The organism is Bradyrhizobium agreste (assembly GCF_016031625.1).
Lineage (GTDB): Bacteria > Pseudomonadota > Alphaproteobacteria > Rhizobiales > Xanthobacteraceae > Bradyrhizobium > Bradyrhizobium agreste.
Genome location: NZ_JACCHP010000004.1, coordinates 165,656 through 278,151 on the forward strand (window position 1 = coordinate 165,656; position 112,496 = coordinate 278,151).

Genomic DNA, 112,496 nt, shown 5'->3' on the forward strand with positions numbered 1-112,496 from the left:
TGGTGTGGCTGTTCATCTTCGCCGCCGGCTTCCGCCAGGTGCTCGGCATCTCCATCATCCCGCCCTACGAGACCTATATCCTCTACGAGGTCTATATCGCGCCCGGCTTGATGGCGATGATCCAGCTCTTCAATGGCATGCAATCCTCGCTGTCGATGGTCTATGACCGCGAGATGGGCAACATGCGCACGCTGTTGGTGAGTCCGCTGCCGCGTGGATTCCTGTTGTTCTGCAAGCTGCTCGCGGGCACCGCGGTGTCGCTGCTCCAGGTCTATGCGTTCCTGTTGATCGCCTGGCTCTGGGACATCACGCCGCCGCCCCAGGGCTATCTTACCGTGCTGCCGGCGCTGATCCTGTCGGGGCTGATGCTGGGCTCGCTCGGCATGCTGATCTCGTCGGGCATCAAGCAGCTGGAGAACTTCGCCGGTGTCATGAACTTCGTGATCTTCCCGATGTTCTTCGCCTCCTCCGCGCTCTACCCGCTCTGGCGGGTGCAGGAGGGCAGCCCCTATCTCTATTATCTGTGTGAGGCCAATCCGTTCACCCACGCGGTCGAGCTGATCCGATTCGCGCTGTATGGCCAGGTCAACTGGATCTCGCTGGCGGTGGTCGCGACCTGCACAATCGTCTTCATGATCGGCGCCATCCTGGCCTATGATCCCTCGCGCGGGCTGGCGCGACGCGGGCCTGCGGGAGGCGAAGCATGACGGTCCGGGTTCTGGCCACTTCTGTCCTGGTGCTGGCTGTTGCGAGCGCGGCGGCGCACGCGGCCGATCCGCGCTATCCCGACTGGCCGTGCACCCAGGCCAAGGTGCCCGAGATCTCGCTGGCGGCCGTGTGGGGCGGTCCGCCGCTCGACGATGTGCAGAACAGATGGAAGGACGACGCCAGGATCAGCGCGCTCGTTGCGAAACTGGCGGCGCGCAAGATGCCGCTGGATGAGGCGGAAAAGCTGGTGAAGGAGTTTCTCGCAGGTTCCGCCGCCGACAAGACCGCGAACGCCAAGCTGCTGTTCGCCGGCCTGTTCGACACGCTCAACGCCCAGCGCTCCCAGGTCATGAACGGGCTCGAGCGCGTCAGCCGCAAGCAGCGCGATGCCGCCGACAAGATCCGCGAGGAGACGATTCAACTCCAGGCTCTGCAAGGAGCCACGCCGCGTGACGAGGCGAAGATCGAGGCGCTCAGCAATGAGCTGATCTGGACGACCCGGATCTTCGAGGACCGCCGCAAGGTGGTGCGCTTCGTCTGCGAGGTTCCAACCTCGATCGACCAGCGCCTGTTCGCGCTCGGACGCGTGATCCAGCAGGAAATGGAATAGCGTCAGTCACGCTGACAGCTCACGAAATGTTCCCGCAATCGCCCCGGCAGCGTTAACCTTTTGCCGCGCTATCTGCCGGAACCAAATCGATTTATGGTGGCTTGTCGACGTGAACTCCAGACGTCGGGAGGCCTCGATGGGAACCACAAGACTCATGTTCGCGGGCGCTGCAGTCCTCAGCATGCTCGCAACCAGCGCCTTTGCTGACGACATGACCGGGATGATCACGCGGATCGATCGGCTCAACGGCACGATCTCGATCCAGCAGACGCAGAAAGGTACGGTCGGCGCCAGCGCCGGCAGCGCCGGTGCGCTGCAGGAATACAAGGCCAAGGATGCCACGATGCTGGATGCCGTCCATGCCGGCGACAGGGTGACGTATTCGGCCACCGAGACGAACGGCACGGGCACGCTGACGAAGCTGGAGAAGCAGAAATAGCACCGTCTCAGCCACTCCCGCTCACGGGGAGCGGCCAGGCAGCTGCGTTCAGCCATTACTGGTCGGGGCGCGGCTCCGGCTGCCCTTCTTCGGTCGGAAGCTTCGCGCGCTCCCAACCGTCGGTGCCGTCGGGATACCAGGCGATGTTGGAATAGCCATAAGCCAGTGCGCGCTTGGCGGCGTTCCAGGACATCCAGCAATCGGCGAGGCAATAGATCACCAGCAGTGCGGCCTTGTCGCCACGTGAGGCGCGCGCGAGGCCGCGCTGGAGATAATCATCCATGGCCGGCGGCAACGTTCCATAGCCGGTGTCCGGCAGCCAGAGGCTGCCCGGGATGTTCCTGCGCGGCGCGTCACGCCACACCGTGCCCACAGGAAGGTTCTTTGGTTTCGGCGGGCGCGGCATCACGTCGACGAAGGTCCCGCTGTTCGCGCGCCAGATCGCCTCCGCCTCGCCGGTCGTGAGCACGCGCGCGCCGGCGAGCGTCGCCGGCACCGGCGCGCGATAATTGTCGGTCCGATAGCCCTCGGGCTCGAACGGCTCCTGCTGCTGCGCCAGCGCCGGGGCCACGAGCAGGGCAACGACGAACGCAGCGGCAAGCGGACGGCTCATGGCGCCTTCTTGGCGGTCTCCGCGCCGAGCGGCCGGTTGCTCTCGTCCAGCAGCGGCACGCCGAAATCGAGCAGGATCTTGTTGATCTCGCCCTGGTTCTCCTGGATCACCCGGTTGAGCTGCCGCTTCCAGTTCTGGTCGGCGGGGCGCACGCCCATGCCGATGCGATAGACCAGCTTCGGCCCGGTGGTCTCCTTGACCAGCGGCGTGACGTGCAGCGAGGGGCCGGCTTTCTTCGCATAATAGCCGGCCATCGGTCCCCAGAGCACGCCGGCGTCGATCTTGCCGGCAGTGAGGTCCTCGATCATCGCCTGCGCCGAATTGTCGAAGCGCGTGTCGATCATCAGCGGATAGGGTTTTGCGTCGCCCATCAGGCCTGCCAACGCCATATTCGTCGCCGGCGGCGTGCCGGCGACGATTCCGATATGCTTGCCCTTCAGGCGTGCGTCCTCCAGCGTGTCGACGTCCTCGAGCCCGCTGCCGGACTTGGCGACCAGTGCATAGGTCGTGCGGTAATAGGGATTGGTCCCCTGCACGAGGTCGTCGCCCTGCGGGAAGCCCATGATGACGTCGCAGCGATGCGCGCCCAGGGTCATCCGCACGAAACCGGTGGCCTGCGGAAAAAAGACGTAGTCGAGCTTCTTCTGCAGCTTGTCCGCCAGAAATTCGGCGAGCTTGTTCTCGAAGCCCTCGCCCTTTTCATTGGAGAACGGCAGGTTGCGCGGGTCGGCGCAAACCCGCAGCACCTTCGGGTCGACCAGCTCGAACGAGAGATCTCCGGTCTCGTTGGTCTGTGCACCGGCGACATCGCCGAACGCACATGATGCGATCACGATCCAGAGCGAGAACCACCAGCGACGATGTCGTTCGGCCTGCGTCATCGCGCTTCCTCCTCGTTTTGTTTGAATGTTATCCATGCAACGCATGACGCGCCACGTGTGCCAACTTTGCCGGCTTTGCTTTGTTGCAGTGCAATGAGACCAATCCTTTGAACTGAGGCGGAAAAGTGTCTCGCATCGCTCTCGTGATCGCAGCCTTGTCCCTGGTAGCAGCAACGCTAGCACGCGCCGGGACGGCCGAATTGCCTGTGAGCGAAGTCGCGCCGGGAATCTTCGTACACTCCGGGACCATCGCGCTGATGAGCCGTGAGAATGAAGGCGACATCGCCAATGTCAGCTTCATCGTCGGAGATGACGCGGTGGCCGTGATCGACACCGGCGGCAGCCTGCGCGAAGGCGAGGCGCTGCTCGCGGCAGTACGGGCGCGCACGCCGAAGCCGATCCGCTATATCATCAACAGCCATGGCCATCCCGACCATGTCTTCGGCAATGCTGCCTTCGCGGCTGAGGGAGCCAGCTTCGTCGGTCACAGCAAGCTGCCGCAGGCGCTGGCCACCCGCGGGCCGTTCTATCTCGACAATTTCAGGCGCATCATGGGCGCCGAATTGATCGATCCTGTAAAGATCGTGCCGCCGACCCTGCTCGTGACGGACACGCTCACGCTCGATCTGGGCTCGCGCCGCTTGACCCTGCGGGCATGGCCGGCTGGACACAGCGACAATGATCTGACCGTGTTCGACGAGACCACCAAAACCCTGCTTGCCGGCGATCTCGTCTTTCTCCGCCACATTCCGGTGATCGACGGCAGCATTCGCGGCTGGCTCGCCACGCTCAAAGAATTGGAAACGATCCCGGCGCTGCGCGTTGTTCCCGGTCACGGTCCTGTGAGCGACTGGCCCGCGGCGCTGAGCGAAGAACGGCGTTACCTGTCAACGCTGCTGTCCGACGTCCGCAAACTGAACAAGAACGGCGAGCCGATCCGCAAGGCTGCGGATAAGGCAGCCGCAGAGGAGCGGCCGCACTGGCAGCTGTTCGAGGACTACAACGCCCGCAACGCAACTGCAGCATTCTCGGAAATTGAATGGGAGTAGCGGGCGCGCTACGCTGGCAGGAGATCAGCTTCGCTGACTGCCCGGGAGCATGAGATGACGGGATGCACACGCCGCCAGCCCCTGATTGCCCTGCTCCTCGGCATCGCTTTCGCCGTGCCGGCGCAGGCGGAAGAGGCCTACGATCCCTGGCCGGGCCTGGTGCAGGACATCTTCAATAACCGACCGATGAACGACGGTGCCGAGGTCATCGGCATCGAGATGCCGTATCGCGCCGAGGATGCCGCCATCGTGCCGGTGACGCTGCGCAGCAAGCTGTCGCCCGGCGACAGCAGACGCATCCGTTCGATCACGCTGGTGATCGACCGCAACCCCGCGCCGATGGCCGCGAAGTTCGAGCTCGGCCCGGACGCCAACGTCACGGAAATCTCGACCCGCGTGCGCGTCAACAATTACACCGACGTGCACGCCGTGGCCGAGCTCACTGACGGCGAGCTCTACGTCTCGAAAGTGTATGTGAAGGCCTCCGGCGGCTGCTCGGCGCCGGCTGCAAAGAACGTGGAGGAAGCCAGGAACCGGCTCGGCCAGATGCGCTACCGGCAATTCGCTCGTGAGGACGGTCCGGCCAGCCGCGTGCGCGAAGCGCAGATCATGATCGGTCATCCCAACAATTCCGGCCTGCAGATGGACCAGGTCACGCAGCTCTATATCCCCACCTTCTTCATCAACCAGCTCAAGTTGACGCAGGACGACAGCCCCGTGCTGTCGATGGAAGGCGGCATCTCGATCTCGGAAGATCCCAACCTGCGCTTCACCTATGTCTCCAACGGCGCCAAGCGTTTCCGTGCGGAAGCCCGGGATACGGATGGGCATGTGTTCCGCAATGAATGGGATGTCGAGAAGCCGGGGACGTGAGGCGAGGAGCACCCTCCCCTGGAGGGGTCCGGGACGAGCGTAGCGCGCCCGTGGGTCGGCTCACATTGAGCGTAGCGAGATGTGAGACGGGGGGGTGACGGTCTCTCCCCATCCAGCAGTGCCCGAGTGGAGAGATCACCCCACCCCGCTCGCGCTGCGCGCGATCGACCCTCCCCCTCCAAGGGAGGGTAAGACACCGCGGCAGCAAACTAGAAACACCTCACCTCGGCTTCCGCCTGCGCGCGTCTCAAGTCATTCACCGCCGAATTGGCCTGCTCCGAGGTACGAAACTGCACGCCGAGATTGCCGCGCACTTGCGACATGCTGAGCGCGGTCTCGGCGGTAACATAGCGCTCGTAGGGCACGATCGAGGCGACCACGTCGATCGAGCAGGAACATTGCTCGATCGCGGACCGAGTCTCGCCATTGGCCTTCATGCAGCCATAGACGTATTCCGCACGTGCCGCGGTGGGATAATCATTGGCCTCTTCGGCCCCTGCCACGCATACGCTCGCAGCGAGCGCCGTCAATGCGGCGACAATCGGTCGTAGCCGTCCGGCCAGATTCATGCGCGTCCTCCCGCTGGTTGCGACCCAAGCTATGCTATGCGTATTGTGCTGAAAAGCACTCAGTCAGAGGAAACGGCTCACAAGGTGATGAGAGTTTTGGCGCGAATATGGGCGCTCGCAACGGTACTGGCGCTAGCCGCACCTGCCGGCGCCGCGGACACGATCCGCCTTGCAGTGCAGAAGACCGGAACATTCTCGTGGGAGCTGGCCGCGATCCGCAGCGCCGGCCTCGACAAGGAGGCCGGCCTGTCGCTTGAGGTCACCGAGCTCGCGAGCACCGAGGCCGGCAAGATCGCGATGCGCGCCGGCAGCGCCGACATCATCCTGTCGGACTGGCTGTGGGTCTCACGCGAGCGCACGCTCGGTGCGAAGCTCACCTTCTATCCCTATTCCAGCGCGCTCGGCGCCGTGATGGTACCGGCCTCGTCGCCGATCAAGACGCTCGCCGACCTCAAGGGCCGCAAGCTCGCGGTCGCCGGCGGGGCGATCGACAAGAGCTGGCTCTTGCTGCAGGCGCGAATGAAGCAGGACGGCATCGACCTGAAGTCGGAAGCAACCATCGTCTACGGCGCCCCGCCCCTGATCGCCGCCAAGGCGTTGGACGGCGAGCTGGATGCGAGCCTCAACTTCTGGAATTTCTGCGCCCAGCTCGAAGCCAAGGGTTTCAGGCGCCTGACCGGCATCGAGGACATCTTGCCCAAGCTGGGTGCCAAAGGCGCGGTCGCCGCGGTCGGCTATGCCTTCGACGAGAGCTGGGCCGCGAGCCATAAGGAGGCAGTCGCGCGCTTCATCGCAATGACCCGCAAGGCCAAGGAGCTGCTGGCGACCTCGGATGCGGCCTGGGACAAGGTCGCGCCGCTCACCGGCACGACCGATCCTGCCCTGCTCAAGACGTACCGCGACCGCTACCGCGACGGCATTCCCCGCCGGAGCATCGATGACGAGGAAAAGGACGCGCGCGTGCTCTACCGCGTGCTGGCCGAGATCGGCGGCCGCGATCTCGTCGGCCCCGCAGCCGAGCTCGATCCGGGCACCTTCTATCATGCAGTCCCCGGAGACTGAGGTGCTGCGCCTGCTGTCGTTCGCCCTGTTCCTCGCGATCTGGTGGATTGCCGCGCTCCTCGTCGGCGGCGCAAAGCTGCCCTCCCCGCCGGCGGTGCTTCAGGTGATGATCGCGGAAGCAGCAAGCGGCGCACTGTTCCTGCATCTCGGCGCCACGCTGGCGCGCGTCGCGCTCGCCTTCACCCTGGCGATGTCGGTCGGCAGTGCCATCGGATACCTGATGGGCCGGATCAAGCTCGCCGACCGGCTCGGCGATCCCTGGCTGATCCTGTTGCTCAACCTGCCCGCATTGGTCGTGATCGTGCTGGCCTATATCTGGGCTGGCCTGACCGAGGCCGCCGCGATCGCGGCGATCGCCATCAACAAGCTGCCGACCGCCATCGTCACCTTGCGCGAGGGCACGCGCGCGCTCGACCGTTCGCTCGACGAGATGGCGAGCGTGTTCGCAATGCCGCGCTGGCGCGCCTTCCGCCATGTCGTGCTGCCGCAGCTGGCGCCCTATATCGCAGCCTCCGCCCGCTCCGGCCTGTCCCTGGTTTGGAAGATCGTGCTGGTCGCCGAACTGCTCGGACGGCCGAACGGCGTCGGCTTCGAGATCGGGGTCGCCTTCCAGCTGTTCGACACGCCGCGGCTGCTGGCCTATTCCCTGACCTTCGCCGCCGTCGTGCTCGTCATCGAAACCTTGCTGGTGCAGCCGTTCGAAGCCCGCGCAAACAGGTGGCGGCCCCGTGCGGCTTGAGGTCGATATCACGGGCAAGACTTTCAGGAGTGCCGCGGGCGGGACGCACGAGGTGCTGGCGCCCGTCAAGTTCGCGCTGCAATCCGGCGAGGTCGGCGTGCTGATCGGCCCCTCCGGCTGCGGCAAGAGCACGATGCTGCGCATCATCCTGGGACTGGACCGCGACTTTGCAGGCCACGTCGCGCGACCGCCGGAGGCGCGGATCGGCATGGTGTTCCAGGAGCCGCGCCTGCTGCCGTGGCGCTCGGTCGAGCAGAACGTGCGGCTTGCTGCGCCCGATGTCGCTGATGCCAAGCTCGCCGAGCTCTTCAGGATTTTGGAGCTGGAAGCGCATCGCGACCACTATCCCGGTGAGCTCTCGCTGGGTTTGGCCCGGCGCGTGGCGCTCGCCCGCGCCTTTGCCGTCGAGCCGGATATTCTGGTGCTCGACGAACCGCTGGCATCGCTCGATGACGCTCTCGCCGGACGCCTGCGCGATGAGATTGCAACGCTCGTCGCGAGCCGGCCGGTGATGACGCTTTTGGTGACACACAGCCTGGACGATGCAGTGCGCCTGGGCGACCGGCTGTTCTTCCTGTCGCCGCGACCAGCGCGGATCGTGGCCGAGGTGCCTATCGGCATCCCGCGCGACACACGCGGCGAAGCCGAGATTGCGGCGATCAAGGCCAGCCTCGCCCAACGAACTCAAGGCGACCGCACTGAGCGAGATGCCTCATAGCCGATCGCCTGGCGGACGTGCTAGATTAGGCCGGCGGCGGAGCTGATGATGACACGGACAGTCGCCCTCGCAACGCTTGGTCTTGCAGCGCTTAGCCTCGCACTCGTTGCGATGGCGGCGGGCGCGCAGGACATGATGCGTGGCGTCGACCTCACCTCCCCCGCGATGGTCTCGGCTGAAATGACGAGGCCGGAGGTCGAGGCCATGTTGGCCAAAGCGAGCCCAAAGCAGCCTGCCGATTTCACCGGCAAACGCCTGTCGGGTCTCGATCTCTCGGGGCTGGACCTGTCCAACACGGTTCTCCGCGCCGCGCGGCTCAACAAGACAATACTTCGAGACGCGAGGCTGGACGGTGCGATCCTCGATCAGGCATGGCTGCTGGATGCGGATCTTACCGGCGCAAGCCTGAAGGGCGCCTATCTGTTCGCCTCGCAAATGGCCCGCGCGCGTCTCGACGGCGCCAACCTGTCAGGAGCGCGCATCGCTGCCGACCTCACCGGCGCAAGCCTGGTCGGCGCCTCGATCGCGGACGCGCATCTTGGCGCCGATATGCGCAACCAGTCGATGGGGCTGATGCGCGCGGTGCTGAGATCCGCCAAGCTGGAACAGCTGAACGCGCGCAACGCCGATTTGTCGCGCGTCGACCTCGAATTCGCAGTCCTCAGGGGCGCCGATCTGAGCGGCGCATCACTGAAAAACGCCCAACTCGGCGGAGCCGATCTGACCGGCGCCATCGTCATCGACGCCGATTTCGACGGCGCCGATCTCGTCTCGGCGAAGCTGATCGCACCCAACGGCCTTGACCGCGCCAAGAATTTCGACAAGGCAAAGAACCGCGATCGCCTGATCAAGGAATGACGGCGCCCTTTGGGAGGACTGGCTGATGCGTGGGGTTCTTGCTTTGATCGCGTTGTTGACGCTTGCCGGCGAAGCCGCCGCGCAGAGCAAGGGCAAGGGCATCCGGCTCTGGAACCTGACGACCGAGACAATTTCTGGCTTCCAGCTCTCACCCGCCGGCAAGACCGAGTGGGGCCCAAACCAAACCCTGAACGACAAGGATAAGGAGGTCGACCACGACGAGCGGCTGCGCATCATCGGCGTCGAGCCCGGCCGTTACGATGCCAGGGTGAGCTATCCCAATGGACGGCACTGCATCGTCCGCGATATCGAAATCAAGGCGGATGTGGTGTTCTCGATTGCCGACAAGGATCTGAAGGACTGCACCAAGTAGCAGTTCGATTCTTGCAGCTCACGCCTTGTTGTTCGGGTGCGGATATTCGCAGCGCCACCGCACCGCCTGCCACTTCGGATGCTCGCCGACCCATTGCGCGATATAGGGCGGCGCCGCCATCACGCATTGGCGGGGCGACCCGAAATAGTTGAACACCAGATGCTGCTCCTCGCAGGTCGCAGGCGAGAGCACCGCACAAACAGTCACCACCAGGTCAATCGGGTTCATGCCGGGATCCTTACGCGAGGGGCCGATGGACAGATTAGCACACGGAACTACGCTTCAAGGAGGGCGAAGTTTCAAAGCGCCGAAGCCTCGTCATGGCCGGCTTGTAACTTCCGCGCTAGAAGTTCACGCCAAACACCAATCGCGCCTGATGCCGCTCGAAATTGACGAGGTCGAGATTGCCGCCTGAGCCGGCCGGGCGCCCCCAGGCCTGCATGCTCCAGGTCATGGTGAGCCGGGAGCGCTCGGAGAGCTGAAAGTAGGCGGTCGGGCCGACAAACAGGGCCTGGCCTGAGAACTCGCCAAGGCCGATGCCCTCATATTGCCGGAAGTAGCGTATCTCGCCGCCGAGCAGCACATTGGGCCGCACCCGCACCAGGCCGGCAAACGCGGCCCCGATCGTCGAGCTTTTCTCGGAAGCGCCTCCAATCTCGAAGCGCGCCCATTCCGGCTGGTAGATCAGGTTGAGGGCGCCGATGGCGAAGTTCGGGATGAGTTCGCGGTCGAAGGCGAGCGTCAATTCGGTGCCGTACATTCGCCCTTTCGCGCCGCTGGTCTCGTCGATGCGGTCGCCGTGGAGCTCGGCCGCAATCGTGAGGCCGAATGGTGCGCGCTCGCGGTCGAGCAGCCGATAGCGCAGGTCGAGCGAGACGCCCTGGAAGTTGAACTGGCGGCGGTCATCGAAATCAGGGACGCCGGTGATGTCGTGCAAGCTGGCGCTGCCGCCGACCTCGATACGAAAATTCGGCAGCGGCACCACCTCGATCTCGGCCTCGTGCGCGAGGGCGCGATAGGCGACCCCGCCTTTGCCGAAGCGCCCCGTCGTCTGGCTCTGGAATTCGCGCTCGCCGACATTGCCGACGTCGGTGCCGATCATGAAGCCGAAGATGTGCTCGGTATCGAAGCCTGCCTCGGCGCTGGTTCGTGCCGGCGCCAGCACGATCGCGCACACAATCACCGTCCAGAACTTGCAGGCTCTGCCGCCCATCCCGTGCCCCAAAGGCGCGCGCCGCTATGATGCGGCAGCAGCGCTGACCGGGCGCCAGCGTAACACACTGCCGCAGAGCCCGGTCGAGATTTTGCGGGGGAGAGAATTGAAGCCCCTCCACGCGCGGCTTTCGCGCCGATCCGCAAAGCATGGAGCACGGCGAGGCAGGCCCGATACTGCCACGGCTCCGACGGCGTCCGCCATCGAAGCCGCAGCAGCTCGTCGGTCTTACTTGCGCGAAGCGCAGGCGTACATGTTGATTTCCATGCCGACCGGCACTTCCACGATCTTCGGAGCTTTCCAAGCCATTCGGGTCTCCCAAGGTATTGTGCGCGACATCGCGCGGCGAAAAACCTAGGGCTGCGTCAAGTGCAGTTCAAGCTTCGATTCGTCCGCCGAGCGCGTCTATGCCGATTCTTCGCGGTCGCATTTCCCTCTCGGACAAAGCAGGTTCCCTCTTGGTCAAGCGCGACCGGCGAGACATTGCCTTGTGCAATGCACAGCGCGTCAAATCGACAAGAGTGTCGTCAGCAGCCCTTGTCGGCCATTTCGGCGCTCGGCTTGGCGCCTTCGGCACGCTGAGCCGCCGTCGGCTCGCTCTGCATTTGCCGCTGCGCATCCTCGGACGATGCCGGCGATTCACCGCTGGCACGATTCATCGTGCTGGTCGGCGGATGCTGGCTGGTATCGCTCGCCGAGCCGGACGCATGCGATTGCGCGGAGCCGACGGTCACCGGACCAGAACCGGCATCCTTGTCGGTGCTGGCGCTGCCGGTGTTGCACGGACCGGCGACCGCAATCCCGGCGCTCAGCGTCAGGATTGCGCAGGCAGCGAGAACGGAACGCTTCGTGTTCATCTGAATCTCCTTTTCTCCCGCCGCGCAGCCCCAGCGCCGGCAGGACATGCGGAGAAACAGACCCAGCAGCCCGATGTTCCCAAGAGTCAGACGGGAATGGTCGCAAACGTTGCGCCTGTCAATGTCCGTTCCATCGCGGCGCTCAGCGGAGCAATCGCACGAGTGCGCGACCGGCGCGCGAGTTCAGCTCCTTCGCATCCAGCGTTCCGTCCTTGTCGGGATTGGCTGCGTTGAAACGCTGCTCGACCACCGCCAGATATTCGTCGAGGGTGAGGGTCCCGTCGCGGTCTGGGTCGGCGGCGGCGAGTTCTTTCGCGGTCAACCGCCCACGCAATTCGCGCGCATCGAGCGTGCCGTCGTGATCGGGATCGAGCTTTGCGAACGCGGCCGCGGCAGCCTTCTTTACCTCGGCGAGATCGAGCGTGCCGTCGTTGTCGGTGTCGAACAACTTGACCGCATTGCCGGAGGCCGACCACGCCGGACCGGCCGAAAGTGCAATCACAAGTGCAAGGGCAAATGAGCGAGCCGAAATCATCGAGACCTCCCTGACGTAGAGCCCCGGTTCGAGTGGGGCAGAGCCGACATAAATCCACAAGCGGCCCTCGGTTCAAGTCCGGACTTGCAACTTGCGCGCGCCACAACCGGTGGAAATGCATTGACCCGCTCCCGATAGTCTTCGCGTCGCGGAATTTCTCAGCGTCTCCGCACAAGTTGCAGTTGCTTTGTCAGGTTTCCGTCAGGTGACCGCCGACGATATCGGCACGGCAGTTAGGACTTTCGTATTGACGCGTTTTGGTTTCCGACGGAGTGTTGCAGCCGCAGCGTCAAGAGGCGCGCATATTGGGAGGAACGGATGAAACGCTTTGCGATGGCCGCGAGCCTCGTCTTGCTTGCGTCAACCTGTGCAAATGCACAAACCACCGAACAGCTGGTCAAGGGTGCGACCGACACATCGAACGTCCTCAATTACGGGATGGGCTACAATCTGCAGCGCTTCTCGACGCTGAACCAGATCAACAAGGACACCGTCAAGAACCTCGTCCCAGTCTGGAACTATTCATTCAACGACGATCGCAGCGAGGAATCGCAGCCGCTGGTGTACCAGGGCGTGATCTACGTGACCTCGCACAACGCCACCATGGCGGTCGACGCCAAGACCGGCAAGCAGATCTGGAAGGCCAAGGTCGAGTACCCCGCCGAGACCCCGCGCATCGTCTGCTGCGGCATCATCAACCGCGGCGCAGCGCTCTATGAGGGCAAGGTGTTCCGCACCACGCTCGACGCGCACGTGATCGCGCTCGACGCCAAGAACGGCAAGGAGCTGTGGCGGCAGAAGGCGGCTGACATCAAGGAAGGCTATTCTATGACGGTGGCCCCGCTCGTTGCCGACGGCGTCGTCATCACCGGCATCTCCGGGGCCGAATTCGGCACAAGGGGCTTCATCGACGGCTGGGATCCGGCAACGGGCAAGCACCTCTGGCGAACCCACTCGATTCCCTCGCCGGATGAGCCCGGCGGCGACAGCTGGAAGGGTGACACCTGGAAGCTCGGCGGCGGCTCGACCTGGATCACGGGTTCTTATGACGCCGAGCTGAACACGGTGTATTGGGGCATCGGCAATCCCGGCCCATTCAACTCGGCGGTGCGCCCCGGCGACAATCTCTACACCTGCTCCGTGCTGGCGATGGATCCCAAGACCGGCAAGATCAAGTGGCACTACCAATTCTCGCCGAACAATCCGTTCGACTACGACGCCGTGGCCGAGATGGTGCTCGCCGACGTGAACGTCGAGGGCAAGCCGACCAAGGCGCTGATGAATGCCAACCGCAACGGCTTCTTCTACGTGCTCGACCGTACCAACGGGAAGCTGCTCGCGGCCAATCCTTACGTCAAGGTGAATTGGGCGACCGGCATCGACATGAAGACCGGACGGCCGATCGAGACCGACATTTCCAGGGACGCGCGCGAGGGCAAGAAGGTGACGGTCTATCCGTCGATCCTCGGCGGCAAGAACTGGGAGCCGATGTCGTTCAACCCGCAGACCGGCCTCGCCTATGCCAACACGCTCAATTTCGGCGGCAAGTACAAGGCGGAGCCCGTCACCTTCAAGCAGGGTGAATGGTATCTCGGCATGGACCTGACCGATCCCTGGCAGTTCGACGATGGTCCGCGCGGGTACCTCAAGGCCATCGACCCCATGACCGGCAAGGCCAAGTGGGAGGCGCCGAGCGACATTCCGCGCTTCTCGGGCGTGCTGTCGACGGCCGGCGGCGTCGTGTTCTCGGGTCAGCTGACCGGCGAATTCGAGGCCTTCGACGCCGACACCGGCAAGAAGCTCTGGCAGTTCCAGACCGGGTCCGGCATCGAGGGTCAGCCGGTGACCTGGCAGCAGGACGGCGTGCAATACGTCGCGGTGACGAGCGGCTATGGCGGCGTCTACTCGTTGTTCTCCGGCGACGAGCGGCTTGCCAGCGTGCCGCCCGGCGGCTCGCTGTGGGTCTTTGCGGTCAAGCAGTAACCGCGGCACGATGCTGAGAGACGTATCACACGGGACGGTGGCGACCATCGCCACCGTCGCGGTGCTGACGGTCGCGCTTGCGGCGACCGGTCGCGCCGCGGATGATGCAAACGGCAATCCCTTGCAGGCGCAGATCGACCACGGCAAGTCGACCTATGCCGAGAAATGCTCACACTGCCACGGTCCCAACCTGATGAACTCCGGCACCATCACGCCGGACCTGCGCGTCTTCCCCGACGACAAGACGCGCTTCGTCACCACGGTCAAGAACGGCAAGAACAATAAGATGCCGCCCTGGGGCGACATTCTCAGCGACGACGAGATCGGAAACCTCTGGGCCTTCGTCTCCAGCCGGAGAAAGCCATGAGGGGTCGGTGCGTTGCCTGGAGCGTTGCGGCCGTTCTGTCCGCGAAGGCGTCGGTCGCTCTCGCGGCCGACGATCCCCTGAAGGTCTGTCTCGACGAGGACCGGCCGCCGCTCTCGGTGCATCACCGCGGCAAGCCGGATGCCGGCTTCGACGTGCTGCTGGCACGGGCGATCGCCGAGCGGCTCGGACGGCCGCTCAAGATCCAATGGTTCGAGAGCAGGCTGGACGAGGATTCGAGCCCGCAGCTCGAGGCCAACGCGCTGCTCTCGGACGGGCGCTGCTCGCTGGTCGGCAGCTACGCGCTGACGCAGGATTCGCTCGTCGCACCCGGGATGAAGACGGCGCGCTTGCCCGATTTCGCCGGAGCCACGCGCGACGATCGGCGGCGCCGCGTGCCGCTCGGCGTGCTCGCGCCGAGCCAGCCCTACATCTATTCGCCCATGACGGTGGTGCTGGGGCCAAAGGCCCGCGGCCGCAAGGTCGGCGACATCGGCGATCTCGCCGGCCTTCGTCTCGCCATCGAAAGCGGATCGCTCGGCGACGCCATCCTGATGAGCTTCGACAGGGGGCGCCTGATCGACAACATCACCCACCTCGTCCCCCGCCGCGACGACCTCCTCGGTGCGCTCGAGCGCGGCGACCATGACGCGACGCTGATCGATCTTGCCCGCTTCGACGCCTATCGCGCCGCGCACCCGGACACGGCGATCACGGCGTCCGGCTACTATTACCCGATCGGAGCCAATCGCGGCTATGTCGGGCTCGCCAGCGATGGCGCGCTGATTGAGGCCGTCAACAAGGCGCTGGCGGAGCTCACGACTTCGGGCAAGATCGCCGAATTCGGCAAGCAGGCCGACCTCACCTATCTGCCGCCGCGCGAGCCCGCGATCCTCGGCGATGTCTGGACGAAGATCATCCAGCGGTGAGGCTCTCACGGCCCGGACGCAGGGCGAGCCAATGCGCCAATCTGTCTCGCCTGCGACACATGGCAGCGACGGCCTGATGCAGTAGCTTCGGCAAAAATCAGGGAGAGAATCATGTCCGCCAAGCTCGATCGCCGCCATTTCATCGCCGCCGGTACCACCGCACTGGCGATGCCGTTCCTCGCGCGCAGCGCATCGGCGCAAAGCAGCTGGCCGGCGCGGCAGATTCGCATGATCTGCAGCTATCCCGCCGGAGGCCAGACCGACCTGCTCGCGCGCGCCTATGGCGAGTTCATCTCCAAGCAGGTCGGCAAGACCGTCGTCATCGAGAACAAGCCCGGCGCCTCCGGTGCGATCGGCACGGCGGAAGTCGCCCGCGCCGAGCCCGACGGCCACACCATCCTGTGCTCGATCTCGACCACTTACATCATGAACCGTGTGGTGATGAAGAATCCCGGCTACGACATGGACAAGGATCTGACGCTCGTCAGCGTCATTCCCGGCGCCGGCCTGTTGCTGGTCGCGAACCCGAAAACCGGGGTCAAGACGCTGGAGGATTTCGTCGCCTTCGCGCGCAAGAGCGGCAAGGTGAACTTCGGCACCTACAGCGCGGGCTCGGCCCCGCACATGACCATCAACGAGCTCAACAAGCAGTACGGCCTCACCATCGAGCCGGTGCACTATCGCGGCGAGGCGCCGATGTGGACGGGAATGCTGGAAGGCACCCTCGATGCCGCGATGGGCAGCTACACGGCCGCGCAGTCGGTCCTGCAAAGCGATCGTGGCACGGTGTTCGCCGTGCATTCGAAGAAGGTCGATGCGATCCCGAACATCAAGACGCTGCCCGAACAGGGCGCGACGTCGAAATTCTTCACCGTGAGCGGGTTCACCGGCTGGGCTGTCCCGAAGGCGACGCCGCAGCCGGTGGTCGACCGCATCGCCGAGCTCTGCGTTGCCGCCAAACGGCGACCCCAAGGTGAAGGAGGTTCTCGCGACCTTCGTGCTCGAACCCGCACTCGGCTTCAAGGACACCAATGCGCTGTACCAGCGCGAGCTGCCGATCTGGATCGAGAGCGCGCAGGCGCTCGGCCTCGAGCCGGCCTGAATCTGGAGCCATGGCCAGCAACCCGGCTGCTCCCGCCCCTCCCCGGAGTCCGACCAAAGCCTTGTGTCGGACGCGCATTTTCCCGCTATGATTGCGCGCCTGTGCGGACAAGGAGGGCCGATCGCATGACACCGGATGCAGTCGCCGTCGCCGTCATGATTATCCTGCTCTTTCCGATGAGCTATTTCACGCTGGCTTCGCCCGCTTTCCTGCTGGTGAGGCTCGACATCCAGCCCGTCGCCCAGTTGCTGCGCGGAATGTTCAACGCCCATTTTCTGGTCATGCGGGTCGCCGGCGTCATTGCAACGGTGGCGCTCCTGCTCGACGGCCACCTGCTTGCAGCGCTCGGCGGCGCCGTGATCGCGGCCCTGGCGATCTGGGGCCGCCCTTGGTTCATGCAACGGTTCGATGACCAGCTCAGCGCGCGGGACGCCGGTGACGCCGAGGCCGCGCGCCGGTTACGCCGGCTGCATTGGAGCGGAATGCTCGGGAACGCGGTGCTGCTGGTCGCTCTCGTGGCCGGCATTCCCTATGTCGCCATGCCGGCGTGAGGCCGCCGACACCGCGCGAGCATTCGCTTGAGAACATCTAAAGCGCGATGCGATCATCGCGCTTTAGGTTGTTGTTTGGGCGTGATCTTTTCGGAAAACCGCCACGCACTTTTCCGGATCATGCTTAATGCTCGCCCGAGCTCGCCGCGCCCTGCTGTGCCTTGTGGATCGAGGACGGCACCACGCCGAAATATTTTCGGAACACCCGGCTGAAATGCGATGAGCTGGAGAAACCCCAGGAGAAGGCAACGTCGGTGATGGTCTTGCCGGCGTGGGCCTCGAGCTCCTGGCGGCAATTCTGCAACCGCGCCTGCCAGATGTAGTCGCTCACCGTGGTGCCGCGCTCCGAGAACAGCATGTGCAGGTAGCGCTTGGAGCAGCCGAGCTCGGCCGAGATCTGGTCGATGCACAGATCCGGGTCGCGCAAGTGCTCACGGATGAAGAACTGCGCGCGCACATACATCGCCTCAGGCCCGACACGATCGAACATCGTGTCGGCTTCGCGCAGCGGCAGCAGCAACAGGTCGATCAGCGAATCGGCGACACCGACCGCGCTGTTGTCCGACAGCTTTGCCGCCTCGTCGAAGGTGGCATGGACGAACTCGTGGGCGATCCGCCCGGTCCCCGTCTTCGCGGTCAATTTGCAGGCCGGCATCCGCTGCGACGGGAATCCGCGGTCGCGCAGCAGCGCCTTCGGCACGATCACGACGTCGTGACGCGTGAAGGCGGGGCTGATGATCGAATGCGGGCAGGAGACGTCATAGGCGATGATGTCGCCGGGGTTGATTTCGATGTGACGGCCTTCCTGCTCGAAATAGGATACGCCGTAGGTCTGGAAGTGGATCTTGATGTACGGGTGCGCATTGGCCTTGGCTCGCGCCATCGTGTGCGCGATGCGATGCTGGCTGACCTCGATCTGGCAGAGCTTCAGGCGCGAGACCGTGGTGTAATCGATGCGCCCCTCGAGCGAGGACGCCTCCAGCGGATCGACGTCGAAATACCCGCACAAGCTCGTCAGCCCGTCGATCCAACTCTGGATCTGCCGCTTCGGCGTCATTCCCGTCGTCGAGAGCGTGTGAATGGTGTCGGACATTAACCCAGCCACTGGTTTGATCCGGAGATTCGGCGCTCGCAACCAGCGCTGCCGGAGCCCTCAGCCGTGATTGCGTGACGTTTACCTCGCATTGAGCGGTCTCTTGCAACGAGCGCCATCGTTCCATTGCCACTCTTGAAACTTAATCCTCCGCCTTAGTTGCAGCGCCGTCAAGGGGAACCTGAACGTGGAGGCGGCCTCAAAGGCGCACCGAAGCCGCTGAATTCGCTACTGCAAAATCAAAATCTTCGCCTCCGTGCGCTGTCGAGCAAACCGGCTTCTCTCTTGGGCAAGTTTCCCGATGACGAAGGCGTTAGGGATTGCGGCAGGAACAACAAGAACGGGCCGCTCCCGCTCGTGGACCCGTGGCTCTCATCAGGAGGAGGAAACAGCACAGCATCGTTTCTGGTCCCAATCGTGACCGCCCTGCACGAGCAGACGCCGGACGAGAAGCCCGGCGATTCAGCAATGCTTCGGAAACAATAAACGAGACCAACGGAGGAATAACCTATGCGCAAGGTGCTACTGGCGACCTATCTCGGCTCCGCGGCGGCTCTCGCCGTCGGCAGCGCTTCAGCCAATGACGAGCTGATCAAGATGTCGCAGAACCCGAAGGACTGGGTGATGCCGGCGGGGGACTATGCCAACACCCGCTATTCCAAGCTGAACCAGATCAACGCTCAGAACGTCGGCAAGCTTCAGGTCGCCTGGACGTTCTCGACCGGCGTGCTGCGCGGCCATGAAGGCGGCCCGCTGATCATCGGCAACGTCATGTACGTCCACACGCCGTTCCCGAACAAGGTCTACGCCCTTGACCTTTCCAACGAGAACAAGATCATCTGGAAGTACGAGCCGAAGCAGGATCCGAACGTCATCCCCGTGATGTGCTGCGACACCGTCAACCGCGGCCTGTCCTACGGCGACGGCAAGATCATCCTGCATCAGGCCGACACCAACCTCGTCGCGCTCGACGCCAAGACCGGCCAGGTGGCCTGGTCGGCGACCAACGGCAATCCCGCGAAGGGCGAGACCGGCACGTCGGCCGCGCTGGTCGTCAAGGACAAGGTCCTGGTCGGCATCTCCGGCGGTGAATTCGGCGTGCAGTGCCACGTCACCGCCTACGACCTCAAGAGCGGCAAGCAGGTCTGGCGGGCCTATTCCGAAGGTCCGGATGATCAGATCAAGTTCGATCCGGCCAAGACGACGTCGCTCGGCAAGCCGGTCGGCCCCGACTCCAGCTTGAAGACCTGGCAGGGCGATCAGTGGAAGATCGGCGGTGGCTGCACCTGGGGCTGGATCTCCTACGATCCCGCTCTGAACATGGTCTATTACGGCTCGGGGAACCCCTCGACCTGGAATCCGAAGCAGCGTCCGGGTGACAACAAATGGTCGATGACCATTTTCGCGCGCGACGCGGATACCGGGATGGCCAAGTGGGTCTATCAGATGACGCCCCACGACGAGTGGGACTATGACGGCGTGAACGAGATGATCCTCACGGATCAGCAGATCAACGGCCAGCCGCGCAAGCTCCTGACCCATTTCGACCGCAACGGCCTCGCCTACACGATGGACCGCGAGACCGGTGAACTGCTGGTCGCCGAGAAATACGATCCGAAGGTGAACTGGACCTCCGGCGTCGACATGAACAAGAGCTCTCCGACCTATGGCCGCCCGAAGGTGCTCGACGCAGCGTCGACGGACAAGGCGGGCGAGGACGTCAACGTGAAGGGCATCTGCCCGGCCGCGCTCGGCACCAAGGACGAGCAGCCGGCAGCTTACTCGCCGGACACGCAGCTGTTCTACGTTCCGACCAACCATGTCTGCATGGACTACGAACCCTTCAAGGTGAGCTACACCGCGGGCCAGCCCTATGTGGGTGCGACGCTCTCGATGTATCCGCCGCAGGGTGAAAGCCACATGGGCAACTTCATCGCCTGGGACGGCAAGACCGGCAAGATCGTCTGGTCGAACAAGGAGCAGTTCTCGGTCTGGTCGGGTGCGCTCGCAACCGCCGGCGGCGTGGTGTTCTACGGCACGCTCGAAGGCTACCTGAAGGCGGTCGACGCCAAGTCCGGCAAGGAGCTCTACAAGTTCAAGACTCCCTCCGGCATCATCGGCAACGTCACCACCTATGAGAACAACGGCAAGCAGTACGTTGCCGTGCTCTCCGGCGTGGGTGGCTGGGCCGGCATCGGTCTGGCGGCAGGCCTGACCGATCCGACCGCAGGCCTCGGTGCGGTCGGCGGCTACGCGGCCCTCAGCAACTACACGGCGCTCGGCGGTACGCTGACCGTGTTCTCGCTGCCGAACTAGGCCTCGCTCAGCATCGCTCCGGCGCGTGGATCGCTCCACGCGCCGGCTCGTCTCCACCGAATGCCGGCCGAGGAAACAATCTCTTGCGTAAAATCTGCTTTGTCATTGCTGCGACGATCTTGGTTGCGTCCGCACGAATTGCGGTCGCGGAGGGTCCGGGCGATCCGGCCGCCGTGAAGAAGGAAGACGACGGAAAGTGGCTCGATAAGGAGGGAAATCCCACCTACAAGATTTCGGCCGACGGCACCGTGGACTGGTTCACCTATTCCGGATACCGCCGCTATCACTCGGACTGTCACGTGTGCCACGGCCCCGACGGCATGGGATCGACCTACGCACCGGCGCTGAGGGATTCCGTCAAGTCGATGAGCTATGGCGACTTCCTCGGCGTGGTCGCCTCTGGCCGCAAGAACATCTCGACCGCGCAGGAGAACGTCATGCCGGCCTTCGGCGACAACCCGAACGTCGCCTGCTACATGGATGATCTCTACGTTTATCTCCGCGCGCGCTCCACCGACGCCTGGGGCCGGCAGCGTCCTTCGAAAAAGGAGGAGAAGACGGAGGCCTATACCAAGGCCGAAGACGCCTGCATGGGCAAGAAATGAACGTTACGAGGGCTGCCAGGACTACTCTTGGCGTCTGATGAGATTTGAGGAGCTACCAATGAAGACACGTGCCGCCGTTGCTTTCGAAGCCAAGAAGCCGCTCGAGATCGTCGAGGTCGATCTGGAAGGCCCGAAGGCCGGCGAAGTCCTGGTCGAGATCAAGGCGACGGGCATCTGCCATACCGACGCCTACACGCTCGACGGCTTCGACAGCGAGGGAATCTTCCCGTCGATCCTGGGACATGAGGGAGCCGGCATCATCCGCGAGATCGGCCCGGGCGTGACCTCGGTGAAGCCGGGCGATCACGTCATCCCGCTCTACACGCCGGAATGCCGGCAGTGCAAGAGCTGCCTCAGCCAGAAGACCAATCTCTGCACCGCGATCCGCGCGACGCAGGGCAAAGGCGTGATGCCCGACGGCACCAGCCGCTTCTCCTTCAAGGGCAAGCCGATCTACCACTACATGGGCTGCTCGACCTTCTCGAACTTCACCGTGCTGCCCGAGATCGCCGTGGCAAAGATCCGCGAGGACGCGCCGTTCGACAAGAGCTGCTACATCGGCTGCGGCGTCACCACCGGCGTCGGCGCCGTGGTCAACACCGCAAAGGTCACGCCGGGCTCCAACGTGGTCGTGTTCGGCCTCGGCGGCATCGGCCTCAACGTGATCCAGGGCGCCAAGATGGCGGGCGCCGACAAGATCATCGGTGTCGACATCAACGATTCCAAGGAGGAATGGGGTCGCAGGTTCGGCATGACCGACTTCGTCAACCCGAAGAAGATCACCGGCGACATCGTTCAGCACCTCGTCGGCCTCACCGACGGCGGTGCCGACTACACCTTCGACTGCACCGGCAACACCACCGTGATGCGCCAGGCACTGGAGGCCTGCCATCGCGGCTGGGGCACCTCGATTATCATCGGCGTCGCCGAGGCCGGCAAGGAGATCGCCACCCGGCCGTTCCAGCTCGTCACCGGGCGCAACTGGCGCGGCACGGCCTTCGGTGGCGCGCGCGGGCGCACCGACGTGCCGAAGATCGTGGACTGGTACATGAACGGAAAGATCCAGATCGATCCGATGATCACCCACGTGCTCAAGCTCGAGGAGATCAACAAGGGCTTTGACCTCATGCACGAGGGCAAATCCATCCGTTCAGTCGTCGTGTTCTAGCTCGAAAACGTCACACCAAGGAGGATCGACCCATGACTGTTGCACTCCATCCCTCGATCGACAACGGCATCAAGCAAGGCAGCGGCAGCTTCGCCGGCGGCACGCTGGTCTGCAAATGCAGCGACCACCCGGTGAAGGTCGGCATCAAGGGCGATGTCGCCCACAACCACGCCTGCGGCTGCACCAAGTGCTGGAAACCGCAGGGCGCCATCTTCTCCGTCGTCGCCGTGGTGCCGCGCCAGAACGTCACCGTGCTCGAGAACGGCGATAAGCTTGAGATCGTCGACCCTTCCGCGGTGATCCAGCGCCACGCCTGCAAGGCCTGCGGCACGCACATGTACGGCCGGATCGAGAACAAGAACCATCCGTTCTACGGCCTCGATTTCATTCATCCCGAACTGTTCCAGGAGCAGGGCTGGCAGGCGCCGCAATTCGCCGCCTTCGTTTCCTCCGTGATCGAATCGGGTGTGAAGCCCGAACAGATGGCCGGCATCCGTTCGCGGCTGAAGGAGATCGGACTCGAGCCGTATGACTGCCTGTCGCCGGCCCTGATGGACGCGATCGCGACCCATGTCGCGAAGGCCAAAGCCGCTTAGAAAGACCACCTGGGACGGCCGCCTGAACCGGCCGGCCGCCCACCATCTTCGGCACGCTGGCGCCCGTCGCCGCCAGCGTGCCGCTCGGGTCCTCGCTGCCGGGACCACCGCGGCGCAATGCCGCCGCTTCTGCACCACGCGTGAGTGAGGACCATCGGCTCCTCAGTCCTGGTCTCTGAATGACTGCGCAGGACCGTCCGCTTCCTGCTTGAAGCCCGCGGTGCTCTGCGTTCTCCCTCCCTCGACTGAGGCCTACTGCTTCGTCCGTTCGCTCCAGCTGGCGGACGAAGCTTTTTTCGTTGCGCCCGTTTGATGCGCAACGCGGCGGGTGACACGCCCTGCTTTTGACAAACCGTCGATGCAATCTTTTCCCGGTGAGAACACTCGGCTGTGAACGCCGGGTCGGAGCGATCTCTGCTAGGGTCGCGCCGTCACGATGCCGCACGAAGTACAATCAATTAAGAAGAACACGGGAGGTATCGAGAACATCCAGACATCGTCATCGACGTTCCTGCCTCCCTCCGGGATTTGCCCGTGCGGGACGACGGCAGGCGGCGAAGCAATGCCGCCGACATCGGCGGGTTTGAATTCGAGATGCTTATGAAGAGCGAGGCACGATCATGATCAAGGTGAAGATCAACGGCCAGGAACAGAGCTGGGATGGTGACCCGGATCTCCCGCTACTCTGGTTCCTGCGTGACGAGGCCGGACTGACCGGCACCAAATACGGCTGCGGCCAGGCCCTGTGCGGCGCCTGCACGGTCATCGTCGACAAGCAAGCGGTGCGCGCCTGCATCACGTCCGTCAACGACGTCGCCGGACGCGAGGTCACCACGATCGAGGGGCTGCATCCGAACGGCGATCACCCGGTGCAGAAGGCGTGGCGCCAGGTCAACGTGCCCCAATGCGGCTTCTGCCAGGCCGGCCAGATCATGCAGGCCGCAGCGCTTCTGATGGACAATCCAAAGCCGTCGCACGACCAGATCCGCGAGGCGATGTCCGGCAACATCTGCCGTTGCGGCTGCTATCAGCGCATCGAGAACGCCGTCCATCTCGCATCGACCGGAGTGTGACATGAACTTCATCGACAATCCCCGCAAGCTTCGCGGCTTCGAAAAGCACATCAAGGTCGAGAAGGTGTCGCGCCGCAGCATCCTGAAGGGGCTCGGCATCACCGGCGGCTTCGTGCTCGCCGCCCCCGTGGTGTCGCGCCAGGCGCTCGCCTATGAGACCGGCGCCGGCAAGATGCCGCATGGCGTCGTGGTCGATCCGCGCGTGTTCGTTTCGGTCGGCGCGGACGGCATCGTCACCATCGTCGGGCACCGTTCGGAAATGGGCACCGGCGTGCGCACCAGCCTGCCGCTGATCGTGGCCGAGGAGATGGAGGCCGACTGGTCAAGGGTCAAGGTGCAGCAGGCCCACGGCGACGAGGTCAAGTTCGGCAACCAGGACACCGACGGCTCGCGCAGCACGCGGCATTATCTGATGCCGATGCGCCAGATCGGCGCCTCCGCCCGCACGATGCTGGAGCAGGCCGCGGCCAAGCGCTGGGGCGTGCCGGCGAGCGAGGTCAGGGCCGTCAACCACGAGGTCGTGCACAGCGCCAGCGGGCGCAAGCTCGGCTTCGGCGAACTCGCTGCCGACGCCGCCAAGGAATCGGTGCCCAGCATCGAGGGCCTCAAGCTGAAGGACCCCAAGAACTTCCGCTATCTCGGCAAGGGCCAGATCGGCATCGTCGATCTCCACGACATCACGACCGGCAAGGCGCACTACGGCGCCGACGTGCGGCTGCCCGGCATGAAATATGCCGTGATCGCCCGTCCGCCGGTGACCGGCGGCAAGCTGGTCAAGTTCGAGCCGGAGGAGGCGCTGAAGGTCCCCGGTGTCGAGAAGGTGATGCAGGTGCGCGGTTGGCCGTGGCCTTCGAAATTCCAGCCGCTCGGCGGCGTCGCGGTGATCGCGCGCAACACCGGCGCGGCGATCAAGGGCCGCGACGCGCTGAAGCTGACCTGGGACGACGGTCCCAACGGCAAATACGATTCCGTCGCCTACCGCAAGGAGCTCGAGGAGGCCTCTCGCAAACCGGGCCTCGTGCTGCGCAAGGAGGGCGATGCGGACGCTGCCCTGAAGAGCGCCGACAAGGTGATCGTCGGCGAATACTACCTTCCGCATCTCGCCCATGTCGCCATGGAGCCGCCGGTGGCGGTCGCCGACGTCAAGGGCGACAAGGTGGAGATCTGGGCGCCGGTGCAGAGTCCCGGCGGCACCCGCGAGGACGTCGCCAAGACGCTCGGGATTCCCGAGGCCAACGTCACGGTCAACGTGACGCTGCTCGGCGGCGGGTTCGGACGCAAGTCAAAATGCGACTTCGCGCTCGAAGCCGCGCTGCTCTCGAAGGAGCTCGGTGCGCCGGTGAAGGTGCAGTGGACGCGGGAGGACGACATTCACAACGGCTTCCTGCACACCGTCTCGGTGGAGCGGATCGAGGCCGGCCTCGACAAGAGCGGCAAGGTGATCGCCTGGCGCCACCGCAGCGTGGCTCCCAGCATCGCCTCGACCTTTGCCGCCGGCACGGTGCATCAGGCGCCGTTCGAGATAGGCATGGGTCTGGTCGATATGCCGTTCGAGATCGCGAACATCTCGTGTGAGAACCCGGAAGCGGCCGCGCATACCCGCATCGGCTGGTTCCGCTCGGTCTCGAACATCCCGCGCGCCTTCGCCGTCCAGTCGATGGTCGGCGAGATCGCGCAGGCGACCGGCCGCGACCAGAAAGACATGCTGCTCGAGCTGATCGGCTCGCCTCGCATCGTCAATCCCAACGTGAAGGACCTCTGGAATTACGGCGAGCCCCAGGACAGCTACCCGATCGACACCGCGCGCCTGCGCAAGGTGGTCGAGCTGGTCGCCGAGAAGGGGGAATGGGGACGAAAGGTGCCGAAGGGCCACGGTCTCGGCATCGCCGTGCACCGCAGCTTCGTCAGCTACATCGCGACCGTCGTCGAGGTCGCCGTCGACGACAAGGGCAAGCTGACGGTGCCGCGGGTCGACACCGCGATCGATTGCGGCACCTATGTCAACCCCGAGCGCATCGCTTCGCAGATCGAGGGCGCGGCGATCATGGGGCTCAGTCTCGCCAAATACGGCGAGATCACCTTCAAGGACGGCAAGGTGCAGCAGAAGAATTTCGACGACTTCCAGGTCGTCAGGATGGACGAATCGCCTGTGGTGACCAACGTCTACATCGTGCCGCCCGGACCCGACACGCCGCCGAGCGGCGTCGGCGAGCCCGGTGTTCCTCCGTTCGCGCCAGCCCTGATCAACGCGATCTTCGCAGCGACGGGAAAACGCATCCGCTCGCTTCCCATCGGCAAGCAATTGGAAGCGTGAGACGGAACCGAAGCGCGAGGCGGAACACAAGACGCCTCGCGTCGTTTGCATCGATCTGACAGGAGCAGATCGATGACCAACATCTCAAGGGCGCTCGCAGTCTCGCTGTCGGGCGCCTTTCTTTTGACCGCCGCGGGCGCATTCGCCCAGAGCAACACGACGCCGCCGACCACAGCGACGCGCCCCACCGGCCTCGACCAGACTTCGCTGCCCAAAGCCAACGCCCCACCCGCCTCCACCACCCAGACCACCGGGCAGCACAATCCGGATCCCAAGATTCGCGAGATGAACCAGAAGGAGAAGGACAAGGTCGAGCGCGAGGGGAAGTAACTATCTGGCGCTGCGCAAACAAATGCGGCGGATGTTGCCATCCGCCGCATTCGCCACCCCCCTACTGCTCCGCTTCTTTCGATCCGCCCGCGGAGCTATTTCTTCAGCGCGAAGACCCAGACGACGCCGCCCTGCGGCACGTTGGCTTCAATGCCGATATTGTTGGTCACGAGTGCATCCTGGATGCGCTGTGCGTCGACGCCCCAGCCCGACTGGATCGCGATGTACTGCGTGCCGTCGATCTCATATGACACCGGCATGCCGACGATGCCGGAGTTGGTCTTCTGCTCCCACAACAGTTCGCCCGTCTTGGCGTGGAAGGCGCGGAAATAGCGGTCGTTGGTCCCGCCGACGAAGACGAGATCGCCCGCGGTCGCCGTCACCGATCCGAACAGTTGCGACTTCGGGAAGTTGTGCTGCCACACCTTCTTGCCGGTGGCGGGATCCCAGGCCTGAAGCTCGCCGAAATGATCCGCGCCCGGCTTCGCCTTGAGACCGATATCCTCGGGCTTGGTGCCGAGCCAGAGCTCGCCAGGCTTGAGCGCGACCTTCTCGCCGGTGAACCCGCCGCAGAAATTCTCGTTGGCAGGCACGTAGACGAGGCCGGTCCTCTGGCTGTAGGCCGCCGACGGCCAGTCCTTGCCGCCCCACAGTGACGGGCAGAACTCGACGCGCTTGCCCATGACCGGCTTGCGCGCGGGATCGACGATTGGCTTGCCGCTCTCGGGTTCGATGCCCTTCCAGACGTCGGTGGAGACGAACGGCCAGCCCGCGACGTAATTGATCTTGGTCGGCGTGCGCTCGAGCACCCAGAAGATGGCGTCGCGTCCCGGATGGACCAGGCTCTTGATGTTGCGGCCATCGCGTTGCAGGTCGATCAGCATCGGTGCTTCGACCTCGTCCCAATCCCAGGAATCGTTCTGGTGATATTGGTGGTGGGTCTTGATCTTGCCGGTGTTGGGATCGAGCGCGAGCACCGATGACGTGTAGAGATTGTCGCCGGGATGCGAGTCGCCCGGCCACGGCGCGGCGTTGCCGACGCCCCAATAGATCGTCTTGGTCTCCTTGTCGTAATTGCCGGTCATCCAGGCGGAGCCGCCGCCGTTCTTCCAGTCGTCGCCCTGCCAGGTATCGTGCCCGGGCTCGCCCTCGCCCGGAATGGTGAAGGTGCGCCACAGCTCCTTGCCGTCCTTGGCGTCATAGGCGGCGACATAGCCGCGCACGCCGAACTCGCCGCCGGAGCCGCCGACGATGACCTTGCCGTCGACGATCAGCGGCATCAGGGTCATGTACTGGCCCTTCTTGTAGTCCTGCACCTTGGTGTCCCACACCACCTTGCCGGTCTTGGCATCGAGCGCGACGACGTGGTCGTCGGTGGTGGCGAGATAGAGCTTGTCCTCCCAGAGGCCGACGCCGCGGCTGGTCGGATGCAGCTGGAACAGATCGTCGGGCAGCTGCCGCTTGTAGCGCCAATATTCGTCACCGGTCTTCGCGTTCAGCGCGATCACCTGCCCCATCGGGGTTGCCACGAACATCACGCCGTTATTGACGATCGGCGGCGCCTCGTGGCCTTCGACGACGCCGGTGGCGAAGGTCCAGACCGGCGTGAGGTTCTTCACGTTGGAGGTGTTGATCTGGTCGAGCGGACTATAGCCGTGCCCGTCATAGGTGCGCCGATAGAGCATCCAATTGCTTGCCTCTGGATTTTCCAGCCGCTGCGATGTGACGGGCGAATAGTTCTCGATCGGGCCAGCCAGCGCGGCGGTCGAAACGAGGCAGGTGAAGGCGACGAAGCCGGACAGGTAGAATTGCTTCCTGGTCACGGAGATTTTCATGGACGTTCCCCTTTTTCATCCGCTTGAATTCTTGTTGTGAATTCTTGTCGTTCGTCCCGTCATCCGCGCGTCGGCGGAGGCGGCCGTTCGTGACGCGGGCCCAGCCCGCAACCGTCCATCATCCTGGCTGCGCGCCACCTACCTTTCCGATGAAATTGCCGGCAACGCTGAGCGATCCGTCAGCCAGCGCCAGCGGCAGCGCTGCAAGCCGCCGCGGTGCCGGCCCGAACACGACCTGCGCGCCCGCGCGGGGATCGAATTCGGAGTTGTGGCACATGCACTTGAACACCTCCTTGTCGCCGACATCGCTCTTCACCCAGGCCGTGACGGGACAGCCGGCATGCGAGCAGATCGCCGAATAAGCGATGATGCCGTCCACGGCCCGCGCGCGAGTCTTCTCGTCGAGGTCGGCGGGATCGAGCTTGATGATCAGGATCTCGTTCAGCCGTGAGGCGCTGCGCACCACCGATGTGGTGGGGTCCTTCGGCCAGGCATGTACCGGCGGCCCGCCGGCCTTGAGATCGGCCGCGGTGATCAGCTTTCCCTCCTGGTCACCTTCGGAGAAGACGAGCAGATCGCCTTTCTGCGGCCGCTCATCGGAGCCGGGCGGATCCTCACCTGCGCGGGCCTTGGTGGAACAGCCGAGACACGCCGTCGTCGCCAGTGCCCCGAGCAGCACGGATCGCCGTGTCTGTTCGGCGCCCGCATCGACATCGGGTTCCGCAGCACTCTCGGAGGATGAGGAATGGGTATCGAACGATGCACGAGCCATGCCCGCTAGCAGGCGCTGGAACTCTGCCGAAAACAAGGCAAAGACTTGGCGACGCAGTGCATCAATATGGCTTTGCTCGCGTTGATTGAGCAAAACCGAACGCGTTCAAGAGCATTTTCGCAATTTCCACATCGCGTTGCGCGAGTGGCATGATGATTTCGCAGACCAGATCAATGATGGAGGAATTGGTGCGCCGCCACGATGCGATGCGGGGGATCCCACGCAGGCTTCTTCTTTCATGACCTGAGCACGTGTCGCGGCGAAGCGATGCGGCCCGCAAGGGTTGCCGACGCCATCTCAAAGCTGTCGGCGATACGACGCGCCTTGTCGATGAACAGCGCAGCCGCCGCCGGCGGGCAGACCTCGCGCGCGGTCTGCTCGAAGAGGTCGAGCCAGCGATCGAAATGGCCGCCGACCAGGCTGAGCGGCAGGTGCGCCCGCATCGGCGAGCCATGATAGCGGCCGCTCATCAGCACGACCGACGACCAGAAATCCCTGAGCTTGGCGAGATGCTCGTCCCAGTTCTGCACGACGCCGAAGACGGGCCCCAACAGCGCGTCGTCGCGCACGCGTCCGTAGAAGCGGGCGACGAGTTCCCCGATCATCTCCTCGCTGATCCCGGTGCGCTCGATCGCATCCTGGGTCAACAGGTTCCGACGCGCGGCCGCAGCCTCGCGCTCGGCCTTCAGTCGATTCGACATGTCCTTTGCTATCCGTTGCGTTGTTCCCGCAGACCGCCCGTTCGACATTGTCGGGCCGATCGCGCGCGGCGTCTTTGTCGCGGCGCAAATTGCGGGATCTGGCGGCGGACGCTGGGTGCCCGCCGCCGATGCCTTCATCAGGTGGTATAAGTGTAAAAGCCCTGCCCGGTCTTGCGGCCGAGATGGCCGGCATCGACCATCTCCTTCAGCAACGGGGCTGGCCGATATTTAGGATCGTTGAAGCCTTTGTAAAAGACCTCCATCACCGAAAGCATGGTGTCGAGCCCGACAAGATCGGCGAGTGCGAGCGGCCCGATCGGATGGTTGCAGCCGAGCTTCATGCCCGCGTCGATCTCTTCCGCCGTCGCGATGCCCTCCTGAAGCGCGAAGATCGCCTCGTTGATCATCGGACAGAGGATGCGGTTGACGGCAAAGCCCGGGCTGTTCTTGGCCGTGATCGCCACCTTGCCGACGCGCTTGGCGAAATCCAGCGCCTTGGCATGGGTGTCGTCCGAGGTCTGCAGGCCGCGGATGAGCTCGAGCAGCGCCATCACCGGCACCGGGTTGAAGAAGTGCATGCCGATGAAGCGGTCGGGACGGTCGGTCGCGGCGGCGAGCTTGGTGATTGAGATCGAGGAGGTGTTGGTCGCGATCAGCGTGCGCGGCGACAGGGTGGCGCAGAGATCCTTGAGGATCTTGACCTTGAGTTCCTCATTCTCGGTCGCGGCCTCGATGACTAGGTCGCAGTCCGACAGCTTCGCCCGGTCGGTGGTGCCGGTGATGCGCTTGAGCGTCGCCTCGCGGTCGGCCGCCGACATCTTCTCTTTCTTGACCAGCCGCTCGAGGCTTCCGCCGACGGTCGACAGGCCGCGGTTCACCGCCGCATCGGAAATATCAACCATTACGACCGAGAGGCCGGCGGCGGCGCAGACCTGCGCGATGCCGTTCCCCATGGTCCCTGCCCCGATGATGCCAACGGTCTGGATCATTGCGTCACATCCTTCATCCTTGCGGGCGAGCCAGTCGCAGCCCGGCCCCATTGTTCCTGCAACAGGGTCTAGCACCGTCATTGGGCCGGCGCGACCCGGTCCTGTTCCTTAGCGCATCCGAGGTCGGAATAAAGCCGTCCGCAGGCAGCCAGATGCCTCGATTATGCGTCCTTAAGTGCATTTTCCGATCATCCCGAGCCTCGCTCCAATGGCTCCGGGTGGGGCTGTCTAATCGTTGAGGCCTGCCGCAGGCCTTGATTATGGCAGCGGCAGCAGCGAGAACGGCGGCGCGGGGCTACCGCGGAACAGGAGCTTGCCCGAGACCGGATGAACGATTTCGCACGATCCATCGGTGCCGCCTTTGCGCTGATCGGCGAGGCCGACACCGAGCTACTAGGCATCGTCGCCTTGTCGTTGCGGGTCAGCCTGACCGCCAGCGTCCTCGCGCTCCTGATCGGCGCCCCCTTTGGAGCCCTGCTTGCGATCACCCGCTTCCGGGGACGCCAGGTCATTATCATTCTGACCAATGCGCTGCTCGGCCTTCCGCCGGTCGTGGTCGGGCTCGCGCTTTATCTTCTGCTGTCGCGGTCCGGCCCGTTCGGGGCGGCGGGCTTGCTGTTCACGCCGGGCGCCATGGTGATCGCACAAACGCTGCTGGCGACGCCCATCGTGGTGGCGCTGGTGCACCGGCCGGCAAGCCTGTTGTGGGCCGAGTACGGGGATTTGGCGCGGATCGACGGGCTGTCGGCCCTGCGCAGCATGGCCCTGCTGTTCGCGCTCGGCCGGACCTCGCTGCTGACGGCCTTTCTCGCCGCGTTCGGGCGCGCCATCGCGGAAGTCGGTGCCATCATCATCGTCGGTGGCAACATCCGCAGCTTCACCCGCACGATGACGACGGCGATCGCGCTGGAAACCAGCAAAGGCGACCTGCCGCTGGCGCTTGGCCTCGGGCTGATCCTGCTCGCGCTCAGCGTCGCGGTGTCGACCGTTGCCTTCGTCCTAGTGGGACGCGTTGGGGAAAAATAGCTGCTCGCCGCCGACCTTGTACCCGGCGATCGCGTCCTGCCCTTGCGGCGAAATCAGCCAGTCGATGAAGGCCTGTCCCTCCTTCGCCTTCACGTTCGGATGCTTTGCGGGATTGACCAGCATGACGCCGTACTGGTTGAAGAGCCGCTTGTCACCCTCGGTCAGGATGGCGAGCTCGCCGCGGTTCTTGAACGACAGCCAGGTGCCGCGGTCCGACAGGAGGTAGGCGTTCGACGACGAGGCCATGTTCAGTGCCGGACCCATGCCCTGGCCGATCTCCCGGTACCAGGTGTCCTTGCCGGCACTGGGGTCGACGCCGGCCTCCTTCCATAGCCTCAGCTCGGCCGCATGCGTGCCGGACTTGTCGCCGCGCGAGATGAACGGCGCCTTCGCGGTCGCAATCTTGCGCAGCGCCTCGGCCACATCCTTGCTACCCGATATCTGCGCCGGATCGCTTTTGGGGCCGACGATGACGAAGTCGTTGTACATGACGTCGAAGCGCTTCACGCCCTGCCCTTCGGACATGAACCTGTCCTCGGCTTGCCTGTCGTGGACGAACACCACGTCGGCATCGCCGCGCCGCCCGATATCCAACGCCTGGCCGGTGCCGACGGCGACGACCTTCACACCGATGCCGTCGGCCTTCGAGAACAGCGGCAGCAGATAGCCGAACAGCCCCGACTGTTCCGTCGAGGTGGTCGAAGCCACGGTGATGGTGCGGTCCTGCGCGAATGCGATGGTGGACCAGAGCAGAACCGCTCCGATGGTGACAAGCTTCCTCATACGCCGTCCTCGACAAGACAATGACGGGTTCTGAATAGCGGCTCGCGACGACGACGGGAACCCCAAGCTTGGATCGCAACGCGAGCAAAGCCTGCCGTGCGTCGGCAGGAACGTGCAGCAATCGCGCAGGACAGTCCACTCCGCGGGATGGCATTCGCCCGCGGACTGGACGCGCGGATGTTCTGCAATTGGTCCTGCCTCCGTTGACACGGGTGTGACGGCCGGGGCAGGTTTTCACATTGCTGACGAATCAGCGATTGCCTCACGCCGAGCACCTCTTGGACAACTCCCAGTGCTTTCGAGACTGATATCGTTGCTGCGCCGCATTCCTGCGGTGAACTGGGCGTTTTCCCGACTTCGGCCCGTGCCGCACAGCGGCAACCTCGACGCCGCACCGATCGCAGAGGCGTCACCTGCCATCGCCGAAGACGTTGCCAGCACGGCTCCCGCGCCAATCACCGAGATCAGCGCTGACCCGGTGCACGACGAGGCTGATCTCGCCGCCACCGCTGCGGTCGCGGAGGACGATGCGGCTCTGTCGGTGGTCGCGGAGATTCCGTCCGACGATATCTGCATCGGCGACTCGTCCTCAGAGTTGGCAACGGAAATCGAGGCGCCTGCGGCGCCGCCAGCCACCGAAGAGGCGTCGGCTGCATCGGCCGGTGCGGAGAACGAAAACGATGTTCCGCTCGCCACGGCCATTGCGGCGGTAGCCGACGAGGCATCCAGCGACGCCGCTGAGGCAGATCCGGCTCCGGCTCTCTCGGCTCCTCCGGGGCTCCGCCGCGTAGCGAAAGTTCGCGCGAGACCCGCAGAGCCCGCCGACCGCGCCGCGCTGATCCGGCAGCGCTGGGCGGAGAGCGGAATCAGGATGTGGAATCCGCGGCTGCACGGCACCGGCGAGGCCGCGCTGAACATCCAGGGAAGCGTCGGGCTGCTGCCCCCGGCGCCCGGCGAGACAATGCCGCGCTACGACAAGCTGGAATTCAGGATGCTCGGCGGACAGATTGTCTGTGAGGGCGTGATCGTCGAGGCACCCGTTCAGGTGAGCCATCGGAGCTTCACGCCGCTCGCCGAGCCGCGGACCATCGAGCGGATCCGCGAGCCGGTGCGCGAGCGCCAGGCCGTTCTCGCCTGATCCTTCCGTCTGCGACGACCAGCGCAACCGGGCCAAGGTCGTGGCTTGAGCTTCGTCTACATCGCAAGGCTCGGCAGATCGAGCCCCTTGTCGCGGGCGCACTCGATCGCGATGTCGTAGCCTGCATCGGCATGGCGCATCACGCCGCTGGCGGGATCGTTCCACAGCACGCGCTCGATCCGCTTCGCAGCCTCAGGCGTGCCGTCGGCCACGATCACCATGCCCGCGTGCTGCGAATAGCCGATGCCGACACCGCCGCCATGATGCAGCGAAACCCAGGTCGCCCCGCTGGCGCAATTGAGCAGCGCATTGAGCAGCGGCCAATCGGACACCGCATCCGACCCGTCCTTCATGGCCTCGGTCTCCCGGTTGGGGCTCGCCACCGAGCCGCTGTCGAGATGATCGCGGCCGATCACGATCGGCGCCTTCAATTCGCCGCGCGCCACCATCTCGTTGAAGGCGAGGCCGAGACGATGACGATCGCCGAGACCGACCCAGCAGATCCGGGCCGGCAGGCCCTGGAACTTGATGCGCGCCTTCGCCATGTCGAGCCAATTGTGCAGATGCTTGTCGTCAGGCATCAGCTCCTTGACCTTGGCATCGGTCTTGAAGATGTCCTCGGGATCGCCAGATAGCGCGGCCCAGCGGAACGGCCCGATGCCGCGGCAAAACAGCGGACGGATATAGGCGGGCACGAAGCCGGGAAAATCGAAGGCGTTCTTCAGGCCCATGTCCTGCGCCATCTGGCGAATGTTGTTGCCGTAGTCGAGCGTCGGAATGCCCTGGGCATGAAAATCCAGCATGGCCTTCACATGCTCGACCATCGACGTCTTCGAGGCGCGCTCCACTGCCTTCGGATCGGATGAGCGCTTGGCTTCCCATTCCGCCAGCGTCCAGCCCTTCGGCAAGTAGCCGTTGATCGGATCATGCGCGCTGGTCTGGTCGGTGACGATGTCGGGCTTGACGCCGCGGCGCACCAGCTCAGGGAAGATCTCCGCGGCGTTGCCGAGCAGGCCGACCGAGACCGCCTTCTTCGTCTTCGCTGCGTCCGCCATGATCGCGAGCGCTTCATCAAGCGTTGCAGCCTGCCGATCGAGGTAGCCGGTGCGCAGGCGCATCTCGATGCGGCTCGGCTGGCATTCGACCGCGAGCATCGACGCGCCGGCCATGGTCGCGGCCAACGGCTGCGCCCCGCCCATGCCGCCGAGGCCGGCGGTCAAAATCCACTTGCCGGCGAGGCTGCCGCCATAATGGCGGCGGCCGACCTCCACAAAGGTCTCGTAAGTGCCCTGCACGATGCCCTGGCTGCCGATATAGATCCAGGAGCCCGCCGTCATCTGGCCGTACATCATCAGGCCCTGGCGATCGAGCTCGTTGAAATGATCGAGCGTTGCCCAATGCGGCACGATGTTGGAATTCGCGATCAGCACGCGCGGGGCATCGGCATGGGTCCGGAACACGCCGACCGGCTTGCCGGACTGCACCAGCAGCGTCTGGTCGGCCTCGAGCTTGCGCAAGGCCGCAACGATCCGGTCAAAACTCTCCCAGTCGCGCGCGGCGCGGCCGATGCCGCCATAGACGACGAGCTCGCTCGGGCGCTCTGCGACGTCAGGATCGAGATTGTTCATCAGCATGCGCAGCGGCGCTTCGGTCAACCAGCTCTTGGCGCTGATGTCGCTGCCGCGCGGAGCGCGGATGGTGCGGTCATTGTCCAGTCGGCGGTTCATGCGGGCCTCTTCAGACGAGTCTCGGAAACGGATCGGTGGGAAGCTGGGCGAGCGCGGCAGCTGGAAGCGCATCGGCTTCGATCAATGCAGCGGCCTTGGCGAGATCGCCGGCCATATAGCGATCGGCACCCAGTGCGGGCACCTGCTCACGCAACGCGGCAATGACGGCGACCAGCGGCGCACTGGTTGCATGCGGCGCACGCAGCGTGATGCCTTGGGCTGCGACCAGAAGCTCGATGCCGAGAATGGCGGCGAGATTGTCGGCCATATCGGACAGGCGACGCGCGGCATGCGCAGCCATCGAGACATGGTCTTCCTGGTTGGCGCTGGTCGGCGTCGAATCGATCGAGCAGGCGAGCGCACGCTGCTTGTTCTCGGCATAGAGCGCGGCCGCCGTCACCTCGGCGATCATGAAGCCGGAATTGAGGCCGGGATCGGGGGTGAGGAACGGCGGCAGGCCGAAATTGAGCGCGGGATCGACCAGCGTGGCGATGCGCCGCTCGCTGATTGCGCCGATTTCCGACAGCGCCAGCGCGATGGCATCGGCGGCGAAGGCGACCGGCTCGGCGTGGAAATTGCCGCCGGAGACGATCTCCCCGGTCTCGACCAGCACGAGCGGGTTGTCGGTGACGGCATTAGCCTCGACGATCAGCGTGCGCGTGGCCTGCGTGATCAGATCGAGCGCCGCACCTGCAACCTGCGGCTGGCAGCGCAGGCAATAGGGGTCCTGCACGCGCTCGTCGCCTTCGAGGTGAGACAGGCGGATGTCGCTGCCGTCGAGCAGGGCGGTCAGCGTCGCGGCCGCCGCGATCTGGCCGGCATGGCCGCGTAGCGCCTGGATTTCGGGGCGGAATGGTGCCGTCGAGGCCATCGCCGCATCCACCGACAGCGCGCCGGTCACGAGCGCGGCGCGGGCGAGGCGATATGCACGCAGCACGCCCGAGAGGGCGTAGGCGGTCGAGAATTGCGTACCGTTGATCAGCGCGAGGCCTTCCTTGGGGCCAAGGGTCAGCGGCGTGAGGCCGGCGGCCGCCAGCGCTTCTTCGCCGGGCACTGCTTTCCCGTCGACGATCGCCTGCCCTTCGCCGATCATCACCGCCGTCATATGCGCAAGCGGTGCCAGATCGCCGGAGGCGCCGACCGAGCCTTGCTGCGGCACCAGCGGATAGACGCCACGGGCCAGCATGTCCTGCAACTGCTCGATCACCTCGCGGCGCACGCCGGAAGCGCCGCGCCCGAGCGAGACGATCTTCAGCGCCATCATCAAGCGAACGATCGGCTCCGACGTCGGCTGACCGACGCCACAGCAATGCGAGACGATCAGGTTGCGCTGGAGCAGCGCTGTCTGGTCCGGCGGAATGCGTTTGGATGCCAGCTTTCCGAAGCCGGTGTTGATGCCGTAGACGGGGACGTCGGCCTGCGCGGCCTGCGTAACGATCTGCGCAGCCGCCTCGACCCGCGGCCAGAACGACGGATCGAGCACGACAGGGGCGCCTTCGAGCACGCGCGCGAGATCGTCGAGGAGGACCGCTCCCGGCTTGACGACGATAGCCGCGCCCTGTTCCGTCATTGCCCCCTCCATATCCGCTTGTGCAGCGGATTGAAGCCGATGCGGTAGACCAGTTCGGCCGGGCGGTCGATGTCCCAGATCGCAAGGTCGCACCATTTGCCGGTTTCCAGTGTGCCGGTCTCGTTCAGCAGGCCGAGCCCCCGCGCGCCTTCCCGGGTGACGCCGGCGAGGCACTCGGCCACATTCATCCGGAACAAGGTCGCGCCCATGTTCATCGCGAGCAGCAGCGAGGTCAGTGGCGAGCTGCCGGGATTGCAGTCGGTCGCCAGCGCCATGGGAACGCCAAGCTTGCGGAACGTCTCGACCGGCGGCTTCTGCGTCTCGCGAATGAAGTAGAACGCACCAGGCAGCAGCACCGCCACCGTACCGGCCCTCGCCATTGCGGCGGCACCGGCTTCGTCGGTGTGCTCGAGATGATCGGCCGAGAGCGCCGAGAATTTCGCCGCAAGCGCAGCCCCGCCAAGGTTCGAGAGCTGGTCGGCATGGAGCTTGACCGGTAGGCCAAGTCCCCTCGCCGCTTCGAACACCCGCGCGGTCTGCTCGGCGGAGAATGCGATGCCCTCCATGAAGGCATCGACGGCATCGGCGAGACCCGCTTTTGCGACAGCCGGCAGCATCTCCTTGCAGACGAGATCGATGTAGCCATCCTTGTCGCCACCGGCCTCGACCGGCAGCGCATGCGCGCCCAAAAACGACGTGCGGATCGCAACCGGCCGCACACGGCCGAGGCTGCGCGCCGCCGCGAGCTGTCGTATCTCGGTCTCGGTGTCGAGGCCGTAGCCGGACTTGATCTCGACCGTGGTCGCGCCCTCAGCCGTCAGCGCGTCGAGCCGCGGCAGCGCGCCTGCGACGAGCTCGGCTTCGCTGGCCTTGCGCGTTGCCGCCACGGTCGAGACGATGCCGCCGCCGGCGCGCGCAATCTCTTCGTAGCTCGCCCCCTTCAGGCGCAGCTCGAATTCATGCGCGCGGTTGCCGCCATAGACCAGATGGGTATGGCAGTCGACGAGCCCGGGCGTGATCCAGCGACCCTCGCAATCGATCCGCTCGATCGCGTCCGCATTGACGGGAAAGTCCGCTGTCGCGCCGGCATAGGCGATGTGGCCGCCGCGTGCGGCGATGACACCGTGCTCGATCTCGCCAAGATCGGGACGATCGACCCGCATCGTGGCGAGGCGGGCATTGTGCCAGATCCGGTCGAAGCGCTCTGCCATGCGGGTATCCATTCGCCCTGGGGATGCTTGACTTATATGTCTAGACATATAATCGTAAGGCGGTTCTGTCCAGCCGGCGTGTAAATCATGACCCGACTGCATTTCGCTTCCGCGCTCCTGCCTTCGGGCTGGGCCCATGACGTGCAAGTGGTCGTCACCGCCGGCGCGATCGCGGCGGTGACACCGGGCGTGGCGCCGGCCGCCGGCGACGAGCGCCACGCAATCGCGCTTCCGGGACTTGCGAGCCTGCACAGCCACGCGTTCCAGCGCGGCATGGCGGGCCTCGCGGAGCTGCGCGGCGATTCCACCGACACGTTCTGGACCTGGCGCGAGACGATGTATCGCTTTGCGCTCGCAATGACGCCCGACGACGTCGCGGCCGTGGCGACGCTGCTCTATGTCGAGATGCTCGAGCAAGGTTTTACCCGCGTCGGCGAGTTCCACTATCTGCACCACGACCGCGACGGATCGCCCTACGCTGATCCCGCCGAGATGGCCGCGCGCATTGCACAGGCCGCCGAAGCCTCGGGCATTGCGCTGACACTGTTGCCGAGTTTCTATGCGCATGGCTCCTTTGGAGGCGCAGCGCCGCATGCCGGCCAGCGCCGCTTCATCTGCTCGGTCGATCAGTTCGCCGCATTGGTGGCGGCCTCGCGCCGGGCAATCAGCGCGTTGCCTGGCGCCAATATCGGCATTGCACCGCATAGCTTGCGCGCGGTGACGCCGGACGAGCTCGCCGCCATCATTCCACTCGCCGAGGACGGGCCGGTCCACATTCATGCCGCCGAACAGGTGAAGGAGGTCGAGGATTGCCTCGCCTGGTCGGGCCGGCGGCCCGTGCAATGGCTGCTGGAGCGGGCGCCGGTCGATCGGCGCTGGTGCCTCATTCACGCGACCCACATGACCGATGAGGAAGTGACGGCGTTCGCCCAGACCGGTGCGGTGGCGGGCCTCTGTCCCATCACGGAGGCGAGCCTCGGCGACGGCACTTTTTCGGCGCGGGAGTTTGTCGACGCTGGCGGCTTTTTCGGCGTCGGTACCGATTCCAACGTGTTGATCGGCGCCGCCGACGAATTGCGCCAGCTCGAATACGGTCAGCGGCTCAAGCACCGTCAGCGCAACGTCCTTTCCGGCGGAGCAGGTCGCTCCACAGGACGCTCGCTGTTCGACGGGGCGCTCACTGGCGGCGCGCGGGCGCTGGCACAACCGGCCAGCGGCCTTACGCCGGGCGCACGCGCCGACATCGTCACGCTCAACGCCGCGCATCCCTCGCTGGCGGGTCGACACGGCGACTCCGTCATCGACGGCTGGATCTTTTCTGCCGGCGGCGCCGCCGTCGATTGCGTCTGGGCCGGCGGCCGCAAGGTGGTCGAGGGCGGTCAGCATGGATTGCGCCAGTCCGCGCGTGACCGTTTCACCGCATCGATGCGGAGGCTCGTCGCATGAGCCTCGTCACCGATGCCGACAAGCCGACGCTCTACAAGCGCATCCGCGCCGACATCGAGAAGCGCATCCTGACCGGCGAATGGCCACCGGGCCATCGCATTCCCTTCGAGCACGAGTTGGTGGCGCGTTACGGCTGCTCGCGCATGACCGTGAACAAGGCATTGTCGGAACTGGCGCAGGCCGATCTGATCGAGCGGCGGCGGCGCGCCGGCTCGTTCGTGCGCCGGCCGCAGCATCAGTCGGCGGTGCTGAAGATCGCGGACATCCGCGCCGAGATCACCGCGCTCGGGCGCTCGTATGGCTACGAGCTGATCGGCCGCAAGCTGCGCGCGGCGACCGCCGCGGACCGCGACCGTCTCGGCGTCAAGAAGGCCGGCAAGGTGGTCGCGATCACCTGCCGGCATAGCGCCGACAAGGTGCCGTTCGCGGTCGAGGACAGGCTGATCGATCTCTCGTCCGTGCCCGATGCCGCGGCCGCGGATTTCTCGCGCGAGCCGCCCGGCTCCTGGCTGCTTCACCATGTCCCATGGACCGAAGCCGAGCATACGATCAGCGCCATCGTTGCGGACGACCGCACGGCGGAAGCGCTCGACATCGCCGTCGGCGCACCCTGCCTTGTGATCGACCGCTACACCTGGCGCAGCGCACGCACAATCACAGCCGTGCGCCTGCTCTATCCCGGTGACTCTCACCGCCTTGTCGCCCGTTTCAAGGGAGGCTGAGAGGACATGTCGGCACAATTCGTGCAACGCATCGGGCAACGGTCCAGGTGGGCCGACAGTGATCAACAGGACGTCAAACCATCGATCGGCAAGAGGACGACAAACATGCGTAGTTCGACCATATTTGCGACAATCATTGCCCTCGCGGCGGCCACTCCCGCGCTCGCCGACGACGTCAAGGTCGGCGTCGGCATCTCCGGCTGGACCGGCTTTGCGCCGCTGACGCTGGCGAAGGAAGCGGGCATCTTCAAGAAGAACGGCCTCGACGTCACCATCAAGAAGATCCCGCAGAAGGACCGCCATCTCGCCATCGCCTCCGGCGATATCCAGTGCGCGGCGACCACGGTCGAGACCTGGATTTCCTGGAACGCCAACGGCGTCGCAACCAAGCAGATCTTCCAGCTCGACAAGAGCTACGGCGCCGATGGCATGGCCGTGCGCAACGACGTCACAGCGATCAAGGACCTGAAGGGCAAGACCGTCGCCGCCTCCGCGCCCGGTACCTCGCCCTACTTCGCGCTGGCCTGGATGCTGAAGAAGAACGGCCTCACCACCAAGGACGTCACCGTCGTGAACCTCGAGCCGGCGGCTGCGGCGCAAGCCTTCGTCTCCGGCCAGAACGATGCCGCGATGACCTACGAGCCCTACCTGTCGACCGTGCGTGCCGCGCCCGACAAGGGCAAGATCATCGCCACCACGCTGGACTATCCGATGGTCATGGACACGTTCGGCTGCACGCCGAAGTTCCTGACGGAGAATCCCAAGGCCGCCAAGGCCCTCGCCGACAGCTATTTCGAGGCGCTCGAGATGATCGCCAAGGACCAGGCCAAGGCCTACGAGATCATGGGCGCCGACGTGAAGCAGACCGCCGAGCAGTTCGGCAACTCGGCGAAATATCTGCGCTGGCAGGACAAGGCCGCGAACCAGAAGTTCTTCGCCGGCGACTTCCTGACCTTCAACAAGGAGGCCGCCGAGCTCCTGCTCGAGATCGGCATCATCAAGGCCGCGCCGAAGGTCGAGGACCTCTACGACGCGAGCTTCATCAAGTAAATTTCTCCAAGCTGCCGGTTCCGCCAGAGGCGGAGCCGGCGCGCCATTCGGATACAGTTTGATGCGTCCTCTGGATCCCGTGACATCGAAGCAACGTGCGGCGTATGGCCTGGCGTTCTTCGTACTGTTCGTCGCCCTCTGGTCGTGGGCGACGTTCGGCGGCCATGTGTCGAAGACCTTCCTCGCCAATCCGCTCACCATGGTGCAGGAAGGCCTCGAGCTGCTCACCAAGCACGGCTTCCTGTTCGACATCGGCATGACGATCTGGCGCGTCGTCGGCGGCTTTGCACTCGCGGCGGTGATTGCGGTGCCGCTCGGCGTGCTGATGGGCGCCTACAAGCCGGTCGAAGCCTTCCTCGAACCCTTCGTCTCATTTGCACGCTATTTGCCCGCCTCGGCCTTCATCCCGCTGCTGATCCTGTGGGCCGGCATCGGCGAGCTGCAAAAGCTGCTCGTCATCTTCATCGGCTCGGTGTTCCAGGTCATCCTGATGGTCGCGGTGACGGTCGGTGCCACGCGGCGCGATCTGGTCGAGGCCGCCTACACGCTGGGCGCCAGCGACCGCGGCATCATCCGCCGGGTGCTGCTGCCTTCCTCCGCGCCGGAGATCGCAGAGATCCTGCGGCTGGTGCTGGGCTGGGCCTGGACCTACGTCATCGTCGCCGAGCTGATCGGCTCGTCCTCGGGCATCGGTCATATGATCACCGACAGCCAGGCGCTGCTCAACACCGGCCAGATCATCTTCGGCATCATTGTGATCGGATTGATCGGCTTGATCTCGGACTTCCTGTTCAAGGCGTTCAACGCCTGGCTGTTTCCTTGGAAGCTCGCATGACCATTCTCAAGGTTGAACAGGTCTCGCGCACCTTCCCCGCGCGCCACGGCAACGCACCGACGCGAGCACTGGAGCCGACCGACCTCGTCATCGGCAACAACGACTTCGTCACCATCCTCGGCCCGTCCGGCTGCGGCAAGTCCACGCTGCTGCGCATCGTCGCCGGTCTCGACCGTCCGACCAGCGGCCGCGTCACGCTCGACGGACGCGAGGTGACCGGCCCGGGCGCCGATCGCGGCATGGTGTTCCAGTCCTACACGCTGTTCCCCTGGCTGACGGTGCGCGAGAACATCGCCTTCGGCCTGCGCGAGCGCGGCGTGTCCGAGACGGAGCGACACAAGATCGCCGATGCCTTCATCCGCCAGGTCGGGCTGTCCGGCTTCGAAAACCATTGGCCGAAGCAACTCTCCGGCGGCATGCAGCAGCGCACCGCGATCGCTCGCGCGCTCGCCAACGACCCGAAGATCCTGCTGCTCGACGAGCCCTTCGGCGCGCTCGACAACCAGACCCGCGCCTTGATGCAGGAAATGCTGCTCGGGATCTGGGAGCGCGACCAGAAGACGGTGCTGTTCGTGACCCACGACATCGAGGAAGCGATCTTCCTCGGCAGCCGCGTCATCGTCATGAGCGCGCGTCCCGGCCGCATCAAGACCGAGATCCATGTGGACCTGCCGCATCCCCGTTCCTACAAGATCAAGACCACGCCGGAATTCGTCCAGCTGAAGGAACGGCTGGTCGAGGAGATCCGCAGCGAGGCGCTGAAGGTTGCCGAACATGCCTGACGTTCGCGCCGACGGACATCGCGTTCTCGCCGACCTCCATGCGCTGCGCGCCATCGGCGCCTACAAGACCGGCGTGCACAAGCCGACCTTCTCCGAGCCGCACAAGCTGTCGCTGGAGTGGCTCGTTCAGAAGTTGCGTGAAGCCGACCTCTCCGCGACGATCGACGGCATCGGCAACGTGTTCGGGACGACCACGAAGGCCGGGCCGAAGCTGCTGGCGGGCTCGCACCTGGAAAGCCAGAACCATGCCGGCTGGCTCGACGGCCCGCTCGGCGTCGTCTATGCGCTTGAGGCGGCGCGCGTGCTGAATGCCGACGCTTCCGTGAATGGCGCGGTCGAGGTCGCCGCCTGGTGTGACGAGGAGGGACATTTCGGACATTTCCTCGGCTCGCGCTCCTATGTCGGCCAGGTGACCGAGGCCGACATCGACGCCGCCCGCGACCGCACCAGCGGCCGCACCATGCGCGATGCCCTCGCCGACATGGGACTCGCGGGGCGTCCTCGCATCACCGCCGAGCCGGGGCGGCACGTCGGCTATCTCGAGGCGCATATCGAGCAGGGTGACACGCTCGAAAGCGGGCGCCTGGCGATCGGCGTCGTGACGTCCATCGTCGGCATCTGGCAGTACCAGATCAATTTTGCCGGCGAGCAGAACCATGCCGGCACTACGCGCATGGCGGTGCGCAAGGATGCGGGCCTGGCGCTGGCGAAATTCTGCGTCGCGATCGACGAGCGTTTTCCCGCCGCCTGCGGCCCGCGCACGGTCTGGACCACCGGCCGCATTACGCTCGATCCGGGCGCGCCGAGCATCATTCCGGGTGGCGCAGAGATGCTGTTCCAGATCCGGGACGACGACCCGTCCGTGATCGCGCGGCTGGAGCAATTGCTGCGGACCATGGCGGACGAGGCCAGTGCTAAGGGCCCCTGCACCGTCAGCGTGACGAAGCTGCGCACCGGCGCACCCGCGATGATGAATGCGGGCTTTCAGGACGCGATCGAGGCCGCGAGCAAGGCCGTCGCCGGCGGCCGATCCATCCGCATGCCCAGCGGCGCCGGACACGATGCGCAGATGCTCGCGACCGTCATGCCCGCCGGCATGCTTTTCGTGCCGTCGATCGGCGGCATCAGCCATCACTGGACCGAGAACACCGCTGACGCCGATATCGTCACGGGCGCAGAGGTGTTCGTCGAGGCGTGCCGGCGGATCCTTGGGGGCTAGCGCTGCGTCCGGAGCGCGATGCATAGGCTTCGTCCTCCAAAGACCCGTGTCATTCCCGAAAGGCGTGGAATCCAGTACGCGGCGGCCTCTTGATTGAATCACAACCGTCGCTGGGATACTGGATCGCCCGCCTTCGCGGGCGATGACAGCGAGTGTGGAGGTGCAGACACGCCTTCGCCATTTCCGAATTTCGGTAAAGTGAAATATTTTCGCGCGGACGGATTGACAGAGAAGCGAAACACCCCGCTCTCGCAGCCCGGATTACGCTTTCGCTCCATTCGGGCTACGGGCCTCTTGCAATCGCGGCAAGTTGCTCGGACAGGGCACCAGCTGCGACAATCTGAACGCAGTGCCGACACAAAGCTGCGGCATTTCTCCGCTTTCTCCTCCGCCCCGCCCTGTTCTTCCCCGGAGCTCTCATGTCTTCTGCCGATCGGCCGGCAACCCGTCTTGCCACCCGGCTCGCCTTTCTCGTCGCGGGCTTCGGCATCGCGTGCTGGGCACCGCTGGTGCCGTTCGCGAAGGCGCGGCTCGCCGTCGACGACGGCGTTCTCGGGTTGCTCCTGCTCAGCCTCGGCATCGGCTCGGTCGTGGCGATGCTGCTGACCGGCGTGCTCAGCGCGCGCTACGGCAGCCGGCCGATCATCGTCGCGGGCGGGCTCGGTCTGACGCTGGTGCTGCCGCTGCTCGCGATCGCAAGCTCGCCGCTGTCGCTGGCGCTGGCGCTCCTTGCGTTCGGCGCCGCGCTCGGCTCGATCGACGTCGCCATGAACATCCACGCCGTGGAGGTGGAGCGCGCCGCGGGACGCCCGTTGATGTCCGGCTTCCACGCCCTGTTCAGCATCGGCGGCTTCGCCGGATCCGCGCTGATGACTTTGCTGCTCTCGCTGCAGCTCGGGGCGCTCGCATGCACGCTGATCTGCTCCGTGCTGATGCTGATCGCGATGCTCGTGACCTGGCCCCGCCTGCTTCGCTCGTTGCAGGTGCAGGAAGGCCCGTTATTCGTGCTGCCGCACGGATCGGTGCTGCTGCTGGCACTGCTCGGGGCCATCACCTTCCTGGTCGAAGGCGCGATGCTCGATTGGGGCGCGCTGCTCGTGATCGGCGCCGGGCTCGTCAGCGAGGCGCAAGGCGGCGTCGGCTACATCGTGTTCTCGATCGCGATGACGATCGGCCGGCTCGGCGGCGACGCGGTCGTTGCGCGCATCGGAGACCGCACGACGTTGCTGTGGGGCAGCCTCATTGCGATCGCCGGCTTCGTGGTGCTGCTCACCGCGCCCGTGGCAGCGGCCGCCATCGGCGGATTCCTGCTGATCGGGCTCGGCGCCTCCAACCTCGTGCCCGTGCTGTTCCGCCGGGCGGCGCAACAAAAGGTGATGCCCACGGGACTTGCGGTCGCGGCGATCACGACGGCAGGCTACGCAGGCGTCCTGCTCGGTCCTGCCGGCGTCGGCTTCATTGCACAGCTCGGCGGACTGCCGATGGCATTCTGGCTGCTGGCCGCCTTGATGGGGCTCGTCACGTTGTCGGCGCCAATCGTCACCGCGGATCAGCGCCGGACGTCGCATGTCGATGCGTGACCGGACTTGCGTCTGACGTGACCGATGGAGAGGTGGACCGTCAGAGCCCGGCGAACCACCTCATCCCGCTTTAGCCCCCGACTGCCGCAGCCCGCCGCGGCAGCTTCCAGCCCGGCCGGATGAAGTGGCAGGTGTAGCCGTCAGGATAACGTTCGAGATAATCCTGATGCTCGGGCTCGGCTTCCCAGAACTCGCGCGCGGGCGCGACCTCGGTCACCACCTTGCCCGGCCACAGGCCGGATGCCTCGACGTCGGCGATGGTGTCTTCGGCAATCCGCTTCTGCTCCTCGCTGGTGTAGAAGATCGCCGAGCGGTAGCTCGTGCCGATATCGTTGCCCTGACGGTTGAGCGTGGTCGGATCATGGATCTGGAAGAAGAACTCCAGGATGGTCCGGAAGCTGGTCCTGGCCGGATCGAACACGATCTCGACCGCTTCGGCATGGCCTTCGTGATTGCGGTAGGTGGCGTTCTTGACGTGCCCACCGGTGTAACCGACGCGGGTGGAGATCACGCCGGGCTGCTTGCGGATCAGATCCTGCATGCCCCAGAAGCAGCCGCCGGCCAAAACTGCGCGTTCCGTCGTCATGTGATGTGCTCCCAATGATCGCTCAACAGCTTGTCCATCATATAGGCTTTCGGCCGCGCGGCCGAAAGCCATGCCTTGACGCCCACCCGGTTGCCAGGAGCGGATGGAGCGGAAGCAAACGCCCGCCTAGACCAGCCTGGCGTCGAGCGTGATGGCGGCGTTGAGCACTTTGGACACCGGGCAGTGCTTCTCGGCCTCGCCGGCGAACCGGGCAAAGCCGGCATCGTCGAGACCAGGCACTTTCGCCCGCAGGGTCAGCGCGGATTTGCTGATCTTGAAACCCTTGCCTTCAGGCTCGAGCGTGACGGCGGCTTCGGTCGAGAGCTCGTCCGGCGTGAAACCCGCCATCTGCAGGCCGAAGGCAAGCGCCATGGTGAAACAGCCGGCATGGGCTGCGGCGATCAATTCTTCGGGATTGGTGCCCTTCTCGTTCTCGAAGCGGGTCTTGAACGAATAGGGCGTTGTGGCCAGCACGCCGGATTCGCTCGAGAGGTGGCCCGTGCCATCGCGACCGGTGCCCTTCCAGACTGCTGCTGCCTTGCGGATCATGTCAGTTCTCCTTGCTTGCCCGAACCGGATCGAACGCGCGGATCGGCGGCAGATTGCCGGTGAACTTCTCCACCTCGACGGTCGTCAACTGACCGGTGCAGCCCTGCGCCAGGGACGAGGTGCCGACGTCGCGGGTCAGCACGTTCGGATTGCCGTGAACGCAAAGCGGCGCCTCGTCTTCGGGATCCATCGGATCATACCACGCGCCAGTCGGAAGCTGGACCACGCCGGGCGCGATGCCGTCGGTGACGTGGACCGCGGCGAGGCACGCGCCGCGCTCGTTGAACAAGCGGATGATGTCACCGTCCTTGATGCCGCGCGCCTCCGCGTCGACCGGGTTCATGCGCGCGACCTCGCGACCGCGATGCTTTGAGCTGAGCGAATGCCCGCCGAAATCCAGCTGGCTGTGCAGGCGCGTCACCGGCTGGTTGGCGACGAGGAAGCATGGTGCACCTCGCTTGGGAATATCGGTCTTGTCGAGCCAGACCGGATGTCCGGGACAATCCGCATCACCGTGCCCTGCGATCTTGGCCGAGAAGATCTCGATGCGTCCGCTCGGCGTCGGCAAGGCGTGATTGACCGGATCCTCGCGAAAGCGGCGCAGCCGGCCGCCGTCATCGGGCTGCTGCGGCACGATCAGGCTGCCGCGCGCCCAGAATTCTTCGAAGCTTGGCGCTTCGAGGCCGCGCTTGGCAAGCGAGGCGCGGGTCGGCTCGTAGAGATGTTCCAGCCATTGCCGCGACGTGCGCCCTTCGGTGAAGGGCTCACGCGCTCCGAGACGTTCGGCGAGATCGGCGAAGATGTCGTAATCGTCGCGCGCAAGCCCAAACGGCTCGGCGATCCGGTGCATCGCGACCATCAGGGGATCGTTGGTGGAATAGCCGATATCCTCGCGCTCCAGCGTCATCGTCGCGGGCAGCACGATGTCGGCGTGGCGGGCGGTGGCGGTCCAGGCGAGCTCGTGCACGACCAGCGTGTCCACCCTTGCGAAGGCCTTGCGCAGGCGGTTGATGTCCTGATGGTGATGGAAGGGATTGCCGCCCGCCCAGTAGACCAGACGAATATCCGGATAGGTCCGCGTCTCGCCGTTGTAGCGATATGTGGTGCCGGGATTGAGCAGCATGTCGGCGATGCGCGCCACCGGAATGAAATCGGCAACGCCGTTGCGGCCCTGCCCCAGCGTCGGTCCCGGCACGTCGTTGACGCGGCGGCCGTAATAGCCGATCGCACCCAGCGAATAGGCATAGCCGCCGCCGGGAAGGCCAATCTGGCCGAGGGCGGCCGCCAGCACCATGCCCATCCATACCGGCTGCTCGCCATGCTCGGCGCGCTGCAGCGAATGGGAGACGGTGACGAGCGCGCGCTTTCCGGCAAGGCGCCGCGCCAGCTTGCGGATCGCATCCGCCTGGACGCCGCAGATCGCGGCGGCCCATTCGGCGTGCTTGGCTTGCCCGTCGCTCTCGCCGGTCAGATAGCGCAGGAAGATTGGCCAGCCCTCGGTGTAGCGATCGAGGAAGGCCTGATCGTGCAGGTTCTCGCTCACCAGCGTATGGACGATGCCGAGCATCAAGGCCGTGTCGTTGCCGGGAACGCAGGTCATCCAGTCGGCGCCGGCCTCGACCGGCAGATCGTCGCGCAGCGGGCTGACCAGGACGAACTCGCAGCCGCGCGCCCGCGCCGCCGCCATGGCGCCGCGCTCGACATGCTTGCTGATCGAGCCGCCCGCCACCATGGAGTTCTTCAGCGCCATGCCGCCGAACGCCAGCACGATGTCCGTCTCGGCCGCAATCTGCTCCCAGGTGACGTTGCGCTTGGTGATGTCCTCGTAGCCGGCCAGGATCTGCGGCAGCAGCACCGAGGACGCACCGGACGAATAGGTGTTGACCGAGCGTACATAGCCGCCCATCGCGATATTGAGGAAGCGATGCACCTGGCTCTGGGCGTGATGGAAGCGCCCGGCACTGGACCAGCCATAGGAGCCGCCGAACACGGCGCCGGGTCCGCGGGTGTCGCGAATGCGGCCAAGCTCGTCGCCGAGCAGATCCAGCGCCTTCTCCCAGCTGACGGAGACGAACTCGTCGCGGCCGCGCCGATCGTCGGGGCCCGGCCCGCGCTCGAGCCAGCCGCGGCGAATTGCCGGCTGGGCGATGCGGGCCTGGTGGCGGAGCGCGCCGGGAAAATTGTCGATGATGCCGTTCGGATCGGGATCGCCCGCATAGGCCCTGACCTCCAGCCCGGTCGCGCCCTGACGCGCGGAGAACACGCCCCAATGCGAGGTGTGCGGCTTGAAGCCGTCCGACAGGTCAAGCCCGGGGTCGGGGAAGCCAATCATGTCGTCCATTTCTGATCCTTGTTCCGGCGGCCTCGGCAACGGGTGGTAATATACCGGCCCGCTCCGGACGCCGTCGAGATCAGAGTTGACGGGAACGCTGACCTGCCCCGCGCAAAGCCAGCCTCAAGTCCGTTGACACCCCCGAACGTTCATCGCGCGCGTCATGGCGCTCTTTTTGGCGCCGACGCTGCGTCATCCGCGTGCGCAGCAATCGACCAGCAGATTCCAGATCCGCTGCGTCTCTTCTCTCTTGTTCGCCTCCGACACGTTCTCCGCACTCGACTGATCGAACGCGGCGATGGTGTGGGGTTGGCGAGGCACGATCCACCGCTCCGAAATCGGGTCGTACCATTTGCCGATATTGATCTCAATCACGTCGGTCGACTCACAGATTGACAGGCTCGGGCGATGCGCCCCGCGCGTCCTGATTGGAGCCCGTGTGGCGCGCCTCCCGATTCACCAATCAGGAGATCGCATGATCGTTCCCGGCCCGCGGCATCAGCATGGACGGGCCGGATGCAGTGTGCGCGGATGTCGCTCATGCAGCAATCGCGCCAGCTCCTCACGCTCGGTGTCGCGGCCCTTCATCGCGGTCTCGAACAGCGCCTCCTGGATGTCGCGAGGCATGTCGCCCCATACGTCCATCGCCGCACGTCCGAGCAGGCCCGCAAAATGATCCACTCCATCGCTCATTCGGCTCTCCCGATCTGCACACGGGAATGGAACAGCGGCGGCCGCTCCGCGTTCCACTGCCATCGTGAAGCCGCCATGATCGTCGCGAAGCGGGCTCATCTTCGGCACCTACAGGAGTATCCGATCAGATGAACGGCTTGCCACCGGTGACGGGCAACGTCGCCCCCGACGTGTAGCTCGAAAGCGGATCCGCCAGCATGACATAGGCCGTCGCGAGCTCGGCCGGCTGGCCGGCGCGCTGCATCGGCACCTGCTGGCCGAAGTTCTTGACCCTTTCCTCCGACATGGTCGAGGGAATCAGCGGCGTCCAGATCGGACCCGGGGCGACCGCATTGACCCGGATGCCCTTCTCGGCCAGCATCTGCGCGAGCCCGCCGGTGAAATTCTGGATGGCGCCCTTGGTCGTGGCGTAGGCCAGCAGGCTCGGGTTCGGCATGTCGGAATTCACCGAGGCCGTGTTGATGATCGCGGAGCCCGGCCGCATGTGGGGGACGGCAGCCTTGGCCAGATAGAACATGGCGTGGATGTTCGTCTCGAACGTCCGCCGCCATTCGTCGTCGCTGATATCGGCGATGTCCTTGAACGTCGCCTGATGGGCAGCGTTGTTGACGAGGATGTCGATGCCGCCAAGCTCCTCGACGGTGCGACGCACGATGGCGCGGCAATGCTCGGGATTGCTGATATCGCCCGGGATCAGGATGGCCTTGCGTCCCTCCCGCTCGACCAGCACCTTGACCTCGGCCGCATCCTCGTCCTCGTTCAAATAGGAGATGACGATGTCCGCGCCTTCACGCGCATAGGCGATCGCCACCGCGCGGCCGATGCCGCTGTCGCCGCCCGTGATGATGGCCTTCTTTCCAGCAAGACGGCCGGAGCCCTTGTAACTCTCCTCGCCGTGATCGGGGCGCGGCTGCATGGCCCGCGTCGAGCCCGGCATCGGCTGCTGCTGTGCAGGATAAGGCGGCTTTGGATAGTCGACCATGGACAACTCCCGGCGTTTGCTGCGCTAACGGAGCGCTGCCGAAAGTGTTCCTGCGGTCGTCCGGGGTTCCACTGGCGCGGTCGGCATCGGCGGTCTGGATCGGGGCGCCCTGCTCCAGCGCCGCGCCGGATGCGGCGACCAGCTCCACCTCGCAGCCGGCGAGCGCGATGATCTCGGCGGCAATCTACGGTCTTGGCTACGCGTAGCGTCCCCGCGAACGAGCCACGCTCCACCCGTGAATCATCGACTGCTCCTCTCAAGTCCCAAAGGCCTCGCGAGAAAGTGTTCGACAGCGGCGCAAGCTGCCGACAATCGTAGCAATTCGGCATTGCTTTCTTCTGAATGCCCCACCAACGGCAGCCAATGCGGCACAAACGCGCAAAGATGCCTCGATGCCAATCGGGAGCTGAGCATGTCCCAGTCAGTACACGTTCGGGCCTTTCGCGACCTTGTAGGCGACGGAGGCGTCATTGACGACCCGGAGCGGATGGCTACCTACACGACGGATCAACGCCAGCTCTCCACGGGCTCGACGTTTGCCGTGCTGAAGCCGACGACGACGAAGCAAGTCGCCGACATCGTGCGGCTGGCGGCGTATCATGGTATCGGAATCGTTCCGCAGGGCGGCAACACCAGCTACTGCGGAGGCGCGACGCCCGACGCCTCCGGACGCCAGATTATCGTGAGCCTCGAGCGGATGGACAGGATTCGCGAAGTCGATCCCGTCTCCATGAGCATCTCTGTGGACGCCGGCACCATCCTGAAGAACGCACAGGACGCCGCGGCGGCCGCCGGACTTCTGTTGCCGCTCAGCCTCGGCGCGGAAGGCAGTTGCCGGATCGGCGGTAACATCGGGACGAATGCCGGCGGACTGTCGGTCGTCAGGTACGGGATGACGCGCGATCTGCTGCTCGGAATCGAGGCGGTGCTGGCGGACGGCACGGTAGTTTCCGACATGCGTAAGCTGCGGAAAAACAATACCGGCTACGACATCAAGCAGTGCTTCGTCGGCAGCGAGGGAACTCTTGGCATCATCACGGGCGCGGTGCTGCGTCTGGCGCCCTTGCCGATCCGTCGCGCGACTGCCTGGCTGAAACTGGCGCGGGGCGCGCCGCTCGCCGAGCTTCTCGCGCTGGTGCGCCGCGAATCCGCGGACATGGTGACCACGTTCGAATTTATGGCGGCCCGATCGATCACGCTCGCAACCGAAGCAATGACCGATCCGCCCTCCCTTCCAGCAGGTCCAGAAGGCGCCGTTCTCGTCGAGTTCGCCTCTTCCTCGCGCCATCTCGATCTGGACGAACTGATGGAAGCCGTTCTGGCCGAGGTGATCGAGGCCGGATGGGTCGAGGACGCGTTCCTGGCGCAGAGCGGATCGCAGCGGACCGCGATGTGGCGGCTCCGCGAGACCATCCCGGAGGGCGAGAAGCGCCGGAACGGATCGGTCAAGCACGACATCTCGGTACCGCTGTCGTCCATTCAACGCTTTCTGGATCTAGCCGGCTCGCAGGTGCGATCGTATGACGCCGACCTTGAGCTCTCCGTGTACGGCCATGTCGGCGACGGCAACCTGCACTACAACGTGCTCGTTCCTGCCGGCGTCGACCGGATCGAGTTCACCAAGCGGATCGAAAGCAGCCTGTCTCTGCAACTCTACGACACCGCCGCGGCGCTCGGCGGCACGTTCAGCGCGGAGCACGGCGTCGGCCGTTTTAAGAGGCATCTTCTGGAACGGTACGGTGATGTCGGGCGTATCGCGGCGATGCGCCGGATCAAGACCGCCTTTGATCCGGCGGACATCATGAACGCCGGCGCGATCGTTTGCCCATTGGGAGAGAAGTCTGCGCGTTGAACCATCGGCCGGCGAGTTGGCGATGCTTTCCAAACGGTGGGACTTCGGGCGATGCACCTCGATCAGCCAAATCGTCGTGTCCATAAAGAAAGAGCCACTCCGAAGGAGTGGCTCAAGTTGGGGAGGAAACGCCCCTTAGGATGATCAGGCCGCGACCTGTTCGATCGGGAGCATGGCAGACAGAGACTCTCGGCCGCGGGCCTCTGCGATGAACGTTAAATCCCGCACGCAGATGGGGATCTTCGAGCACCGCTCCAAATCCTTTGCTCGCCACGGTACGCGTCGGGCCTGACGTCCGGCTCGATCTTCAGATGGCGGCGATGTCCAGCTTCGAGCCGTCGACCAGACGCGACAGCCGGAACGGTGTGGGATCAACGCAAGGCGTGTCGTTGACGACAAGCTGTGCGGCCAGATAGCCGAGCCCCGGGCCCAGACCGAAGCCGTGACCCGAGCAGCCCGCCGCGAGCACGAGGCCTTCCACCCCGTCCACCTGCGACACCACGGGCACTGCGTCCGGCGTGCAATCGACGAAGCCGCCCCAGGCGCTGTCGATCTTAATCTCGCCGAGCTGGGGGAAGGTTTTCCGGACACTCTCCACCACTTGGCTCACCAGCCATTTCAATGGCGGGGGATCCAGCACGCGATTCCGTTCGAAGATCCGATCATCGTTGGTCAGAAGCGCCGATATTGAATCCGGCCCCGAAACGAACGATCGGCCGACGCCAAGCCTGACGTTCTTCAGGCGACGCAAGAACTGCGGCATGAATTCCCGGCTGTACCTGATAGCTTGGGGCGTGATTTCGAGGTTCGCCTTGCCGCTGATCGCAAGCGTGTAGCTGCCATCCAGTCGGCGCGTGATCGTGCAGTAGGGTGTCGAGACCGCTTCGCCGATATTGATTGTGGGGGTGGAACGCAGCGCGGTCTGCCGGATGCTCGCTTGGGGGAAACTGCCCCCGAGCGGCCGAAGGAAGCGCGAGGACCAGGCGCCGGCGGCGCACAGCACCGCGTTGGTTCTGAGGTAGCCCTTTTCCGTGTGCACGCCCGCAATCCTGCCGTTGGCCAAGTCGAGCGCGCGCGCGGCGCATCCCTGGTGGATCGTGGCGCCCAGAGTTCTGGCCCCTTCGGCGATAGCCGGCGCGGCGAGCGCCGGTTCGGCTTTGCCGTCCCGAGCCGAATAGGTCCCGCCGACCCATTTGTCGCGCGCTTCGGGGACGCGCTCGGCCACCTCCGCGCGGCTCAGCACGCGGGTATCGACGCCGTACTCCCTGGCGACCTCGCGCCACTTTTCCCAGCCGGCGAGCACAGCCTCGTCGTGGGTCGCATAGACGAGACCGCAGCGGCGAAATCCGAGATCCCGATTGATATCGCGCGTGAGCTCGTCCCACAGCCGCATGGACAGCACCGAGAGCGGCAGTTCGCGCCGGTCGCGATTCTGCTGGCGGCACCAACCCCAGTTTCGGCTCGATTGTTCACAGGCGACGTGGCCCTTCTCGAGGAGCGCCACAGAGAGGCCGCGCTTCGCCAGGTAATAGGCGGCCGTAGAGCCGAGGATGCCGCCGCCGACGATGACGACGTCGGCCTGCGCGGGGAGACGCTCATCGCTGTGAATGCGCTCGACGTGAGGCGACATGTTCCAACGAACCTCGGCTGCCAAGAATGCGGATGCAAAGTTTCCGATCAGCCCTTCATCGCATTCTGCGCGCGATAGAATGTGCTGAAATCATCCAGGACTTCGCAAGGATGTTCGGGTTTCTGGCCGCTTGATTGAACGAAGCTGCTCAGGTGCGACCAAGTCCCAGTTCGGCGCGAGGGGCGACGCGGCCTGCTCGTCCGTTGGATCGCACTCGTGCTTTATCCCGGGCGGGCACCCCTGGCCCGAACTGACGCCAAGGTGCAAATTTCATTTAAAGCCTGATCGGGTTTGATAGCCCGCGCTGCCGCTTGCACACGGAACGGTGCTGCCTCCGATGACGTCTGCGATCTAGCGTGCGATATTGATGAGCGCGCGCTCCATGGCTGTCAGGAACAGGTCGACGTGCTCCGCTTCGCAAACGAGCGGAGGGCGCACTTTAAGCGTATCTTCATTGGCCCCCGTCGTGCTGATAAGCAGGCCGTCATCCCGCATTGCGTTAACCAAGTCCAAAGCCATCGCACGACGACCCGGCGCCGGGGTTCCCTCAGCCCCTATATCGACGCCAAAGAAGAGCCCGGCGTTTCTGATAGCGCGAATCTCATGACGCTGCGTTGCGAGCTTCTCCAGTCCGGCGCGGAGACGCCGGCTTGTCGCAAGCGCCTTTTGCGGAATTTGGTCTCGCTGTAGGATCGTTAACACGGCGTTCGCTGTTGCTATCCCGACTGTGTTTCCAGCGAATGTGTTCGAGTAGCGAGCGGTGGCACCAAATTGGTCCATCCATGCTCTGCGACCGACGACAGCGCCAATCGGAAATCCGTTGCCCATCGGCTTGCCCAAGGTAACAAGATCCGGAACGATCCCATGGCGCTCGAAGCCCCACATGTGAGTACCAGTTCGTCCGAAGCCTGGTTGAACTTCGTCGGCAATGACAAGGCCACCCGCCTCCTGCACCGCCGCAACTCCGCTCGCGATGAAGCCAGGAGGATCTAGCCATACGCCATCGCTGGAAAAAATGCTGTCGATGAGCAGGGCCGCAACGCCGATGCCACGACGGCTCAGATCCATCATGGCTGAACGAATCTGTGTCTCGAAAAACTCCGCAGCCTGGGCTTCCGGTATGCCCGCCGGCCCGGGTAGGGACACCATCCGCACCAATGGGCTGAGCTTGACTGCGTGGCCCAGGTTCGGCGAAACCGCGGCCGTCGCAGCACTCGTGCCGTGATAGGCATAAGTGGAAACGATCACGCCTTCGTTGCCGCTCGTACATCGCGCGATGCGCAGCGCCAGATCGTTGGATTCACTCCCCGTGCAGGTAAACACCACGCGGTCGAGCTCGTTTGGGAAAGTACCGACGAGCCGCTCTGCATAATCGACGAGCTTTGGCTCGAGATAGCGCGTATTGGCGCTTATTCGGCCCGCCTGCTCCGCCATGGCCGCGTTTACTTCGGGATGGCAATGGCCGAGACACGGCACGTTATTGTAGAAGTCGAGATAGGCCCGGCCGTCAGGATCGTACAGCCACATACCTTCACCGCGAACGAAGTGCACGGGCCGGCGGTACTGGAGCCGATAAGAAGCGCCCAGAACTTTGTCACGACGAGCAATGAGCTCGGATTCCCGGCTGGGAAGGTCTGCTTCGCCAGGTCGGTAGCGATTGGGCATAAGATCTGTGGACATGTGCAGCTGCCTTTTCGAAAGAGTACCGTGGTCACTTCGGAACTTTACGGCCCTGTCAATCGAGCGAACCTAACCGGCGTCACGGCGAGGACGACGATACTGCCGCCAAGACTGCCGCCTCGCCCAATGCGGCATCGAGGGGCGCCAGGATAGAGAGGCCGCGCTCGGCACGCGCGACGTTCTTTTTGATGTACTCGGCGTCGGCTGGAAAAAGGTGAGCGCGCCAGTAATTGACCAAGATCAATGCGCTTTGTCGCGCCCGCATCAGTCCGACGAGGAGTCTTGTTTCCAGCATTGAAAGCGCAATGACAGATGCATAGCCTGCAATGACATGTTCGGCGCCACCCAGAGGAAGAGTCGGATCCGACACGACGTGACTGGCTGCAATTGCCAGATCCTGGATCCTGGGGCTCCAGCAACCATCACCAAAATCGATGAAGCCCAGTCCCTGGCCAGTCACAATCATGTTGAACGGGCTAGGATCGTTGTGAGTGACTTGCCAGACGACGTTCGAGATTTGTGGCTCAACAAATTCCCGATAGTCCGCCATGGCGGCGTGAACTCTATCGGCAATGCTCCCGGTGGGCAGGTACTGCTCTAGTTCCATCAGCCGCGACCAGCACCCGACATGCCAAAGAACGGGCCGATGAGCTGCAGGCACCTTGACTTGCGCAAGCGCCAGATCAAGCCGAGCGAGGGCGCGTCCAGTCCGAAATAGCAGCTCGCGAGTGGGCAGCACCTGATGCAGCGGAATGCCTTCGATTCGGGTCTGCAGGTACCCGCATATCAGATATTCCTCAAACATCAGCGCGCCGCTGCTCGTGCGCAGCACTGCGGGTGCAGCGAAGCCCACAGCTTCCTCCAAGCCTGCCAAGACTGAGGTCTGGAAGCGGAAGCTGTCGACAGCCTCAGGTCTGGTCGACGTCTTCAGGATGCACCGGCGGCCGTCCGGGATGTGGATTTCAACGGTGCGCTCGATCTCGGAGGACAACGTCGTGATCGAGCCGGTCACTCCGTAGTGACGCTTCAGCAGTGCCGCCGATATGTCCGGTCCCGAGGAGTCGGACCGCACGGCCAGGACTGCAGCAGCGGCGCGAAAATAGGTTTCGGTTGAGGCCGACGGGCAAGAAAGATGGTCAACCGTTGCAATCACGGGTGTTTCTATGCCTGGGCTTGAAAGCGGCTTCTGGTGACTGCCAGCCTTCATCGGTAAAATCCGAGAACGGCCTTGGTCTCGAGATACTCCTCCATGCCCTCAACGCCGTATTCGCGACCGTTGCCGGAGCGCTTGTATCCGCCAAAGGGAGCATTGGGGTCCCAATCGGGATAATTGAGATGCACTTGACCCGACTGGATCTGACGGGCGACCGTCCGTACCGTCTCCATGTCAGTGCCTTGTACATGGGCGCCGAGGCCGTAGACGGTGTCGTTGGCGATTGCGATCGCCTCGTCCACGGTGTCGTAGGGAATGATCGACAGCACCGGACCGAAGATCTCCTCCTGCGCGATCCTCATGTCGGGACGGACGTTCGAGAAGATGGTCGGCCGTGCATAGAAGCCAATCTGAAGGTCGCCGGGCCGCCCGGGCCCGCCGATGAGGAGCTTGGCGCCTTCTTCCAGGCCGACACCGATCATGGCCTGGACTCGCTCGAACTGCGGACGATTCGCAATCGGGCCATGAGTTGTGTTTTCCGCAAGCGGGTCGCCGACCACCAGCTCAGAAGCGGCCGCCGCTGCCAGGATCTCGACCTCTGCCATGTGTGAGCGAGACACGAGCATGCGTGTCGGCGCGCTGCAGGATTGGCCGAGATTGCGGAAGGCTGCGCCGACGCCGAGCGGAACAGCACGGCCGAGATCGGCATCCGGCAAAATGATGTTCGGCGACTTGCCACCGAGTTCCTGGGCAACGCGCTTGACGGTGGGCGCTGCCGCTTGCGCCACGAGAACGCCGGCCCGCGTCGAGCCGGTGATCGAGATCATGTCGACCAGCGGATGCGACGCGAGAGCGGCTCCCACGATCGGACCTGTCCCATTGACGAGATTGAAGACGCCGGGCGGACAATCGGCATCGTCCATCAACTCCGCGAATAGCAAAGCGCTCAGCGGCGATAATTCGCTCGGCTTCAACACCACCGTGCAACCGGCCGCGATCGCCGGGCCCACCTTCGCGGTAATCTGATAAAGTGGCCAGTTCCACGGCGTGATGAGGCCGCAGACGCCGATTGCCTCGCGCATGATCGCGGTGCTGCCGCGCGCGGCGATGAACGGATAATTCGCGAGATTGTCGCGGGCGACGCGGATGTGCTCGGCGGCCAACGGCACCTGAGCGCGGCGCGCATAGGTGATCGCAGCTCCCATCTCGCACGTAAGCGCCTGCGCGAACAGCTCCAGCCGCTCAAGGAGCAAAGCGTGCATCCGGTCGAGCAGTGCCGCTCTCTCGGCAGGCGGTGTCGTGGACCAGCCGGCGAAGGCTCGTCTGGCGGCTGCGATCGCGCAGTCCACATCATCGTCATCGCCGAGCGCGACGTCAGCAATCGGCTGCTCCGTCGCCGGATTGACGACGGTTGCGGCGGCCGCGACGGATCCGATCGGCTTCCGCCATTCTCCGTCGATGTAGAATTTTCCGAGGAAGCCGGCTTCCGTCAGGTGTCGAAGGGGCGAGGTCATTGGAAGCGATCCGGTAATAGGCGCCGATCAGCGGCAGGAACCAGGGAGGCGGGAATGGCCGGCCAGCCCTACCAGCCGCGCATCCGGGGCCATCGGGCGTGAATCGCGTCGCTGCTCGCGGAGACGACGTTATACAACTCATGTTGCGAGGCCGTCGCACAGGCGTGATTGGGGAGAATCCTGACCTTCGCGCCGATTGGAAGATTGGGCAATGCGTGCCCCGACCCGGGCCTGATGGCGAGAATCCCGTGCTCCTGGCTTGCTTGCGAAACGATCAGGTCGGGATAGACCTTGCCGGCCACGTCGCAGACCAGACCATATCCCTGGTCGACCCGCTGCGCCGCGGTGCCGCGGTCGCGCGACAGCGCCATCCACCCGGCATCGACCAAAATCCAGCCCTTCTCGGGCTTGGTGCCGATCACGGTAGTGAGCACCGAGATCGCGATGTCGTCCGTCGTGCAGACACCAACACCGTGCATGACCAAGTCGAAGAACATGTAGACTCCCGCTCGCATTTCCGTGACGCCGGTCAGGTCTTCGGCGAAATGCGCTGTCGGGGTCGAGCCGACGCTCACGACGGGGCATTGGTGCCCGGCCGCCCGCAAGGCCTCCGCCGCGGCTACCGCCACGGCTCTCTCATTCTCCGCGGCCGCGACGAGAGCCTCGGGCGTGAACAGGCTGTAGGATTCGCCTGCATGGGTGAGAACGCCGGCAAGCTTGACGCCGGCCTCGCTCAGCGCGACCGCGACTGCAATGAGCTTTGGATCGTTCGCGGTCAGCCCGCCGCGGTGACCATCGCAGTCGATCTCGATGAACGCGGTCGGTGTCACACCAGCGGCACGACCGGCGGCGCCGAGCATCCTTGCCTGCTCCGGCGAATCGAGCAGCACCTTAAGGTCAACGCCTGCTTTGCGCAGACGCATTGCTCTTTCAGCTGTGTGGGGCGCCAGACCCACCGCATAAGTCATGTCGCGAAAACCGTGCCGCGCGAAATACTCGGCTTCCGCCAGGGTCGAGACAGTGATCGGCCCCGATCCGGACGGATAGGCCCGTCGGGCCACGTCGATGGATTTGGCGGTTTTCATGTGGGGACGCAGCACGACGCCCCGCTTCGCCATGCGCGAGGACAGGCGGGCGAGATTGCGATCGAGCCGATGCTCGTCGAGCAGGAGAGCCGGCGTTTCCAGCTTGCCGAGCGTTGCAGCCGTCTCGGAGTTCTGGTGAACCGTTCCGCTCATCTTCTCGCGTAACACGTCGATGTCTCCTAGCCGAACGACTGATTGGCAATCGCAAACACGCGCGCCGGCCCGCTCGATGGTGCCGGCGCACCCAAGATCATGGTGGTGGCATCACCGACCTGCTCCAGGCCGATGCCTTCGAGCCAATCCCCGAGTTGCGATATGGCAGAGGTGTCGATGCGGACAAAAACACTGCCGAGCCGCGCGAGCGCAGCCTCAATCAGCGCCTGTGCATCGGTCGCGGTTTCGGCAACGACAGGACCGATGACATGCCCGCGGCCGAAAAGCCGGGAGATGGCGTAGCCGCGCGCCATGCCGTTGCGCTGCAGGACATAGCCATCACCGCTTTGGAGCAGCTTTTCGAGCATCTGTCGTCTTTCCAAGCCCGTAGCGTCGCGATCGAGTCGCATGATCAGCTCGAAATCCGAGGGCCTGACGAGCCCCAGCGGCGGCGACTCATGGCGTCCTCTGGGAATTCCCTGATGCTGGTGGATGACCCCGATGGGGACGAAACCGCGCCGCTGGTAAAGCGCCTGGCCTTCCGCGGTCGAATTCAGCGCAATGCTTCGCGGTCGCGCGGACGTCAGCAACGCATCCATGAGCCGGGCCCCATAGCCACGGCCCTGCGCGGCCTTCGCGACGATGATCATACCTGCGGAAGCATGCGTTTCGCCATACGCCCACCATGCCGCGGTCCCGATCACCGTCCCAGCGCGCTCCAGAACAAAGCCTTGGCCCAGCTGCAGCGCGACATCCCAATCTTCGAGCCGATAGGGCCAGGACATCTCCTGCGAGAGCTTCAGGGCGCCTTCCAGATGCGATCTGGCGAATGGAACCAGCACCGCGGCTCGATCGTCGCGATCTCCGGCCTGGTAAGCTGCGGGCTTCATCATTGATGGACGTTTCTCTTGCTCGCGGTACTTGCCGCCAGTACCTGATTGACGGCGAGGGCCACCTGATCCTCGCATCGTCCGCACTGTACGTTGCACCAGACAGCATTACACAATTGGACTCGAGCAAAGTTCGGCATGGAATTTCATTGTTCGCGGCTCGACGCCGCCAATCTGCCGTCAGCGGCTGGCGCCAAGAAACGCCAATTCACTTGCGAGCAGCGAGCACTGTCCAGCAAATGCATAGCGGCTGACCACCGGCACAACCTCGTTCCACTATTGGAGGCCGCGCGGATTTATCTTGTGAGGCGCTCAAAAATGGTGAGCACATAATCTTCCCGATCCGTATCGACGAAGTAGTTGGTGTTCTCAATTCCGCTGGTGATCCCGCGAACGGAACGAGGCGCGCCGAGACCCAGCGCTCGAAAGAACGCTGCGATTAGGTCGAATGACAGCTCCGTGAATACGGCCATGGTAGACGCGGTCTTCGTTCCGATATCTGCTGTTCAGCAGGCTCTGTCGCGCACAATCTCGGTGATGTAGTTCTTGATGGCCTGCGCGTCCGCGGGGAGTACTTTGACTCGCCTCGGCAACTTCTCAATGCCATCGTAGCTTTGTGGGCGATCGGGCTCCCGACCCAGAGCTTCCTTGATCGTCGCGGCGAATTTGATCGGCAGTGCAGTTTCGAGCACAATTATCGGCGTCTCGGGGCTCGCGTGCATGCGTCCGACCTTCACGCCATCTGCCGTATGTGGGTCGATCACGGTGTTCAGGCGCTTCCACGTGTCACGGATGGTCGCGAGCCGGTCGGCATGTGTGCTCCTTCCGCTGCGGAAGCCGAAACGGGCTGCAGCCTCTGCAAATCTGGATTCTCCACTCAGATCGAACGAGCCTCGCTCCCCGAGCTGATCAGCAAACAGCGATTTGGTTCGCTCTGGGTCCCGATCTAACAGGTCGAATACAAAGCGTTCGAGATTTGAAGCCTTGGAGATGTCCATGGACGGGCTTGAGGTTTCGACCGTGTCAGCGCGACTTCGGGCGCGATACACCCCGGTGCGGAAGAACTCGTCGAGCACGTCGTTCTCGTTGGTCGCAAGGACCAGCCGTGATATTGGAAGCCCCATCATGCGCGCAACATGTCCCGCGCAGATGTTGCCGAAGTTCCCCGAAGGTACTGCAAAGCTTACACTTGTCGCCCCCCGTTCGGACGCCTGCAGATAACCGGAGAAGTAATAGACGACCTGCGCAAGAAGCCTCGCCCAGTTGATCGAGTTCACCGCACCGATCTTGTATCGCTGCTTGAACTCCAGATCGCTCGCCACTCGCTTGACGATGTCCTGGCAATCGTCGAAGACGCCATCGATCGCGATGTTGTGGATGTTGTGGTCCTGGAGGCTGAACATCTGAGCTTGCTGAAAGGCGCTCATTCGTCCGCGGGGCGAGAGCATGAACACCCGCACCCCTTTCTTGCCGCGCATGGCGTATTCTGCCGCGCTTCCAGTATCGCCACTGGTCGCACCAAGAATGTTCAAGTTCTCCCGCCGGCGCGTCAGCTCGTACTCGAGCAGATTGCCAAGCAACTGCATGGCCATGTCCTTGAACGCCAGCGTGGGACCATTCGACAGCTCCTGGAGATAAAGCCCCCTCTCCAGCTTTCGCAGCGGCGCGATGTCAGGCTTTCCGAATATCTCCGGCCTGTAGGTCTTTGCACAGATGGCTTTCAGGTCGGCGGAGGGAATATCGCCGACATAGAGCGACAGGATCTCGAACGCCAGGTTGGCGTAGGACAGCGTACGCCACGCATCCAGCGTGGCGTGGTCCACGCGAGGATACGTCTCGGGGACGTACAGCCCGCCATCCGGGGCGAGGCCTTCAAGCAATATCTCGCAGAATTGCTTGCGGCCTGAATGGCCGCGCGTGGACACGTACTGCATCGTCAATCTTCTTTCGAGAAGCGGAAGTGCCTCCGGAACTCACACCCTGGCTTGTAAGCTGTGCTGCCGGCTGTCAACGGCTGGCGCGCCACATCGCGATCCGGTCACGCATCCGGTAGCCTTGAATGAACGCAGGCATGAACCACGGATTGCCTCGATAGAACGGGATGAAGGCCGGAGGCCTGAAGTCGAACGCGGTGCGCGCCCGCTCCTCATGTCCCATGAGCTTGTGGGCCGCATGCATACCGACCCATGGCGCCCAGACCACGCCCGACCCGCAAAAGCCGCTGGCATAGACGATACCTTCCTTCTCGAAAATGCGCGGAATCATGTCGCGGTTCATGGCCACATGGCCGAACCAGCTGTGTGAGAGGCGAACGGCCTCCAGTTCAGGGAACAGATTCACGAGGCCCTTGCGCAGAAGCAGCTTCGGAGCGACGGGGTCGCCGACCCGAGAGCTGTCGCGGCCGCCGAGCAAGATGCGTTTGCCATCAGGCGAGGGCCGATAATAGAAGCCGACCTCCCGGTTCTCGGTGATCATCATGCGTTTCGGCATCAGCCGCGCCATGACTTCGGGCGCAAGCTCCTCCGTCGCAATGATCCGGCTGCGAACCGGGACCAACCGACGGCGCAGGAAGGGTACGGCGCCGTCGGTGTAACCGTTGGTACACACCAGCACCTGACGCGCCTGCACCAGACCGGCCGCGGTGACGACGCGGAACTCGGATCCATCTCTGTCGATCGAGATCACGGGCGTCCGGGCGTGGACTGTCAATCCGGAAGCGAGCGCGACCCGCAGCAGTTCGGCGTGGAATTTCGCCGGGTGCAGTCCGCCGATGTCCATCCGAACCGTACCGCCCCGATAGACTTCGGTGCCGATGTACTTGCGCTGCTCGGCATAGGGAACTGCGTAAGCTTCGATTCCAAGTTTCTTTGCGAGCCTCTCCGCGGTGCGCGCCATGGCCTCGTATTGCTCGTAGCCGAAGGCGCCCTTGAACTGCCCCACCGGCTGGAAGTCGCAGGCGAGGCCTTCCGTCCTGATGAAATCGTACAGGAACTCGCGCGCGGCCTTGCCTTCCGCCTCGATCGCCAGCGCCTTCTCTTCTCCGAACCGGCGCGTGAGCGTCGCGTAGTCGGGCCGAATGGATCCGCTGGTGATACCGCCGTTGCGCGTCGAAGCTCCTTCGCCAGGGTCCATGGCATCGTAGGCCGCAACCGAGCGGCCCTCGCGCGCCAGCACCAGACCGGCCGAGAGCCCTGCATAGCCTGCGCCCACGATCAACACGTCGAGCTTCTTGGCTATTGGCTGCTGAGGCGGCGGCTTAAGCGGCGCGGCTTCCCACCAATAGGGCGTGGCCTTCTCGGCAACTCTCGGTGCGTGCATGGCTTTGCTTCTCGTATGGTTGCTCGGTTCAGCCGCGGCTCGGTTTAAATCTTTCAGATGTGGTCGTTTCGAACGTCGAGGGCATCTCGCAGACCGTCACCGATGAAATTGAAGCTCGTTACCGCCATCGTAATGGCGGCACCGGGAATGATGGCCAGCCAGGGAGCGCTCGCCAGATATTGCTGGGCGCCATTGAGCATGTTGCCCCAGCTGGGCAGCGGCGGCTGGATGCCGTAGCCGAGAAAGCTGATATACGCCTCCAGAAGGATCGCGCGGGCGACGGCCAGACTTGCGGCGACGATGATTGGACCCATGGCATTGGGCAGGATCTCGCGGAACATGATGTGCGCCCTGCTAAGCCCGACCATGCGCGCAGCCTGGACGAACTCGCGCTCACGTAGCGAACGGACCTCGGCCTCGACAATTCGCGCAGTCTCCATCCAGCTCGTGACGGCAATGATCACGGTGATCATCACCGGGCTCGGCCGCAGCGTTGCGGCCAGCGCCAGCACGAGAAAGATCGAGGGATAGGACAGGAAGCCATCCACCGTCCGCATCAATGCCGCCCCGACCCAGCCGCCGCGATAACCGGCCGTCACGCCGACGAGCGTACCGATCAACGTCGACAGCAACATGGCGGAGAATCCCACTGCCAGCGAGACGCGCCCGGCCATCAACAGCCGCACGGCGAGGTCGCGCCCCAAAGGATCCGTGCCGAAGTAATGGTGGCCTGTCAGGGGCGGAGCAAAGCGCGCGCGCAAGTCGATGTAGAGCGAGTCATAGGGCAATGCAAAGGGACCGAGGATACACGCCAGCACAAGCAGGCTGATCATCGCAATTCCCGCGAGCGCCAGATGATGGCGGAGGAAGCGACGTACCGCGCGGCTGTGCCACCAGCGCGCCGGATCTGCGTGTGCGACGATGACGGTCATGCCTGTTGCCTCCTGTTAGCAGCGAACGAGCCCGCTCAAGCCAGGCGAATGCGTGGGTCGACGGTGGCAATGACGATGTCTGCGATCAGATTGCCCAACACGACCAGGACGGCCGAGAAGATCAACAGCCCCATCACGACCGGATAGTCGCTGTAGCCGAGGCTATCGAGGAACAGCCGCCCCATTCCCGGCCAGGTGAAGACAGTTTCGGTCACCAACGCGCCGGTCAGGATGCTGGGCAGCTGCATCCCCGCCAGCGCGATCATCGGCAAGAGCGCATTGCCGACCACATGCTTCAGCAAGATGCGACGCTCGCTCACGCCTTTGGCGCGGGCCGTCTTGACGAAATCCTGGCTGAGCGCATCGAGGGTCGCCGTGCGCATGTAGCGGCTCCAGATCGCGACATGAACCAGCGACAGCACCAAACTCGGCAGGATGAGATGATGCAGATAGTCCAGCACCGAGCCGTCGCCGATCGTGTACATGTTGCCTGCCGGCACCCAGCCGAGCTTCAGCGTGAAGATGTAGATGCCGACGAGTCCGAACCAGAACGTCGGGACCGACAGGGCGATCATGGCGCCCACGGTCGCGCAATAGTCGAACAGCGAGTAACGGTGGGTGGCGCCGCGGATTCCGATCCAGGTGCCGGCCGCGATCGCCAGGGCGGTGGACGTGCCCATCAGCAGCAGCGTCGCCGAGAGATGCCGACCGATCACCGTCAGCACCGCAGAACCGTCGCGGAACGAATGTCCCCAATCGCCCTGAAGCAGCCGCCAGGCCCAATCGAGATACTGAATCCAGAGCGGCCTGTTGAGCCCGAGCTGCGCGGCGAGACGCTCGACATCCTTCTGAGTCATGCCGGGATCGAGCCCGAATTGCGCGAGGGGCCCACCCGGCATGAGGTTGAGAACCGTGAAACCGATGATCGAGACGATCACCAGCAGCACGATGCTCTGGAAGAGACGATTCAGCAGGAAGGCGGACATTCGAGTCCTCCATTAGCGTGACGGTGCCGCCGCCGGCTTGCGGGTCCGGCGGCGAGAGATCAGCTCGCCCAAGACCAGGCCACCGCGTTCCAGGATTCCGTGCGCGTATTGCCGTTCGGCACGAAGCCGCTGATCCCCTTCTTGAGACCTTCGACGGCGTTGCTCTGGTACAGCGGAAGGAAGGGCAGATCCCGACGAACAAGCTCCTGGACCCGATAATAGATCGCGCGCCGGGCTTCGGGATCGAAGGTGCGCGCGCCCTTGTCGAGCAGAGCATCGACCTCGGGATTGGCATATTGCGCATTGTTCGACCCGCGCCCGCCCTTCGCGCCGATCGAACGCGAGTGCAGGCGATTGCTGACGTCCGGGTCAGCGCCGATCAGATACGAGCTGCCGACGATCACGGAATCGAACTGGGATTGCATCCAGAACTCGCCCCACATCACCGCGGCGGGCAGGTTCGATATCTTCATTTCGATGCCGAGCTGCGCAAACGTCTGCTGCAGGAATTGCTGCACCTGTTCGCGAAGGGGATCGCCCGACGTGGTCGAGTTGGTGAAGGACAGACGAACGCCGTTCTTGGCGCGAATGCCGCCCGCGCCCGGCGTCCAGCCGGCTTGATCGAGGATCTTGCGCGCGCGATTCAGGTCGAATTGGTGCAGTGGCAGATTGGAATTGAAGAAGAAGGACTGCCTCGGCATGAAGGTCTCCGTCGGGGTCGGCACCCCGTAATAGAGTCCCTGGACGATCGATTCCTTGTCGATCGCGGCATAAAGCGCCTCACGCACCGCGAGCTCCTTGAACTGCGGGCGCTCGAGGTTCAGGTAAAAGGACTCGAACGAGGCCCTCGGGACGAGCGTCACCACGCGGTTCGGCAGCGTCTTGGCTTCCCCATAGTGATCGGGCGTGATGTAGGGCTGGCCCACGAGATCGATGTCGCCGCTCTTGAACTGGGTGTAGAGCACCGTGAGATCGGGAATGTATTTGAAGACCAGCCGCTCGATGTGAGGGCCTTCACCAAAATAGTCGGTGTTGGCGACGAGCTCGAGATGGTCGCCGGGAACTCGCTTGGACCACTTGAATGCGCCGGTGCCGATCGGCGCCTGGTTGAACGGGGCGTTGTTTGGATTGGCCTCTTTCCCGAGGATGTGCTTGGGCACGATGAATGTTTCGGTCAGGAAGGACAGATACGGCGCAAACGCCTCCTCCATTCGCCACGAGATCTCCGTGGGCGAGATCACCGTGATGTCGCGCAGCAGTGAATGGCCGGCCGTGCGCCAGCTCCGGAAATTGGGGTTGGTGATCAGTTCGAGGGTGAACTTCACGTCCTCGGCACTGAACGGTGTGCCGTCGTGCCAGCGGACATCGTCGCGCAGACGAATGCGCCATTTGAGACCGTCCTCGGAAATGCCGCCGTTCTTTTGATTTGGCACTTCCACGGCGAGGTTGGGTTGAATGACGCCTTGAGGATCGATGCGGAAGAGCGCGTCGAACACCGAGAAATGCACGCCGTCATCGACCTCGATGTGGACCATCAGTGGATTGAAGACGGTCGGCTCCTGCCCGAGCCCAACGATCACGCGGCCGTTCGGCTTTGCCGGAGAGGTGCGGGCGCGCGCGGGCTTGCCCAGCAGATTGGGCGCGAACAGGCCGGCGGCTCCGCCGATTCCCACCATTCGCAGAGCATCGCGCCGCGAGTAGGTCGATGTCGTCCCAGAACGCTTGGTCATAACGTCTCTCCTCGATTGTGATGTCGGCCGAAGTCTGCATGTTCGGGCGTGCTTGCGGGCTGCTCACCCGGGATAGCTGCCACCAATTCTCGCGTATAGCTGGATTTCGGGTCGAGGAAGATCTGCGACGGTGGCCCGCATTCGACGATCTGTCCGCGATGCATGACGGCGATTTCATCGCAGATCTGGCTAGCGACGCGCAGATCGTGCGTGATGAAGATCATCGAGACGCCGGTCTCCCGCTGAATCTGATCCAGGAGTTTCAGGATCTGGGCCTGGATCGAGACGTCCAGCGCAGAGACCGCCTCGTCGGCGATCAGCAATCTCGGCTTGAACATCAGCGCCCGGGCGATGCCGATGCGCTGGCGCTGCCCGCCGGAGAACTCGTGCGGATAACGGTCGAAGGCGCCTGCATCGAGGCCGACATGTGACAGCAGCTCCCGCGCCCGCTCGGCAGCCTCGCTGTAGCGCATCCCGTGCGCGACCGGGCCGACCGTGAGAATTCGTCCGACCGTCGATCGAGGATTGAGAGATGCGAAAGGATCCTGAAAGATCATCTGGATCTTCGGCCGCAGCGGCCGAAACTCGGCTTCGGAAAGCCCGGCGATGTCGCGGCCTTCGAACAGAATCGAGCCGCCGTCGCACTCCATGAGCTTGATCAGCAGCCGCCCGAGCGACGATTTGCCCGAACCGCTTTCCCCGACAACGCCGAGCGTGCGACCCGACGTGAGGTCGAAGCTGACCCCATTGACCGCGGGCACGATGCGCTGCGTACGGAAAAGCGCGCTGCCGCTGCGATAAGTCTTTGCCAGGCATTCGACCTTCAGGATCGACGCTCGCTCCCCGGCTTCCGAGGGAACGCGGTCCTTGCCGCTCAGGTGGGGCACGGCTGCGATCAGACGGCGCGTATAGAGATGACCGGGCGACTTCAGCACCTGCGCGGCACTGCCCTGCTCCACGCAATGGCCCTTCTCCATCACCACAACATGGTCGGCAATCTCCGCGACGACGCCGAAATCATGGGTGATGAACATGACGCTCATTCCCTTGCGGCGCTGAATGTCGCGGATCAATTGCAGGATCTGCGCCTGGGTCGTTACATCAAGTGCGGTGGTCGGCTCGTCCGCGATCAGGATCGCAGGTTCGAGAGCCAGAGCCATGGCGATCATCACCCGCTGCCGCTGCCCGCCCGAAAGCCGGAAGGGATATTGGTGATACATGAGCTGCGGATCGGGCAGACCCACTTCAATCAACAAGTCTATGGCCCGGCTGCGACGCGAGGCCGGCGTGCCGGCGTCGTGCGCGGCCATCACCTCCTCGATCTGCGCGCCCACGGTCATCAGCGGGTTGAGCGCCGAGAGAGGATCTTGAAAGATCATCGAGACGACTCGGCCGCGCAGGCTGCGGAGCTTGTCGGGCGAGAGGCCTACGATGTTCGTCCCATTCAGGTGGATCGCACCCGAGGAGATCCGGATCGCTTTCGGCAGAAGCCCCATGATCGCATTGGCGGTGACCGACTTGCCCGACCCGGATTCCCCGATGATACAGAGAATCTGTCCGCGTTTCAGATCGAAGGAGATGTTCTCGACGGCGTAGGCTCGCTCCATTCCTTCCGGCAGACTCACGGTCAGCTCGCGCACCGACAGCGCGACATCGACGGGGCTTGCCGCCTGGATGCCAGAGGCCATGAGAGCATCCTCCTTTTTCAAGCCAGTGCCGTCATCTTGCTGCGGCCGGCGCCTTCGGCTCCCTGCGCCTCCACGCTCCTTGGACAGGTCAATAATTCGCCGCTCAACTTGCCATTCCTTCGTTGGAGGCTGCGACATGATTCAGGCCTCTTTGCGCAAGAAGCAAGAGCTGTTGCTCAGAGCGCAGCGCCGACCCGCTCGGCCACCTCGATCGAAGCGAAGCTCCGTCATGGCTTTGATCGCTTCCGCAAAGGCCTGCTCCTGGACAAGGCTCATGCAAATTGCCTCTTTGGACTTCGACCATCGATCGATTGGTTCTCCCGATCTTGACGATGTCGATCACCCCGGAGTCGCCGAAAGCCGGCATCGAAGCAGCAGGAACTTCTGAAAACGAAGTCCGATTTGGCATTTCAGTCTGCGTCGCGAGGCTTGCCGCGGCGCCCAGCCGGAGGGAGCGCAATGGATCGCGGGAGCGCGTGCGTCGGTCTCGTCGCCTGCAAGTGCGGCACAAGCAAAGTATTTTCGCAATAATTGCCCGTGCAAAAGGCGGCAAACCGCAGGATGTTCGGTCTCGTGACCAAAGTCCGCGAGGCCTGCTGCAATTCCTCGGCTACGCTACGGGCAATTACCGGAGATCCCTGTCCGATGAGCGCGCCGCTCCTGCATATCGAATCCAGTCCTTCCCTGCCAGGAGAGGCCGACGTCGTGGTCATCGGTGGGGGCGTGGTGGGCGTGTTCGCAAGCTATTATCTCGCCCGGCGCGGCCTCAAGGTCGCCTTGCTCGAGAAGGGCCGTGTCGCCGCCGAGCAGTCCAGCCGCAACTGGGGATGGTGCCGTCAACAGAACCGCGACGCACGCGAGCTGCCGCTTGCGACCAAGAGCCTCGATCTCTGGGAACGAGTTGCCCAGGAAACGGGTGAAGACACGGGCTTTCGCCGCTGCGGCCTATTGTATTTGTCGAACGACGAGAATGAGCTGGCAGGCTGGGCCAAGTGGCGAGACTTCGCCAGGACCGTTGGCGTCACGACGCATATGTTGAGCTCGGAAGAGGCGAGCGGTCGGGGCAAGGCGACGGGTCGCAAGTGGAAGGGCGGCGTCTTCTCGCCGACAGACGGGACGGCGGACACTTCAAAGGCGGTGCCCATCGCCGCGCGTGCGATCATGGCGGCGGGCGGCACCGTGCACCAGCATTGCGCAGCGCGCGGCATCGAGCTCAGTGCCGGCCGCGTCAACGGCGTGGTGACCGAGGCGGGCACGATCCGGACGAAAACGGCGGTGATGGCAGGAGGCGCATGGGCATCTTCGTTCTGCAATCAGCTTGGAATTCGCTTCCCGCAGGCATCCGTGCGCTCTTCGATTCTCGCCCTGGCCCCGGGCGCGACCGGCCTGCCTGATGCCCTTTACGCCGGGCTCGTGTCGGCCACGCGACGCGGTAATGGCGGATACACGCTAGCCATCAGCGGGCGCGCGCGGGTCGATCCGACGCCGCAGCAGGTCAGATTCGGCCGCGAATTCCTCCCCATGTTCGCCCGCCGCTGGCGAAGCCTCAGCCCTGGGGCCTTCGAGGGCATGCGGCAAGGCCACGAATCCCTGGCAAAATGGAGGCTCGACGAGGTGACCCCGATGGAGCTGAACCGGACGCTCGATCCCCGCCCCGACCTGAGGCAGATTCGGCTGACACACCGACGAGCTTGCGAGCTCGTACCGGAAATTCGGCGCGTCGCAATCTCAAACGTCTGGGCCGGCTACATCGACAGCACACCGGACGGCATTCCGGCAATCGGCGAAGTTGAGTCCATTCCAGGGTTCATCCTTGCAGCGGGATTCAGCGGCCACGGTTTTGGCATTGGCCCAGGCGCGGGGCATATGGTGGCTGATATCATCACGGGCAGCTCGCCGATCGTCGACCCGCGTCCCTACAGGCCGGAGCGGCTGAAAATGAGCGCCTGGGGCAAGGTCAGCGAGTTCTGAATTGCAGTTTCCGCCTCGTTGGGAAAAGCTGCTGGTTGATGCTATGAAGATGCATATGACGCTGAAGACTCAAAGCCCTGACGCCGTTGTCGGCCCCATCTGATGGCATTGCTATGAAGCTCGATAAGATCGACATCAGGATTTTATGCGAACTGCAGAAGAACGGGCGCATTTCCAACGTCGAGCTCGCAGAGCTGATAAATCTTTCGCCGAGCCCGTGCCTGATGCGCGTCAAGAGGCTCCAGACGGAGGGCTTCATCACCGGCTATTCCGCCCAGATCGATGTTGCCAAGCTCGGACAAACTCTAACCGTCTTCGCTGAAATCACCCTGAAGAATCACCGGCAGATCGATTTCGCTCGCTTTCTCACGACGATCGAAAAGGTCGATTCGGTCGTCGAATGCCATCTGGTTTCGGGCGGATACGACTATCTCGTCAAGTTCATCACCGCGGGAATCAGCGAATATCAGGCTGTCATGGAACGCCTGGTCGAGATGGATATCGGTATCGACAAGTACTTCAGTTTCGTCGTGCTGAAGTCCCCGATCGTGAAATCCCATCTGCCGCTCGAAAGCATCTTCAACAGCTAAGAACCATGGCGCCGACCGACCGCGCGGTGATCATCCCTTCATCGCCGCGCGGACGTCCTTGTCTTCGAGCGTTTGGTCCAGCGTCGTCTTTGTCCGCTCAATAATGCCGTCGATGTCGTCATCGGTGCAGCACAGCGGCGGCGCATAGCCCAGCACGCCTTGCGCGAAAGCGCGGATCACGAGACCATTGTCCCATGCGCGGTCGAAGATGCGACGCGCCGCGTCAGCTTGCGCCGGCAGAGGCGTCTTGAGTTCCTTGTCAGTCACGAGCTCGATTGCAGCCAGCATGCCGCGACCGCGGACATCGCCGACAAGCGGATGATCGGCAAGCGCGCGAAGACCTTCCATCAGGCGGTGCCCGGCCTTCCGGCCGTTTTCCAGCAAGCCGTTTTCATAGAGATCAAGGCACGCGAGCCCAACGGCTGCGCTGACGGGATGAGCGGAATAGGTGTAGCCGTGGCCGACGGCCGCCTTGCCGGCGCCATCGGCAATCGTGTTGTAGACGCCGTCGGACATGAGAACGGCCCCCATCGGCACGTAGCCCGAGGTCAGCCCCTTTGCCGTGGTCATGAGATCCGGCACGACGTCGTCCTCTTCACAGGCGAAGAGCGGACCGACACGGCCAAAGCCGGTGATGACCTCATCGGCAACGAACAGAATATCGTGCTCCTTGCAGACTGAATGCATGGCCTTCAGCCAGGACGGCGGCGGAACGAGCACGCCTCCTGACCCCTGTATCGGCTCGACATAAAAGGCGGCGACGCGTTCGGCGCCGAGTTCGGCGATCTTGGTCTGCAAGGCCGCGACGGACGCCGCGATGATAGCCTCGGGATGGGAACCGACAGGATTGCGATAGGCGTAGTGCGAGGGGATCTTGTGTTGCCAGCTGTGGGGCACCCCAAAGCCCGCATGAAAGGCGGGCAGCGCCGTCAAGCCGGCCCCTGCCGTCGACGATCCATGGTAGCCAGACTCGACGGAAATGAACTGGTCCTTCTGCGGCCTCCCTTTGGAATGATAGTAGTACCTGATGAACCGGATCGTACTGTCGATGGCATCGGAGCCACCCAGCGTGAAGTAGACATGGTTCAGATCGCCGGGTGCCAATTCAGCCAACCTGGCCGCCAGCCGGATCGCCGGGTCCGCGCCCAAACCGAAATAGCCCGTGGCATAAGGCAGCTCCTGCAGCTGCCGCGTAGCCGCTTCAACGATGCTATCCTGTCCGTAGCCGGCATTGACACACCACAGACCCGCAAAGCCGTCCAGCAATTGACGTCCCGAGACGTCGGTCAGCGTCGCGCCCTTGCCTGACTTCAGCACGCGCACGCCCGTCGCCTCGTGGCTTCGATAAGATGAGACCGGGTGAATCAGATGCGCGCGATCGAGCTCAATTAGCGAGTTGCTCAGCATATTGTCCCCCAGATCGGCCGCGATGTTTGTGCGAGCAGCCCGTTGTGTCCGCGCTCAACATAGGTTGCCGAAGACAGCAGTTGCTCCCAGGCAGGACATGGACGGAGGGCGTTTTGACTTTGATTGGGCACCACTGCGGCATCTTGTGCCGGCATGGTGCGGCGACGGTATTGAGGCTAAACGAGGAGAGCCCTCGTCGCGCAACTGTCTGCCACGGCTCCGATGCGATACGACACAATCTGCTCCCGACCACCGCGACATCGGCGCTTTATCTCGTCGGCTGCTCGCTAGGGTGCGTGTCGTACCGGCAAGCGGTGCGAGATCGCAAGGATCGGAGCTATGGCGACATTCAGACCGAAATACATCACCTTCGACTGCTACGGCACGCTGACCAATTTCGACATGGCCGGCGCCGCGACCCGTGTCTATGGCTCGGAGCTTTCTGCCGCGGCGATGGCAAAGCTCATCAAGGACTTTTCAGCCTATCGCCTGGACGAGGTTCTCGGCGCCTGGAAACCGTACTTCGACGTCGTGCACAACGCGCTGGAGCGCGCCTGCAAACGCAATGGCGTCGCCTTTAAGCCGGAGCATGCCCAGCGCATCAATGGAGAGATCCACACGTGGGGTCCACATGCCGACGTCCCGGCTGGTCTGGCCAAGGTTGCCAAAGAAATCCCGCTGGTCATCTTGTCGAACTCCATGAAGAACCTCATCATGTCCAACGTGGAGAAGCTCGGCGCTCCCTTCCACATGGTCATCACGGCCGAGGAGACTGGCGCCTACAAGCCGCACATGAAAGGCTTCGAATACATGTTCGACAAGCTCGGCTGCGGCCCGGAAGATATCACTCACGTCTCCTCCTCGTTCCGCTACGATCTGATGACCGCCTACGATCTGGGTATCAAGAGCAAGGTATGGGTGAACCGCGGTCACGAGCCGGCGAACCCCTTCTATGAATACACCGAAGTCTCCGGCATCGGCGGCTTGGCTGCCGCAGTCGGCCTGGAGCCTCTTCGCAAGAGCGCCTGAGCGCAAGTCTTTCGGGATCTCTCGCGGCCCTTCAGTCGTAGAGATCTGCGCTGGCCAAGAAAAAGGGGGCGGTTCAGCCGCCCCCTTTCTTGTTTTGGATACAGATCCGATGGACGCTCAGTCCAGGCCGCCGACATGGAGGGCCTTGCTCTCGAGATATTCTTCTATCCCGAGCTGAGATCCCTCGCGTCCGAGGCCCGACTGCTTGACACCGCCGAAAGGCGCAACCTCAGTCGAGATCAGGCCGGTGTTCAGGCCGACCATGCCGAACTCCAGCGCTTCGGCAACACGCCAGGAACGCTTCAGGTTTTCAGTGTAGAAATACGCCGCAAGACCGAAGGGCGTACCGTTTGCGATCGCTATCGCCTCGTCCTCCGTCTCGAACCGGAAAAGCGGCGCGACCGGCCCGAACGTCTCTTCGGACGCCAGCAGCATCTCAGTCGTCGCGCCACCGAGCACGAGAGGGCGGGCATATTGCCGTCCTTCCGGCACCGCCTCACTCTCCGAGATGATCTTCGCGCCCTTATCAAGAGCGTCCGTGACGTGCCGCTTGATCTTCTCGATCGCCGCGCCATTGATCATCGGCCCGATTGCGACTCCTTCTTCCGTACCGGCGCCGACCTTCATTTTCGCGACCCGGCCGGCGAGCTTCTCTGCGAACGCATCGTAGACCCCCGATTGGACGAGAATGCGGTTGCAGCAGACGCATGTCTGGCCCCCATTGCGGAATTTAGATGCAATCGCGCCCTCGACGGCGCGGTCGATATCGGCATCGTCGAAGACGATGAACGGCGCATTGCCGCCGAGCTCGAGGCTGAGCCGCTTGATGTTGTCGGCGGCGCCTTTCATCAGCAGCGCGCCGACGCGGGTCGATCCCGTGAACGAGATCTTGCGGACGGTCTCATTGGCCATCAGCTCCTTGCCAATGTCGGCGGGCATGCCCGTCACGATGTTGATCACGCCAGGTGGAATTCCTGCCCGCTCCGCCAGCACACCGATCGCGAGGGCCGAAAACGGCGTGAATTCAGAGGGCTTGATGACGACGGTGCAGCCCGCGGCCAGCGCGGGTGCCACCTTGCGCGTAATCATCGCGTTGGGGAAATTCCAAGGCGTAATGATTCCGCAGACGCCGACCGGCTCTTTCAAAACCAGAATGCGGCGATCGACCGTGGGTGAGGGGATCGTCGATCCATTGATCCGGCGTGCCTCTTCCGCAAACCATTTGACGAAGGAGGCCCCGTAGCGGATTTCGCCGAGCGATTCCGCCAGCGGCTTGCCCTGCTCCAATGTCAGCAACAGCGCCAGGTCCTGCTCGTGGCGCCGCATGAGGTCATACCAGCGCTCCAGCAGAACGGCACGCTCCGCATGAGCCGTGGTCTTCCAATGCTTGAATGCAGCGGCCGCAGCGTCGATTGCTGCCTTGGTCTCGTCTCGGCCCATGTCAGGAATGGTGCCAAGCACTCTCTGGCTCGCAGGATCGATGACATCAACGGTGGCTTTCGTGCTCGCATCCCGCCAACTGCCGCCGATCAGCGCTTGCTGACGAAACAGTTCCTTGTCCTTCAATGCAATCATGGCTTGCTCCTTGTCTTCGACCTCCCGCCATCACTGCTGGATTTGCGAATGGCGAGACGATGCCGCCTCATGCAAGCAGTACGGAACCGCACGCCGCATTTTTCATCGAGAATGAAGTGTTTGGCCGCGTTGAATCCGGTTAGACGCGGCCCTGAAGGTGGAATATTCGGTGCGCCGCTTCCAGGTCTGCCCTCAGCAGAGTCTCAGTCATAATGGCAGACATAGATCTTCCGCACGGTTTCGATCGTGCGCCAGACGCCGACAAAGCCCGGCTTCATCACAAAGCTGTCGCCGGCGCGGAAAGTCCTCGTCTCGCCACCTTTTTCCTCGATTTCGATGAGACCCGAGATGATGTGGCAGAACTCGAAGGTGGTGCCCTTGATGGAATGGGTCTCGCCGGGAGTTGCCTCCCAGACGCCCGTCAGCACTTTCTCACCCTTCGAGGCGTCCTGCGCCCAGGTCTTGAAGGACGGATTGCCCGAAATGAGCCGTTCCGGAGCTGGCACGGCCGTCTTCGGTACAAAATCCGGATTGGTCTCGATGGCAATCAGAAGTGACATGGCATCTTTCCTGTTAGTAGCCGAGCGTTCGATCGACGAGGCCGATCGGATTTCGTCCGGCGCGGTGGCGCCGGATGTTCTCTATGACGGATTGCGCAGCCGTATGCGGTTGCGTCACGGACGCGATATGCGGCGTGATGATCACCTTCGGATGCGACCAGAGCGCATGGTCTTCCGGCAGCGGCTCGGGATCGGTCACGTCGAGCATCGCTGCGGCGAGATGCCCGCTATCGAGCGCTTCGATGAGTGCGCCATGATCAAGCTGCGGACCGCGGCCGAGATGCAGCAGCCTTGCTCCCGCCGGCAGGAGAGAGAACAGCTGTGCATTCAGGATGCCGCTTGTTTGCTCCGTCAGAGGCAGAAGACAAACGAGAATGTCCGTTCCTTTCAGGAAGCTGCCAAGCTGACCATCGCCGTGGAAGCAGGTGACGCCCTCGATCGTCTTGTTGCTGCGGCTCCACGCGGCAAGCGGAAATCCAAACGGCTTCAGGCGATCAATCGCAGCTTGCGCCAACATGCCGAGGCCCAGAAAGCCGATGCGCCGATCGGCCGCCTGGGGCGTTGCAAGAGCCTGCCATAGGCCTCTTCCCTGCTGCTCCCGATAGGCAAGCATCTCGCGATGGAGTATCAGCACCCCAAGCACGACGTACTCCTGCATCATGCGTATGATGCCGTCCTCGATCATGCGCACGAGCTTGACGTGGCCAGGTATGGTCTCCGGCTTGAATTGATCGACCCCTGCACCGATGGAAAAGAGCATTTCCAGATTTCGAAAGCGCGAGACATCATCGGGCGCGTTCCAGGTTATCAGGTACCGTATCTTTTCCGGCTCGAAACGTTCGCTGGAATGATAGAATTCGAGATCAGGGAGCTCGCGCGCAAAGGCCTGCCGGAAAATAGCCGCCCGAGCAGCATCGGAATTGAAAAGGAACGCCATCGACGTGGTCCTCTCAGGTCCTCGCCCGGGATGCGGCGCGTTGAGACCGGCCTGGCAGGCCACCGAGGGCTGGAAAGGCGGCGAGCCCTCCAGCGAAGCCTTCAACGTTCACTGGGGCTCACCCTGCCTGCTGTTGCCTGACATCGATAGGCCGCAACCAGTAGCTTTCCCTGCTGAATCGAGTCGCATCGGCGGCGAAACATTCCGAATACCGCCTGTCAAACAGGCGAAACCTGCTGGCCTTCCGCGCTATGCTGCTGCAAAAGAGGGCTTGTGCGGCACGCAGCAGAAGGCCGGCGGGGATAGGCCGCGGGCTTTGAGCCCCGCGAGGGAATGGATGAGTTGAATGGGACGAACGGTACGCGTGAAGTCCTTTGAGCTGATGGCCAAGGACATCAACGACGTTGATGTGAAGCTGCTCCACGCGCTTTCGATCGGTGTCGGCTGGCCGCATCGCCCCAAGGACTGGGATTTCCTACGCCGCGCCGGCCACGGCATCGTCGCCGTTGATGGCATAGACCGCGTTTTCGGCAGCGCGATGTGGTTCCCACATGGCCACGAATTCGCGACGATTGGCCTGGTGATCACATCGCCCCGAACCCAGGCCCAAGGTACTGGCCGCTGGCTCATGGAGCAGGTTTTCGAGCGGTGTGGCGACCGGAATTTGACCCTCAACTCAACCCATGCCGCCTATCACCTGTATCTGTCACTGGGGTTCACGAAGGAAGCCACCGTATATCTGTGGCAAGGAGAACTCGTCTCACCACCTCCGCCGGTGCCTCCTCTGGCCGGTGAATTGAGCTCGCTGTCCACGGCGAGCATCGGAGAGATCGCGGCACTGGATGAACGCGCATTCGGAACTAACCGGCAGAAGCTGCTCGCATTGCTTTCTGAAGGTGCGTCAATCTCCGTCTTGCGCCGCGGCGGAGAGGCCGTCGGTTTTTCCATGAAGCGCGAATTCGGGCGCGGTCATGTGATCGGCCCGATCGTCGCCAGCAATGATTGTGACGCGATCCATCTCACCGCCGTGCATCTTAAGGGTCTCGCGGGACAATTCGTCCGCGTCGATACGCGGGAGCAGACGGGTCTGTTTGCCGACTTCCTTCAACAGAGCCGCCTCGGAATGACCGATACCGTCACGACGATGTCTAAGGGCCGGCGATTCCTGAACCGAAAGGAAAATGAGCCGTGGGTATACGGGCTAGCCGGTCACGCGTTGAGCTGAGACTATGAAGCGAAGCTCCGTGGGGACTGGTGCCAACGGTGCCGATCGCGACCCGACAGGAGAGAGTGGGGTCCAACCCACGATTCGCGATCACCTTCGCATCACGCGCATCGAGCCCCGTGAGTCATAACGGATTATCTTCTTTTGACAGCCGCTGACTCAGCCTGCCGGAATGAAGAATGAACAATCTTCCATAAGTGCCTGATTTGGCAATGGTGGGCGCACCAGGGCTCGAACCTGGGACCCGCTGATTAAGAGTTCAGAACCGGCTCTTTGCCACAGCTTCCAAGAGCGCGCCACGGTACGATGCCCCTCAGTAAGCCATTGATGTTTCCTTATTTTATCGCATAGCTTCGCGCTCCCTCGAAGACGAACCTTCCAACTGCTCGATCCGCTGACACCGTTTGAAAACCGTTTTAGCGGGCAGGGAATCTCGCTTATGGCCGACATTCGAATTCCCCTCACCGACAAGACCATTGCCCAGCTACCCACCCCGAAGGACGGCTGGTACCTGGCGCGCGACACGGAGCTGAAAGGCTTCTTTGTCGTCATCGGAAAGCGACGACGGACTTTCACCGTTCAGGGAGACCTCAGGCAGGGAGGCAAACGGGCTTCGTCCATTAGGGTCTCCATTGGCGATGCTAGTGAGATGTCGACTCGAGCTGCGCGTGCCGTAGCCAAGGAGTACTTGGCCCAGATTAGCCGCGGGCGACATCCAAAGGACGAGAAACAAACCGTACGGACGACACCCGCTCCGGCGATGCAAAGTGGCGGCACAGTCGCTAGCGTTACGCTCAGGCAGGCTTGGCAGCGGTACCTCGAAGCCCATCTGATCCGCAAGAATCGCAGCAAAAAGACCGTCGAGGGCTACCGCGATCACGTGGAACGGATTTTTGCAGAATGGCTCGACACTCCCCTCAAGGAGCTCGCAGCCGACCCAGCCCGGGTGGCCAAGAAGCACGATGAGGTCACCAAAGAAAACGGGCCGTATATGGCCAATGGTAGTATGCGCACCCTGCGGGCCATCTACAATCATGCACGGAAGACGAACAGGTCGTTGCCGTCAGATAACCCGGCCGATGCGGTCGACTGGAATGAGGAGGAGCGCCGCAACACTGGGATGGGATCGGCCGACCTAAAGGGCTGGTTTGCGCAAGTAGCCACCCTCGACAACCCCGTACGTAGAGAGTTCCACCTCTTCACGCTTCTTTGCGGTTCTCGGCCCACGGCGCTCCAGCATGCCAAGCCAGAAGACATCGATTTTCGGCGTCGCACGCTGCACGTCCCAAAACCAAAGGGAGGCAAGAAGAAGGCGTTCGATATAGCCTTGTCGCGCCAGATGATCCTTTGCCTAGTCCGCGCAATCCGGTTCGGCAGGCAAATGTATCCAAGGCAAGCACAAGAGTGGGTCTTCCCGGCCGACAGCGGATCGGGGCATTTGTCGGAAACAAAGGAGGACCGGAAAATCCTGTCGAAGTGGGGCAACGACCTCCGGCAAACCTTCCGTACGATTGCAACAGCAGCCGGTGTTTCGGAAGTTGACGCCAAACTTCTTATGAACCACTCCATTCCCGGAGTAAACGCAGGCTACATCACACGGCACAAGCTTCTCGAAGATCACCTACGCAGCCAGCAGCAGGCGATCAGCAGGGCCATGTTTGCTGCGCTGGGTGCACAGCTGAACCAAGAAGGCCCACTCCAGGATTGGCTCGGAATTGGAAGCAGCCGCCGCGCAACTCCACTTGCGCCTACCGGATGGAGGACAAACCGTAGCCCGGCCGGTTGCTCAACTTGAGCGAGGATCAATCGGGAGCTCGGCGCTTTGAAAATTTGGCGCCTCTAGTCTGGCCCATGAATCGGTCCAATCCATCATGGGCGCCACGGAAAAGAGATTATATCGAAATCTCAATTATTTACCTGCGACGAAGAAGCTGCGGCTTGAGCATGTTACCGCAGCTCCTATCGTTTCGTAACATCATCTTCAAGTCCGCTTTCCGGCACAATCGGTTCGTAGATGTCAGGTGTCACGACAGACACTATCGATGCTGCAGCTAGAAGACGCTTCGGTGCCTCTGGCTGCTACGCGGCAAGTCCTCCGAACCACGCCCCGAAATAACCGGCATAAAGCGCAGGGCGCTCGAGATTCATCGAATGGCCGATGCCGGGCACGATCACGAGCCGACAATCCGGCATCGCCTCGGCCATGGTGCGGAGGTCAGCAGGTGCAATCCAGCCATCGCACTCGCCCCACAGCACGAGGTGCGGATGCCGGATCTCGGGCATGCGGCGTTCCAGCTCTCGGCTCTCCTTCTCCCGCGTCAGATTCACCGGCGTACCGATCCAGATCCCCTCCGATACGCCGAAAGTCTGTTCGATGATCCGGTCGAACAGCGCCTGGATCTCTCCTAGCCCCTCGCGAAAGCGGGGGATCATGTTCGGCCCCATGCTCTCCGGGACGAACAGCGAAGAAGCGGCTGTCGCCATCACGGACCGCGTCAGCTCCTTGCTCGCCATCATGGCCCTGAATAATCCGATCTGATCGGCATTGAAGGCCATGCCGAGCGGCGTCACCGGATCGAGCGCGAATACACGGCCGAAGCGCTGCGGCTGCTCGAGCAGCATCCTGGCAGCGATGATGCCGCCGGTGGAATGTGTCGCGAGATGGCAATAGCCGATCTCGAGCGTATCGAGCGCCGCCAGCATGTCATCGGCGTGCTGCCGCATCGAGTAGTTGGAATAATCGGCCGCCGGCTTCGGCCGGTCGCTGTCGCCGCAGCCACGCCAATCGATGCCGATCACGCGAAGGCCGGATGGGAACAACGGCGCGGCGAGCTCGATCCAGTCCTTGCTGGCGAGATTTCCGTGGATGAAGACGACGGTGACGTCGCCTTCTCCCCACTCCCGCCAGCCGAGCTGGACGTCGCCCGCCTGCACCCTCGGCATCGCCGGGCCCTACTTGTTGAGGCCAGCCGTCGGCGCCGCTCCAGGCGGTGTCGGCGCCACTGGCAGGGCCGAGACGATGGCACTCTTGATCATGCGATCGGTGCCGAGCGGCGATGATGTGTCGATCGCCCCCTTGGTCACAAAATCCACGACATCGGCAGCGTATTCCACTGGATTGTCGGTGTGGATGAAGTGTCCGGTCTCCGGATAGATCTTGAGCATCGGCCGGTTGCCGGCATTGGTCATACGCGTCATGAACGGCGTGATGACGTCGCGGCCAACATCGGTCAGCCCGTTGAAGGCGGGCGTCGGAATGAACGGCTCCTTGTCGCCAAACGCCAGGAAGACCGGCGCTTTGATCTGGGTGACCCGCTCATAGAGGTTCTTCGGGTCATCCTGCTGGAGTTCAGCTCCGATCGTGTAGATGTCGAAAATGAAGACATTGCACCACTGATCGAGCTCCTTCGGGTTGCCCTTGGTGAGCCCGACACGCTGCTCGGTATGGAAGCGGGCATATTCGCTGTCGCTGAAGAAGTAGCCGCTCTTCGCAGCCGACACCACGCCGCTGTCCGGGTCACGCTTCTTGAAATAGAAGAAGTCCCGGATGTTCTGCTCGCTGCGCGCCTTTTCGGCGGCGAGAATACCGGTCTGGTCCCAGACCTGCCTCCACTTGTCGAAGTCGCGGCCGAGGCCGTCGGCGAAGAGAGGCGCCTTCTTGTCCTTGCCGATGGTGATTTCGCGCGGATATTCCTCGAGGCCGGAGGGCGCCTCCAAGGCGAGGCCCTGGACCGCATCCGGCCAGGTCAGGGCGTAGCCCACGACGAACTGGCCGCCGAGCGAGTGGCCGAGATAGTACGCCTTCTTGACGCCGAGCTGGTTGACCACGAGGTCGTAGATCACCTCGCGCATATCCTGCATAGTGCGAGCGGGATTCTTCTCAAGATTCCCGGGCCCCGACATGCCGTAATGCGGCAGGTCCGGCACGATCACGCGCAGGCCGCTGCGCAGCGCGTACTGCATGACGTTGCCGTAATGGCCGCCGAATGCGCCCTTGCCGTGGATGATGACGAGCACCTTCGGATCCTTGTCGGTGCCGGCATACTCGTCCATGTAGCCGATTTCCCAGGAATTGCCGCTCTTGTCCTTGGCACTGCCGAATTTGACCGGATAGGGATAGGTCACATAGGCCTTCCAGAACGACTTCTTGGGATCGATGGTCTGGGCGACGTCGGGCACGCGGTAATTCTTGTCAACGAATTTCTGGGCGCGATCGAGGGCCGCCACGTCATCCATGAAAGCGACGAACTTCGGATCGTTCTTGCGCTGGTTGATGATCGGGAAAACGCCGTAATGCGCGACCGGGCTCTCCTGTGCGATCAGGTCAGCGCCGGGTACGCGATCGACGCCTTCTGGGCCAACTTGAAGTTCAGCCAAAGATCGTTGGTGATGTGCATCACCAGCGTGCGGGCCTGAATGCGACCGAGATAGGGATTGATGTTATGGGTCTCGCCGACCCTGTTGCGCCAGACGAGGTCGACGGCGTCATAGAGCTTGGCACGGTTGGTGACGTTGAGGCCGGCCTTCTCGTTCGGCGGATCCCAATAGAAGATCTCCGGCTGGACCGCCGCCCAGTTCTGGGTCGTGCGGAAGGCAAAATCATAACCCGTCATGCCGAGGATCGACCAGCCGAACGCCACGCCCGGCAGCGGATGCTTTTCCTTGGGCAGTTTATAATAGTCGCCGTTGGTGGACTGCCAGACAGGATCGGACTGGATCGCCGCCGTCATCATCTGGAACGTCCAGTTGCCGACGGGGTCATCGCCATCCGACTGCGTGGTGCCGCCGATGGGCATTAGGGCATTGATGTACTCCGGATGCATCACGCCCCAGACATAAGTCTGCGTGCCGCCCATGGAAACGCCGGTGACCAGCGCGACGCGCGCGACCTTGAGCTCGTCGCGCAGCAGGCGATAGTTGGCCTGCACCATGTCGTAGTAGCTGTACTGCGGAAACTTGACGCCGAGGCCGTCGGACGGCTTGCTCGCTCCCCAGGTGCCGAGCGGATCGACCATGATCACGTAGTAACGGTCGGTGTCGATTGGGCGGCCGGGGCCGATGATCGGCATGCCGCCTGAGAGCGCCGCGCCCTTGACCCATTGCTCGTACATGTCGGTGGAGTCGCCAGAGTAGTAGGAGTTAACCACGATGGCATTGGTGATCTCGCCGGCTGCATTGCGCCGGGCATTTCCGATGGCGATATAGGCCGTGCGCAGCTTGCCCGCACCCAGCGTCTCCAGGGTGACACCCGCCTCGCCGCCATTCTCCCATTTGGAGGGATCGGACAGGTCGTACTTGCCGCCGAGACGGAAGTTGGCGATCTCGTAGGTCTTCTTCAGCCCATCATGCTGCACCTGCGACGAGCGGCGCGTGAAAGGCTGTGCGGTTGCGATCGCCGTGCCGAGCAGCAGCACGATCAGGCTCATGAAGCAGCGCTTCAACGCGTCTTGGCCGAACATGACGCCGTCCTCCCTGGAAGATTTTCGTGGAACGCTAGGTACGGCGGCCCGGGAAGGTTTGATCTAACTCAATGGAATCCGCTTGGAGGGATCGAGGATCGCGGGCATCAAAACACCGGCAGTGCCCTCGCGATGCCCTTCCTCAGCCACGGCTCATATCGGATCCGCTATGAGCTCGACGGGCGGCCGGGCGCGCCGGCCTATGTCCTCGTGAACGGGCTGACGCAATATTCCGAACTGTGGGGCGCCTATCGCGAGACCTTGTCGGCGCGAGGCTTTCGGGTTGCGACCTTCGATCTGCTGGGCCAGGGCGCTTCCGACAAGCCGAGGCTCTTCATCAGCCAGGACGATCAGGTCGCCGCCTTGGGCTTGCTGATCGACGAGCTGGGGGAAGGTCCGGTCTTTCTGAGCGGGATCAGCTTTGGCGGCCTGATTGCACTGCGATATGCGATCGAGCATGGCAAGCGACTGGCCGGGCTCGTGCCGATGAGCTGCTTTGCGGAGCTGTCGCCGCAACTCTTGCTGCTTGGCAATGCGCTGCGGACCGGGCTGATCCTCGGCGGCACGAGTTACCTCCAGGACCTGCTGTTGCCCATGAACCTGTCGGACCAATGGCTGAAGCCGCTCCTGGACAAGCTCGATAGCGTGAAGCGGCAAGGCTGGCTCGTCAATGACGTCTACGCGCTTCAGAACCTGATGGAATCCTTCCTCGACTTCCAGCCGCTCACGCCGCGCCTGTCGGCAATCGCCGTTCCGACCATGATTCTCAACGGCGAGTTCGATTTTCTCACGCCGCGGGCTCTCCACGAAACATTGCGTGTCGAGATTCCCAACAGCTCCTTGGTGATCATTCCCAAGGCCTACCATGCGTTCACGCTGGAGAAGGGCGCGCTGACGGCGGACCTGCTGGCGCGCTTCGCTGATGACGTGCTGGCGGGGCGATGGAAGGGACATCAATCGATTTGGGTGGCACCGGATGAGGTGGGCGGGGAGCTGACGCCGTTTCCAGACGGTTACGACCATCTGCGTGCCATCCCGGTCAGGAGAGCGATGCCATGAGCGGCTTCCTCGGCCCGCTCGACCCCGACGGCCGCATTCCGCCGCGCCAGCAGACGCGGGTCGGGACGTTCCTGATCTCGGCGCATGGTGCCCTGGCGCGGCAATTCGCCCTCTCGCTGCCGGCGAGGTTCGAAGCGGCCTGGCAGACCGAATTGAACGCACAGTTCTATCGCGAGACCGAGATCGTCTCCCTGCTGATGCGCGCCACCTCGTGGGTCCCGGATGTTGCCTTGGGATCCATGCTGATGACCTGGGAGACCGCTTGGCTTCCTGCGCCGCTCGCAGAGATCACGGATCCTCATCTTGCCCAGGCGGTCCAGCTCGCAACGCTCGCCCATGCCGTGCACGGCGGCATCCGGCCGGCTGCGCTGCTCCCGGTCGAAGTCAATGCGCAGGATCCTTTCGTCATGGCGCTGCGTCGCATCGAATTCGAGTGCGGCCGGCTGCTGCAAGCCCAGATCCTATTCCTTAGAGGCTCCGAGCTTGCTCCGTACCGGGATGCGGTGAGCGCGGCACTCGAGCAGCGCCACGTCGGTGTTCGCAAGCTCTGGCGCGAAACACTCGAAAGCATCGGCATCGACGTAGCCGAAGCGGAATGATCCGGAAGCCTTGACCCAGATCAAGAGAGTCCGCCCCCCGCCCGCCAACATCCGCTCATTGCCGCCCTTCAGCCCATCGTCGGCCGACCGGGAGTTTCGATCATGAAGGCCGTTTCCGTCGAAGAAGCCGTTGCGATGATCCCGGCGGGCGCCAGCGTCATGGTTGGCGGATTCATGGGAGTTGGAACACCGGAGCGGCTGCTCGACGAAGTCGTGCGCCAGAGAAAGACTGGTCTCACCTTGATCTCGAATGACGCGGCCACGCCCGGCAAGGGCGTCGGCAAGCTGTTCGATCAGACCCTGGTGTCGAAGCTGACGGCAACGCATATCGGTCTCAATCCGAAGGCGCAGCAGCAGATGCTGGCGAACCAGATCGCCGTCGATCTCGTGCCGCAAGGCACGTTCGTCGAGCGTATCCGCGCCGGTGGATGCGGCCTCGGCGGCGTGCTGACGCCGACCGGCGTCGGAACGCTGCTGGCCGAAGGCAAGCGCCAGATCGAAGTCGACGGCAAGCCGTTCCTGCTGGAGACGGCGCTGCGGGCGCAATTCGCACTGGTGCACGCCTTCCTCGCCGACTACCTCGGCAATCTCGCCTACGCCCTCACCTCCCGCAATTTCAACCCGGTCATGGCGATGGCGGCCGACACCGTCATCGTGACGGCGGAGCATATCGTCCCGGTCGGCGTGATTGCACCCGATCACGTCGTCACCCCCGCACCGCTCGTCGACTATCTCATCACCAACGGGTGACATCATGGATCCCCAGATCATCATCGCCCGGCGTGTCGCCAAGGAGCTGAGGAACGGCAATCTCGTCAATCTCGGCATCGGCATTCCGACCCTGGTCGCCAACTATGTGCCGTCGGATCTGAAGGTCTTCTTCCAGTCGGAGAACGGACTGATCGGCACCGGGCCGATCCCCGAGCAGGGCATGGCGCATCCGACGCTCACCGATGCCGGCGGACGCCCGATCAGCGCGCTGCCGGGCGCCTCCACCTTCGACAGTGCGATGTCGTTCGGATTGATCCGCGGCGGCCACGTCGATGTCACCGTGCTCGGCGGCCTCCAGGTCGATGCGCATGGCCATCTCGCGAACTGGATGATTCCGGGCAAGATGGTCCCGGGCATGGGCGGCGCAATGGACCTCGTCACCGGCGCCAAGCGCGTGATCGTCGCCATGCAGCACGCGGCCAAGGGCAAGTCGAAGATTGTGGCGAAATGCTCGCTGCCGCTGACCTCGGCGCGCCCTGTCAACCTTGTCGTGACGGACATGGCCGTGATCGGTTTTCCCGATGGCAAGGCGACGTTGCTGGAAACAGCGCCCGGCCTGAGCGTCGGCGAGGTCCTGGCGCTGACAGAGGCCGATCTCGCCATTCCCGACAATGTTCCGGAGATGAGGATCTAAACGGGTCAACCCATGCGAATATTCAGCGACTTCAACGAGATCAAATCTGCAATCGGCACTGAGATCGGTGCCAGCGACTGGATCGAGATCACACAGGACCGCATCAACCAGTTCGCCGAGGCGACCTGCGACGAGCAATGGATCCATGTCGACCAGGAGCGCGCCGAGCGGGAGATGCCCGGCGGCAAGACCATCGCCCATGGCCTGCTCTCGCTTGCTCTTGCCCCGCTGTTCATCCGCTCGGTCATCGGCCTCAAGGGCCTGCGCAACACGCTCAACTACGGCGCAGATCGGATCAGGTATCTTGCACCGGTGCCGGCAGGCTCGAAGCTGCGCGGCCGGGTCACGATTGCGGAAGCGGAGGACGTGCCGCCGGACGGGCTGCGCGTCCACTACCACCTCGTGATCGAGATCGAGGGCGGCAAGAAGCCGGCCTGCGTCGCCGAACTCATCGCGCTGCACTATCGCTGAATCAAAAAAGTCGAAAAACAACCCCATGCACAGTAGCCATGGGGCTGATGTGACTGAGATTTCTTTTTCGCTCCGGAGCCGATTGCGCCGTCGGGCAAAACACCGGCAATATGTCACCATCAGCCTATGGGCCGCCGGACTGCTCAGCGCAGCGGCACCGCGGCGTCAATCGATGATGTGATAGCCGCCGTCGATGTAGAGCACGCCACCGGTGATCAGCTTGGCGCCGTCGAGCGCCAGAAACGCGGTGGCATTGCCGACGTCATCGATGCTGACGAGGCTGCGCGAGGGCGCCTTGGATTGCGCCTTGTCCATCAGCTCGTCGAACTCCGGAATGCCCGAGGCCGCGCGGGTCGCAAGCGGTCCTGGCGAGATCGCGTGCACGCGGATGCCCTTCGGACCGAGCTCGGCAGCGGCATAGCGAACCGCGGCCTCGAGCGCCGCCTTGGCGACGCCCATGATGTTGTAGTTCTCCACCACCATCTGGCTGCCGTAATAGGTCATGGTGAACATCGTGCCGCCGTTCTTCATCAGGGGTTCGGCAAGATGTGCCATCCGCAGGAACGACCAGCAGGAGACGTCCATGGTCTTCAGAAAGCCGTCGCGGCCGACATCGACCACGCGGCCGTGCAGTGCTTCCTTTGGCGAGAAGGCGATGGAATGAAGCAGGAAATCGAGTTGTCCCCATTCCGACTTGATCCGCTCGAACACCGTCTCGGTCTGGCCCTCGACCATGACATCGAGCGGCACGAAGATCGGCGCTTCGAGCGCCTGCGCCAGCGGCTCGACGTGCTTCTTGGCGCGGTCGTTCAGATAGGTGACGGCGAGATCGGCGCCGAGTGCGCGAAACGCCCTGGCGCAGCCCCAGGCGATCGACTGGTCGTTGGCGATGCCGACGACGAGGCCCTTTTTCCCCTTCAGCGCGACCTTGCTGTCCGGAAATACTGGAATCATGACACCCTCTCTTGTCTGGGGTTGGGCGATTGGCCGTTCATCAGCAGCGTCAGCGTGTGCTGCGCGATCATGAGCTCCTCGTCCGTCGGGACGACGTAGACCGGAACGAGGCTCGTCTTTGCCGAGATCAGCCGCGAATGGCGCGTGTTCTCGGCAGGGTCGAGTGCCACGCCAAGCCAGCCGAGCTGCTCCGCCACACGCGCGCGGATGCCGCTCGAGTTCTCGCCGATGCCGGCGGTGAAGACGAAGGCATCGATCCCCTGCAGCGCCGCCGCCAGCATGCCGGCGTTGAGGCCGATGCGATAGACGAAATAGTCCACCGCCAGCTTCGCTTGCGGATCAAGGCTCGCCTCCAGCTCGCGCATGTCGTTGCTGACCCCGGAAAGCCCCTTCAATCCGCAATCGCGATAGAGAAAATCCTGCACCTTCGATGCTGTCATCCCCTTCTCGGACAGCAGATACAGCACGACTCCGGGATCGAGCTGGCCCGGACGCGTGCCCATCGGCAGCCCGTCGAGCGCGGTGAAACCCATCGTGCTCTCGACGCTCAGCCCATTCTTCATCGCGCACATCGACGCGCCACTGCCGAGATGGGCGACAATCACCCTGCGCTTTGCGACCTCTGGCGCGATCTGCGGCAGGGCCCTGGAGATGTACTCATAGGAGAGCCCGTGGAAGCCATAGCGCCGCACGCCTTCGGCGTGGAGCTGATGGGGGATGGCGTAATGATCGGCCAGCGGAGCGTGGGTGCGGTGAAACGCCGTGTCGAAGCAGGCGACCTGCGGGATCGTCGGGAAATTGGCCAGTATCGAGCGGATCGGCGCCAGATTGTGCGGCTGATGCAGCGGCGCCAACGTGACGAAGCGTTCCAGCCGTGCCACCACGCCATGATCGACGAGAACCGGCCGTTCATAGTCCGGCCCGCCATGGACGACACGATGCCCGACCGCCAACGGATTGATCCGAGCCTCGTTCCGCAGCCATTCCCCCGCCACTTGCATCGCCGCCGGCACGTCCGGAATGGCCTCGATCGGATAGGCCCGGTCCGCCATGGGGTCGTTGCCTGCCCTGCTTGCCCGCAAGCGCGGCCGGTTGCCGATGCCGTCCACCTGCCCCTTGATCAGGCGGCGCAGAGCGCCCTCGCTCTCCACCGCAAAGACCTGGAACTTGACGCTCGATGAGCCGGCATTGACGACGAGGATGCTGTCCATGGCGGTTACGCCGCGATTGTCGGCGCCTTCTGGCGCCGCGCGTGAGCATAAAGTGCAGCAACCGCGCAGGACGCCATCCGCGCTCTTGGGCTGTCCGCGCGCGAGGTCAGGACGACGGGGACGCGCGCGCCGAGCACGATGCCGGCGCCGTCAGCCTTGGCGAAATAGGCGAGGTTCTTGGCAAGCATGTTGCCCGCTTCGAGGTCGGGCACGACCAGGATCTGGGCGCGGCCGGCCACCTCGGACTTGATGCCCTTGATGCGTGCGGAGTCGATGTCGATGGCGTTGTCGAAGGCCAGCGGCCCATCGAGCACGCCGCCGGTGATTTGCCCGCGGTCCGCCATCTTGCAGAGCGCAGCCGCCTCGATCGTGGACGGGATCTTCGACGTGACCGTCTCGACGGCCGACAGGATGGCGACGCGCGGCGATTTGCCGAAGTTCGCCTGGGTGTACAGATCGATGGCGTTCTGGATGATGTCGCGCTTGGCGTCGAGATCAGGGAAGATGTTGATCGCGGCGTCGGTGACGAAGATGGTCTCGGCATAGGCCGGCACATCCATGACGAAGACATGGCTGATGCGCCGGTCTGTCCGCAGGCCCCCGGCCTTCGCCGTCACGGCCCGCATCAGCTCGTCCGTATGCAGGCTGCCCTTCATCAGCAATTCGCCCCGCGCGGCATGGATCAATTCGACGCCCTTGGCCGCGGCATCGTCGCTGTGCGCGGCATCGACGACCTCGTAGCCGGAAATGTCCAGGGCGAACCTCGCGGCCGTATCCTTGATCTTCCGCTCCGGCCCGACCAGGAGGGGCCGGATGATGCCGGCGGACGCGCTGTCGACGGCGCCCCGCAAGGATGTCTCATCGCAGGGATGCACGACGACGGTCGGCGTCGGCGGGATCGCCTTGGCCGCAGCGATCAGGCGATCGTACTTGCTGGGAGACTGCGTGGCTGTCACATCTGCTGACATGATGTCGCTCCCGATCCTTGCAACCCGCGTTACGACGCCTTCGCTTTGGGATCGAAAGGGGCAACGTTCGACGCCCTTTCGGAACCTTCCGCGGTGTCGATGCCAAACAGGCCAGCGACCTGCCTCAGGCGGTTTGCGCGCTCGCCCGTGACATCCGCACTGGCCGACAGCACCTGCTCGATCGCCTCAAATGCCCCACGGCGACGGTTCATGTCGTCAGGCAGCAACTTCGGAATAGCGGCGAGCGCCCTGTCACGATCGAGCAGCAGCATGAAGAACTGCTCACGCACTAGCATTTTGAATTCGGCAAGGCTCATGCGTGCGCCACCATGTTTGCGGCGGATCTGGCGCAGAGCCTCGATACTTCGTTCGTCGACCATCCCACGCGCCGAGCCGACATAGAGCAAGGCGCGCAGCGCGGCTTCACGAAGGCCGCCCTCGCCGATCCGGGATCTGAGCTCGGCAATGCGCTTCTCGAGCATGGCACGATGCTCGGCGGACATCTCTCGCCGCCGGGATGGCACGGAAGTGGGATCAATTCCGACCGCGGCCTGCAGCGCCGGCGACCCATAAACGCTGAGGAAGATCGCTTCGCTGAGCGCCTCCTGTGAATCGCGCCAGCTGTCCAGGGTATGCACAATCAGCTTCGACATCTGCTCCTGGAACGCCAGGAATGGATTGTCCTTCGCGACCGGCTTGCGCTCCTCGACGGCCTTCTCGGCCAACGATTTCACTATCGCCATACAGGGATTCCGGCTGCTGAAGAGCTCGTATTGCAGCCGCAACGGGTGCATGTTGTGGGCCCATTCGGCCATCTGGGGCGTCACCATGGCCTTGACCCATGGCTGAACAAATTTCTGGTACGCCGCCAGATTGATCTCCGAGACGCGCTTGGCGGCGGCAAAGCGCCGCTCGTCCTCGGGCGAATTACCGCCCATGGCGCGGATGTCATCGAGGGTCCGTGCCTCGCAACGCATTACCCACTGACCGATGACGAGGTCTGAGCTCACGGTCTCCTCGCCCTTTGCCTCGAAGGTGGCTTCATAGAGCCCGGGCGGCAGAACGTCGATGAGATCGATGTTGCTTGAAAATTCCGCATGCTCCTTCTTGGCGACACCACCGGACACGAAGATACCGAGGTGACCGACGCTCTCATGCACAGTGTAGACGATGGTCTGCCCATAGGCCCTGATCTCGTCGACGTCGGCGTAGCAATCCAGGATCCAATGCAGCGCCTGCTGCGGCGGCGTGATGTTGTCGCCCTCGGAGCAGAACACCACGATCGGCGATCCGATGTTGCGAAGGTCAACCTTCCGGCCATCAGACATTTCGATGTTGCCTGAGGCAAGATTGTTGCCGACGAACAACTCATCGACGATGAACTGAATTTCCTCGGCGTTCAGGTTGACGTGGCCGCCCCACCAACGCTCGAATTCAAGATAACGGTCTGCCTCGGTGTCGACCTTTGCATAAACGTTGTACTGCTTGGTCCACAGCGTGTTCGATGGGTTCTGGTTCTCAAAATTTTGCACCAGCCATGCACCATCGAATTTGCCAGCGCCGAGATCGGAGGCCAGAGCCGTCAGCCAGCTTCCGCCGAGGAGCCCGCCTGAGTAGCGCATCGGATATTTTCCGTGCACGCCGGCCCAATAGGCCAGCGGCGCGCCGGCAATGATCAACGGTCCGAAAAGTTCAGGACGCAGCGAGGCCAGGATCATGACGGCCCATCCAGCCTGGCAATTGCCGATCACGCAGGGCTTGCCCTCGGCATCCGGATGACGACTGATGACCTTTTCGATGAAGATGGCTTCGGCACGAGCAATGCGCTCGATGGTCTGTCCGGGCATTGGATCCGGCAGGAATCCGATGAAATAGCAGGGGTGGCCTGCTTGCATCGCCACGCCGATCTCGCTGTCCGCCTTGAAGCCACCGATGCCGGGGCCGTGGCCCGCGCGTGGATCGACCACGATGAACGGCCTCCGGTTCATGTCGATCTCGACATTGTCCGGCGGAACGATGCGCACCAGCGCATAATTGACCGGCTCGGCGAGCTTGCGGCCATCCATGATCAATTCAGCGGCATACTGGAGAACATGTGGGGCGGTTTGCGCGAGGTGCTCCCTGTACTGATCACCGCGCCGGCGCATGATGTCCAGGAACAGGACGCTGCGCTGTCCCGCATCGACCAGGTATTCGATCGCCGAGGCCACCAGCCCCGATATTGGATCGCTCGGAATTTGCAGCTTTTCCATGGACATATTTTCGGCCTCTCCGTCGCGTTCGACAATTGACGGCGCTGGGCAAGGACGAACGTTGATCTAGGTCAAGATGATCTGCATCTTGCAAGGCTCTTATCCTGCAGTGGAAAGTCATGAGACTTGACGCACCGATTTCTGCCGGGCGATATCGGCATGTCACAAATTGCAAATTACAGCGCGCACGCCGTACTGAAGGACGGCACTCCGGTCCAGATCCGCGCGCTTCGAGCCAGCGACGAGGCGGATATGCTCGCCGCCATCAAGCGCACCGGGCCGCAGTCGCTCCAAAGCCGGTTCTTCATTTTGAAGCGGCATTTCTCGGAGAAGGAGCGCGCCTTCTTCATGGACGTCGATTTCAGCACTCACGTCGCGCTGGCTGCCTGGATCGAGGAACGGGGTCGTCCCGCGATCGTCGGCGGCGGCCGATATGTGGTCACAAATCCCGGCGAGGCCGAAATGGCCTTCGTCGTGGTGGATGCCTGGCAAGGCCGCGGAATCGGTTCCCTGCTGCTGAGGCATCTCATCGACATCGCGCGGGAACAGGGAATGCGGGAGCTCACGGCCGAGGTTCTATCCGATAACGCGTCGATGCGGCGGGTGTTCGCGAAGTCCGACTTCAGGCCTGCGCGAAGCGATGATCCAAGGACAGTGCGTTTGACCCTTGCCCTAGGGCCGGCTTGAGCCTCATCTCAGGGCGATCGTGATCTGACTGATATTGGCGGCGAGTTCGAGTCCCGCCTTCGGGCCTTGTAGCACGATGGTCACGCCCTTCTCGTTGCGAAGGTGAACGCTGTTGACGCCGCCAACCAGCGCAAAGCCGCCGCCGACAGAGCTGTAGGTGCCGACGAAGTCACTGACATCGCGGATTCCCGACGCCCAACCGTCGAAATGGCCGACCGTGGCCCCGGCCGTGATGCCGAAGCTCAGACCGTTGATCTTGAACGGATAGGTCTTGCCGCGATAGGTCAGCACGCCGCTACCGACGCCGCCGCCGACTAGGAGGCCGGCCTTGACGATTTTGGCGCGGACATGCCCGGCCGCCTGCGCAAAGGACGGCGTTGGCGCGGCGAGCCCAAGCGCCAGCAGCAGGAGCGCGATCAGGCGGAACATCCGCATGCGCCGTTCAGGGTTTTGCGGCATCGATCTTCTTCCAGGTCTGATCGGGATTGAACTGTGTGGTGCGCTCGGCGATGAACTCCGTGCGCTTGCCGAGATCCTTCTGGTAGACGACGCCGTCGTGATTGACGAGGAAGGTCATGACGCCGGAATTGCCGTATTCCGCAGGCCAGGCGATCAAGCCGAAGCCGCCGATCATCTTGCCCTTGACGACATAATTGAGCGCGCCGCCGCGTGCATCCGGTCCCTGCCCCTTGAGGATGTGGAAATAGTAGCCGTGATAGGGCGCGGAGCCGACATCGCCGGCGCGATAGCCCTCCTTCGAGGCCTCGGCCGCCAGCGCGCCGAGCGGGCTCGGATCGCTGTCGTCGCGCCAGAACAGCCCATCCTTCTTGCCGGGCGAGGAGACGATGCGCTGCGCGTAAACGCCGACGCCCTCGCCGCGGTCCTTGTTGGCATATTCGTTTTGCGCGTCGACATAGGCGAGCATGGTCTGGATCGCGTCGAGCTCGTTGCGCCCGATGCGACGGCGCAGCACCTCGATCCGTCCCTCGTCGGCGTCGAACTCCCAGCCCGTCCTGGTGTTGACCAGCGGAATCGGGAACGGAAAATCGTCCGGCCCGAGCAACAGCGTCGCGGTCTTGTTGCCCTCCGCCTTGATGCCGTGCTTGGCGTCATACATCGAGCTGAAACGCGCCCGGATGTCGTTGTCCGCGACCTCGTCACCCGAGGAGACGATGTCCTCGGCTTTCCTGCCGAGCACTTTCAGAATGTCCTTCGGGCCGCTCTTGACCGCGGCGGCAAGCGCAGCCGCGGCGTCTTCCGGGGTCTTGTAGGATTCCTGCGCGAGCGATGCCGATCCGACCAGTGCGAGCGCGACGAGGCCGGGCAACACCGCGCGCCGGAACGATTTCAAACCGGTCATTGCGTCACCTCCGCAGGAATCTTCGCGCCGCCGGCGAGCCAGTCGCGGTAGGTGCGGAATGTCAGCCCGAGCTTTTCGTAATGGACGCGCAGATAGCCGTCGCTGCCGCGGGTCACGGCAGCTGGCATCACCTGCTGGACCTCCTGCGCCATCACGCCGACATAGGCCTTTTCGCTGCCGATATAGCTGAACCGATAATAGCCAAGGCCGTTCGAGAGATGACCGAGCAGGACGACATCATGCTTCAGCGCGATGTCGGAGCGCCGTCCACCGCCGCCACCGCCACGGAAGCCGCCTCCTCCGCCGCCACGCATCGCCATTCCGCCAGCGCCGCCGCGGCCGGCAAAGCTTGGGCCGCCGCCACCGCGCGGCATGCTCGCCATGCTGGCGCGGCCGCGCGCGGATGCTGCGGCAGCCGAGCGGCCGGAGGAGACGTTCATGGCACCGCCGCGATTGCCGCCGCCACGATTGGCTGCACCGCCGCCGGCGCGGTTCGCAGCCTTGGCGCGATCGCCGCCGCCCTTGGCCGCGCCCTTGGCCCGATCGCCGGCACCGGGGCGATCACCGCCGCCCGGCCGGTCGCGCGTACCTGCGCTTGGACGATCGCCCGCGCCTGCACGGTCGCCGCGATTGCTCGCGCGATCGCCCGGATCGCCGCGGTCACCAGCGCGATCTCCGGCGCGGCTTCCGGCACCCTGGTTGGGGCGCAGCACCTGATTGCCGTCGCGACCGCGGAAATCCATCCGGTCGGACACGCCGGCCTTCAGATTGTTGTTGCCGAAGCGCTGCTGAACGTTAGCGTTGTTGTAGCGCACGCCACCGCGATGCGCCGGATTGTGCTGCCAGCCGTTGCCGATGTTGGTGGTGCGATGGTTGACATAGACATTGCGATTGCCCCAGTTGCAGCCGCCGCCCCAGTAATTGCCCCAGCGTCCGATCGCCCAGGCCGTGCCGAAGGCGATGCCGGCGGCGACCATGCCGGCGCCGATATAGGACGGGTAGCCCCAGTAATAAGGCGGATACTCCGCATAAGGCCAGCTGCCGTAGACCGTCGCCGGATCGTAATACGGCACGTACATCGCCGCGGGATCGGCCTGCTGGATCACGACGACCTGCTTGCCTTCCTGAGACTGGACACTGACCTTCTGCTGCTTGGTCGTCACCAGCTTCTTGTTGTCATAGGCCTTGGTGCGCAAACGCTGGATCGCATCCATCACGTCAGGTTGCTGCGCGAGAAAGGCGTCGCCCAGCTTCTTGGTCCAGTCGAGCTGGTCGCTCATCATGGTCAGGACATCGGCAGTGCTGGCCAGCGCCTTGATGCTGTCGTCCCAAGCCTGCTTCTCCACTTCCGTCTTCAGCGCATCGCCCCTCAGGTTCTTGCGCTCCTTCAGCCAGCGGTCGGCCTGCACCACTTCCAACGGATAGGTCGAGGCGGCAAGTACATTGGCGAGCAGCTCGTCGGGATAAAGCGCGATCGGCGCGACCAGGGCCTCGAGCTGCTCGGGCTTCAAGAGCTCGGCCGTCGCTGCAGGCGGGCTCGTGGGCTGCGCCTGCGGCGCCGGCGCGGCAGGTGTCGTGGTCTGCGCCATTGCAGCGACCGAAGTCGCCATCACAAGCGCCAGTGCCATCAGGGTGTTGCCGCAGCGAAACATTACTTCCTCCCTCGGACTTGCAGTGCGGGAGGATCAAGCCGGGGCGCAGGCATTTGTTGATCGAGATCAACGAAACGAGGCCGTCGAGGCTGCCGCAGCGCAAGGACGCACGAGCCTCGACAAGGATTTGGCCGAGACAGCCCGCCCTGGAGAGACGCGCATCATCTCTCAGCGCGCGATCGGAATCCGGATCGTGAACAGCGCGCCGCCCGCAGGCTGGTTCGCAGCAGCGATCGTGCCGTGATGGGCCTCGACGATGGTCCTGGCGATCGCCAGTCCCATGCCCATGCCTTGCGGTTTCGTCGTAAAAAATGGATCGAAGACGTTTGCGACGTCGGAGGCGGCCATTCCAGGCCCGGTATCGGTGATCCTGATTTCGGCCTGATGGCCAGTACGCAGGGTTGCGACGCTGACCTCCCGCTTTCCGGTGTCGGCGTCGGAGATCGCATCCATCGCGTTGATGATCAGGTTGAGAATGACCTGCTGAAGCTGGACCGGATCGCCCTTGACGTGAAGGCCGGCCATGACCGGCAGATAGCTCAACGTGATCCGGCGCCCCTGGGCGAGGGCCTTCACGAGCCCAATTGCTTCGCGCACAGTATCGTTGAGCTCGATGTCCTTGACCTCGAACGGGGTCTTTTTCAGAACGCTGCGTAGCCTGCGGATCACCTCGCTCGCCCGTTGGTCGTCCCTTCTGATGTCGGCGAGGATCTGCTGGATCTCGACCAGATCGGGCTGGGCAGCCTTGAGCATGAGCTCTGCCGTTTCGGCGTTGGTCAGAATCGATCCGAGGGGCTGGTTAAGTTCATGCGCGATCGAGGTGGTCAGCTCGCCAACGGCCGAGTAGCGGTTCAAGTGGGCGAGTTCCGTCAGCCGCTGACGCGATTCGACTTCGGCAACCCGCCGGCGGCGACGCTCGTGCAGGAGCCCGCTGATGAGTCCGGCCTGGACCAGGAACACGGCCGAGATCATCAGCATCTGCCAGTGATAGCGCTGCCAGATACTCGGCTCACGAAACAGGATGGTGCTTCCCTTGGGCAGGCGGCTCTCGCTGATGCCCCAGCGCTGCAACTCCCGCCAATCGTAGCGCGGCGCGGCGAAGGCAATCGGCTCATAATTGATGCTCGCAGGTTTGGCACCGCTGAGAATGCCGATCGCCGCGCTGACGGTCCGCGAAGTCGTTTCCCCAATCAAGTGCATCGGTCCCCCGACCGTGCCCTCGCCGAAAAACGGCTCCTGGTAGGAAAAGATCGGGGCGTTCGCGACGGCATGCAGGCTGCGCAGGGCCCAGTCGCTCTCAAAGACGACCCCGGCCGCATCGACGGACATCAAACCCCAGAACAGCGCCGTGTGTGGCGGGAGCTTCGACGAGCGCTTCAGGATCTCCTCGAAGGACAAACCCGCGTACCAGACGAGCTCGATCCGCTCGGCAAGAGGTTTCAGCTCCCGCTTCAGCTCCTCGGTCCAAAACGTCTCGAGCGGCGAAGCCCCGACCACGATCGCGACCGATCTTGTATCGGGCAGAACCTGAAGAATGTTATCGAAGGCCGCGACGAAATCGTTGCGCACGGCCACGACGACATCGTTGTCGCCGAGATCGGCGCGATCGATCAGTCGATGCTCCACTGCGGTCAGAATCAGGGGCGCATTGGGGAACAGTCGGGCGCGGTATCTCTGCGCAAATCGGGCGGCGGGCGCGCCGATGCTCACGACGATGTCGGGCGTCGCCCCCTGGTACAGCGAGTGCAGATACTCGACGAAGGGCGCCTCGGGACCCGGATTGTTGAAGCGCGCGGTGAGCAGCGCGTGCTCCTGGATATCGAGCGGCCAGGGCGATTGCCGCTCGAGCTCGGCCTTGATGTCGCGCGCATACTCGCTCCATGGCCGAAATTCGCGGCCGAAGGAATGCAGCAGCAGCACGCGCTTGAGTTCGCCGCCCCTGCTCCGCTCGACCGCACCGGCTTGCCCGGCCGACAGGCACTCGGCCACGAGCAGGCCGAGACAGAGGAGCGCGGCCGCGAGCCGCGGCTTCAGCCGGTCTATGGACGCGCCCCCGCTCATGCTGCACCCTCGCAGCTTACGGCCGCTGCTTTCCCGGCAATTCTAGCCGGGATTGCGGCGCACGGACAGCCCTCCTCTTGCCGCTCAATGGCCGCCGCTCAGCACGAGCGTCTGGATCGGCAGCAACAAGGCCTGAATACGCAGCAGCAGCGCATGGACGAGGCCGACGCCGTCGACGACGTGGAGCGCGATCTTCCGGCTGGTCGAAGTGCCCTTCGCCGAGATCTCCTCGTGGTTGCTGGTGTAGGCATTGACGATGCAGCTCGAGCCCGGTGTGACACCATCAAGGCCGCCCTTGTACAGCGGCTCCAGGAACACCAGGATCGTGCCGGGGCGGACGGCGTTCTGCGGATCGATGAGCTGCTCGCCGGCGCGAAACTGTCCGGCCGCGATGTAGTCCTGCACCGTCGTGATCACCATCGGAATGATCACCCATGGCTTCGAGATGCAAGTCGCTTCGGCTACCATGCCCTCCTTCATCACCTGCGCCTCGATCTGGCCGAAACCAGCCTGAAGCGCCTTGCGGCCCGCTCCTTCGGGAACGAGAACGCCGGCGGGACGCATCAACTGGTTGACGACGTCGCCGGTGCGAACCAAGAACTGCTCGACCCGGCCATCGACGCCGGCACGCACATAGGTCTTGTCGAGATCGACCTGGGCCTGATCGAGCGCGGCTTCGGCACTGGCCTTTTGCGCCGGCAGCAACGTGGAAAGCTGCAAGGACGCCGATTGCCTCGCTGCCGTCGCGGCGTCGATGCCGGACTGTCGCTGATCGACCAGCACCTGGAGCTTGTCGATGTCGCGCTGCGGAACGATGCCGGGATTGCGGCGCTGCAGCTCGCTCTTGACCTCGAGCTCGTCCTTGGCCTGCTGGTAGTTGGCCCTCGCTTCCCCGAGCTGCGCCTCCGCCTTGACCACATCCGCCTGCGCCGTCTTCATGGCGGCATCGACCTCCGCCACCTTGCGCCTGGCGGTCTCGACCGCAGCCTGCTGCTTCGAGCTGTCGAGGGTGAACAGCACGTCGCCCTTCTTGACCGGCGCGCTGAAGCCGACTTTCACCTCAGACACACGGCCAGAGCCTTCGGGCAGAATCGGCACCGTGCGGAAGTACAGCGTCGCCGACGACGTCGACGGATGGAAATAGAAGATCATGGTGATCAGCGACACCGTCAGCATCAGACAACCCGTGATGCCCCAGCGCAGCTCGTACCAGACCGAAAAGAAGGTGATTTCCTTGCCGAAGCGCTTGCCCTGAGCGTAGCGACGATAGAGGTAGTCCGGCAGGATCGTCACGAGCGAGCAGATCAGCAGCTCAAGCATGGCTGTGCTCCTTCCTCGCGGATTCAGGCTTCTCCGCCGGAGGCGGGGCCGGGGCCTCGGTCAGAACGTCCCCGCCATCCGCAACCGGCGTGGCGTCGGCGATCTTCTCGACCGACCCTGCAATGCTGCGCAGCGGCGTGCCGAAATCCGGAAGATCGACCATCGCGAGCAGCAGGCCGGCGATCCAGAAGATGTGCATGTGCGTGAACAGCGAGATCAGGCCGAGCACGGCGACGAACTCGAACTGCAATTTCTGCGATTTGTGCGCCATCCGCTCGGGCAGGCTGTGCAGTTTCCAATAGAGCGTGCCGACCCAGAGCACGGTCCCGATCAGGAATACGCCCATCACCACCATCAGCGTATCGGTCCCGCTCCCCGGGGCGAGATAGAACGGCAGATGATGCGGGGCCATCGGATGAAGCTGGTCGCTCAAGCGTCTCTCCCGGTCAGGACATGCATGGGCGGCACTATGTGCGGATAGGTCCGCGTTTGCTTGATTTGAATCAAGGGAACGCTTTGCGCCCGCCCTAACGTTTTCTGCATGCTGACCGCATAACCATTAGGAGCCGCCCGCCATGCCCGCCCTAGACGATCTCATCCCCAACGCCGCCCAGATTCGTAAGGAAGCCGCCCTCAAGGAGGCCGAAAAGGCGGAGGAATATGTGCGCCTTGCCGCCGCGGCTGAGGCCGAGAAGCGCGCGCTGATCGAGCGCCTGAGCAAGCCGTCGGGCAAGACCGAGGAGGAGAAGATCAAGCTCGCCTCGACCATCATCCAGCGTGCCGTGCGCAACGGTCTCACGGAGGTGCTGGTCTATCGCTTTCCCAACTCGCTGTGCACGGACAAGGGCCGCGCCATCAATCAGATGGAGAAGGGCTGGGAGAACACCCTGACTGGAATTCCCAAGGAGATCTTCCAGCTCTGGGCCGATTACCTGAAACCGCGCGGCTACCGCATCTCCTATCAGATCATCGATTTTCCGGGCGGCGTGCCCGGCGACATCGGCGTGACGATATCCTGGGACGATTAGGAAGGACCGGCATGGCCAAGGACGCAGCCGCCGAGCGGATGAAGCGGAAGGATTACGAGAAGGAGCTCGAGAAGCTCCAGGTCGAGCTGTGCCACCTTCAGGACTACGTGCGGGAAAACAAGCTCCGCGTCATCGTCCTGTTCGAGGGTCGCGACGGCGCCGGCAAGGGCGGCACGATCAAGGCGATCACGGAGAAGGTCAGCCCGCGCGTGTTCCGTGTCGTCGCGCTGCCCGCGCCGTCCGACCGCGAGAAGACGCAATTGTTCTTCCAGCGCTATATGGAGCGGTTTCCGGCCGGCGGCGAGATCGTGATCTTCGACCGGAGCTGGTACAACCGCGCCGGCGTCGAATACGTCATGGGCTTCTGCACCCCCGCCGAGCACGAGCGCTTCCTCAACCTCTGCCCGCAGATGGAGAAATACGTCATCGACGGCGGCATCAACCTGATCAAGATCTGGCTCGAGGTCGGCATGGACGAGCAGGAGCGCCGCTTCAAGGCGCGCATCGACGATCCGGTCCGGCAATGGAAGCTCAGTCCGATGGACCTGGAATCCTTCCGGCGGTGGTACGATTATTCGCGGGCGCGCGACCTGATGCTGAAGAAGACCAGCACGAAGGAGGCGCCCTGGTCCATCGTCCGCTCCGACGACAAGCGAAGGGCGCGGCTGAACTGCATCGCCCACCTTCTCGGAGCCATCCCCTACAAGCGCATCAAGAAGGAGAAGATCAAGCTGCCGAAGCGCTCCGGCAAAGGACGCTACAACGACCAGGCCAGCCTCAAGGAGATGAATTTCGTCGCGCAGCGCTATTGAGCAGCATCAGGCCGCTAAAGCGCGATGCGATGAGGATGAATCATCATCGCGCTTTAGGTTTTTTGTTTGAGCATGATCTTTTCGGAAAACCGCTGCACACTTTTCCGGATCATGCTCTAGCGGCCTGATGCCGCCGTCAATCGCTCAATAGCCGTACGGGTTTTGCCGCGGGCAGACCCAATTGCCGTAGGTGTCCTGATAGCAGCCGTTGTTGTAGTAGCCGTAAGCGCCGTAAGCGCCCGCTGCTGCAGCCCCAACCGCGGCGGCGCCATAGGCTGCGCGGCCCCAGCCGTAGCCAGGACGATATCCCGGATAACCGGCGACGGGACGACCCGGACGACCTGCGACTGGATAGCGGCCGGGACGACCGGCTATCGGATGAGCAGGGCGCGGACCTCCGGCGACGCGATGCCCGCCATGGATGCGGCCAGCATGAACAGCACCACCGCGGACACCTCCGCCATGAAAGCCACCTGCACGGGCTCCGCCGCCATGAAAGCCGCCACCACCGCGACGAGCGAAGGCATCGTCGGGAATGAGGCTGACGGTGAGCAGGACAAAGGCCGCGAGAGCGGCCAGAAGACAACGAAGCATGGCATCTCCTCCAATGATTGGGGTGCCGTCACTCGCTCTTGGGTGATGCCGCCGCACGACCGCGATAGGCACCCGACGATAAGGTCGGGTACCGATCCGATTAGAGCTTGATTTGAATCAACAAGACGAAGGCTGTGAGGTGGGCTCCTGCAGCGCGCGCGAGAACGGGGCCCGCTGCGCGGCCCGTTCAGCTCGATTTCAGGCGCCAACAATCATCGAGGAGATGGAGAACGGTCAGACGCTTCTGCTCGAACTTGTCGATTCCAATCTTCTTGCCTGACGACCTCGATTCCGCTCGCGCAATTTGCCTCCGCCCACAAGGGGCGGGCCGGCCAAGACGCTCGAGCAATATGTCGACGAATGACGGCAGGCGTGGAGCTACAGGATGCGGGCGCGCTGGACGGACTCGATTAAGGACTGCGCCGCAAAGGGCTTGATGAGATAGGCGATGCAGCCTGAGGCAATTGCTGCGGCGCGGTTTGTCGGGCTGTCATTGCCGGTGACATAGATCACCGGCGCTGCGATGCCCTTCTCGGCCAGGTTTCGCCGCACCTCGATGCCGGACTTTGTACCTAGATCGATGTCGAGGATGATGCAGATCGCGGTCTGGAACCCGCCATGATCGAGCAAGGCGTTACCAGTGTCGAACAGCGTGGTGGCGAAGCCGTGTCCTCGCAGAAGCCTGTCCATGCTGGTACGCATGGACGGATCGTCATCAACGACAAAGACGGACTCGCGCAAGTGCAAGGCGGTGTGCCTTTCCGGAGGAGAACGTTGGGATATCGGATACGATGGCTCCGCGTTTTGACGCGGTTATATGTACATACATGCACACAGCTCGTCGCGCCCTGTCAACACGCCCCGGCATTGTCCTTTGGGACAAGCACATCGAGGGAACCTCACGCCGTCCCAAGCCGTCAGTGTTCGTCCGGATCGAGCATTCCGAGACGCTCTGCGATCGAAACGAGCTCCGCGAGCGAGCGAACCTGCATCTTCTCCATCACTTGATGGCGGTGCGCCTTCACGGTGCGCTCGGTGGTCCCCAGCTCATGCGCGATCTGCTTGTTGATCCGGCCGCGCACGATCAGATCAAACACCTGCCGCTCGCGCTGCGTCAGTGCCGCGAGATGACGACGAAGCAAATCGAGCCTGCTGGCCTGGGCGCGCGCCGTCCGCTGACTGGCGAGCGCCCGCTCGATGGCATCGAGCAGTTGCGCGGACGACACCGGTTTGGTCAGGAAGTCTTCCGCACCGGCCTTGATCGCACGTACGGTCGTTGGCGTGTCGGCATGACCGGTCAGGAAGATGATGGGCAACCTCGAACCGGACGCGACCAGCCGGGCCTGCAGGTCGGGACCGCTCAGGCCAGGGATCCGGACGTCAAGCAGGATACACCCGACCTGCTCCTCATCCGATAGGGAGTCCAGCAGCTCCAGGGCAGACGCATAGGTCGCGACCTCGTATCCCGCGAGCTTCAGCCGGCGCTCGATCGCGGTCCGAAAGGACTCGTCGTCGTCAACAACGTGAACAAGCCCAGGCAACTCTACCCCTCGCCAAAAAATCAATCAGGACGCTCGACGTCCTTCTCATTCTTCAAAGCGATCTTCACGTTTGAAGGTCGAAATATCTGCTTCGCAATATGTCGCATCTTCCCTGTGGCTGGGCTTCTCATCCAGCGCAGCAATCGCCAGTGCTGTCCCATAGTACAATGAACCTTGGGACAATGGATAAGAATACTTCCTTGGCCGAAAATCAACTTCGGCGGGAGTGGGATTGCGCGGCGCATTTCCGGCAAAGTATTTCGTCTGACAGACCAATTCGGCGGAAAAGCTGAGGAGTTGGCCTATGTTCGTTCGCATCACGACGGATTCCACGCTGCGTCCCAATACTCTCCGCGACCTCGGCATGGCAAGTCATTCAAATGCGCTGGTCAGTTTAAGCGAATTTTCCTACCGAAAAGGCTCCGAGATCTACGGGGAGAAGGAGCCGGCCGAGTATGTCTACCAGGTCAAGTCCGGCGCGGTGCGAAGCTATAAGCTGCTGTCGGACGGCCGCAGGCAGATCGGCGCATTTCACCTCGTCGGCGACATCTTCGGGCTCGAGAACGGCAGCGAGCATCGGTTCACGACGGAAGCCATCGTCGACACCACGGTTCGGCTGATCAAACGGCAAAGTCTCGAGAACGTGGCCGAGAGCGATGCCATGGTGGCCAGAAACCTGCTCAGCATGACCACGAACAACCTCCAGCATGCTGAAGACCACATGCTACTTCTCGGCCGCAAGACTTCCCTGGAGCGCGTCGCCGCATTCCTGCTCGAAATGGACAAGCGCCTGACGGCTGCCGGCGTCATGGCGCTTCCGATGTCGCGACGCGACATTGCCGACTATCTCGGCCTGACGCTGGAGACCGTCTCGCGGGCTTTGTCGCGGCTGCATGAGTTCGGCGTGCTCGGCTTCATCGGCAATACCCAGCGCCAGATTGTGCTGCTCGACCGCGACCAGCTCGCAAGCCTCGATCTGCAGCCCTGAACCGGCGAAAGGCCGGTTCACGATCCACGATGGTCGCGATTGGCTGAGGCGGCAGCATCAGGTGCGTGGGCACCGGGTTTTTCCGTGAGTCCGAGATGTTCGAGCGTCTTGAGCAGGACTTCGAACAGGATGGCGGTGGACCAGCCGAACAGAAGAACACCGTTCATCGCGGTCAGCGGGCCGATCAGCCGCCATTCGCGCACCGGGGTGATGTCGCCGTAGCCGAGCGTGGTGTAGTTGACGAACGCGAAGTAGAGCATGTCCGCCTCGGCGGTGGCGGCGTGCACGACATGATAGGTCGCCGCCCACATCAGAATTTCGAGCATGTGGGCGATCTTCAACACGACGGCGATCGCGACCATGACGCTCATGAGGTGCAATCTCGGCCGCCTGGTATGGCGCGGGACGGCACCGCGGGCGATGGTGACGGCGACCACCGTCACGAGCGCGTGGATTCCGATATTGATCACGCTGACGAGCGTGCCGACAAGGAATTGGAGCATCATCGGGTGAACCAAACCTCATTTCAACCTAGTCAACCGTGGCTCGATGGCATCCTTTGCGACAACGGTCGCCTGATCAACGCGCGCTGACGCAGCGCGGTCGATTCCCATCCATGCGGTCGCAAGCTCCCAGGCCACCGACAGGATGATCGGCCCAATGAACAGGCCGATGATCCCATGCGCGAGCGTACCGCCAATGACCCCGATCAGGATGACGAGCGTCGGCGTCGTCAGGCCCCGCCCCATGAGGAGCGGCTTCAGCACGTTGTCGAGCAGACCGACGATGACCAGATAGACCGTCAACAGAAGCGCGACCGTCACGTCCTTATCCACCCATATCCAGACCAGCACGGGGAGAAGAACGGGGCCGGCGCCGATCTGGACGATCGACAGCAGGAGCACGACGACGGCAAGCAGTCCCGCGCTTGGGATCTCCGCGAGCTTGAAGCCGATGCCTGCCAGCAGAGCCTGAAGAATGGCGACGCCGATGATGCCCTGCGCGACGGCGCGTATGGTGGCGCCGGCGAGCTCGAGAAAGTGCTCGCTCTGGCCTGGCACGATGCGCAACAGGAAGCCGCGAAGCGCGGCGACGAGCTGTGCGCCGTGCGGGAGCAGAAAGCCCGCGACGATCACTGACAGCAGGAATTGGAGCATTCCAATTCCGGTGTCACCGGCAAACGACAGCATCATTCCGGCGAGCGGTTTCAAGTACGGCGCCACTTCGCGCAACGCCGCACGGATGTTGGTGTAGGCCTCGTTCCAGATCGCGTAGACCTGTGGACCGATCAACGGCCAGCTCCTGATCCGCTCCGGTGCGGCCTGGAGCGCGAGATCGCCACTGCCGATCTGGCCCGCAAGATCCCGGATCCCTTCGACTGCACTGAGGCCGAGCAAGGCGGCGGGACCGATGACGATGCCCAGCGTGATCAGGGTGAGAACGGCTGAGGCTGTCCGGGGACGGCCCCCGAGGCGTTGGGCGAGCCAGGCGAAGGCGGGATGAAACGCCACCGCCAGCACGGCGCTCCAGCTCAGGATCGGCACGAACGGCCGGATCACGAGGAACGTCCAGAAGATCAGCAGCCCGAGCAAGCCCAGCCGGATCACGAGCTGCACAACGTCCTCCGCGGACAGAAGCTGGCGAAGCGTCTTCAAGGGGCGTTGCCTCCGGGCCGACAGACGGCTGCTGAGCAGCTAGCTGGGCGGCCCACCGCGGAGCTTGATCCAGATCAAGCCAGGCGTTCGGTCGCCTAGCGCGATCGGCGACAGGCGCGCAGCCAAAGCATCTCGGCGCAGATTGCGCGGTTCACCGCCCGCGAGTGAGAATGCCCCGGTGCTGCCCTCAAGCAATCGGCGCGCGGACCGAGATGGATCGATCTGGATGCTCGGCGCCGACACAGAGCTTCCGGGAGCACTCCTTCAGCCGCGATGCACCTTCGGCGGCATGACCTGCTCTTCCTAATGGTCCGACTGACATAGACACGGCAAGATCTTTCTTGATCTCCCGGTGCACACGTCGTGCACAGGCACCAGTCTAAGTCGCGTGATAACCTTAAGCTCTCGCTCTAATCCATCATTGGACGGCCGCAGCGCCACTCGTGGATCGCCGTCCGCTGATCGCCAGTCAGCCCTTAGTCACACGACGAAGCGCTGAGGTGTCGCGCGATGCAGCTCTCTATCGGCCGCTGCCGGCCGTCGGTCGAAAATGGCCGTTGAAAAATCAGATGCTCAAACGGTCTTGCTGGCTAAGGTATTGATTTGGTGGGCGCACCAGGGCTCGAACCTGGGACCCGCTGATTAAGAGACATGCTGCTGCGTTGATTTTTCAAGCAAATTTCCCCAACTGAGCCAAAATCTGATCATTGCAGATCAACGGCTTACAGCGAAAAATCCAACCGCCGGAGTGCGTCTTCGTTGGCGGATTGAACTATGCGATGGAAATTCGGACGGGAGCGCGCTTGGGGCGGCTTGTTCATAGCATGGTCTGAGGTTGGTGAAGCAGCCCGCCTCTATTTCGCCGTTCCGCTCCTGCTTCCGGCAGCATCCGAGCGTCGATCACCGGCGAGGCCGAGCACCATGTCCGAAAATCGCTCGCCCTGCACCAGAACGTGGTCGTGCAACCGCATCGCGGCGAGCTGCTCGTCGCCGGCACGGATCGCTTCGAGAATCCCGGCATGCTCCTGCAGCGATTGCAGCAGCCGGTTGCGCGCCCGCAGCTGGATGCGGCGATAGGCGCTCAAGCGCTTGTGCAGGGCAAAGGCCTGATCGGCCAGGAAACTGTTGCGGCTGGCGCGATAGATCGCTTCATGAAAATTGCGGTTGTCGGCGTAGTACTGCTCGCTGTCTCCTTCGCGCACGGCCATCTCGCACGCACGGTGAGCGGCCTCCATTGCGGCGTCGTTCTCGGGCGTGAGCCTGCGTGCCGCCAACCGCCCGCAGGCGCTTGCGATCTCGGCCATGGTCTCGAACATCTCGAACAGCCGGGTCGGTGACGGAACGCTGACGATCGCGCCGCGTCGCGGGCGAACATCGATGAAGCCTTCGGCCCCAAGCTGCAGCAGCGCCTCGCGGATGGGCGTCCGCGACACCCCGAATCGCTCCGCGAGCGAAGCCTCGTCCAAACGATCGCCCGGCTGAAATTCCCCTGCAATCACAGCGTCTTCGATCGACTGCTTCAGTCTGAAGGCCTGGCTCATTGTATACACCCGATCCTGCATTTCCATACCATACGCTTGACAAAACATACAGCATGCAGTTCATAGATGAATTGTATGCAAGACTAGAAATAAAAAATGCAATCTAGCAACGGGAGGTATGGAATGAGGATTTCAAGACGCCAAGCCCTCGCCTTGGGGATCGCGGCCCCGGCGCTGCTCCGGTTCGGAGCGGCGCGCGCGGCCACGGTCCTCAAGATCTCGCACCAGTTTCCGGGAGGCACCGCGACCGAGGGCGATTTCCGCGACCGGCTCTGCCGACGCTTCGCGGCGCTGATCCAGGAGCGCAGCAAGGGCGCCATGAGCGCCGAGATCTATCCGGGCTCGTCGCTGATGAAGACCAACGCCCAGGTCTCGGCGATGCGCAAAGGCGCGCTCGACATGAGCCTCATCCCGATCTCCTACGCCGGCGGCGATCTTCCCGAGCTGAACATCGGCCTGATGCCGGGCCTCGTCACCGGTTACGACGAAGGCCTCGGCTGGAAGAACAAGCCGATCGGCCAGGAGTTCAGCAAATTCCTCGCCGCCAAGGGCCTCGTCATCATCACCTGGATCTGGCAGGCCGGCGGCGTCGCCAGCCGCGCGCGCCCGCTGATCGCGGTCGGCGATGCCAAGGGCATGAAGGTCCGCGGCGGCTCGCGCGAGATGGATCTGGTGCTGCAGGCCGCCGGCGCCTCGGTGCTGTCGCTGCCCTCCAACGAGCTCTACGCGGCGATGCAGACCGGGGCGTGCGATGCCGCCCTCACCTCCTCCACCAGCCTGACCTCGTTCCGCCTGGAAGAGCTCGCCAAGCATCTGACGACGGGGCGGGCCAAGAGCTACTGGTTCATGCTCGAGCCGCTCGTGATGTCGAAGGCGGTATTCGACCGGTTGTCGAGCGAGGAGCGCGACATCATCGTCTCGGTCGGCGCAGAGCTCGAAGCGTTCGGCCGCACCGCTGCGGTGGAGGACGATGTCCGCGTCGCCAAGGTCTACCAGGCCGCCGGCGCGACGGTGCACGATCTCGACGACAAGACGGTTCAGGCCTGGCGGGATCTGTCGCGCGACACCGCCTGGAAGGATTACGCCAACAAGAATGAGAACTGCGCCCGCCTGATCAAGCTCGCCATGGAGGCGGGCTCATGAGCGCGCACGGCATCGATTTCGGCCATTCCCCCGCCGTGACGTCGGCGCGCCCCGGCTCCCCGGTCGGACGGATCAGCCGCGCCATGACCCTGCTCAACAGGGCGATCGTCGTGCTCTGCTCGATCGCGCTCATCGTCGCGAGCACGATCCTGAGCTACAGCGTGGCCGCGCGCTACTTCTTCAACGCGGCGACCTATTGGCAGGACGAGGCCGCAGTGTTCCTGCTGGTCGGCGCGACGTTCCTGTCCACCGCGTTCGTGCAGGCCGGGCGCGGCCATATCGGCATCGAGGCCCTCACCGGCTATCTGTCGAAGCGCGGCAATGCGATCCGCATGCTCGTGGTCGACATGGCGAGCCTGCTGTTCTGCGGCTTCTTCGCCTGGAAATCCTGGACGCTGTTCCACGAAGCCTGGGTCGACGGACAGGTGTCCGGATCGACCTGGGCCCCGCCGCTGTGGATTCCGTACAGCATGATGTCGCTGGGCATGACGCTGATGACGCTGCAGATCGCGCTTCAGCTCGCCGCGAGCCTCGACGCATGGAGGAGCAAATGAGCACGCTTGCCGTCGGACTGATGTATGGTGGTGCGACCCTCGCCGTCATGGCTTCGGGCATGCCGATTGCGCTCGCGCTCGGCGCGGTCGCCGTTATCTTCATGTATTACTTGATGCCCGCCGCATCGCTCGATACGGTGACGCAGAACGTCTACGAGGAGATGGCCTCGATCACGCTGCTGGCGATCCCGCTCTTCATCCTGAAGGGCGCCGCGATCGGCAAGTCGAAGGCTGGACAGGACCTCTACAGCGCGCTGCATGTCTGGATGGGCCGCATTCCCGGCGGTCTCGGCATCGCCAACGTGTTCGCCTGCGCGCTGTTCGCCGCGATGGCGGGATCGTCTCCGGCCACCTGCTCGGCGATCGGGTCCGCCGGCATCCCGGAGATGCGCAAGCGCGGCTATTCCGGCGGCTTCGCCGCCGGCGTGATCGCTGCCGGCGGCACGCTCGGCATCCTGCTGCCGCCTTCGATCACCATGATCCTCTACGCAGTCGCGGCGGAGCAGTCGCTCGGACGTCTCTTTCTCGCCGGCATCGGGCCGGGCCTGCTGCTGGTGCTGCTGTTTGCGACCTATGCGGTGCTGAGGTTCAAGGCCGAGTACAAGGCGGCGCAGCGCGCCTATGCCGCCGATCCGGCACAGCATCCGATCCTGTCGAACGAGCGCTTCACCATGGCGATGCGGTTCGGCGCGCTGCCGCGCGTGCTGCCCTTCGTCGTGCTGCTCAGCGGCGTCATGATCGCGCTCTATGGCGGCTATGCGACGCCGTCGGAAACCGCCGGCCTCGGCGGCATCCTGGCGCTGGTCCTGATCGCCTCGATCTATGGCGTGTGGCGCCCCAGGGATCTCGGCCCGATCCTGGAATCGACGCTGAAGGAATCGACCATGCTGATGCTGATCATTGGCATGTCGCTGCTCTACTCCTATGTCATGAGCTATCTCCACATCAGCCAGGGCGCTGCGCAGGCGATCGTGGCGATGCATCTGTCGCCATGGGTTCTGCTGGGGGCGATCCTGGTGCTGGTGGTCGTGCTCGGCTTCTTCCTGCCGCCGGTCTCGATCATCCTGATGACCGCGCCGATCATCCTGCCGCCGCTCAAGGACGCCGGCTTCGACCTGATCTGGTTCGGCGTCGTGATGACGATCGTGATGGAGATGGGACTTATTCACCCGCCGGTCGGGCTCAACATCTTCGTCATCAGGAACATCGCGCCCGACATCCCGTTGCGAGACGTGATCTGGGGAACGCTGCCGTTCGTCGTGCTGATGGCGTTCGCGGTCGTCCTGCTCTGCCTGGTCCCGTCGATCTCCACCTTTCTGCCCAATCTGGTGATGGGCGCCCCGTCGCGATAACCCGAGGAGGCATGAACCATGCTGAGCGATATCCGATCCGGACGCATTGCGGCGCCCGAATTCCTGCAAGGGCTGATCGACACCTTGACACAACGCGGCCGCGCGGTTCTCGGCATCAAGCCGGATCGCCATGTCGGCGAGGATCGCGACCTCGAGCTTCTCGGCGAGGCATTGCTGTCGCGTCGCGGCGAAGCCTCCGGCGTTGCGATCGCGCAATCGCTGCTTGCGGCCTTCGAAGCCGCGGCCGAGCCGCAGCGGCTCAAATTTCTCTCCTCCCTCGCCGACCGGTTCGGGCCGGACCGTCGCGCGATTGAGCTCGCGATTGCCGCCTACCAGCGCAAGGAGGGCGGCAACGGCAGCAAGCTCGAGGCGCTCCATGCTGCCGCGGAGCCGCGCCGGCAGGAGCTGATCCGCCGCCTCAACCTCGCGCCCGGCGGGACGGCGTCACTGGTGCGGATGCGGGAGGTGCTGCTCTCGCTGCTGCGCGAGCATCCCGAGCTGCAGGCCGTCGACGACGATTTCGTCCATCTGTTCTCGTCCTGGTTCAACCGGGGGTTTCTCGTGCTGCGACCGATCGACTGGACCACCTCGGCCAACATCCTCGAAAAGATCATCAGGTATGAGGCCGTCCACGCCATCCAGGACTGGGACGATTTGCGCAACCGGCTCGAACCGCCGGACCGCCGGTGCTACGCGTTCTTCCATCCGCAGCTGGTCGACGAGCCGCTGATCTTCGTCGAGGTCGCGCTCACACGCGAGATTCCCGGCGCGATCGGGCCGCTGCTCGACAAGTCGCGCGAGGCGATTGCCGCGCGCGAGGCGACGACGGCCGTGTTCTACTCGATCTCGAACACGCAGAAGGGCCTTGCCGGCGTT

The 112,496-nt window shown here is 63.6% G+C and carries 108 protein-coding genes and 2 pseudogenes (2 of these 110 running past the window's edge); 51 read left to right on the plus strand and 59 right to left on the minus strand.

The window, feature by feature from the left end:
- The 3 genes from pedC to HZZ13_RS07720 form a co-directional block, all read left to right on the plus strand.
- Positions 1 to 707, plus strand: partial view of a lanthanide ABC transporter permease protein PedC gene (gene pedC, locus HZZ13_RS07710; protein ID WP_197959038.1) — the 3' portion only. The gene continues 142 nt to the left of window position 1, outside the view; only the last 707 of its 849 coding nucleotides appear in the window; its start codon lies off the left edge, out of view; it ends in the stop codon at positions 705 to 707.
- Complete coding sequence (locus tag HZZ13_RS07715; RefSeq protein WP_197959039.1) at positions 704 to 1,318, plus strand: BAR domain-containing protein; 615 nt, start codon at positions 704 to 706, stop codon at positions 1,316 to 1,318. The genes pedC and HZZ13_RS07715 overlap by 4 nt, the downstream gene beginning before the upstream one ends.
- Positions 1,319 to 1,454: 136 nt before the next feature.
- The gene (locus HZZ13_RS07720; protein WP_197959040.1) at positions 1,455 to 1,757 is read left to right on the plus strand and encodes a copper-binding protein; all 303 of its coding nucleotides are present in this window, start codon (positions 1,455 to 1,457) and stop codon (positions 1,755 to 1,757) included.
- 55 nt (positions 1,758 to 1,812) lie between these two features.
- Here the strand turns inward: HZZ13_RS07720 and HZZ13_RS07725 are convergent, their stop codons facing one another.
- Together HZZ13_RS07725 and HZZ13_RS07730 are read right to left on the minus strand one after the other, a co-directional pair.
- Positions 1,813 to 2,370, minus strand: a complete 558-nt coding sequence (locus tag HZZ13_RS07725) for a PQQ-dependent catabolism-associated CXXCW motif protein (protein ID WP_197959041.1) — start codon at positions 2,368 to 2,370, stop codon at positions 1,813 to 1,815.
- Positions 2,367 to 3,251, minus strand: a complete 885-nt coding sequence (locus HZZ13_RS07730; RefSeq protein ID WP_197959042.1) for a substrate-binding domain-containing protein — start codon at positions 3,249 to 3,251, stop codon at positions 2,367 to 2,369. The genes HZZ13_RS07725 and HZZ13_RS07730 overlap by 4 nt, the downstream gene beginning before the upstream one ends.
- A gap of 125 nt (positions 3,252 to 3,376) precedes the next feature.
- Between HZZ13_RS07730 and HZZ13_RS07735 the strand changes: the two genes are divergently transcribed.
- Both HZZ13_RS07735 and HZZ13_RS07740 read left to right on the plus strand, forming a co-directional pair.
- Positions 3,377 to 4,300 (plus strand): quinoprotein relay system zinc metallohydrolase 2, encoded by a 924-nt coding sequence (locus HZZ13_RS07735; protein WP_197959043.1) that lies wholly within the window; start codon positions 3,377 to 3,379, stop codon positions 4,298 to 4,300.
- A gap of 54 nt (positions 4,301 to 4,354) precedes the next feature.
- Entirely contained in the window at positions 4,355 to 5,173 is an 819-nt protein-coding gene (locus HZZ13_RS07740; RefSeq protein ID WP_197959044.1) for a quinoprotein dehydrogenase-associated SoxYZ-like carrier, read from the plus strand.
- Positions 5,174 to 5,382: 209 nt separating this feature from the next.
- Here HZZ13_RS07740 and HZZ13_RS07745 read toward each other — a convergent pair whose 3' ends face one another.
- The gene (locus HZZ13_RS07745) at positions 5,383 to 5,742 is read right to left on the minus strand and encodes a hypothetical protein (protein WP_197959045.1); all 360 of its coding nucleotides are present in this window, start codon (positions 5,740 to 5,742) and stop codon (positions 5,383 to 5,385) included.
- An 87-nt stretch (positions 5,743 to 5,829) separates the two neighbouring features.
- On the opposite strand from HZZ13_RS07745, the gene HZZ13_RS07750 reads away from it, so the two are divergent.
- Genes HZZ13_RS07750 through HZZ13_RS07770 form a run of 5 tightly spaced genes read left to right on the plus strand, consistent with a single transcriptional unit; the run spans position 5,830 to position 9,492 of the window.
- Positions 5,830 to 6,804 (plus strand): ABC transporter substrate-binding protein, encoded by a 975-nt coding sequence (locus HZZ13_RS07750; RefSeq protein WP_197959177.1) that lies wholly within the window; start codon positions 5,830 to 5,832, stop codon positions 6,802 to 6,804.
- A 1-nt stretch (position 6,805) separates the two neighbouring features.
- On the plus strand, positions 6,806 to 7,543 hold the full coding sequence (locus HZZ13_RS07755; RefSeq protein WP_197959046.1) for an ABC transporter permease: 738 nt from the start codon (positions 6,806 to 6,808) through the stop codon (positions 7,541 to 7,543).
- Positions 7,533 to 8,261, plus strand: coding sequence for an ABC transporter ATP-binding protein (locus tag HZZ13_RS07760; RefSeq protein WP_197959047.1), 729 nt, complete (start codon positions 7,533 to 7,535; stop codon positions 8,259 to 8,261). Before HZZ13_RS07755 ends, HZZ13_RS07760 begins: the two co-directional genes overlap by 11 nt.
- Before the next feature lie 48 nt (positions 8,262 to 8,309).
- Entirely contained in the window at positions 8,310 to 9,119 is an 810-nt protein-coding gene (locus HZZ13_RS07765) for a pentapeptide repeat-containing protein (protein ID WP_197959048.1), read from the plus strand.
- 25 nt (positions 9,120 to 9,144) lie between these two features.
- Positions 9,145 to 9,492 carry a hypothetical protein gene (locus HZZ13_RS07770; RefSeq protein ID WP_197959049.1) on the plus strand — a complete coding sequence of 116 codons (348 nt, stop codon included), beginning with the start codon at positions 9,145 to 9,147 and terminating at the stop codon, positions 9,490 to 9,492.
- Between the two features lie 18 nt (positions 9,493 to 9,510).
- Here the strand turns inward: HZZ13_RS07770 and HZZ13_RS07775 are convergent, their stop codons facing one another.
- The 5 genes from HZZ13_RS07775 to lanM all read right to left on the minus strand — a co-directional run bounded on the left by HZZ13_RS07775 (position 9,511) and on the right by lanM (position 12,097).
- The gene (locus HZZ13_RS07775) at positions 9,511 to 9,720 is read right to left on the minus strand and encodes a hypothetical protein (RefSeq protein WP_197959050.1); all 210 of its coding nucleotides are present in this window, start codon (positions 9,718 to 9,720) and stop codon (positions 9,511 to 9,513) included.
- 115 nt (positions 9,721 to 9,835) lie between these two features.
- A complete protein-coding gene (locus HZZ13_RS07780; protein WP_197959051.1) occupies positions 9,836 to 10,705 on the minus strand; it encodes a DUF6662 family protein in 870 nt (289 codons plus the stop codon).
- A gap of 228 nt (positions 10,706 to 10,933) precedes the next feature.
- Positions 10,934 to 11,014, minus strand: coding sequence for a pyrroloquinoline quinone precursor peptide PqqA (pqqA, locus tag HZZ13_RS07785; protein WP_008562446.1), 81 nt, complete (start codon positions 11,012 to 11,014; stop codon positions 10,934 to 10,936).
- Between the two features lie 218 nt (positions 11,015 to 11,232).
- Complete coding sequence (locus tag HZZ13_RS07790) at positions 11,233 to 11,562, minus strand: hypothetical protein (protein WP_210349255.1); 330 nt, start codon at positions 11,560 to 11,562, stop codon at positions 11,233 to 11,235.
- A gap of 142 nt (positions 11,563 to 11,704) precedes the next feature.
- Complete coding sequence (gene lanM / locus HZZ13_RS07795; RefSeq protein ID WP_197959052.1) at positions 11,705 to 12,097, minus strand: lanmodulin LanM; 393 nt, start codon at positions 12,095 to 12,097, stop codon at positions 11,705 to 11,707.
- Positions 12,098 to 12,415: 318 nt separating this feature from the next.
- Here lanM and HZZ13_RS07800 point away from each other — a divergent pair, with 318 nt between their 5' ends.
- The 5 genes and pseudogenes from HZZ13_RS07800 to HZZ13_RS07820 all read left to right on the plus strand — a co-directional run bounded on the left by HZZ13_RS07800 (position 12,416) and on the right by HZZ13_RS07820 (position 17,026).
- Complete coding sequence (locus HZZ13_RS07800) at positions 12,416 to 14,080, plus strand: methanol/ethanol family PQQ-dependent dehydrogenase (protein ID WP_197959053.1); 1,665 nt, start codon at positions 12,416 to 12,418, stop codon at positions 14,078 to 14,080.
- Positions 14,081 to 14,090: 10 nt separating this feature from the next.
- Positions 14,091 to 14,447, plus strand: coding sequence for a c-type cytochrome (locus HZZ13_RS07805; protein WP_197959054.1), 357 nt, complete (start codon positions 14,091 to 14,093; stop codon positions 14,445 to 14,447).
- On the plus strand, positions 14,444 to 15,373 hold the full coding sequence (locus tag HZZ13_RS07810) for a type 2 periplasmic-binding domain-containing protein (RefSeq protein WP_197959055.1): 930 nt from the start codon (positions 14,444 to 14,446) through the stop codon (positions 15,371 to 15,373). The genes HZZ13_RS07805 and HZZ13_RS07810 overlap by 4 nt, the downstream gene beginning before the upstream one ends.
- 111 nt (positions 15,374 to 15,484) lie before the next feature.
- Positions 15,485 to 16,475: pseudogene (locus HZZ13_RS07815) on the plus strand (Bug family tripartite tricarboxylate transporter substrate binding protein).
- A 125-nt stretch (positions 16,476 to 16,600) separates the two neighbouring features.
- Positions 16,601 to 17,026: a hypothetical protein gene (locus tag HZZ13_RS07820; RefSeq protein WP_197959056.1), complete on the plus strand. Its 426-nt coding sequence runs from the start codon at positions 16,601 to 16,603 to the stop codon at positions 17,024 to 17,026.
- 124 nt (positions 17,027 to 17,150) lie between these two features.
- On the opposite strand, the gene HZZ13_RS07825 is transcribed toward HZZ13_RS07820, so the two are convergent.
- On the minus strand, positions 17,151 to 18,119 hold the full coding sequence (locus tag HZZ13_RS07825; RefSeq protein ID WP_197959057.1) for a helix-turn-helix domain-containing protein: 969 nt from the start codon (positions 18,117 to 18,119) through the stop codon (positions 17,151 to 17,153).
- Between the two features lie 510 nt (positions 18,120 to 18,629).
- Between HZZ13_RS07825 and xoxF5 the strand changes: the two genes are divergently transcribed.
- From xoxF5 to HZZ13_RS07860, 7 genes are all read left to right on the plus strand, one after another.
- Positions 18,630 to 20,435, plus strand: coding sequence for a lanthanide-dependent methanol dehydrogenase XoxF5 (gene xoxF5 / locus HZZ13_RS07830; RefSeq protein WP_197959058.1), 1,806 nt, complete (start codon positions 18,630 to 18,632; stop codon positions 20,433 to 20,435).
- An 83-nt stretch (positions 20,436 to 20,518) separates the two neighbouring features.
- Entirely contained in the window at positions 20,519 to 21,040 is a 522-nt protein-coding gene (locus HZZ13_RS07835; protein ID WP_197959059.1) for a c-type cytochrome, methanol metabolism-related, read from the plus strand.
- Between the two features lie 58 nt (positions 21,041 to 21,098).
- On the plus strand, positions 21,099 to 22,208 hold the full coding sequence (locus HZZ13_RS07840) for an S-(hydroxymethyl)glutathione dehydrogenase/class III alcohol dehydrogenase (protein ID WP_197959060.1): 1,110 nt from the start codon (positions 21,099 to 21,101) through the stop codon (positions 22,206 to 22,208).
- Between the two features lie 32 nt (positions 22,209 to 22,240).
- Positions 22,241 to 22,804, plus strand: coding sequence for an S-(hydroxymethyl)glutathione synthase (gene gfa / locus HZZ13_RS07845; protein WP_197959061.1), 564 nt, complete (start codon positions 22,241 to 22,243; stop codon positions 22,802 to 22,804).
- A 620-nt stretch (positions 22,805 to 23,424) separates the two neighbouring features.
- Positions 23,425 to 23,877 (plus strand): (2Fe-2S)-binding protein, encoded by a 453-nt coding sequence (locus HZZ13_RS07850; RefSeq protein ID WP_197949683.1) that lies wholly within the window; start codon positions 23,425 to 23,427, stop codon positions 23,875 to 23,877.
- A gap of 1 nt (position 23,878) precedes the next feature.
- On the plus strand, positions 23,879 to 26,191 hold the full coding sequence (locus tag HZZ13_RS07855; protein WP_197959062.1) for a xanthine dehydrogenase family protein molybdopterin-binding subunit: 2,313 nt from the start codon (positions 23,879 to 23,881) through the stop codon (positions 26,189 to 26,191).
- A 72-nt stretch (positions 26,192 to 26,263) separates the two neighbouring features.
- Entirely contained in the window at positions 26,264 to 26,521 is a 258-nt protein-coding gene (locus HZZ13_RS07860) for a hypothetical protein (RefSeq protein WP_197959063.1), read from the plus strand.
- Between the two features lie 95 nt (positions 26,522 to 26,616).
- Here the strand turns inward: HZZ13_RS07860 and HZZ13_RS07865 are convergent, their stop codons facing one another.
- From HZZ13_RS07865 to HZZ13_RS07880, 4 genes are all read right to left on the minus strand, one after another.
- On the minus strand, positions 26,617 to 28,356 hold the full coding sequence (locus HZZ13_RS07865; RefSeq protein ID WP_197959064.1) for a methanol/ethanol family PQQ-dependent dehydrogenase: 1,740 nt from the start codon (positions 28,354 to 28,356) through the stop codon (positions 26,617 to 26,619).
- A gap of 118 nt (positions 28,357 to 28,474) precedes the next feature.
- Entirely contained in the window at positions 28,475 to 29,128 is a 654-nt protein-coding gene (locus tag HZZ13_RS07870) for a QcrA and Rieske domain-containing protein (protein WP_197959065.1), read from the minus strand.
- A gap of 236 nt (positions 29,129 to 29,364) precedes the next feature.
- Complete coding sequence (locus HZZ13_RS07875) at positions 29,365 to 29,829, minus strand: group III truncated hemoglobin (RefSeq protein ID WP_197959066.1); 465 nt, start codon at positions 29,827 to 29,829, stop codon at positions 29,365 to 29,367.
- A 137-nt stretch (positions 29,830 to 29,966) separates the two neighbouring features.
- Positions 29,967 to 30,818, minus strand: a complete 852-nt coding sequence (locus HZZ13_RS07880; RefSeq protein WP_197959067.1) for a 3-hydroxybutyryl-CoA dehydrogenase — start codon at positions 30,816 to 30,818, stop codon at positions 29,967 to 29,969.
- A gap of 327 nt (positions 30,819 to 31,145) precedes the next feature.
- On the opposite strand from HZZ13_RS07880, the gene HZZ13_RS07885 reads away from it, so the two are divergent.
- The gene (locus tag HZZ13_RS07885) at positions 31,146 to 31,844 is read left to right on the plus strand and encodes an ABC transporter permease (protein WP_197959068.1); all 699 of its coding nucleotides are present in this window, start codon (positions 31,146 to 31,148) and stop codon (positions 31,842 to 31,844) included.
- Here the strand turns inward: HZZ13_RS07885 and HZZ13_RS07890 are convergent.
- Positions 31,818 to 32,627 carry an ABC transporter substrate-binding protein gene (locus HZZ13_RS07890; protein ID WP_197959069.1) on the minus strand — a complete coding sequence of 270 codons (810 nt, stop codon included), beginning with the start codon at positions 32,625 to 32,627 and terminating at the stop codon, positions 31,818 to 31,820. The genes HZZ13_RS07885 and HZZ13_RS07890 overlap by 27 nt on opposite strands.
- A gap of 313 nt (positions 32,628 to 32,940) precedes the next feature.
- Between HZZ13_RS07890 and HZZ13_RS07895 the strand changes: the two genes are divergently transcribed.
- A complete protein-coding gene (locus HZZ13_RS07895; protein ID WP_197959070.1) occupies positions 32,941 to 33,765 on the plus strand; it encodes a hypothetical protein in 825 nt (274 codons plus the stop codon).
- Between the two features lie 56 nt (positions 33,766 to 33,821).
- Here HZZ13_RS07895 and hutU read toward each other — a convergent pair whose 3' ends face one another.
- The 3 genes from hutU to hutI are packed head-to-tail and all read right to left on the minus strand — an operon-like array spanning position 33,822 to position 38,273.
- Complete coding sequence (gene hutU / locus HZZ13_RS07900; RefSeq protein WP_197959071.1) at positions 33,822 to 35,492, minus strand: urocanate hydratase; 1,671 nt, start codon at positions 35,490 to 35,492, stop codon at positions 33,822 to 33,824.
- Positions 35,493 to 35,502: 10 nt separating this feature from the next.
- The gene (hutH, locus tag HZZ13_RS07905; protein WP_197959072.1) at positions 35,503 to 37,062 is read right to left on the minus strand and encodes a histidine ammonia-lyase; all 1,560 of its coding nucleotides are present in this window, start codon (positions 37,060 to 37,062) and stop codon (positions 35,503 to 35,505) included.
- Positions 37,059 to 38,273 (minus strand): imidazolonepropionase, encoded by a 1,215-nt coding sequence (gene hutI, locus HZZ13_RS07910; protein WP_197959073.1) that lies wholly within the window; start codon positions 38,271 to 38,273, stop codon positions 37,059 to 37,061. Before hutI ends, hutH begins: the two co-directional genes overlap by 4 nt.
- Positions 38,274 to 38,360: 87 nt before the next feature.
- On the opposite strand from hutI, the gene HZZ13_RS07915 reads away from it, so the two are divergent.
- From HZZ13_RS07915 to HZZ13_RS07945, 7 genes are all read left to right on the plus strand, one after another.
- Positions 38,361 to 39,719, plus strand: a complete 1,359-nt coding sequence (locus HZZ13_RS07915; RefSeq protein ID WP_197959074.1) for a formimidoylglutamate deiminase — start codon at positions 38,361 to 38,363, stop codon at positions 39,717 to 39,719.
- Positions 39,716 to 40,441 carry a histidine utilization transcriptional repressor HutC gene (hutC, locus tag HZZ13_RS07920; protein ID WP_197959075.1) on the plus strand — a complete coding sequence of 242 codons (726 nt, stop codon included), beginning with the start codon at positions 39,716 to 39,718 and terminating at the stop codon, positions 40,439 to 40,441. Before HZZ13_RS07915 ends, hutC begins: the two co-directional genes overlap by 4 nt.
- 105 nt (positions 40,442 to 40,546) lie before the next feature.
- Positions 40,547 to 41,491 carry an ABC transporter substrate-binding protein gene (locus HZZ13_RS07925; protein ID WP_197959076.1) on the plus strand — a complete coding sequence of 315 codons (945 nt, stop codon included), beginning with the start codon at positions 40,547 to 40,549 and terminating at the stop codon, positions 41,489 to 41,491.
- A gap of 61 nt (positions 41,492 to 41,552) precedes the next feature.
- Entirely contained in the window at positions 41,553 to 42,326 is a 774-nt protein-coding gene (locus HZZ13_RS07930) for an ABC transporter permease (RefSeq protein ID WP_036008029.1), read from the plus strand.
- A complete protein-coding gene (locus HZZ13_RS07935; protein ID WP_197959077.1) occupies positions 42,323 to 43,108 on the plus strand; it encodes an ABC transporter ATP-binding protein in 786 nt (261 codons plus the stop codon). Before HZZ13_RS07930 ends, HZZ13_RS07935 begins: the two co-directional genes overlap by 4 nt.
- The gene (locus HZZ13_RS07940; RefSeq protein WP_197959078.1) at positions 43,101 to 44,327 is read left to right on the plus strand and encodes a Zn-dependent hydrolase; all 1,227 of its coding nucleotides are present in this window, start codon (positions 43,101 to 43,103) and stop codon (positions 44,325 to 44,327) included. The genes HZZ13_RS07935 and HZZ13_RS07940 overlap by 8 nt, the downstream gene beginning before the upstream one ends.
- A 419-nt stretch (positions 44,328 to 44,746) precedes the next feature.
- On the plus strand, positions 44,747 to 45,907 hold the full coding sequence (locus HZZ13_RS07945) for an MFS transporter (RefSeq protein WP_197959079.1): 1,161 nt from the start codon (positions 44,747 to 44,749) through the stop codon (positions 45,905 to 45,907).
- A gap of 70 nt (positions 45,908 to 45,977) precedes the next feature.
- On the opposite strand, the gene msrA is transcribed toward HZZ13_RS07945, so the two are convergent.
- The 6 genes from msrA to HZZ13_RS07975 form a co-directional block, all read right to left on the minus strand.
- Positions 45,978 to 46,493 carry a peptide-methionine (S)-S-oxide reductase MsrA gene (msrA, locus tag HZZ13_RS07950; RefSeq protein WP_197959080.1) on the minus strand — a complete coding sequence of 172 codons (516 nt, stop codon included), beginning with the start codon at positions 46,491 to 46,493 and terminating at the stop codon, positions 45,978 to 45,980.
- 126 nt (positions 46,494 to 46,619) lie between these two features.
- Positions 46,620 to 47,042 (minus strand): OsmC family protein, encoded by a 423-nt coding sequence (locus tag HZZ13_RS07955; protein WP_197959081.1) that lies wholly within the window; start codon positions 47,040 to 47,042, stop codon positions 46,620 to 46,622.
- A gap of 1 nt (position 47,043) precedes the next feature.
- Positions 47,044 to 49,383: a molybdopterin guanine dinucleotide-containing S/N-oxide reductase gene (locus tag HZZ13_RS07960; protein WP_197959082.1), complete on the minus strand. Its 2,340-nt coding sequence runs from the start codon at positions 49,381 to 49,383 to the stop codon at positions 47,044 to 47,046.
- A gap of 183 nt (positions 49,384 to 49,566) precedes the next feature.
- A complete protein-coding gene (locus tag HZZ13_RS07965) occupies positions 49,567 to 49,749 on the minus strand; it encodes a hypothetical protein (RefSeq protein WP_197959193.1) in 183 nt (60 codons plus the stop codon).
- A gap of 123 nt (positions 49,750 to 49,872) precedes the next feature.
- Positions 49,873 to 50,067 (minus strand): hypothetical protein, encoded by a 195-nt coding sequence (locus HZZ13_RS07970; protein ID WP_197959083.1) that lies wholly within the window; start codon positions 50,065 to 50,067, stop codon positions 49,873 to 49,875.
- 124 nt (positions 50,068 to 50,191) lie between these two features.
- Positions 50,192 to 51,049, minus strand: a complete 858-nt coding sequence (locus HZZ13_RS07975) for an SDR family oxidoreductase (RefSeq protein WP_197959084.1) — start codon at positions 51,047 to 51,049, stop codon at positions 50,192 to 50,194.
- A 412-nt stretch (positions 51,050 to 51,461) separates the two neighbouring features.
- Between HZZ13_RS07975 and HZZ13_RS07980 the strand changes: the two genes are divergently transcribed.
- On the plus strand, positions 51,462 to 52,901 hold the full coding sequence (locus tag HZZ13_RS07980; RefSeq protein WP_246504335.1) for an FAD-binding oxidoreductase: 1,440 nt from the start codon (positions 51,462 to 51,464) through the stop codon (positions 52,899 to 52,901).
- A gap of 307 nt (positions 52,902 to 53,208) precedes the next feature.
- Here HZZ13_RS07980 and HZZ13_RS07985 read toward each other — a convergent pair whose 3' ends face one another.
- The 13 genes from HZZ13_RS07985 to HZZ13_RS08045 all read right to left on the minus strand — a co-directional run bounded on the left by HZZ13_RS07985 (position 53,209) and on the right by HZZ13_RS08045 (position 69,660).
- Positions 53,209 to 54,531, minus strand: a complete 1,323-nt coding sequence (locus HZZ13_RS07985; RefSeq protein WP_197959085.1) for an NAD(P)/FAD-dependent oxidoreductase — start codon at positions 54,529 to 54,531, stop codon at positions 53,209 to 53,211.
- Between the two features lie 351 nt (positions 54,532 to 54,882).
- On the minus strand, positions 54,883 to 56,211 hold the full coding sequence (locus HZZ13_RS07990; protein WP_197959086.1) for an aspartate aminotransferase family protein: 1,329 nt from the start codon (positions 56,209 to 56,211) through the stop codon (positions 54,883 to 54,885).
- A 79-nt stretch (positions 56,212 to 56,290) separates the two neighbouring features.
- Positions 56,291 to 57,418, minus strand: a complete 1,128-nt coding sequence (locus tag HZZ13_RS07995; RefSeq protein WP_197959087.1) for a phosphotransferase enzyme family protein — start codon at positions 57,416 to 57,418, stop codon at positions 56,291 to 56,293.
- The gene (locus HZZ13_RS08000) at positions 57,415 to 58,878 is read right to left on the minus strand and encodes an aldehyde dehydrogenase family protein (protein ID WP_197959088.1); all 1,464 of its coding nucleotides are present in this window, start codon (positions 58,876 to 58,878) and stop codon (positions 57,415 to 57,417) included. The genes HZZ13_RS07995 and HZZ13_RS08000 overlap by 4 nt, the downstream gene beginning before the upstream one ends.
- A gap of 68 nt (positions 58,879 to 58,946) precedes the next feature.
- Positions 58,947 to 60,116, minus strand: coding sequence for an alanine racemase (locus HZZ13_RS08005; protein ID WP_197959180.1), 1,170 nt, complete (start codon positions 60,114 to 60,116; stop codon positions 58,947 to 58,949).
- A gap of 26 nt (positions 60,117 to 60,142) precedes the next feature.
- Complete coding sequence (locus HZZ13_RS08010; RefSeq protein WP_197959089.1) at positions 60,143 to 61,009, minus strand: GNAT family N-acetyltransferase; 867 nt, start codon at positions 61,007 to 61,009, stop codon at positions 60,143 to 60,145.
- A gap of 293 nt (positions 61,010 to 61,302) precedes the next feature.
- Positions 61,303 to 61,479 (minus strand): hypothetical protein, encoded by a 177-nt coding sequence (locus tag HZZ13_RS08015; protein WP_197959090.1) that lies wholly within the window; start codon positions 61,477 to 61,479, stop codon positions 61,303 to 61,305.
- Between the two features lie 33 nt (positions 61,480 to 61,512).
- The gene (gene thrC, locus HZZ13_RS08020; protein ID WP_197959091.1) at positions 61,513 to 62,940 is read right to left on the minus strand and encodes a threonine synthase; all 1,428 of its coding nucleotides are present in this window, start codon (positions 62,938 to 62,940) and stop codon (positions 61,513 to 61,515) included.
- A gap of 73 nt (positions 62,941 to 63,013) precedes the next feature.
- Positions 63,014 to 64,324, minus strand: a complete 1,311-nt coding sequence (locus HZZ13_RS08025; protein WP_197959092.1) for an NAD(P)/FAD-dependent oxidoreductase — start codon at positions 64,322 to 64,324, stop codon at positions 63,014 to 63,016.
- A 53-nt stretch (positions 64,325 to 64,377) separates the two neighbouring features.
- Positions 64,378 to 65,256 (minus strand): ABC transporter permease, encoded by an 879-nt coding sequence (locus HZZ13_RS08030; protein ID WP_197959093.1) that lies wholly within the window; start codon positions 65,254 to 65,256, stop codon positions 64,378 to 64,380.
- A gap of 35 nt (positions 65,257 to 65,291) precedes the next feature.
- Positions 65,292 to 66,242 carry an ABC transporter permease gene (locus tag HZZ13_RS08035; RefSeq protein WP_197959094.1) on the minus strand — a complete coding sequence of 317 codons (951 nt, stop codon included), beginning with the start codon at positions 66,240 to 66,242 and terminating at the stop codon, positions 65,292 to 65,294.
- Between the two features lie 59 nt (positions 66,243 to 66,301).
- Entirely contained in the window at positions 66,302 to 67,972 is a 1,671-nt protein-coding gene (locus HZZ13_RS08040; protein ID WP_197959095.1) for a peptide ABC transporter substrate-binding protein, read from the minus strand.
- Complete coding sequence (locus tag HZZ13_RS08045) at positions 67,969 to 69,660, minus strand: ABC transporter ATP-binding protein (RefSeq protein WP_197959181.1); 1,692 nt, start codon at positions 69,658 to 69,660, stop codon at positions 67,969 to 67,971. The genes HZZ13_RS08040 and HZZ13_RS08045 overlap by 4 nt, the downstream gene beginning before the upstream one ends.
- Before the next feature lie 645 nt (positions 69,661 to 70,305).
- Here HZZ13_RS08045 and HZZ13_RS08050 point away from each other — a divergent pair.
- Both HZZ13_RS08050 and HZZ13_RS08055 read left to right on the plus strand, forming a co-directional pair.
- A complete protein-coding gene (locus tag HZZ13_RS08050; protein ID WP_197959096.1) occupies positions 70,306 to 71,631 on the plus strand; it encodes an NAD(P)/FAD-dependent oxidoreductase in 1,326 nt (441 codons plus the stop codon).
- Between the two features lie 113 nt (positions 71,632 to 71,744).
- Positions 71,745 to 72,221, plus strand: a complete 477-nt coding sequence (locus HZZ13_RS08055; protein WP_197959097.1) for an Lrp/AsnC family transcriptional regulator — start codon at positions 71,745 to 71,747, stop codon at positions 72,219 to 72,221.
- 30 nt (positions 72,222 to 72,251) lie between these two features.
- On the opposite strand, the gene HZZ13_RS08060 is transcribed toward HZZ13_RS08055, so the two are convergent.
- On the minus strand, positions 72,252 to 73,628 hold the full coding sequence (locus HZZ13_RS08060) for an aspartate aminotransferase family protein (protein WP_197959098.1): 1,377 nt from the start codon (positions 73,626 to 73,628) through the stop codon (positions 72,252 to 72,254).
- A gap of 339 nt (positions 73,629 to 73,967) precedes the next feature.
- Here HZZ13_RS08060 and HZZ13_RS08065 point away from each other — a divergent pair, with 339 nt between their 5' ends.
- Positions 73,968 to 74,657: a haloacid dehalogenase type II gene (locus HZZ13_RS08065; protein WP_197959099.1), complete on the plus strand. Its 690-nt coding sequence runs from the start codon at positions 73,968 to 73,970 to the stop codon at positions 74,655 to 74,657.
- 117 nt (positions 74,658 to 74,774) lie between these two features.
- On the opposite strand, the gene HZZ13_RS08070 is transcribed toward HZZ13_RS08065, so the two are convergent.
- From HZZ13_RS08070 to HZZ13_RS08080, 3 genes are all read right to left on the minus strand, one after another.
- Positions 74,775 to 76,232 (minus strand): NAD-dependent succinate-semialdehyde dehydrogenase, encoded by a 1,458-nt coding sequence (locus HZZ13_RS08070; protein ID WP_197959100.1) that lies wholly within the window; start codon positions 76,230 to 76,232, stop codon positions 74,775 to 74,777.
- Positions 76,233 to 76,435: 203 nt separating this feature from the next.
- Complete coding sequence (locus tag HZZ13_RS08075) at positions 76,436 to 76,792, minus strand: cupin domain-containing protein (RefSeq protein WP_197959101.1); 357 nt, start codon at positions 76,790 to 76,792, stop codon at positions 76,436 to 76,438.
- Between the two features lie 13 nt (positions 76,793 to 76,805).
- The gene (locus tag HZZ13_RS08080; protein ID WP_197959102.1) at positions 76,806 to 77,729 is read right to left on the minus strand and encodes a 2-hydroxyacid dehydrogenase; all 924 of its coding nucleotides are present in this window, start codon (positions 77,727 to 77,729) and stop codon (positions 76,806 to 76,808) included.
- 346 nt (positions 77,730 to 78,075) lie between these two features.
- Between HZZ13_RS08080 and HZZ13_RS08085 the strand changes: the two genes are divergently transcribed.
- Positions 78,076 to 78,954 (plus strand): GNAT family N-acetyltransferase, encoded by an 879-nt coding sequence (locus HZZ13_RS08085; RefSeq protein ID WP_197959103.1) that lies wholly within the window; start codon positions 78,076 to 78,078, stop codon positions 78,952 to 78,954.
- 439 nt (positions 78,955 to 79,393) lie between these two features.
- Positions 79,394 to 80,749 (plus strand): tyrosine-type recombinase/integrase, encoded by a 1,356-nt coding sequence (locus HZZ13_RS08090; RefSeq protein ID WP_197959104.1) that lies wholly within the window; start codon positions 79,394 to 79,396, stop codon positions 80,747 to 80,749.
- A 284-nt stretch (positions 80,750 to 81,033) separates the two neighbouring features.
- On the opposite strand, the gene HZZ13_RS08095 is transcribed toward HZZ13_RS08090, so the two are convergent.
- Entirely contained in the window at positions 81,034 to 81,897 is an 864-nt protein-coding gene (locus HZZ13_RS08095; protein WP_197959105.1) for an alpha/beta fold hydrolase, read from the minus strand.
- 9 nt (positions 81,898 to 81,906) lie between these two features.
- Positions 81,907 to 84,413 (minus strand): annotated as a pseudogene (locus HZZ13_RS37820) (alpha/beta hydrolase).
- A gap of 132 nt (positions 84,414 to 84,545) precedes the next feature.
- On the opposite strand from HZZ13_RS37820, the gene HZZ13_RS08105 reads away from it, so the two are divergent.
- The 5 genes from HZZ13_RS08105 (at position 84,546) to HZZ13_RS08125 (ending at position 87,947) form a co-directional block, all read left to right on the plus strand.
- The gene (locus HZZ13_RS08105; RefSeq protein ID WP_197959106.1) at positions 84,546 to 85,472 is read left to right on the plus strand and encodes an alpha/beta fold hydrolase; all 927 of its coding nucleotides are present in this window, start codon (positions 84,546 to 84,548) and stop codon (positions 85,470 to 85,472) included.
- The gene (locus HZZ13_RS08110; RefSeq protein ID WP_197959107.1) at positions 85,469 to 86,071 is read left to right on the plus strand and encodes a hypothetical protein; all 603 of its coding nucleotides are present in this window, start codon (positions 85,469 to 85,471) and stop codon (positions 86,069 to 86,071) included. The genes HZZ13_RS08105 and HZZ13_RS08110 overlap by 4 nt, the downstream gene beginning before the upstream one ends.
- A 102-nt stretch (positions 86,072 to 86,173) precedes the next feature.
- A complete protein-coding gene (locus tag HZZ13_RS08115; RefSeq protein ID WP_197959108.1) occupies positions 86,174 to 86,821 on the plus strand; it encodes a CoA transferase subunit A in 648 nt (215 codons plus the stop codon).
- Positions 86,822 to 86,825: 4 nt separating this feature from the next.
- Positions 86,826 to 87,476 carry a 3-oxoacid CoA-transferase subunit B gene (locus HZZ13_RS08120; protein ID WP_197959109.1) on the plus strand — a complete coding sequence of 217 codons (651 nt, stop codon included), beginning with the start codon at positions 86,826 to 86,828 and terminating at the stop codon, positions 87,474 to 87,476.
- A gap of 12 nt (positions 87,477 to 87,488) precedes the next feature.
- The gene (locus HZZ13_RS08125) at positions 87,489 to 87,947 is read left to right on the plus strand and encodes a MaoC family dehydratase (protein WP_197959110.1); all 459 of its coding nucleotides are present in this window, start codon (positions 87,489 to 87,491) and stop codon (positions 87,945 to 87,947) included.
- 165 nt (positions 87,948 to 88,112) lie between these two features.
- Here the strand turns inward: HZZ13_RS08125 and fabI are convergent, their stop codons facing one another.
- The 4 genes from fabI to HZZ13_RS08145 are packed head-to-tail and all read right to left on the minus strand — an operon-like array spanning position 88,113 to position 93,332.
- Positions 88,113 to 88,901 carry an enoyl-ACP reductase FabI gene (gene fabI / locus HZZ13_RS08130; RefSeq protein WP_197959111.1) on the minus strand — a complete coding sequence of 263 codons (789 nt, stop codon included), beginning with the start codon at positions 88,899 to 88,901 and terminating at the stop codon, positions 88,113 to 88,115.
- Positions 88,898 to 90,112 (minus strand): acetate/propionate family kinase, encoded by a 1,215-nt coding sequence (locus HZZ13_RS08135; RefSeq protein WP_197959112.1) that lies wholly within the window; start codon positions 90,110 to 90,112, stop codon positions 88,898 to 88,900. The genes fabI and HZZ13_RS08135 overlap by 4 nt, the downstream gene beginning before the upstream one ends.
- Before the next feature lie 5 nt (positions 90,113 to 90,117).
- Entirely contained in the window at positions 90,118 to 91,080 is a 963-nt protein-coding gene (locus tag HZZ13_RS08140) for a phosphate acetyltransferase (RefSeq protein WP_197959113.1), read from the minus strand.
- A 29-nt stretch (positions 91,081 to 91,109) separates the two neighbouring features.
- The gene (locus HZZ13_RS08145) at positions 91,110 to 93,332 is read right to left on the minus strand and encodes a DUF3141 domain-containing protein (RefSeq protein WP_376707022.1); all 2,223 of its coding nucleotides are present in this window, start codon (positions 93,330 to 93,332) and stop codon (positions 91,110 to 91,112) included.
- Positions 93,333 to 93,491: 159 nt separating this feature from the next.
- On the opposite strand from HZZ13_RS08145, the gene HZZ13_RS08150 reads away from it, so the two are divergent.
- Entirely contained in the window at positions 93,492 to 94,019 is a 528-nt protein-coding gene (locus tag HZZ13_RS08150; protein ID WP_197959115.1) for a GNAT family N-acetyltransferase, read from the plus strand.
- A gap of 3 nt (positions 94,020 to 94,022) precedes the next feature.
- Here HZZ13_RS08150 and HZZ13_RS08155 read toward each other — a convergent pair whose 3' ends face one another.
- The 6 genes from HZZ13_RS08155 to HZZ13_RS08180 all read right to left on the minus strand — a co-directional run bounded on the left by HZZ13_RS08155 (position 94,023) and on the right by HZZ13_RS08180 (position 100,824).
- Positions 94,023 to 94,478 (minus strand): hypothetical protein, encoded by a 456-nt coding sequence (locus HZZ13_RS08155; protein ID WP_197959116.1) that lies wholly within the window; start codon positions 94,476 to 94,478, stop codon positions 94,023 to 94,025.
- Positions 94,462 to 95,379: a DUF2950 domain-containing protein gene (locus tag HZZ13_RS08160; RefSeq protein ID WP_197959117.1), complete on the minus strand. Its 918-nt coding sequence runs from the start codon at positions 95,377 to 95,379 to the stop codon at positions 94,462 to 94,464. Before HZZ13_RS08160 ends, HZZ13_RS08155 begins: the two co-directional genes overlap by 17 nt.
- A complete protein-coding gene (locus HZZ13_RS08165; RefSeq protein WP_197959118.1) occupies positions 95,376 to 97,031 on the minus strand; it encodes a DUF3300 domain-containing protein in 1,656 nt (551 codons plus the stop codon). Before HZZ13_RS08165 ends, HZZ13_RS08160 begins: the two co-directional genes overlap by 4 nt.
- Before the next feature lie 168 nt (positions 97,032 to 97,199).
- Positions 97,200 to 99,092 carry a sensor histidine kinase gene (locus HZZ13_RS08170; RefSeq protein WP_197959119.1) on the minus strand — a complete coding sequence of 631 codons (1,893 nt, stop codon included), beginning with the start codon at positions 99,090 to 99,092 and terminating at the stop codon, positions 97,200 to 97,202.
- Positions 99,093 to 99,176: 84 nt separating this feature from the next.
- On the minus strand, positions 99,177 to 100,412 hold the full coding sequence (locus tag HZZ13_RS08175) for an HlyD family secretion protein (RefSeq protein WP_197959120.1): 1,236 nt from the start codon (positions 100,410 to 100,412) through the stop codon (positions 99,177 to 99,179).
- Positions 100,405 to 100,824 carry a hypothetical protein gene (locus HZZ13_RS08180; protein ID WP_197959182.1) on the minus strand — a complete coding sequence of 140 codons (420 nt, stop codon included), beginning with the start codon at positions 100,822 to 100,824 and terminating at the stop codon, positions 100,405 to 100,407. The genes HZZ13_RS08175 and HZZ13_RS08180 overlap by 8 nt, the downstream gene beginning before the upstream one ends.
- A 163-nt stretch (positions 100,825 to 100,987) precedes the next feature.
- Between HZZ13_RS08180 and HZZ13_RS08185 the strand changes: the two genes are divergently transcribed.
- Together HZZ13_RS08185 and ppk2 are read left to right on the plus strand one after the other, a co-directional pair.
- Positions 100,988 to 101,440, plus strand: coding sequence for a hypothetical protein (locus tag HZZ13_RS08185; RefSeq protein ID WP_197959121.1), 453 nt, complete (start codon positions 100,988 to 100,990; stop codon positions 101,438 to 101,440).
- An 11-nt stretch (positions 101,441 to 101,451) separates the two neighbouring features.
- Positions 101,452 to 102,252, plus strand: coding sequence for a polyphosphate kinase 2 (gene ppk2 / locus HZZ13_RS08190; RefSeq protein WP_197959122.1), 801 nt, complete (start codon positions 101,452 to 101,454; stop codon positions 102,250 to 102,252).
- Positions 102,253 to 102,396: 144 nt separating this feature from the next.
- Here the strand turns inward: ppk2 and HZZ13_RS08195 are convergent, their stop codons facing one another.
- Positions 102,397 to 102,846: a hypothetical protein gene (locus HZZ13_RS08195; RefSeq protein ID WP_197959123.1), complete on the minus strand. Its 450-nt coding sequence runs from the start codon at positions 102,844 to 102,846 to the stop codon at positions 102,397 to 102,399.
- Positions 102,847 to 102,958: 112 nt separating this feature from the next.
- Between HZZ13_RS08195 and HZZ13_RS08200 the strand changes: the two genes are divergently transcribed.
- Positions 102,959 to 103,126: a hypothetical protein gene (locus HZZ13_RS08200; RefSeq protein WP_197959124.1), complete on the plus strand. Its 168-nt coding sequence runs from the start codon at positions 102,959 to 102,961 to the stop codon at positions 103,124 to 103,126.
- Between the two features lie 98 nt (positions 103,127 to 103,224).
- On the opposite strand, the gene HZZ13_RS08205 is transcribed toward HZZ13_RS08200, so the two are convergent.
- The 3 genes from HZZ13_RS08205 to HZZ13_RS08215 form a co-directional block, all read right to left on the minus strand.
- Complete coding sequence (locus tag HZZ13_RS08205) at positions 103,225 to 103,593, minus strand: response regulator transcription factor (protein ID WP_197959125.1); 369 nt, start codon at positions 103,591 to 103,593, stop codon at positions 103,225 to 103,227.
- Between the two features lie 170 nt (positions 103,594 to 103,763).
- Positions 103,764 to 104,387: a response regulator transcription factor gene (locus HZZ13_RS08210; protein ID WP_197959126.1), complete on the minus strand. Its 624-nt coding sequence runs from the start codon at positions 104,385 to 104,387 to the stop codon at positions 103,764 to 103,766.
- A gap of 45 nt (positions 104,388 to 104,432) precedes the next feature.
- The gene (locus HZZ13_RS08215; protein ID WP_197959127.1) at positions 104,433 to 104,708 is read right to left on the minus strand and encodes a hypothetical protein; all 276 of its coding nucleotides are present in this window, start codon (positions 104,706 to 104,708) and stop codon (positions 104,433 to 104,435) included.
- On the opposite strand from HZZ13_RS08215, the gene HZZ13_RS08220 reads away from it, so the two are divergent.
- Entirely contained in the window at positions 104,692 to 105,375 is a 684-nt protein-coding gene (locus HZZ13_RS08220) for a helix-turn-helix domain-containing protein (protein WP_197959128.1), read from the plus strand. The genes HZZ13_RS08215 and HZZ13_RS08220 overlap by 17 nt on opposite strands.
- A gap of 17 nt (positions 105,376 to 105,392) precedes the next feature.
- Here HZZ13_RS08220 and HZZ13_RS08225 read toward each other — a convergent pair whose 3' ends face one another.
- The 3 genes from HZZ13_RS08225 to HZZ13_RS08235 all read right to left on the minus strand — a co-directional run bounded on the left by HZZ13_RS08225 (position 105,393) and on the right by HZZ13_RS08235 (position 108,571).
- The gene (locus HZZ13_RS08225; protein ID WP_197959129.1) at positions 105,393 to 105,881 is read right to left on the minus strand and encodes a potassium channel family protein; all 489 of its coding nucleotides are present in this window, start codon (positions 105,879 to 105,881) and stop codon (positions 105,393 to 105,395) included.
- Positions 105,882 to 105,896: 15 nt separating this feature from the next.
- On the minus strand, positions 105,897 to 107,030 hold the full coding sequence (locus HZZ13_RS08230) for an AI-2E family transporter (protein ID WP_197959130.1): 1,134 nt from the start codon (positions 107,028 to 107,030) through the stop codon (positions 105,897 to 105,899).
- An 854-nt stretch (positions 107,031 to 107,884) separates the two neighbouring features.
- A complete protein-coding gene (locus tag HZZ13_RS08235; RefSeq protein WP_197959131.1) occupies positions 107,885 to 108,571 on the minus strand; it encodes a GntR family transcriptional regulator in 687 nt (228 codons plus the stop codon).
- 123 nt (positions 108,572 to 108,694) lie between these two features.
- Between HZZ13_RS08235 and dctP the strand changes: the two genes are divergently transcribed.
- The 4 genes in view from dctP to HZZ13_RS08255 are tightly spaced (at most 18 nt apart) and all read left to right on the plus strand, a layout consistent with a single transcriptional unit that may run on beyond the window.
- Positions 108,695 to 109,714: a TRAP transporter substrate-binding protein DctP gene (gene dctP / locus HZZ13_RS08240; RefSeq protein WP_197959132.1), complete on the plus strand. Its 1,020-nt coding sequence runs from the start codon at positions 108,695 to 108,697 to the stop codon at positions 109,712 to 109,714.
- Positions 109,711 to 110,268 carry a TRAP transporter small permease gene (locus tag HZZ13_RS08245; RefSeq protein ID WP_197959133.1) on the plus strand — a complete coding sequence of 186 codons (558 nt, stop codon included), beginning with the start codon at positions 109,711 to 109,713 and terminating at the stop codon, positions 110,266 to 110,268. The genes dctP and HZZ13_RS08245 overlap by 4 nt, the downstream gene beginning before the upstream one ends.
- Complete coding sequence (locus HZZ13_RS08250; protein WP_197959134.1) at positions 110,265 to 111,620, plus strand: TRAP transporter large permease; 1,356 nt, start codon at positions 110,265 to 110,267, stop codon at positions 111,618 to 111,620. The genes HZZ13_RS08245 and HZZ13_RS08250 overlap by 4 nt, the downstream gene beginning before the upstream one ends.
- 18 nt (positions 111,621 to 111,638) lie before the next feature.
- On the plus strand, positions 111,639 to 112,496 hold the 5' portion of the coding sequence (locus HZZ13_RS08255; protein WP_197959135.1) for a malonyl-CoA decarboxylase. 552 nt of this gene lie beyond the right edge of the window; the window shows 858 of its 1,410 coding nt (coding positions 1-858); it begins with the start codon at positions 111,639 to 111,641; its stop codon lies beyond the right edge, outside the window.

Coding starts and splice junctions, on each gene's coding strand:
- HZZ13_RS07715 (WP_197959039.1), top strand. CDS start 704: ATGACGGTCCGGGTTCTGGCCACTTCTGTCCTGGTGCTGGCTGTTGCG.
- HZZ13_RS07720 (WP_197959040.1), top strand. CDS start 1,455: ATGGGAACCACAAGACTCATGTTCGCGGGCGCTGCAGTCCTCAGCATG.
- HZZ13_RS07725 (WP_197959041.1), bottom strand. CDS start 2,370: ATGAGCCGTCCGCTTGCCGCTGCGTTCGTCGTTGCCCTGCTCGTGGCC.
- HZZ13_RS07730 (WP_197959042.1), bottom strand. CDS start 3,251: ATGACGCAGGCCGAACGACATCGTCGCTGGTGGTTCTCGCTCTGGATC.
- HZZ13_RS07740 (WP_197959044.1), top strand. CDS start 4,355: ATGACGGGATGCACACGCCGCCAGCCCCTGATTGCCCTGCTCCTCGGC.
- HZZ13_RS07745 (WP_197959045.1), bottom strand. CDS start 5,742: ATGAATCTGGCCGGACGGCTACGACCGATTGTCGCCGCATTGACGGCG.
- HZZ13_RS07750 (WP_197959177.1), top strand. CDS start 5,830: ATGAGAGTTTTGGCGCGAATATGGGCGCTCGCAACGGTACTGGCGCTA.
- HZZ13_RS07765 (WP_197959048.1), top strand. CDS start 8,310: ATGACACGGACAGTCGCCCTCGCAACGCTTGGTCTTGCAGCGCTTAGC.
- HZZ13_RS07770 (WP_197959049.1), top strand. CDS start 9,145: ATGCGTGGGGTTCTTGCTTTGATCGCGTTGTTGACGCTTGCCGGCGAA.
- HZZ13_RS07775 (WP_197959050.1), bottom strand. CDS start 9,720: ATGAACCCGATTGACCTGGTGGTGACTGTTTGTGCGGTGCTCTCGCCT.
- HZZ13_RS07780 (WP_197959051.1), bottom strand. CDS start 10,705: ATGGGCGGCAGAGCCTGCAAGTTCTGGACGGTGATTGTGTGCGCGATC.
- pqqA (WP_008562446.1), bottom strand. CDS start 11,014: ATGGCTTGGAAAGCTCCGAAGATCGTGGAAGTGCCGGTCGGCATGGAA.
- HZZ13_RS07790 (WP_210349255.1), bottom strand. CDS start 11,562: ATGAACACGAAGCGTTCCGTTCTCGCTGCCTGCGCAATCCTGACGCTG.
- lanM (WP_197959052.1), bottom strand. CDS start 12,097: ATGATTTCGGCTCGCTCATTTGCCCTTGCACTTGTGATTGCACTTTCG.
- HZZ13_RS07800 (WP_197959053.1), top strand. CDS start 12,416: ATGAAACGCTTTGCGATGGCCGCGAGCCTCGTCTTGCTTGCGTCAACC.
- HZZ13_RS07805 (WP_197959054.1), top strand. CDS start 14,091: ATGCTGAGAGACGTATCACACGGGACGGTGGCGACCATCGCCACCGTC.
- HZZ13_RS07810 (WP_197959055.1), top strand. CDS start 14,444: ATGAGGGGTCGGTGCGTTGCCTGGAGCGTTGCGGCCGTTCTGTCCGCG.
- HZZ13_RS07820 (WP_197959056.1), top strand. CDS start 16,601: ATGACACCGGATGCAGTCGCCGTCGCCGTCATGATTATCCTGCTCTTT.
- HZZ13_RS07825 (WP_197959057.1), bottom strand. CDS start 18,119: ATGTCCGACACCATTCACACGCTCTCGACGACGGGAATGACGCCGAAG.
- xoxF5 (WP_197959058.1), top strand. CDS start 18,630: ATGCGCAAGGTGCTACTGGCGACCTATCTCGGCTCCGCGGCGGCTCTC.
- HZZ13_RS07840 (WP_197959060.1), top strand. CDS start 21,099: ATGAAGACACGTGCCGCCGTTGCTTTCGAAGCCAAGAAGCCGCTCGAG.
- gfa (WP_197959061.1), top strand. CDS start 22,241: ATGACTGTTGCACTCCATCCCTCGATCGACAACGGCATCAAGCAAGGC.
- HZZ13_RS07850 (WP_197949683.1), top strand. CDS start 23,425: ATGATCAAGGTGAAGATCAACGGCCAGGAACAGAGCTGGGATGGTGAC.
- HZZ13_RS07855 (WP_197959062.1), top strand. CDS start 23,879: ATGAACTTCATCGACAATCCCCGCAAGCTTCGCGGCTTCGAAAAGCAC.
- HZZ13_RS07860 (WP_197959063.1), top strand. CDS start 26,264: ATGACCAACATCTCAAGGGCGCTCGCAGTCTCGCTGTCGGGCGCCTTT.
- HZZ13_RS07865 (WP_197959064.1), bottom strand. CDS start 28,356: ATGAAAATCTCCGTGACCAGGAAGCAATTCTACCTGTCCGGCTTCGTC.
- HZZ13_RS07870 (WP_197959065.1), bottom strand. CDS start 29,128: ATGGCTCGTGCATCGTTCGATACCCATTCCTCATCCTCCGAGAGTGCT.
- HZZ13_RS07875 (WP_197959066.1), bottom strand. CDS start 29,829: ATGTCGAATCGACTGAAGGCCGAGCGCGAGGCTGCGGCCGCGCGTCGG.
- HZZ13_RS07880 (WP_197959067.1), bottom strand. CDS start 30,818: ATGATCCAGACCGTTGGCATCATCGGGGCAGGGACCATGGGGAACGGC.
- HZZ13_RS07885 (WP_197959068.1), top strand. CDS start 31,146: ATGAACGATTTCGCACGATCCATCGGTGCCGCCTTTGCGCTGATCGGC.
- HZZ13_RS07890 (WP_197959069.1), bottom strand. CDS start 32,627: ATGAGGAAGCTTGTCACCATCGGAGCGGTTCTGCTCTGGTCCACCATC.
- hutU (WP_197959071.1), bottom strand. CDS start 35,492: ATGAACCGCCGACTGGACAATGACCGCACCATCCGCGCTCCGCGCGGC.
- hutH (WP_197959072.1), bottom strand. CDS start 37,062: ATGACGGAACAGGGCGCGGCTATCGTCGTCAAGCCGGGAGCGGTCCTC.
- hutI (WP_197959073.1), bottom strand. CDS start 38,273: ATGGCAGAGCGCTTCGACCGGATCTGGCACAATGCCCGCCTCGCCACG.
- HZZ13_RS07915 (WP_197959074.1), top strand. CDS start 38,361: ATGACCCGACTGCATTTCGCTTCCGCGCTCCTGCCTTCGGGCTGGGCC.
- hutC (WP_197959075.1), top strand. CDS start 39,716: ATGAGCCTCGTCACCGATGCCGACAAGCCGACGCTCTACAAGCGCATC.
- HZZ13_RS07925 (WP_197959076.1), top strand. CDS start 40,547: ATGCGTAGTTCGACCATATTTGCGACAATCATTGCCCTCGCGGCGGCC.
- HZZ13_RS07930 (WP_036008029.1), top strand. CDS start 41,553: ATGCGTCCTCTGGATCCCGTGACATCGAAGCAACGTGCGGCGTATGGC.
- HZZ13_RS07935 (WP_197959077.1), top strand. CDS start 42,323: ATGACCATTCTCAAGGTTGAACAGGTCTCGCGCACCTTCCCCGCGCGC.
- HZZ13_RS07940 (WP_197959078.1), top strand. CDS start 43,101: ATGCCTGACGTTCGCGCCGACGGACATCGCGTTCTCGCCGACCTCCAT.
- HZZ13_RS07945 (WP_197959079.1), top strand. CDS start 44,747: ATGTCTTCTGCCGATCGGCCGGCAACCCGTCTTGCCACCCGGCTCGCC.
- msrA (WP_197959080.1), bottom strand. CDS start 46,493: ATGACGACGGAACGCGCAGTTTTGGCCGGCGGCTGCTTCTGGGGCATG.
- HZZ13_RS07955 (WP_197959081.1), bottom strand. CDS start 47,042: ATGATCCGCAAGGCAGCAGCAGTCTGGAAGGGCACCGGTCGCGATGGC.
- HZZ13_RS07960 (WP_197959082.1), bottom strand. CDS start 49,383: ATGGACGACATGATTGGCTTCCCCGACCCCGGGCTTGACCTGTCGGAC.
- HZZ13_RS07970 (WP_197959083.1), bottom strand. CDS start 50,067: ATGAGCGATGGAGTGGATCATTTTGCGGGCCTGCTCGGACGTGCGGCG.
- HZZ13_RS07975 (WP_197959084.1), bottom strand. CDS start 51,049: ATGGTCGACTATCCAAAGCCGCCTTATCCTGCACAGCAGCAGCCGATG.
- HZZ13_RS07980 (WP_246504335.1), top strand. CDS start 51,462: ATGTCCCAGTCAGTACACGTTCGGGCCTTTCGCGACCTTGTAGGCGAC.
- HZZ13_RS07985 (WP_197959085.1), bottom strand. CDS start 54,531: ATGTCGCCTCACGTCGAGCGCATTCACAGCGATGAGCGTCTCCCCGCG.
- HZZ13_RS07990 (WP_197959086.1), bottom strand. CDS start 56,211: ATGTCCACAGATCTTATGCCCAATCGCTACCGACCTGGCGAAGCAGAC.
- HZZ13_RS07995 (WP_197959087.1), bottom strand. CDS start 57,418: ATGAAGGCTGGCAGTCACCAGAAGCCGCTTTCAAGCCCAGGCATAGAA.
- HZZ13_RS08000 (WP_197959088.1), bottom strand. CDS start 58,878: ATGACCTCGCCCCTTCGACACCTGACGGAAGCCGGCTTCCTCGGAAAA.
- HZZ13_RS08005 (WP_197959180.1), bottom strand. CDS start 60,116: ATGAGCGGAACGGTTCACCAGAACTCCGAGACGGCTGCAACGCTCGGC.
- HZZ13_RS08010 (WP_197959089.1), bottom strand. CDS start 61,009: ATGATGAAGCCCGCAGCTTACCAGGCCGGAGATCGCGACGATCGAGCC.
- HZZ13_RS08015 (WP_197959090.1), bottom strand. CDS start 61,479: ATGGCCGTATTCACGGAGCTGTCATTCGACCTAATCGCAGCGTTCTTT.
- thrC (WP_197959091.1), bottom strand. CDS start 62,940: ATGCAGTACGTGTCCACGCGCGGCCATTCAGGCCGCAAGCAATTCTGC.
- HZZ13_RS08025 (WP_197959092.1), bottom strand. CDS start 64,324: ATGCACGCACCGAGAGTTGCCGAGAAGGCCACGCCCTATTGGTGGGAA.
- HZZ13_RS08030 (WP_197959093.1), bottom strand. CDS start 65,256: ATGACCGTCATCGTCGCACACGCAGATCCGGCGCGCTGGTGGCACAGC.
- HZZ13_RS08035 (WP_197959094.1), bottom strand. CDS start 66,242: ATGTCCGCCTTCCTGCTGAATCGTCTCTTCCAGAGCATCGTGCTGCTG.
- HZZ13_RS08040 (WP_197959095.1), bottom strand. CDS start 67,972: ATGACCAAGCGTTCTGGGACGACATCGACCTACTCGCGGCGCGATGCT.
- HZZ13_RS08045 (WP_197959181.1), bottom strand. CDS start 69,660: ATGGCCTCTGGCATCCAGGCGGCAAGCCCCGTCGATGTCGCGCTGTCG.
- HZZ13_RS08050 (WP_197959096.1), top strand. CDS start 70,306: ATGAGCGCGCCGCTCCTGCATATCGAATCCAGTCCTTCCCTGCCAGGA.
- HZZ13_RS08055 (WP_197959097.1), top strand. CDS start 71,745: ATGAAGCTCGATAAGATCGACATCAGGATTTTATGCGAACTGCAGAAG.
- HZZ13_RS08060 (WP_197959098.1), bottom strand. CDS start 73,628: ATGCTGAGCAACTCGCTAATTGAGCTCGATCGCGCGCATCTGATTCAC.
- HZZ13_RS08065 (WP_197959099.1), top strand. CDS start 73,968: ATGGCGACATTCAGACCGAAATACATCACCTTCGACTGCTACGGCACG.
- HZZ13_RS08070 (WP_197959100.1), bottom strand. CDS start 76,232: ATGATTGCATTGAAGGACAAGGAACTGTTTCGTCAGCAAGCGCTGATC.
- HZZ13_RS08075 (WP_197959101.1), bottom strand. CDS start 76,792: ATGTCACTTCTGATTGCCATCGAGACCAATCCGGATTTTGTACCGAAG.
- HZZ13_RS08080 (WP_197959102.1), bottom strand. CDS start 77,729: ATGGCGTTCCTTTTCAATTCCGATGCTGCTCGGGCGGCTATTTTCCGG.
- HZZ13_RS08085 (WP_197959103.1), top strand. CDS start 78,076: ATGGGACGAACGGTACGCGTGAAGTCCTTTGAGCTGATGGCCAAGGAC.
- HZZ13_RS08090 (WP_197959104.1), top strand. CDS start 79,394: ATGGCCGACATTCGAATTCCCCTCACCGACAAGACCATTGCCCAGCTA.
- HZZ13_RS08095 (WP_197959105.1), bottom strand. CDS start 81,897: ATGCCGAGGGTGCAGGCGGGCGACGTCCAGCTCGGCTGGCGGGAGTGG.
- HZZ13_RS08105 (WP_197959106.1), top strand. CDS start 84,546: ATGCCCTTCCTCAGCCACGGCTCATATCGGATCCGCTATGAGCTCGAC.
- HZZ13_RS08110 (WP_197959107.1), top strand. CDS start 85,469: ATGAGCGGCTTCCTCGGCCCGCTCGACCCCGACGGCCGCATTCCGCCG.
- HZZ13_RS08115 (WP_197959108.1), top strand. CDS start 86,174: ATGAAGGCCGTTTCCGTCGAAGAAGCCGTTGCGATGATCCCGGCGGGC.
- HZZ13_RS08120 (WP_197959109.1), top strand. CDS start 86,826: ATGGATCCCCAGATCATCATCGCCCGGCGTGTCGCCAAGGAGCTGAGG.
- HZZ13_RS08125 (WP_197959110.1), top strand. CDS start 87,489: ATGCGAATATTCAGCGACTTCAACGAGATCAAATCTGCAATCGGCACT.
- fabI (WP_197959111.1), bottom strand. CDS start 88,901: ATGATTCCAGTATTTCCGGACAGCAAGGTCGCGCTGAAGGGGAAAAAG.
- HZZ13_RS08135 (WP_197959112.1), bottom strand. CDS start 90,112: ATGGACAGCATCCTCGTCGTCAATGCCGGCTCATCGAGCGTCAAGTTC.
- HZZ13_RS08140 (WP_197959113.1), bottom strand. CDS start 91,080: ATGTCAGCAGATGTGACAGCCACGCAGTCTCCCAGCAAGTACGATCGC.
- HZZ13_RS08145 (WP_376707022.1), bottom strand. CDS start 93,332: ATGGAAAAGCTGCAAATTCCGAGCGATCCAATATCGGGGCTGGTGGCC.
- HZZ13_RS08150 (WP_197959115.1), top strand. CDS start 93,492: ATGTCACAAATTGCAAATTACAGCGCGCACGCCGTACTGAAGGACGGC.
- HZZ13_RS08155 (WP_197959116.1), bottom strand. CDS start 94,478: ATGCCGCAAAACCCTGAACGGCGCATGCGGATGTTCCGCCTGATCGCG.
- HZZ13_RS08160 (WP_197959117.1), bottom strand. CDS start 95,379: ATGACCGGTTTGAAATCGTTCCGGCGCGCGGTGTTGCCCGGCCTCGTC.
- HZZ13_RS08165 (WP_197959118.1), bottom strand. CDS start 97,031: ATGTTTCGCTGCGGCAACACCCTGATGGCACTGGCGCTTGTGATGGCG.
- HZZ13_RS08170 (WP_197959119.1), bottom strand. CDS start 99,092: ATGAGCGGGGGCGCGTCCATAGACCGGCTGAAGCCGCGGCTCGCGGCC.
- HZZ13_RS08175 (WP_197959120.1), bottom strand. CDS start 100,412: ATGCTTGAGCTGCTGATCTGCTCGCTCGTGACGATCCTGCCGGACTAC.
- HZZ13_RS08180 (WP_197959182.1), bottom strand. CDS start 100,824: ATGGCCCCGCATCATCTGCCGTTCTATCTCGCCCCGGGGAGCGGGACC.
- HZZ13_RS08185 (WP_197959121.1), top strand. CDS start 100,988: ATGCCCGCCCTAGACGATCTCATCCCCAACGCCGCCCAGATTCGTAAG.
- ppk2 (WP_197959122.1), top strand. CDS start 101,452: ATGGCCAAGGACGCAGCCGCCGAGCGGATGAAGCGGAAGGATTACGAG.
- HZZ13_RS08195 (WP_197959123.1), bottom strand. CDS start 102,846: ATGCTTCGTTGTCTTCTGGCCGCTCTCGCGGCCTTTGTCCTGCTCACC.
- HZZ13_RS08220 (WP_197959128.1), top strand. CDS start 104,692: ATGTTCGTTCGCATCACGACGGATTCCACGCTGCGTCCCAATACTCTC.
- HZZ13_RS08225 (WP_197959129.1), bottom strand. CDS start 105,881: ATGATGCTCCAATTCCTTGTCGGCACGCTCGTCAGCGTGATCAATATC.
- HZZ13_RS08235 (WP_197959131.1), bottom strand. CDS start 108,571: ATGAGCCAGGCCTTCAGACTGAAGCAGTCGATCGAAGACGCTGTGATT.
- dctP (WP_197959132.1), top strand. CDS start 108,695: ATGAGGATTTCAAGACGCCAAGCCCTCGCCTTGGGGATCGCGGCCCCG.
- HZZ13_RS08245 (WP_197959133.1), top strand. CDS start 109,711: ATGAGCGCGCACGGCATCGATTTCGGCCATTCCCCCGCCGTGACGTCG.
- HZZ13_RS08250 (WP_197959134.1), top strand. CDS start 110,265: ATGAGCACGCTTGCCGTCGGACTGATGTATGGTGGTGCGACCCTCGCC.